At 70.3% G+C, this 113,157-nt stretch carries 107 protein-coding genes, 2 tRNA genes and 2 pseudogenes (2 of these 111 running past the window's edge); 42 read left to right on the top strand and 69 right to left on the bottom strand.

Annotation, left to right across the window (positions count from 1 at the left end; genetic code table 11):
- The 3 genes from ispG to AB0N78_RS07510 all read right to left on the bottom strand — a co-directional run.
- On the bottom strand, nt 1-1,123 hold the 5' portion of the coding sequence (ispG, locus tag AB0N78_RS07520; protein ID WP_363388253.1) for a flavodoxin-dependent (E)-4-hydroxy-3-methylbut-2-enyl-diphosphate synthase. It extends 8 nt beyond the left edge of the window; only the first 1,123 of its 1,131 coding nucleotides appear in the window; the start codon lies at nt 1,121-1,123; its stop codon lies beyond the left edge, outside the window.
- Nucleotides 1,124-1,190: 67 nt separating this feature from the next.
- Complete coding sequence (locus AB0N78_RS07515; RefSeq protein ID WP_363387814.1) at nt 1,191-2,498, bottom strand: site-2 protease family protein; 1,308 nt, start codon at nt 2,496-2,498, stop codon at nt 1,191-1,193.
- A 66-nt stretch (nt 2,499-2,564) separates the two neighbouring features.
- Entirely contained in the window at nt 2,565-3,692 is a 1,128-nt protein-coding gene (locus AB0N78_RS07510) for a GGDEF domain-containing protein (protein WP_363387811.1), read from the bottom strand.
- A gap of 108 nt (nt 3,693-3,800) precedes the next feature.
- Between AB0N78_RS07510 and AB0N78_RS07505 the strand changes: the two genes are divergently transcribed.
- The gene (locus AB0N78_RS07505; protein ID WP_363387808.1) at nt 3,801-4,979 is read left to right on the top strand and encodes an FAD-dependent oxidoreductase; all 1,179 of its coding nucleotides are present in this window, start codon (nt 3,801-3,803) and stop codon (nt 4,977-4,979) included.
- 18 nt (nt 4,980-4,997) lie between these two features.
- Here AB0N78_RS07505 and dxr read toward each other — a convergent pair whose 3' ends face one another.
- From dxr to rpsB, 8 genes are all read right to left on the bottom strand, one after another.
- Nucleotides 4,998-6,191: a 1-deoxy-D-xylulose-5-phosphate reductoisomerase gene (gene dxr, locus AB0N78_RS07500; protein WP_363387805.1), complete on the bottom strand. Its 1,194-nt coding sequence runs from the start codon at nt 6,189-6,191 to the stop codon at nt 4,998-5,000.
- A 10-nt stretch (nt 6,192-6,201) separates the two neighbouring features.
- Nucleotides 6,202-6,759: a DivIVA domain-containing protein gene (locus tag AB0N78_RS07495; protein ID WP_363387802.1), complete on the bottom strand. Its 558-nt coding sequence runs from the start codon at nt 6,757-6,759 to the stop codon at nt 6,202-6,204.
- Complete coding sequence (gene rlmN, locus AB0N78_RS07490; RefSeq protein WP_363387799.1) at nt 6,760-7,884, bottom strand: 23S rRNA (adenine(2503)-C(2))-methyltransferase RlmN; 1,125 nt, start codon at nt 7,882-7,884, stop codon at nt 6,760-6,762.
- Nucleotides 7,885-7,925: 41 nt separating this feature from the next.
- On the bottom strand, nt 7,926-8,768 hold the full coding sequence (locus tag AB0N78_RS07485; protein WP_363387797.1) for a phosphatidate cytidylyltransferase: 843 nt from the start codon (nt 8,766-8,768) through the stop codon (nt 7,926-7,928).
- A gap of 7 nt (nt 8,769-8,775) precedes the next feature.
- Nucleotides 8,776-9,333 carry a ribosome recycling factor gene (frr, locus tag AB0N78_RS07480; protein WP_363387794.1) on the bottom strand — a complete coding sequence of 186 codons (558 nt, stop codon included), beginning with the start codon at nt 9,331-9,333 and terminating at the stop codon, nt 8,776-8,778.
- Between the two features lie 45 nt (nt 9,334-9,378).
- The gene (pyrH, locus tag AB0N78_RS07475; RefSeq protein ID WP_363388250.1) at nt 9,379-10,116 is read right to left on the bottom strand and encodes a UMP kinase; all 738 of its coding nucleotides are present in this window, start codon (nt 10,114-10,116) and stop codon (nt 9,379-9,381) included.
- A gap of 107 nt (nt 10,117-10,223) precedes the next feature.
- Nucleotides 10,224-11,069: a translation elongation factor Ts gene (gene tsf / locus AB0N78_RS07470; RefSeq protein WP_363387791.1), complete on the bottom strand. Its 846-nt coding sequence runs from the start codon at nt 11,067-11,069 to the stop codon at nt 10,224-10,226.
- 29 nt (nt 11,070-11,098) lie between these two features.
- Nucleotides 11,099-12,016 carry a 30S ribosomal protein S2 gene (rpsB, locus tag AB0N78_RS07465; protein WP_363387788.1) on the bottom strand — a complete coding sequence of 306 codons (918 nt, stop codon included), beginning with the start codon at nt 12,014-12,016 and terminating at the stop codon, nt 11,099-11,101.
- Between rpsB and AB0N78_RS07460 the strand changes: the two are divergent.
- Nucleotides 11,904-12,878, top strand: a pseudogene (locus tag AB0N78_RS07460) (M23 family metallopeptidase); the annotation flags it as partial. The gene rpsB and the pseudogene AB0N78_RS07460 overlap by 113 nt on opposite strands.
- Before the next feature lie 63 nt (nt 12,879-12,941).
- Here AB0N78_RS07460 and whiG read toward each other — a convergent pair.
- Together whiG and AB0N78_RS07450 are read right to left on the bottom strand one after the other, a co-directional pair.
- Nucleotides 12,942-13,703 (bottom strand): annotated as a pseudogene (whiG, locus tag AB0N78_RS07455) (RNA polymerase sigma factor WhiG); the annotation flags it as partial.
- Nucleotides 13,704-14,080: 377 nt separating this feature from the next.
- The gene (locus AB0N78_RS07450; protein WP_363387785.1) at nt 14,081-15,013 is read right to left on the bottom strand and encodes a tyrosine recombinase XerC; all 933 of its coding nucleotides are present in this window, start codon (nt 15,011-15,013) and stop codon (nt 14,081-14,083) included.
- 305 nt (nt 15,014-15,318) lie between these two features.
- Here AB0N78_RS07450 and AB0N78_RS07445 point away from each other — a divergent pair, with 305 nt between their 5' ends.
- Nucleotides 15,319-15,828: a hypothetical protein gene (locus tag AB0N78_RS07445; RefSeq protein WP_363387782.1), complete on the top strand. Its 510-nt coding sequence runs from the start codon at nt 15,319-15,321 to the stop codon at nt 15,826-15,828.
- 22 nt (nt 15,829-15,850) lie between these two features.
- Here the strand turns inward: AB0N78_RS07445 and dprA are convergent, their stop codons facing one another.
- From dprA to smc, 19 genes are all read right to left on the bottom strand, one after another.
- A complete protein-coding gene (gene dprA / locus AB0N78_RS07440; RefSeq protein ID WP_363387779.1) occupies nt 15,851-17,311 on the bottom strand; it encodes a DNA-processing protein DprA in 1,461 nt (486 codons plus the stop codon).
- Nucleotides 17,308-18,840, bottom strand: a complete 1,533-nt coding sequence (locus AB0N78_RS07435; protein ID WP_363387776.1) for a YifB family Mg chelatase-like AAA ATPase — start codon at nt 18,838-18,840, stop codon at nt 17,308-17,310. Before AB0N78_RS07435 ends, dprA begins: the two co-directional genes overlap by 4 nt.
- Nucleotides 18,837-19,193 (bottom strand): YraN family protein, encoded by a 357-nt coding sequence (locus AB0N78_RS07430; protein ID WP_363387773.1) that lies wholly within the window; start codon nt 19,191-19,193, stop codon nt 18,837-18,839. Before AB0N78_RS07430 ends, AB0N78_RS07435 begins: the two co-directional genes overlap by 4 nt.
- A gap of 116 nt (nt 19,194-19,309) precedes the next feature.
- The gene (locus tag AB0N78_RS07425) at nt 19,310-19,633 is read right to left on the bottom strand and encodes a DUF2469 domain-containing protein (RefSeq protein WP_168629905.1); all 324 of its coding nucleotides are present in this window, start codon (nt 19,631-19,633) and stop codon (nt 19,310-19,312) included.
- A gap of 72 nt (nt 19,634-19,705) precedes the next feature.
- Nucleotides 19,706-20,419 carry a ribonuclease HII gene (locus AB0N78_RS07420; RefSeq protein WP_363387770.1) on the bottom strand — a complete coding sequence of 238 codons (714 nt, stop codon included), beginning with the start codon at nt 20,417-20,419 and terminating at the stop codon, nt 19,706-19,708.
- A gap of 53 nt (nt 20,420-20,472) precedes the next feature.
- Nucleotides 20,473-21,213: a signal peptidase I gene (lepB, locus tag AB0N78_RS07415; protein ID WP_363387767.1), complete on the bottom strand. Its 741-nt coding sequence runs from the start codon at nt 21,211-21,213 to the stop codon at nt 20,473-20,475.
- Nucleotides 21,214-21,351: 138 nt separating this feature from the next.
- Nucleotides 21,352-21,717, bottom strand: a complete 366-nt coding sequence (gene rplS, locus AB0N78_RS07410) for a 50S ribosomal protein L19 (protein WP_363387764.1) — start codon at nt 21,715-21,717, stop codon at nt 21,352-21,354.
- Between the two features lie 169 nt (nt 21,718-21,886).
- Entirely contained in the window at nt 21,887-22,684 is a 798-nt protein-coding gene (gene trmD, locus AB0N78_RS07405) for a tRNA (guanosine(37)-N1)-methyltransferase TrmD (RefSeq protein WP_363387761.1), read from the bottom strand.
- Complete coding sequence (gene rimM / locus AB0N78_RS07400) at nt 22,681-23,226, bottom strand: ribosome maturation factor RimM (protein ID WP_363387758.1); 546 nt, start codon at nt 23,224-23,226, stop codon at nt 22,681-22,683. Before rimM ends, trmD begins: the two co-directional genes overlap by 4 nt.
- A gap of 78 nt (nt 23,227-23,304) precedes the next feature.
- Nucleotides 23,305-23,544, bottom strand: a complete 240-nt coding sequence (locus tag AB0N78_RS07395) for an RNA-binding protein (RefSeq protein ID WP_363387755.1) — start codon at nt 23,542-23,544, stop codon at nt 23,305-23,307.
- Complete coding sequence (rpsP, locus tag AB0N78_RS07390; protein WP_363387752.1) at nt 23,544-24,002, bottom strand: 30S ribosomal protein S16; 459 nt, start codon at nt 24,000-24,002, stop codon at nt 23,544-23,546. The genes AB0N78_RS07395 and rpsP overlap by 1 nt, the downstream gene beginning before the upstream one ends.
- Before the next feature lie 165 nt (nt 24,003-24,167).
- Nucleotides 24,168-25,253, bottom strand: coding sequence for an amidohydrolase family protein (locus tag AB0N78_RS07385; RefSeq protein WP_363387749.1), 1,086 nt, complete (start codon nt 25,251-25,253; stop codon nt 24,168-24,170).
- A gap of 1 nt (nt 25,254) precedes the next feature.
- Nucleotides 25,255-26,850 carry a signal recognition particle protein gene (gene ffh, locus AB0N78_RS07380; RefSeq protein ID WP_363387746.1) on the bottom strand — a complete coding sequence of 532 codons (1,596 nt, stop codon included), beginning with the start codon at nt 26,848-26,850 and terminating at the stop codon, nt 25,255-25,257.
- A gap of 25 nt (nt 26,851-26,875) precedes the next feature.
- Nucleotides 26,876-28,612 carry a [protein-PII] uridylyltransferase gene (locus tag AB0N78_RS07375; RefSeq protein ID WP_363387743.1) on the bottom strand — a complete coding sequence of 579 codons (1,737 nt, stop codon included), beginning with the start codon at nt 28,610-28,612 and terminating at the stop codon, nt 26,876-26,878.
- 10 nt (nt 28,613-28,622) lie between these two features.
- Entirely contained in the window at nt 28,623-28,964 is a 342-nt protein-coding gene (locus tag AB0N78_RS07370) for a P-II family nitrogen regulator (RefSeq protein WP_363387741.1), read from the bottom strand.
- Nucleotides 28,961-30,277, bottom strand: a complete 1,317-nt coding sequence (locus AB0N78_RS07365) for an ammonium transporter (RefSeq protein ID WP_363387738.1) — start codon at nt 30,275-30,277, stop codon at nt 28,961-28,963. Before AB0N78_RS07365 ends, AB0N78_RS07370 begins: the two co-directional genes overlap by 4 nt.
- A 141-nt stretch (nt 30,278-30,418) precedes the next feature.
- Nucleotides 30,419-31,570 (bottom strand): signal recognition particle-docking protein FtsY, encoded by a 1,152-nt coding sequence (gene ftsY, locus AB0N78_RS07360; protein ID WP_363387735.1) that lies wholly within the window; start codon nt 31,568-31,570, stop codon nt 30,419-30,421.
- Between the two features lie 46 nt (nt 31,571-31,616).
- Nucleotides 31,617-32,099 carry a hypothetical protein gene (locus tag AB0N78_RS07355; RefSeq protein ID WP_363387732.1) on the bottom strand — a complete coding sequence of 161 codons (483 nt, stop codon included), beginning with the start codon at nt 32,097-32,099 and terminating at the stop codon, nt 31,617-31,619.
- A gap of 81 nt (nt 32,100-32,180) precedes the next feature.
- Complete coding sequence (smc, locus tag AB0N78_RS07350) at nt 32,181-35,750, bottom strand: chromosome segregation protein SMC (protein WP_363387729.1); 3,570 nt, start codon at nt 35,748-35,750, stop codon at nt 32,181-32,183.
- Nucleotides 35,751-35,812: 62 nt separating this feature from the next.
- Between smc and AB0N78_RS07345 the strand changes: the two genes are divergently transcribed.
- A complete protein-coding gene (locus AB0N78_RS07345) occupies nt 35,813-38,830 on the top strand; it encodes a DEAD/DEAH box helicase (RefSeq protein WP_363387727.1) in 3,018 nt (1,005 codons plus the stop codon).
- Between the two features lie 32 nt (nt 38,831-38,862).
- On the opposite strand, the gene ndk is transcribed toward AB0N78_RS07345, so the two are convergent.
- The 11 genes from ndk to AB0N78_RS07290 form a co-directional block, all read right to left on the bottom strand.
- Nucleotides 38,863-39,288 carry a nucleoside-diphosphate kinase gene (gene ndk, locus AB0N78_RS07340; RefSeq protein WP_363387724.1) on the bottom strand — a complete coding sequence of 142 codons (426 nt, stop codon included), beginning with the start codon at nt 39,286-39,288 and terminating at the stop codon, nt 38,863-38,865.
- A 10-nt stretch (nt 39,289-39,298) separates the two neighbouring features.
- Entirely contained in the window at nt 39,299-39,706 is a 408-nt protein-coding gene (locus AB0N78_RS07335; protein ID WP_363387722.1) for a DUF4233 domain-containing protein, read from the bottom strand.
- Nucleotides 39,707-39,722: 16 nt separating this feature from the next.
- Nucleotides 39,723-41,441 carry an MDR family MFS transporter gene (locus AB0N78_RS07330; RefSeq protein ID WP_363387720.1) on the bottom strand — a complete coding sequence of 573 codons (1,719 nt, stop codon included), beginning with the start codon at nt 41,439-41,441 and terminating at the stop codon, nt 39,723-39,725.
- 83 nt (nt 41,442-41,524) lie between these two features.
- Complete coding sequence (locus AB0N78_RS07325) at nt 41,525-42,136, bottom strand: TetR/AcrR family transcriptional regulator (RefSeq protein ID WP_363387717.1); 612 nt, start codon at nt 42,134-42,136, stop codon at nt 41,525-41,527.
- A 63-nt stretch (nt 42,137-42,199) separates the two neighbouring features.
- Nucleotides 42,200-42,898, bottom strand: coding sequence for a dihydroxyacetone kinase phosphoryl donor subunit DhaM (dhaM, locus tag AB0N78_RS07320; RefSeq protein WP_363387715.1), 699 nt, complete (start codon nt 42,896-42,898; stop codon nt 42,200-42,202).
- Nucleotides 42,895-43,542 (bottom strand): dihydroxyacetone kinase subunit DhaL, encoded by a 648-nt coding sequence (dhaL, locus tag AB0N78_RS07315; RefSeq protein ID WP_363387712.1) that lies wholly within the window; start codon nt 43,540-43,542, stop codon nt 42,895-42,897. The genes dhaM and dhaL overlap by 4 nt, the downstream gene beginning before the upstream one ends.
- A 62-nt stretch (nt 43,543-43,604) precedes the next feature.
- Nucleotides 43,605-44,600: a dihydroxyacetone kinase subunit DhaK gene (dhaK, locus tag AB0N78_RS07310; RefSeq protein WP_363387709.1), complete on the bottom strand. Its 996-nt coding sequence runs from the start codon at nt 44,598-44,600 to the stop codon at nt 43,605-43,607.
- Nucleotides 44,601-44,708: 108 nt separating this feature from the next.
- Entirely contained in the window at nt 44,709-46,076 is a 1,368-nt protein-coding gene (locus AB0N78_RS07305; protein ID WP_363387706.1) for a folylpolyglutamate synthase/dihydrofolate synthase family protein, read from the bottom strand.
- A complete protein-coding gene (gene ileS, locus AB0N78_RS07300) occupies nt 46,073-49,318 on the bottom strand; it encodes an isoleucine--tRNA ligase (protein ID WP_363387703.1) in 3,246 nt (1,081 codons plus the stop codon). Before ileS ends, AB0N78_RS07305 begins: the two co-directional genes overlap by 4 nt.
- Nucleotides 49,319-49,542: 224 nt before the next feature.
- The gene (locus AB0N78_RS07295; RefSeq protein WP_363387700.1) at nt 49,543-49,932 is read right to left on the bottom strand and encodes a hypothetical protein; all 390 of its coding nucleotides are present in this window, start codon (nt 49,930-49,932) and stop codon (nt 49,543-49,545) included.
- A gap of 194 nt (nt 49,933-50,126) precedes the next feature.
- The gene (locus AB0N78_RS07290; protein ID WP_363387698.1) at nt 50,127-50,633 is read right to left on the bottom strand and encodes a phosphoribosyltransferase; all 507 of its coding nucleotides are present in this window, start codon (nt 50,631-50,633) and stop codon (nt 50,127-50,129) included.
- Nucleotides 50,634-50,673: 40 nt separating this feature from the next.
- Between AB0N78_RS07290 and AB0N78_RS07285 the strand changes: the two genes are divergently transcribed.
- The 4 genes from AB0N78_RS07285 (at nt 50,674) to AB0N78_RS07270 (ending at nt 54,023) form a co-directional block, all read left to right on the top strand.
- Nucleotides 50,674-51,321, top strand: coding sequence for an HAD hydrolase-like protein (locus AB0N78_RS07285; RefSeq protein ID WP_363387696.1), 648 nt, complete (start codon nt 50,674-50,676; stop codon nt 51,319-51,321).
- A 29-nt stretch (nt 51,322-51,350) separates the two neighbouring features.
- A complete protein-coding gene (locus AB0N78_RS07280) occupies nt 51,351-51,953 on the top strand; it encodes a dihydrofolate reductase family protein (protein WP_363387693.1) in 603 nt (200 codons plus the stop codon).
- Between the two features lie 234 nt (nt 51,954-52,187).
- Complete coding sequence (locus tag AB0N78_RS07275) at nt 52,188-53,753, top strand: WXG100 family type VII secretion target (protein WP_363387690.1); 1,566 nt, start codon at nt 52,188-52,190, stop codon at nt 53,751-53,753.
- A 27-nt stretch (nt 53,754-53,780) separates the two neighbouring features.
- A complete protein-coding gene (locus AB0N78_RS07270; protein WP_363387687.1) occupies nt 53,781-54,023 on the top strand; it encodes a hypothetical protein in 243 nt (80 codons plus the stop codon).
- An 800-nt stretch (nt 54,024-54,823) separates the two neighbouring features.
- Here the strand turns inward: AB0N78_RS07270 and AB0N78_RS07265 are convergent.
- Nucleotides 54,824-55,576, bottom strand: a complete 753-nt coding sequence (locus tag AB0N78_RS07265) for an SDR family oxidoreductase (RefSeq protein WP_363387684.1) — start codon at nt 55,574-55,576, stop codon at nt 54,824-54,826.
- Nucleotides 55,577-55,767: 191 nt separating this feature from the next.
- Here AB0N78_RS07265 and AB0N78_RS07260 point away from each other — a divergent pair, with 191 nt between their 5' ends.
- From AB0N78_RS07260 to cofD, 4 genes are read left to right on the top strand one after another with little or no spacing between them, the layout of a single operon-like run.
- The gene (locus AB0N78_RS07260) at nt 55,768-56,745 is read left to right on the top strand and encodes a putative F420-0 ABC transporter substrate-binding protein (protein WP_363387681.1); all 978 of its coding nucleotides are present in this window, start codon (nt 55,768-55,770) and stop codon (nt 56,743-56,745) included.
- Between the two features lies 1 nt (nt 56,746).
- Nucleotides 56,747-57,796: a putative F420-0 ABC transporter permease subunit gene (locus tag AB0N78_RS07255; protein WP_363387678.1), complete on the top strand. Its 1,050-nt coding sequence runs from the start codon at nt 56,747-56,749 to the stop codon at nt 57,794-57,796.
- Nucleotides 57,787-58,575 (top strand): putative F420-0 ABC transporter ATP-binding protein, encoded by a 789-nt coding sequence (locus tag AB0N78_RS07250; protein ID WP_363387676.1) that lies wholly within the window; start codon nt 57,787-57,789, stop codon nt 58,573-58,575. Before AB0N78_RS07255 ends, AB0N78_RS07250 begins: the two co-directional genes overlap by 10 nt.
- Nucleotides 58,572-59,534, top strand: a complete 963-nt coding sequence (gene cofD / locus AB0N78_RS07245) for a 2-phospho-L-lactate transferase (protein ID WP_363387673.1) — start codon at nt 58,572-58,574, stop codon at nt 59,532-59,534. The genes AB0N78_RS07250 and cofD overlap by 4 nt, the downstream gene beginning before the upstream one ends.
- A 20-nt stretch (nt 59,535-59,554) precedes the next feature.
- Here the strand turns inward: cofD and AB0N78_RS07240 are convergent, their stop codons facing one another.
- From AB0N78_RS07240 to AB0N78_RS07230, 3 genes are read right to left on the bottom strand one after another with little or no spacing between them, the layout of a single operon-like run.
- Entirely contained in the window at nt 59,555-60,553 is a 999-nt protein-coding gene (locus AB0N78_RS07240; protein ID WP_363387670.1) for a serine hydrolase domain-containing protein, read from the bottom strand.
- Nucleotides 60,554-60,563: 10 nt separating this feature from the next.
- On the bottom strand, nt 60,564-61,256 hold the full coding sequence (gene cofC / locus AB0N78_RS07235) for a 2-phospho-L-lactate guanylyltransferase (protein ID WP_363387667.1): 693 nt from the start codon (nt 61,254-61,256) through the stop codon (nt 60,564-60,566).
- A 9-nt stretch (nt 61,257-61,265) separates the two neighbouring features.
- A complete protein-coding gene (locus tag AB0N78_RS07230; protein ID WP_363387664.1) occupies nt 61,266-61,634 on the bottom strand; it encodes a DUF1801 domain-containing protein in 369 nt (122 codons plus the stop codon).
- A gap of 128 nt (nt 61,635-61,762) precedes the next feature.
- On the opposite strand from AB0N78_RS07230, the gene AB0N78_RS07225 reads away from it, so the two are divergent.
- Genes AB0N78_RS07225 through AB0N78_RS07215 form a run of 3 tightly spaced genes read left to right on the top strand, consistent with a single transcriptional unit; the run spans nt 61,763 to nt 63,189 of the window.
- Nucleotides 61,763-62,230: a DUF4265 domain-containing protein gene (locus AB0N78_RS07225; RefSeq protein WP_363387661.1), complete on the top strand. Its 468-nt coding sequence runs from the start codon at nt 61,763-61,765 to the stop codon at nt 62,228-62,230.
- Entirely contained in the window at nt 62,227-62,805 is a 579-nt protein-coding gene (locus tag AB0N78_RS07220) for an HhH-GPD-type base excision DNA repair protein (RefSeq protein ID WP_363387658.1), read from the top strand. The genes AB0N78_RS07225 and AB0N78_RS07220 overlap by 4 nt, the downstream gene beginning before the upstream one ends.
- Nucleotides 62,806-62,811: 6 nt before the next feature.
- A complete protein-coding gene (locus AB0N78_RS07215) occupies nt 62,812-63,189 on the top strand; it encodes a YbjQ family protein (protein WP_363387656.1) in 378 nt (125 codons plus the stop codon).
- Between the two features lie 16 nt (nt 63,190-63,205).
- On the opposite strand, the gene cofE is transcribed toward AB0N78_RS07215, so the two are convergent.
- From cofE to AB0N78_RS07200, 3 genes are all read right to left on the bottom strand, one after another.
- A complete protein-coding gene (gene cofE, locus AB0N78_RS07210) occupies nt 63,206-63,979 on the bottom strand; it encodes a coenzyme F420-0:L-glutamate ligase (RefSeq protein WP_363387653.1) in 774 nt (257 codons plus the stop codon).
- Nucleotides 63,976-64,947, bottom strand: a complete 972-nt coding sequence (locus AB0N78_RS07205; RefSeq protein WP_363388247.1) for a TIGR03557 family F420-dependent LLM class oxidoreductase — start codon at nt 64,945-64,947, stop codon at nt 63,976-63,978. Before AB0N78_RS07205 ends, cofE begins: the two co-directional genes overlap by 4 nt.
- Before the next feature lie 75 nt (nt 64,948-65,022).
- The gene (locus AB0N78_RS07200) at nt 65,023-65,400 is read right to left on the bottom strand and encodes a hypothetical protein (RefSeq protein WP_363387651.1); all 378 of its coding nucleotides are present in this window, start codon (nt 65,398-65,400) and stop codon (nt 65,023-65,025) included.
- Between the two features lie 189 nt (nt 65,401-65,589).
- Between AB0N78_RS07200 and AB0N78_RS07195 the strand changes: the two genes are divergently transcribed.
- From AB0N78_RS07195 to AB0N78_RS07170, 6 genes are all read left to right on the top strand, one after another.
- Entirely contained in the window at nt 65,590-67,023 is a 1,434-nt protein-coding gene (locus AB0N78_RS07195) for an MFS transporter (RefSeq protein ID WP_363387648.1), read from the top strand.
- A gap of 39 nt (nt 67,024-67,062) precedes the next feature.
- Complete coding sequence (gene valS / locus AB0N78_RS07190; protein WP_363387646.1) at nt 67,063-69,762, top strand: valine--tRNA ligase; 2,700 nt, start codon at nt 67,063-67,065, stop codon at nt 69,760-69,762.
- Between the two features lie 144 nt (nt 69,763-69,906).
- Nucleotides 69,907-70,728, top strand: coding sequence for a transporter substrate-binding domain-containing protein (locus tag AB0N78_RS07185; protein ID WP_363387643.1), 822 nt, complete (start codon nt 69,907-69,909; stop codon nt 70,726-70,728).
- A 2-nt stretch (nt 70,729-70,730) separates the two neighbouring features.
- Nucleotides 70,731-71,576, top strand: coding sequence for an amino acid ABC transporter permease (locus AB0N78_RS07180; protein ID WP_363387640.1), 846 nt, complete (start codon nt 70,731-70,733; stop codon nt 71,574-71,576).
- On the top strand, nt 71,576-72,328 hold the full coding sequence (locus AB0N78_RS07175; protein WP_363387638.1) for an amino acid ABC transporter ATP-binding protein: 753 nt from the start codon (nt 71,576-71,578) through the stop codon (nt 72,326-72,328). Before AB0N78_RS07180 ends, AB0N78_RS07175 begins: the two co-directional genes overlap by 1 nt.
- A gap of 79 nt (nt 72,329-72,407) precedes the next feature.
- Nucleotides 72,408-74,243 (top strand): AMP-dependent synthetase/ligase, encoded by a 1,836-nt coding sequence (locus AB0N78_RS07170; protein WP_363387635.1) that lies wholly within the window; start codon nt 72,408-72,410, stop codon nt 74,241-74,243.
- 18 nt (nt 74,244-74,261) lie between these two features.
- On the opposite strand, the gene AB0N78_RS07165 is transcribed toward AB0N78_RS07170, so the two are convergent.
- The 9 genes from AB0N78_RS07165 to AB0N78_RS07125 form a co-directional block, all read right to left on the bottom strand.
- A complete protein-coding gene (locus AB0N78_RS07165) occupies nt 74,262-74,603 on the bottom strand; it encodes a PASTA domain-containing protein (RefSeq protein WP_363387633.1) in 342 nt (113 codons plus the stop codon).
- Between the two features lie 160 nt (nt 74,604-74,763).
- Nucleotides 74,764-75,972 carry a Vms1/Ankzf1 family peptidyl-tRNA hydrolase gene (locus AB0N78_RS07160; RefSeq protein ID WP_363387630.1) on the bottom strand — a complete coding sequence of 403 codons (1,209 nt, stop codon included), beginning with the start codon at nt 75,970-75,972 and terminating at the stop codon, nt 74,764-74,766.
- Nucleotides 75,973-76,086: 114 nt separating this feature from the next.
- Nucleotides 76,087-76,398, bottom strand: a complete 312-nt coding sequence (locus AB0N78_RS07155) for a chorismate mutase (protein WP_363387627.1) — start codon at nt 76,396-76,398, stop codon at nt 76,087-76,089.
- Nucleotides 76,391-77,671: an ATP-dependent Clp protease ATP-binding subunit ClpX gene (clpX, locus tag AB0N78_RS07150; RefSeq protein ID WP_363387624.1), complete on the bottom strand. Its 1,281-nt coding sequence runs from the start codon at nt 77,669-77,671 to the stop codon at nt 76,391-76,393. Before clpX ends, AB0N78_RS07155 begins: the two co-directional genes overlap by 8 nt.
- Before the next feature lie 192 nt (nt 77,672-77,863).
- Nucleotides 77,864-78,568, bottom strand: a complete 705-nt coding sequence (locus AB0N78_RS07145; RefSeq protein WP_363387621.1) for an ATP-dependent Clp protease proteolytic subunit — start codon at nt 78,566-78,568, stop codon at nt 77,864-77,866.
- A gap of 35 nt (nt 78,569-78,603) precedes the next feature.
- Nucleotides 78,604-79,224, bottom strand: coding sequence for an ATP-dependent Clp protease proteolytic subunit (locus tag AB0N78_RS07140; protein WP_363387618.1), 621 nt, complete (start codon nt 79,222-79,224; stop codon nt 78,604-78,606).
- A 188-nt stretch (nt 79,225-79,412) separates the two neighbouring features.
- Complete coding sequence (tig, locus tag AB0N78_RS07135; protein ID WP_363388245.1) at nt 79,413-80,747, bottom strand: trigger factor; 1,335 nt, start codon at nt 80,745-80,747, stop codon at nt 79,413-79,415.
- A gap of 159 nt (nt 80,748-80,906) precedes the next feature.
- Nucleotides 80,907-81,785: a type II CAAX endopeptidase family protein gene (locus AB0N78_RS07130; RefSeq protein WP_363387615.1), complete on the bottom strand. Its 879-nt coding sequence runs from the start codon at nt 81,783-81,785 to the stop codon at nt 80,907-80,909.
- A 151-nt stretch (nt 81,786-81,936) separates the two neighbouring features.
- Nucleotides 81,937-82,010, bottom strand: a tRNA-Pro gene (locus tag AB0N78_RS07125).
- Between the two features lie 88 nt (nt 82,011-82,098).
- On the opposite strand from AB0N78_RS07125, the gene AB0N78_RS07120 reads away from it, so the two are divergent.
- Nucleotides 82,099-82,169 (top strand) — tRNA-Gly (locus AB0N78_RS07120).
- Between the two features lie 107 nt (nt 82,170-82,276).
- Nucleotides 82,277-82,885 (top strand): sugar O-acetyltransferase, encoded by a 609-nt coding sequence (locus AB0N78_RS07115; protein ID WP_363387613.1) that lies wholly within the window; start codon nt 82,277-82,279, stop codon nt 82,883-82,885.
- An 11-nt stretch (nt 82,886-82,896) separates the two neighbouring features.
- Here AB0N78_RS07115 and AB0N78_RS07110 read toward each other — a convergent pair whose 3' ends face one another.
- Nucleotides 82,897-83,829, bottom strand: a complete 933-nt coding sequence (locus tag AB0N78_RS07110; RefSeq protein WP_363387610.1) for an alpha/beta hydrolase — start codon at nt 83,827-83,829, stop codon at nt 82,897-82,899.
- A 332-nt stretch (nt 83,830-84,161) separates the two neighbouring features.
- Here AB0N78_RS07110 and cysK point away from each other — a divergent pair, with 332 nt between their 5' ends.
- Both cysK and epsC read left to right on the top strand, forming a co-directional pair.
- Complete coding sequence (gene cysK, locus AB0N78_RS07105; protein WP_363387607.1) at nt 84,162-85,097, top strand: cysteine synthase A; 936 nt, start codon at nt 84,162-84,164, stop codon at nt 85,095-85,097.
- Nucleotides 85,098-85,102: 5 nt separating this feature from the next.
- Complete coding sequence (gene epsC / locus AB0N78_RS07100) at nt 85,103-85,693, top strand: serine O-acetyltransferase EpsC (protein ID WP_363387604.1); 591 nt, start codon at nt 85,103-85,105, stop codon at nt 85,691-85,693.
- Here the strand turns inward: epsC and AB0N78_RS07095 are convergent.
- A complete protein-coding gene (locus tag AB0N78_RS07095) occupies nt 85,684-86,439 on the bottom strand; it encodes an alpha/beta hydrolase (RefSeq protein WP_363387601.1) in 756 nt (251 codons plus the stop codon). The genes epsC and AB0N78_RS07095 overlap by 10 nt on opposite strands.
- A 73-nt stretch (nt 86,440-86,512) precedes the next feature.
- Here AB0N78_RS07095 and AB0N78_RS07090 point away from each other — a divergent pair, with 73 nt between their 5' ends.
- A complete protein-coding gene (locus AB0N78_RS07090) occupies nt 86,513-87,202 on the top strand; it encodes a WYL domain-containing protein (RefSeq protein ID WP_363387598.1) in 690 nt (229 codons plus the stop codon).
- On the opposite strand, the gene AB0N78_RS07085 is transcribed toward AB0N78_RS07090, so the two are convergent.
- Nucleotides 87,195-87,638: a methylglyoxal synthase gene (locus AB0N78_RS07085; protein WP_363387595.1), complete on the bottom strand. Its 444-nt coding sequence runs from the start codon at nt 87,636-87,638 to the stop codon at nt 87,195-87,197. The genes AB0N78_RS07090 and AB0N78_RS07085 overlap by 8 nt on opposite strands.
- 85 nt (nt 87,639-87,723) lie before the next feature.
- On the opposite strand from AB0N78_RS07085, the gene AB0N78_RS07080 reads away from it, so the two are divergent.
- The 9 genes from AB0N78_RS07080 to AB0N78_RS07040 all read left to right on the top strand — a co-directional run bounded on the left by AB0N78_RS07080 (nt 87,724) and on the right by AB0N78_RS07040 (nt 97,006).
- Nucleotides 87,724-88,092, top strand: a complete 369-nt coding sequence (locus tag AB0N78_RS07080) for a GntR family transcriptional regulator (protein ID WP_363387592.1) — start codon at nt 87,724-87,726, stop codon at nt 88,090-88,092.
- A complete protein-coding gene (locus tag AB0N78_RS07075) occupies nt 88,089-89,057 on the top strand; it encodes a DUF1648 domain-containing protein (protein WP_363387589.1) in 969 nt (322 codons plus the stop codon). The genes AB0N78_RS07080 and AB0N78_RS07075 overlap by 4 nt, the downstream gene beginning before the upstream one ends.
- 43 nt (nt 89,058-89,100) lie before the next feature.
- Nucleotides 89,101-90,135 (top strand): LLM class F420-dependent oxidoreductase, encoded by a 1,035-nt coding sequence (locus AB0N78_RS07070; RefSeq protein WP_363387586.1) that lies wholly within the window; start codon nt 89,101-89,103, stop codon nt 90,133-90,135.
- Nucleotides 90,136-90,465: 330 nt separating this feature from the next.
- Nucleotides 90,466-91,269, top strand: coding sequence for an ABC transporter ATP-binding protein (locus tag AB0N78_RS07065; RefSeq protein ID WP_363387584.1), 804 nt, complete (start codon nt 90,466-90,468; stop codon nt 91,267-91,269).
- Nucleotides 91,270-91,279: 10 nt separating this feature from the next.
- Nucleotides 91,280-92,335, top strand: coding sequence for an aliphatic sulfonate ABC transporter substrate-binding protein (locus tag AB0N78_RS07060; RefSeq protein ID WP_363387581.1), 1,056 nt, complete (start codon nt 91,280-91,282; stop codon nt 92,333-92,335).
- A gap of 66 nt (nt 92,336-92,401) precedes the next feature.
- Complete coding sequence (locus AB0N78_RS07055) at nt 92,402-93,187, top strand: ABC transporter permease (protein ID WP_363388242.1); 786 nt, start codon at nt 92,402-92,404, stop codon at nt 93,185-93,187.
- Nucleotides 93,184-95,214: an acetate--CoA ligase gene (gene acs, locus AB0N78_RS07050; protein ID WP_363387578.1), complete on the top strand. Its 2,031-nt coding sequence runs from the start codon at nt 93,184-93,186 to the stop codon at nt 95,212-95,214. The genes AB0N78_RS07055 and acs overlap by 4 nt, the downstream gene beginning before the upstream one ends.
- Entirely contained in the window at nt 95,211-96,524 is a 1,314-nt protein-coding gene (locus tag AB0N78_RS07045; protein WP_363387575.1) for an O-acetylhomoserine aminocarboxypropyltransferase/cysteine synthase family protein, read from the top strand. The genes acs and AB0N78_RS07045 overlap by 4 nt, the downstream gene beginning before the upstream one ends.
- Nucleotides 96,521-97,006, top strand: a complete 486-nt coding sequence (locus AB0N78_RS07040) for a CoA-binding protein (protein WP_363387573.1) — start codon at nt 96,521-96,523, stop codon at nt 97,004-97,006. Before AB0N78_RS07045 ends, AB0N78_RS07040 begins: the two co-directional genes overlap by 4 nt.
- Before the next feature lie 343 nt (nt 97,007-97,349).
- Here AB0N78_RS07040 and AB0N78_RS07035 read toward each other — a convergent pair whose 3' ends face one another.
- Nucleotides 97,350-98,096, bottom strand: coding sequence for a TetR/AcrR family transcriptional regulator (locus tag AB0N78_RS07035; RefSeq protein ID WP_363387570.1), 747 nt, complete (start codon nt 98,094-98,096; stop codon nt 97,350-97,352).
- A 104-nt stretch (nt 98,097-98,200) separates the two neighbouring features.
- Here AB0N78_RS07035 and AB0N78_RS07030 point away from each other — a divergent pair, with 104 nt between their 5' ends.
- Nucleotides 98,201-99,679: an MFS transporter gene (locus AB0N78_RS07030; protein ID WP_363387567.1), complete on the top strand. Its 1,479-nt coding sequence runs from the start codon at nt 98,201-98,203 to the stop codon at nt 99,677-99,679.
- 41 nt (nt 99,680-99,720) lie between these two features.
- Here the strand turns inward: AB0N78_RS07030 and AB0N78_RS07025 are convergent, their stop codons facing one another.
- A complete protein-coding gene (locus tag AB0N78_RS07025) occupies nt 99,721-100,053 on the bottom strand; it encodes an MGMT family protein (protein WP_363387564.1) in 333 nt (110 codons plus the stop codon).
- Between the two features lie 87 nt (nt 100,054-100,140).
- Nucleotides 100,141-101,226 (bottom strand): PP2C family protein-serine/threonine phosphatase, encoded by a 1,086-nt coding sequence (locus AB0N78_RS07020; RefSeq protein ID WP_363387562.1) that lies wholly within the window; start codon nt 101,224-101,226, stop codon nt 100,141-100,143.
- Nucleotides 101,227-101,299: 73 nt separating this feature from the next.
- On the opposite strand from AB0N78_RS07020, the gene AB0N78_RS07015 reads away from it, so the two are divergent.
- Nucleotides 101,300-102,550: a GNAT family N-acetyltransferase gene (locus tag AB0N78_RS07015; protein WP_363387559.1), complete on the top strand. Its 1,251-nt coding sequence runs from the start codon at nt 101,300-101,302 to the stop codon at nt 102,548-102,550.
- Between the two features lie 51 nt (nt 102,551-102,601).
- On the opposite strand, the gene AB0N78_RS07010 is transcribed toward AB0N78_RS07015, so the two are convergent.
- A complete protein-coding gene (locus AB0N78_RS07010; protein ID WP_363387556.1) occupies nt 102,602-103,054 on the bottom strand; it encodes a ribose-5-phosphate isomerase in 453 nt (150 codons plus the stop codon).
- Between the two features lie 173 nt (nt 103,055-103,227).
- Here AB0N78_RS07010 and AB0N78_RS07005 point away from each other — a divergent pair, with 173 nt between their 5' ends.
- Nucleotides 103,228-105,180, top strand: a complete 1,953-nt coding sequence (locus AB0N78_RS07005; protein ID WP_363387553.1) for a M13-type metalloendopeptidase — start codon at nt 103,228-103,230, stop codon at nt 105,178-105,180.
- A gap of 61 nt (nt 105,181-105,241) precedes the next feature.
- Here AB0N78_RS07005 and AB0N78_RS07000 read toward each other — a convergent pair whose 3' ends face one another.
- Nucleotides 105,242-105,799 carry a hypothetical protein gene (locus AB0N78_RS07000; protein WP_363387551.1) on the bottom strand — a complete coding sequence of 186 codons (558 nt, stop codon included), beginning with the start codon at nt 105,797-105,799 and terminating at the stop codon, nt 105,242-105,244.
- Between the two features lie 22 nt (nt 105,800-105,821).
- Nucleotides 105,822-106,436: a DsbA family protein gene (locus AB0N78_RS06995; protein WP_363387548.1), complete on the bottom strand. Its 615-nt coding sequence runs from the start codon at nt 106,434-106,436 to the stop codon at nt 105,822-105,824.
- Nucleotides 106,437-106,575: 139 nt separating this feature from the next.
- On the opposite strand from AB0N78_RS06995, the gene pepN reads away from it, so the two are divergent.
- Together pepN and AB0N78_RS06985 are read left to right on the top strand one after the other, a co-directional pair.
- Nucleotides 106,576-109,179, top strand: coding sequence for an aminopeptidase N (gene pepN / locus AB0N78_RS06990; protein ID WP_363387545.1), 2,604 nt, complete (start codon nt 106,576-106,578; stop codon nt 109,177-109,179).
- A 168-nt stretch (nt 109,180-109,347) separates the two neighbouring features.
- Nucleotides 109,348-109,905, top strand: coding sequence for a M15 family metallopeptidase (locus AB0N78_RS06985; protein ID WP_363387542.1), 558 nt, complete (start codon nt 109,348-109,350; stop codon nt 109,903-109,905).
- A gap of 9 nt (nt 109,906-109,914) precedes the next feature.
- On the opposite strand, the gene malQ is transcribed toward AB0N78_RS06985, so the two are convergent.
- A complete protein-coding gene (gene malQ, locus AB0N78_RS06980; protein WP_363388239.1) occupies nt 109,915-111,972 on the bottom strand; it encodes a 4-alpha-glucanotransferase in 2,058 nt (685 codons plus the stop codon).
- A gap of 80 nt (nt 111,973-112,052) precedes the next feature.
- Between malQ and AB0N78_RS06975 the strand changes: the two genes are divergently transcribed.
- The gene (locus AB0N78_RS06975; RefSeq protein ID WP_363387539.1) at nt 112,053-112,214 is read left to right on the top strand and encodes a hypothetical protein; all 162 of its coding nucleotides are present in this window, start codon (nt 112,053-112,055) and stop codon (nt 112,212-112,214) included.
- 10 nt (nt 112,215-112,224) lie between these two features.
- Nucleotides 112,225-113,157, top strand: partial view of a mechanosensitive ion channel domain-containing protein gene (locus AB0N78_RS06970; RefSeq protein ID WP_363387536.1) — the 5' portion only. It continues 111 nt past the right edge of the window; the window shows 933 of its 1,044 coding nt (coding positions 1-933); it begins with the start codon at nt 112,225-112,227; its stop codon lies beyond the right edge, outside the window.

Here is a 113,157-nt window from a genome sequence, read left to right as displayed (position 1 = left end):
CCGACACCACCGGGGCCGCGCCCTCCACCGGGGTCATCTGGTCGGCGATCCGCATCGCCTCGTCGATCAGCGTCTGCACGATGGCGTGCTCGGGAACGGTGCGAACCACCTGACCCTTGACGAAGATCTGGCCCTTGCCGTTGCCGGAGGCCACCCCGAGATCAGCCTCCCGGGCCTCCCCCGGTCCGTTGACCACGCACCCCATCACCGCCACCCGCAGCGGCACGGTCAGCCCCTCCAACCCGGCGGTCACCCGCTCGGCAAGGTCGTAGACATCCACCTGCGCCCGACCGCAGGACGGACAGGAGACGATCTCCAGCTTGCGCGGACGCAGGTTGAGCGACTGCAGAATCTGGATGCCGACCTTGACCTCCTCCACCGGCGGGGCGGACAGCGAGACCCGGATCGTGTCGCCGATCCCCTGGCTGAGCAGCGCGCCGAAGGCGGTGGCGGATTTGATCGTGCCCTGGAACGCCGGCCCGGCCTCAGTGACGCCCAGGTGCAGCGGCCAGTCACCGCGTTCGGACAGCAGCTGATAGGCGCGGACCGTGACCACCGGATCGTGGTGCTTCACCGAGATCTTGAAGTCGTGAAAGTCGTGTTCCTCGAACAGTGACGCTTCCCAGACCGCCGACTCCACCAGGGCCTCGGGGGTGGCCTTGCCATATTTGGCGAGCAGGCGTGGGTCGAGGGAACCCGCGTTCACGCCGATCCGCAGGGAGACCTCCGCCTGCTCGGCGGCCCGGGCAATCTGCCGCACCTGGTCGTCGAAGGCGCGGATGTTGCCCGGGTTCACCCGCACAGCGGCGCAGCCCGCATCGATGGCGGCGTAGACATACCGCGGCTGGAAGTGGATGTCGGCCACCACCGGGATCTGCGACTTGCGGGCAATGGCCGGCAGCGCGTCGGCGTCGTCCTGGCTGGGCACGGCCACCCGGACGATGTCGCAGCCTGCCGCGGTCAGCTCCGCGATCTGCTGCAGGGTGGCGTTGACATCCGCGGTCACCGTCGTGGTCATCGACTGGACGCTGACCGGCGCGTCCCCTCCGACCTCGACACTGCCCACCCGGATCTTCCTGGTGGGGCGCCGCGGGGCCAGGACCGGGGGTGGCGGCTCGGGCATCCCCAGGGCGATCGGCGTGGTCACGGGCTCATCATCGCACCGCATCGCGCCGCCGCATCCGCTGAGGTCACCCCGTGATCGGGTTCACGATGTCGGCGTACATCAACACCAGGCTCATGCCGCCGAGCAGCACGAACACCCCCAATGCCAAGGGCTGCAGGCGGGCCGCGTCGGCGGGGCGCGGGCGGGGCAAGCCACGCAGTCGAGCGATCTGCCGCTTGAGGCCCTCCCAGAGCGCCGCGGCCACGTGTCCTCCGTCCAAGGGAACCAGCGGGATCAGGTTGAAGACGAACAGCGCCAGGTTGAGCGAGGCGATCAGGCTCAACATGCTCGCGACCCGCTGGGCAAGCCCTGCCCCGTCAGCCGCGCCGATCTCCCCAGCGATCTGACCGACGCCCACCAGACTGATCACGCCATTCGGGTCACGCTCCCCGCCACCAAAGGCGGACTGACCGGTGTTCCACAGCGTGACCGGCAAGGTCGCCACCGCCTTGGCGGTCTGCCAGGTGCCATCCGCCGCCAGACCGATCGCCTCGGAGAGCGGCTGGCGCACCAGCTCGTCCGCCGGGCTGATCCCCACGAACCCGACCTCGGTGGTCAGCACCGTGCCGTCCTCATCGGTGAGCGCAACACCGTTCTCGTCCACCTGCGGTCGCTCGGCTGCCACCGGGGTGATCTGCAAACTCAGCGTCTGACCATCCCGGTCCACCACGATCGGCACCGTCCGCCCGGCATCCGCCCGGATCAGTTGGAAGACCTGGTCCCAGGAGTCGATGGACTGCCCGTTGTAGGACACGATCCGGTCGCCCGGCTCCAGACCGGCGGCCGCACCGGGTGAGATCGGGTCGTCGTCGGTGCAGGTGGTCGCGGTCGAACCGGCGGGCAGCACGCACTCGCTCACCGAGGCCAGCGTCGTCGACGACTGGGGCGTGCCGATCCCGACGTAGATCACGCCGAGCAGCACCACGGCGATCACCAGGTTCATTACCGGTCCGCCGAGCATCACCACCAGCTTCTTGGGGGTGGAGAGCCGGTAGAACGCGCGGTGGTCCTCCCCCGGCCGGATCTCCTCCGCGCTCGCTTCCCGCGCCTCTGCGGCAATCCGGCTGAAGAAGCCCCGCACCGGCGGGTTGCCCACCGCATCCGGAGTCGGGTACATCCCGATCAACCGCACGTAGCCACCCAAGGGGATCGCCTTCACCCCGTACTCGGTCTCCCCCTTGGTGCGGGACCAGAGCGTGGGTCCGAAGCCGACCATGTACTGGCTGACCCGGACCCCGAACTTCTTGGCGGGCACCATGTGCCCGACCTCGTGCAGCGCGATGGAGACCAACACGCCCACGACCAGGATCAGCACACCGATCGCGTAGGCCATTTCTCACTCCATCCTCGCTGCGAACCGGAACATGGTGCCGCACCAGTCTGGGTGTCCGCTGGACGTTCACTCCTCGGATGGTGCCGTGTCCGCCACGACCCGGTTCCGGCCGTCACGTTTGGCGCGGTACATCAACGCATCGGCCCGGGCGATCACCGCCTGCGGGCTCTCGCCGGGGCGCACCATCGTCACCCCGACGCTGGCCGTCACCTGGACCCCGACCTGCGCGGCCACCGCCTCGGTCAGCGCCCGCCGGAGCCGCTCGGCGGTCTGCGCCGCGGCGGCTCGATCCAGCCCCGGTGCCACCGCCACGAACTCCTCACCGCCGAGCCGGGCCACCACGTCACCTGAGCGCAGTCCCCGTTCCAGCACCGTCGCCACCGTGGCCAGCACTCGGTCCCCGGTCTCGTGGCCGTAGGCGTCGTTGATCTGCTTGAAGTGATCCAGATCCAGGTACACCAGCGCCACCGGGATGCCGGAGGCGACCAACCGGGCCTGATAGACCAGCTCGTCATCCAATCGGCGTCGATTGGCCGCCCCGGTCAGCGGATCGCGGTAGGCCATCTCCCGCATGCTCGCCGCCTCGGCGCTGGCGTACCGGGCGGCCTGCAACGCCCGGGTGGCCTGCTCTTTGCTGCGGGACAGCACGTGGAGCATGGCGGTCAGTACACCGAGGTAGATCCCGTAGCGGACCAGGTCCAGCACATGGTGACGGTGCTGGGGCTGCCCGATCAGGGCACCGCTGCCCACCGCCAGGATCACCAGGATGACCACCGCCGCATGCAGACCGGCCTGGCGGGTGTCGAAGATCACGTAGCCGATCACCAGGAACAGCACCAGCCCCATGAACACGGTGGGGAACAGCTCGTCCCAGCCGCCGCCCCGTTCCGGCGGCAGGGCGAGCCGCAGACCCAACATCACCAACCAGCCTGCGTCCAGGACGATCAACACGAGCCGCGAGGCGACCACCACCGCCGACGGATGCCGCAGCACCAGCCACCCGAAGACGCCGATCACGAGCCCCAGCGCCGGGAACGCCCCTCGGGTCACCGGGTCGGACCAGCGCAGGGCTGCCACCACCACCAGAGTGACCAGTCCCACGCCCAGGCACACCACCAGCACACGTCGGATCGCCGCGGAGGTCGGGTCGTCAGGCCGGCGCGTACTCGACCCCTGCCGGTGCGGGGCGCTCATCCGGGCACGCTAACCCGCACGTCCTGGGGTGTCAGCCCTCCAGCCAGGAGTTCACCCGCGCCGACGGGCCCCATTGCCAGGTCCGGGGTCCGGACCGAAGCTGGGCCCATGAGCTCGTTCACGCCGACCTGGCGCTCCCGGTCCGCCCCGCTGTCCAGCGTGCTGTGGCAGACCACCGCGCCGGACCGGAGTCCGACCGATCCCCTGGACGGCGACAGCACCGCGGAGGTGGTCATCATCGGTGCCGGGGCGAGCGGGCTCTGGGCGGCCTGGGCTCTGCTTGATGCCGACCCCGCCCTGGACGTGCTGGTGATCGACGCGGGAACCGTGGCGGACGGGGCGTCGGGACGGGGCATCGGCGCGTGTTCGGCCTGGAGCGGGGATCTTCCGCGCCGGCCCCGGTCCAGGCCGGACAGCCCACCGGGCTTGACCATGGCCCTGTTGCGGGACGCGGTGATCGAGGTCGGTGGCACCGTGGCCGCTGAACAGATCGACTGCGACTTCCAGTACCGGGGCGCGCTGCGTCTGGCTCGGGACACCAGGGGGTTCACCCGGCTGGGTCGGACTCTCGACCCGGCCACCGAGGACCGGCCCCTCGATGTCAGCGCCGTAGCCCGTCGGGTGCTGGTGAACGGGGCGGTCGGCGGGATCGACACCGCCGATTGCGCCACCGTGCAACCGGTGCTGCTGCTGCGCGGTCTGGCCGAGGCCCTGGTGTCCCGTGGGGCTCGGATCGCCGAGCACACCCGGGCGCTACGGATTAGTCCCGGCGCGGTGGTGAGCGACCAGGGCATCATCCGGGCGGACCGCATCGTCCAGGCCACCGGGGCGTGCAGCGTCCCGGGCGGCCGCTGGCAACCCTCAGCTGTGTCAGAGGCGGGCTGGGCGACCGAACCCGCGTCGCCCGCGCTGTGGGAGCAGGTCGGGTTGCGGCCCGGGCAGCTGCTCCACCTCGACGGCCCGGACGCCGTGCGTCTGGTGCGCACCGCCGACGACCGGGCTGTGCTGGTCACCGCCGCTCGGCGCGGGTGGCGGCGCGGCGGGGTCAGATCTCTGCACCGTCGACTGGCCACGCTGATTCCCGCGCTCGGTCAGCTGCCGGTCAGCCAGCGCTGGTCGTGGTCACGTGCCGCGATGACGCCCTACCCGGTGGGGCTCGATGCGGACGGGATCGGTTGGGTCGGCGGGCACGGACCGGAGCCGTTCGCCGCGGCGAACCTCTCGGGTCGGGTGCTGGCGGACCTGCTCACCGGATCGGACACCGCGCTGGTGCGGGCCGGCGGGTGACCGGGCTGATCCGCCGGATCACCGGGACCCACGCAGGATCTCACCGGCGCGGGCGCGCGCCCACTCCTCGGCGGCGAGCACCTGGTCCAGGGTGGTGGACGTCCCGGTGTCCCGGTGGTCGCCCAGGACGGCGTGCACCGTCCGCACAATGTCGAGGAACCCGCAGCCACCGGCCAAGAACGCCGCCACCGCGACCTCATTCGCCGCATTGAGCACGGCCGGGTGCGTCGCCGAACTCGCCACCGCCGACCGGGCCAGGTCCACGGCGGGGAACGCGGCGGTGTCCAGCGGCTCGAAGGTCCACGCAGCGGCGGTAGTCCAGTCGCAGGCGGGCACCGCATCCGGCACCCGGTCCGGCCAGCCCAGTCCGAGCGCGATCGGCAGCCGCATATCCGGCGGTGAGGCCTGCGCCAGAGTGGAGCCGTCGACGAACTCGACCATCGAGTGCACCACCGACTGCGGGTGCACCACCACGGCGATGTCCTGCGCGGGGACATCGAACAGCCAGTGGGCCTCGATCAGCTCCAAGCCCTTGTTGACCAGGGTCGCGGAGTTGATCGTGACCACCGGCCCCATCCGCCAGGTGGGGTGGGCGAGCGCCTGCGCCGGGGTCACCGCCGCCAGATCCGCCATCCCACGGCCGCGGAACGGGCCACCGGAGGCCGTCAGCACCAGTCGGCGCACCTCCGCGCGCCGCCCACCACGCAGCGCCTGTGCCAGCGCCGAGTGCTCGGAGTCGACCGGGACGATCTGATCGGGTCGCTGCTGTGCCTGCCGGACCAGCGCGCCACCGGCCACCAGTGACTCCTTGTTGGCGAGTGCCAGGGTGGTACCGGCGCGCAACGTCGCCAGCGTCGGACCCAGCCCGACGGACCCGGTGATCCCGTTGAGCACCACATCCACCGGGCTCGCGGCGACCTGCTCGACGGCCTGCGGTCCACCGAGCAGGTCGACACCGTCAGCAGGCAGTCCCGCAGCGACCGCGTGGCGGGCGTAGGCGGCACGGACCGCGTCGGTCGCGCGAGGATCAGCGACCGCAACGGTGCGCACCCGCAGCCGCACCGCCTGCGCGGCCAGAGCATCCGGATCAGAACCCCCCGCGGCAATGCCGGTCACCCGAAAGCGCTCCGGGTTGCGCAGCACCACGTCCTCCGCCTGGACCCCGATCGATCCGGTGGAGCCGAGCAGGACGATGTCGCGGCGGGCGGTCATGCCGCCGGGCTCACTCCGCGGCGAGCAGGACGTCGACCGCCCGCTCCAGGAACGCGTCCACCGAGGCCTCGTCGTAGGCGCGCTTGCCCTTGGCCCGCGCGAAGACAGTGGTGCGCAGCTCCTGGGCGGTCAGCGGCTGGTTCCGGTCGAAGTAGGCGACCAATCGGTGGCAGACGTCGTCCACCTGCTCGACGTCGTAGCCGGCCGCGCGCCCGGCCGGCGGGGCGAACCGCTCACCGTCGGGTCGGGTCAGCCGGCCGTACAGGGTGCGGGCTTGGTCGGCCAAGTGCTCCAGCCAGGCCTGACGACCCCGCTCGTTGATGAAGTCCGCGCGGGACCGAGCAACGAACGCCGCTTCCAGCCGGTCCAGTGCCGCATCCACCGCGGTGGTGGAGTAGCCGTGCCGGACCAGGTCGAAGGCAGCCGTGCGCACGTCCTTGCCGGTGAGCGCGCCAGCGGGGCCCTGCTCGTAGACGGTCCGAGCGTGAGCGAAGAAGTCGTCGACTTCTTCCGTGTGATACCCGGTGCTCAGCCCGGAGACCCGCCGGAACATGCCGCCGTCGCTCATTCAGTCCTCCTCAGCCGCCAACTGACCGCAGGCGCCGTCGATGTCGCTGCCCCGAGTGTCCCGCACCGTGGTGGGGATCCCGTGTGCCCGCAAGCGTGCCACGAACTCGGCCTCGACCGCGGGATCGCTCGCCGTCCACTTGGAACCGGGGGTCGGATTCAACGGGATCGGGTTGCAGTGCACCCAGCCGCGTCCGCGCCGGTTCAGCTCGGTGCCGAGCAGATCGGCGCGCCACGCCTGGTCGTTGATGTCCCGCATCAACGCGTACTCGATCGACACCCGGCGACCGGTGGCCTCGAAGTACCGCCGCGCGGAGTCGAGCACCTCCTTCACCGAGAATCGGCTGTTCATCGGCACCAGTTCGGAGCGCAGCTCGTCATCGGGCGCGTGCAGGGACAACGCCAGGGTGACCGGGATGCCCTCACCGGCCAACTTGTCCATCGCCGGGGCCAGACCGACGGTGGAGACGGTGATGTTGCGGGCACTCATCCCGAAGCCCTGCGGCGTCGGGGCGGTCAGCGCTCGCACCGTGGCCATCACGGTCTTGTAGTTGGCCAGCGGCTCGCCCATGCCCATGAACACGACATTCGACAGTCGGGTTTCCCCGCCGGGCACCTCACCGGCTGCCAGCGACCGGGCGGCCGACCGCACCTGCTCGATGATCTCCGCCGGGGACAGGTTGCGGGTCAGGCCCAGCTGCCCCGTGGCGCAGAACGGGCAGGCCATGCCACAACCGGCCTGGGAGGACACGCACAGGGTGGTCCGGTTGGCGTAGCGCATCAGCACCGACTCGACCTTGGCCCCGTCGAACAGGTGCCACAGGGTCTTCACGGTGGTGCCGCCGTCCGCGTGCAGAGTGCGGGCGGCGGTGAGCAGCTGCGGGAACATCGCCTCGACCAGCTTGTCCCGGCTGGCAGCCGGCAGGTCGGTCATCGCCGACGGGTCGGAGGTGAGGTGACTGAAGTAGTGGGTGGCCAACTGCTTGGCACGCAGCGGCTTCTCCCCCAGCTCCACCACCTTGGCCACCCGCTCGTCCGGGGTCAGATCCGCGAAGTGCTTCGGCGGCTTGCCACGGGCACCCCGGGCGGGCGTGGACAGATTGAGTGCGACGGGGGTCGAGGTCATACGAAGCTCCGGCGAGTTGACGGCTGGGGTGGTGGCGGCGATCAGGCCGCGACCGGCTGCAGCGCGTGCAGCAGCAGGTAGATCACGGGGGCGGCGAGCAGCAGCGAGTCGATCCGGTCCAGCACACCACCGTGGCCGGGAAGCAGACTGCCCATGTCCTTGAGTTCGAGGTCCCGCTTGAGCAGGGACTCCGCGAGGTCACCCAACGTGGCCACCGCGACCGCCGCCACCCCGAGCAGAGCACCGACCGCCGGGTCACCATCGAACATGAGGTGCACACCAAGCACCCCGACCACACAGGCCAACACCAGCGACCCCGCCAAACCTTCCCAGGTCTTCTTGGGGCTCACCGACGGGGCCAGCGGATGCCGTCCGATCAGCACGCCGACGGCATACCCACCGGTGTCATTGGCCACGCAGAGCAGCACGAACAGCGCCACCCGGGCCGCCCCGTCCGCCTCCGCCAGCATCAGCATGACAAAGCCACCCATCAGCGGCAGGTAGGCCGCCGCGAGGGTGCCCGCCGTCGCATCGCGCAGCGCTGCGGGCCCGGACCCGTCGAGCACCCGCCAGATCACCAGCCCACCGACCGTCAGCACGAAGGCCACGAACAGCGCCTCCGGCCCGGCCACATAGGCCGAGATCAGGATGCCGATGTCCCCGACCAGCAAGGGCAGCAACGGGATGTGCACCCCGCGCCGGGCGAATGCCTGGGCGAGCTCCCACAGTCCAGCGCCGACCGCCGCGACCGCGATCACCCCGAAGAGCTCCTTGCGGAAGATCAACGAGGCGACGACGACCAGGAGCAGGCCGACACCCACCGCGATGGCGACCGGAAGATTCCGGCCGGCGCGCGGGGGTGCGGGGGCGACGGTGCTGGACATGGGGCGCTCAGACCTCGAGGAGCTCGTTCTCCTTGGCGGCGAGCACGGTGTCGATGGTGTCGACGTGGCTCTTGGTCAGCGCCTCCAGCTCCTTCTCCGCGCGCGCGACCTCGTCCTCGCCGACGTCGCCGTCCTTGACCAGCTTGTCCAGCCCGTCCTTGGCCCGGCGGCGCACGCTACGGATCGAGATCTTGGCGTCCTCGGCCTTGGTCTTGGCCAGCTTCACGTAGTCCTTGCGACGCTCCTCGGTGAGGGCGGGCAGGATGATCCGGATCGCGTTGCCGTCGTTGCTCGGGTTGACGCCGAGGTCGGAGTCACGCAGCGCCTTCTCGATCGCGGCCATCGCGGTCTTGTCGAAGGGCGAGATCAGCACAGTGCGCGCCTCGGTCACCTGGAAGGACGCGAGCTGCTGCAGCGGGGTCGGCGCGCCGTAGTAGTCCACGACGATCTTGTTGAACATCGCGGCGTTGGCACGGCCGGTGCGGATCGCGGCGAAGTCCTCCTTGGCGACCTCGACGGCCTTGTCCATCTTGTCCTCGGCCTCGAGGAGGATGTCGTCGATCACGGTGGCTCCTTTGGTTCTGTGGTCCGCGGATGCTGGGCGGGTCGGTCAGTCCTCGGTGACCAGCGTCCCGATCTTCTCACCCCGGAGTGCACGGGTGACATTCCCCGGCTCCTCCAGCCCGAAGACGCGCATCCGCACGCCGTTGTCGCGGCACATGCTCAGCGCGGTGGAGTCCATCACGCCGAGCTCGCCGACGATGGCCTCGGTGTAGGTCAGGTGGTCCAGACGCCGGGCGCTGGGGTCGGTGCGCGGGTCGGCGGTGTAGACACCGTCGACGCCGTTCTTGCCCATCAGGACCTCGTCGCAGTGCGTCTCCAGAGCACGCTGCACGGAGACGGTGTCGGTGGAGAAGTACGGCAGCCCCGCGCCGGCACCGAAGATCACGACCCGGTTCTTCTCCAGGTGACGGATCGCCCGCAGCGGGATGTACGGCTCAGCGACTTGCCCCATGGTGATTGCGGTCTGCACCCGGGTGCTGACCCCGGCCTGCTCCAGGAAGTCCTGCAGGGCCAGGCAGTTCATCACAGTGCCGAGCATGCCCATGTAGTCGGCACGGGCCCGGTCCAGCCCCATGGTGGCCAGCTGCGCCCCGCGGAAGAAGTTCCCGCCGCCGACCACGATGGCAACCTGCACGCCGTCAGCCACCGCGGCACCGATCTCGCTGGCGATCCGGCGGACGACTGCGGCGTCCAGACCGATCGCGCCACCACCGAAGGCCTCACCGGACAGCTTCAGCAGCACCCGCCGTGCGGTGCGCTCCTCGCCGGTCGTCTCTTCGATCATGGTGGCCATGGGGTCCCTCCGGGAGTCGTCGGCTGGCGGTGGTGCGGTGGTTCTCGCGCCGGTGGCCCCGACCCTGTACGGGCCGGGGCCACCGGATGCGTGGTGCGTCAGGCGCCGACGCGGTACCGGACGAATCCGGTGACAGTGCCGCCGGCCTCGGTCAGGACCTGACCGACCGACTTCTTGGGGTCCTTGGCGAAGGGCTGGTCCAGCAGGACGACCTCCTTGAAGAACCCGTTCAGGCGACCCTCGACGATCTTGGGGAGCGCGGCCTCCGGCTTGCCCTCGTTGCGGGAGGTCTCCTCGGCGATCCGACGCTCGTTCTCGACCGTCTCGGCCGGAACCTCGTCACGGGTGAGGTACGACGGGGAGAACGCTGCGATGTGCGTGGCGATGTCCCGGGCGATCTCGGCACCCTTGGCGTCGGTGGCGACCAGCACGCCGACCTGCGGCGGGAGGTCCTTGTTCACCTTGTGCAGGTAGACGGTGACCTTCTCACCGGCGACCCGCTCCAGGCGGCGCACGACCAGCTTCTCGCCCAGCACGGCGGCGGTCTCGTCGACGACCTCCGACAGCGGCTTGCCGTCGACGTCCGCCGCGAGCAGCGCGTCCGCGTCACGGGCACCGGAGGCGACCGCGGTGGCGAGCACCTTCTCGGACAGGGTGATGAAGGTGGCGTTCTTGGTGACGAAGTCCGTCTCCGAGTTCACCTCGACGATGACGCCGACCTCGTTCTCGCCGTCGCCGGCGGTGATGACCTCAGCGGCCACCAGACCGTCGGAGGCAGAGCGGCTCTCCCGCTTGGAGACGCCCTTGAGGCCCTTGACGCGGATGATCTCCAGCGCCTTGTCCTTGTCGCCGGAGGCCTCCTCGAGCGCCTTCTTGACGTCCATCATGCCGGCACCGGTGGCCTCGCGGAGGTCCTTGATGTCGGACAGGCTGTAGTTCGCCATCTGTGTATCCGTCCTTGTGGTCGTGGGTGTCAGTTGGCGGTCTCGTCGCCGGACTCCGCGGCCGGGGCCTCGGTGGTCTCGGCGGCGGGAGCCTCGGCAACAGCCTCAGCGGCGGGGGCCTCGACCGCAGCCTCAGCGGCCGGGGCAGCCGGGGCCTCAGCAGCCTCGGAACCGGCGAGCAGCTCACGCTCCCACTCGGCCAGCGGCTCGGCCTCAGTGGTGGCGGCGGCCCCCTCGTTCTGACCCGAACGGGCGGCGTGACGGGCCATGGTGCCCTCGGCCGCGGCGTCGGCGATCACGCGGGTCAGCAGCTGCACGGCGCGAATGGCGTCGTCGTTGCCCGGGATCGGGAAGTCGACCTGGTCGGGGTCGCAGTTGGTGTCCAGGATCGCCACGACCGGGATGCCCAGCTTGCGCGCCTCGTCGACGGCCAGGTGCTCCTTGTTGGTGTCCACGATCCACACGGCCGAGGGAACCCGGGCCATGTCGCGGATACCACCGAGGGTCTTGGCGAGCTTGTCCTTCTCACGACGCATGATGAGCAGCTCCTTCTTGGTGAAGGCGCTCCCCGCGACGTCGTCGAAGTCGATGAGCTCAAGCTCCTTGAGGCGCTGCAGACGCTTGTTGACGGTCTGGAAGTTGGTGAGCATGCCACCGAGCCAGCGCTGGTTCACGTAGGGCATGCCCACGCGGGCGGCCTGCTCGGCGATCGGCTCCTGCGCCTGCTTCTTGGTGCCGACGAACAGGATGCTGCCGCCGTGGGCGACGGTCTCCTTGACGAACTCGTAGGCGCGGTCGATGTACGACAGCGACTGCTGCAGGTCAACGATGTAGATGCCGTTGCGCTCGGTGAAGATGAAGCGCTTCATCTTCGGGTTCCACCGGCGGGTCTGGTGTCCGAAGTGGACACCGCTCTCGAGCAGCTGGCGCATGGTCACGACGGCCATGGCACGTCCTTCCGGCGCGCCCAGTGGGGCGCGCAGCATGATCGCGGGCTCCACACTCAGCGGGGCCCGCTCGTCCGGTTGTCGATGCCGTCCGGGTGGGCGGCATCCCTGGCGCCACGCCTGTGCCGACACCACCTGGTTGCCCGGGTGGACCGCTGCCGACGTCGGCCCGCCGGTGAGGGCGGTGGTGACGCGCGATGTCGACCGACAGATGCCGGTCGCGAGCAGCAGTCTACCGGACGCCACCGCTACCTCGAGCGCCGTCAACGTGGCTCTGCTCACCCGGCCCAACACTGTCCACAACGACCGGGGACGATCGATCGTCCCCAGAACGTTCCCGCGCCGCCTGACCGGGCCCGCCCACCGCAGCCACGGTGGGCCGATGCTGCGCTCCGTCACCCATCTGCGATCCACCACCCGACTAGCCGTGCTGCTGAGTGCGGCCACGGTGCTCGTCGCCGTCGGCCTGTCCGGCCTGCACCGCGCCAGCGCCCAGTCGGCCCCCGCATCACCCGGCGACGACTGGACCGTTCCGGTGCCCGGCCCACTGTTGCGCGGATTCGAGAAGCCTGCCCAACGCTGGTCCCCCGGCCACCGCGGGGTCGACCTCGATGCCACGGTCGGCGAGGCGGTGCTGGCACCCAGGACCGGAACGGTCAGCTTTGCGGGCACCGTGGTCGACCGGCCAGTGCTGACGATCACCCACGATGACGGTCTGCGCAGTTCGCTGGAACCGGTGAGCGCCACTGTGGCAGTCGGTGACCGGGTGTCCGCGGGGCAGCCGGTCGGCACGCTCGGCGGCGGACCCACGCACTGCGATCCGCGCGGGTGTCTGCACTGGGGTGTGCGCGAGGGCCAGGAGTACCTGGACCCCTGGTTGCTGCTGCACGGCGGTCCGATCGTGCTGCTCCCGGACTCCGGGGCGTCAGACCCGCTCGGCCTCGGTCAGTCGGCTGCGCAGACGCACCATGGCGGCGGTGTGCATCTGCGAGATGCGCGACTCGGTGACCCCCAACACTCGGCCGATCTCCGCCAGGGTCATGCCCTCGTAGTAGTAGAGGACCAGGACCAGTTTCTCCCGCTCGCCGAGCTGGTCGATGGCGCGGGCCAGCAGGAACTTGGTCTCCTGCGCTTCCATGGAGTCACCCGGATCAGGGGTCCGGTCATCGCCGAGCGTGTCGAGCAACGACAGCCGATCGGCATCGCCAGCACCCAGCAACTCGTCCAATGCCGCGACGTTCACCGTCGACAGCTGAGTGAACAGGGCACGCAGCTCGCGCAGGTCCACCTGCAACCGTCCCGCGACCTCACGCTCAGTGGGCACCCGGTGCAGCTCGGACTCCAACTCGGCGTAGGCACGGTCGACCGCCCGGGCCTTGGTCCGCACCGACCGCGGGATCCAATCCATCGCCCGCAGCTCATCCAGGATCGCACCGCGGATCCGTGAGGAGGCGTAGGTCTCGAACTTCACCGAGCGGCCGAGCTCATACTTCTCGATCGCGTCGATCAGACCGAACATGCCGTACGACACCAGGTCCGCCTGCTCGACCATCGCGGGCAACCGCATGCCGACCCGACCCGCGACCGCGGCCACCAGGGGCGCGTAGTGCAGAATCAGCCGCTCGCGGACCACCCGGTCGCCGGTGGTTTTGAACGCGAGCCAGTCCTGAGCGACCCGATCCAGCGTGAGCTGCGGCTCAACGTCCTCCGGCGGAAGCGAGCCCTCCAGAGCGTCCAGCTCGGATCGCCCGCCGTCCAGATTGTCCGACTCGGGCAGCAGGACATCGGGGTCGGGCAGCGGCTCGACGAGGGTCAGGTGCCCAGGGGCGGGGACCAGCGCCTCCAACGCTTCGGTTACCACCACCGCATCGACCAGCGCCTCGGCCAGGTCTCCACCGTCGGTGAGCAACACGACGGTGGCGAGCTCAGGCTCTGGCTGCGGCGACTCCTCGACCCCGCTCTGGTGCGGGATGACACCGAGCGGCGCGGCGAGCCCGCGGGAGGCAGCACCGGGGGCGGTGTGCTGCTCGACCGGCACAGTCATGATGGTCTCCGTCTCGCGGGTCATGCGCGGGGGTGAGCTTGCTCGAAGGACGCGCGGAGGCGGTCCGCGGTCACGTGGGTGTAGCGCTGGGTGGTGGCGAGGCTGGAGTGACCGAGCACCTCCTGCACGCTGCGCAGGTCGGAGCCACCTTCCAAGAGATGCGTGGCGGCGCTGTGCCGCAGCGCATGCGGGGCGACATCATCCACTCCGGCAACCTGCGCCACGGCATGCACGGCGCTGCGGAGCTGGCGCTGGTCGACCCGGCCACCACGCCGACCCAGGAACAGGGCAGGCCCGGACCCGTCAACGGCCAGTGCGGGGCGGCCACGGCCCAGCCACTGTCGGGTCGCATCCACCGCAGGCTCCCCCACCGGCACGACGCGCTCCTTGCCGCCCTTGCCCAGCACCCGCAGCGTCCGCTCGGCCAGATCCAGGTCGTCAACATCGGCGCGGCAGAGTTCGCCGACCCGCACACCGGTGGCATAGAGCAGCTCCAGCGCCGCCCAGTCCCGCAGGTGGATCGGGTCCTCGTCATCGGCGCGGGTGCGGGCCACATCGAGCAGGTCGGCGGCGGAGTCCTGGCTGAGCACCGTCGGCAGCGTCGAGCTCGGGCGGGCCGATCCCAGACGCAGCGCGGGGTCCTGCGCGATCCTTCCGGTGCGTGCCGCCCATCCGAAGAACGTCCGGACTGCGGCACCACGGCGGGCCAACGTCGCGCGACTGCGGTCGGCGGCGGCCATCGAGGCGAGCCAGCCGCGCAGCACGGTCAGGTCCACTCCGACCAGCCCCGGGGTGCCGTGCCGTCGGGCGTAGCCCTCCAGCGCGCGCAGGTCGCTGCGATAGGCCCGCACGGTGTGCTCGGACAGACCGCGCTGCGCCCGCAAGTGGAGCACGAAGGCGTCGACGAGCGCGTCATCCGCGACCGTCTCCTGCGCTCCTGCCTCCTGCTGCACCGCTCTAGGGTGACCGTCACACCACCGGGCGACAAGCACCGTGTGTGAGGAATCACCCACCCCTGGGGGAATCACGGGTATATGTCCGGTTTTCCGGGTCCGTTTCCGCACCGAACGGGTGATCCTGGCGGGTCCGAGTTCAGCCGGAGCCGCTCCGCGACGATGCACTGGGCCCTTCGACCCAGCCACTGTCCCCCATCAGCGTGACTACCCTCGTCCCCCGTGGGTGTCCGCGCGGGGCACCCGTACCGGTCGGCGCCGCACCCTCCGGAACACCCGCGGTGCAGCCCGGAAGGACCCCCCTCATGGCTTACGAACTGGACGCGTTCATCGCGCCCCTGCACGTGGCACGGGAGCTGAGCACCCGGCTGCCCGGCACGACCCTGGTGCCGCTGCGGTCGGACCTGGCCCTGGTCCTGCGACCGGACGATGTCGAGTTGATCGAACCCGAGCAGGTCACCGCCACGCTGGACGGGCTCACGGTCGCGCGGGTGGAGGCCGACTTCTTCGGCGGGACCGGCTGGCAGAGCGCCTGGTTCTACCGCGATGGTCGACTCGAGTGGTCCGATGTCGAGAACCCGACCACCGACCCCGATGCGGCGACCTGGCCGATCAACCGCGCCTTGGCCGACCTCGGGCACCGGCCGACGCGCCGCGCCCCGTGGAACCCGGCGCTGCTGCTCGACTCCTTCGGGGATGTCGGCCTCGGGCATTGCCACTCCAACAACAGCTGGGTCCACTTCGCGCATGAGGGCGGCGATGGCGCGGCGATCACCCGGTCCGAGGAGCGGTCGGCGCAGCGGTTCGTCGGCTGACCCCCGCCGCACCGTCCGCGCGTCACCCCGGTCGCAGCGACCACCGTCCCTCGGCGGAGCGCCGCACCAGCCCGGCGAGATCGAGCAATCCCAACTCCGCCTCCACCTCGACCAGCGCGAGCCCGGCCCGGGCGGCGAGGGTGGGCACACCGATCGGATGCCGGCTCAGTGCATCGAGCACCCGCGCCCGTCGACTCCCGGGCGGGGCGGCGGCACGGTTGGCCTCGCGCAGCCAGGCAGGTGCGGGCACCCCGAGCGTGAGCCCGCTGCCGGGAGAGGGGTGAGAGGCACCCCTGGTCGCAGGCCCACCGACCCCGCCGCCGCGCGCGACCGTCACCGCAGGGGCGTCCTGTGCCGGTTCGGCCAGTGTCGGGGCCTGAGCACGCGTGGCCGGGACCGCCTCCGCGTTGGGCCCTGCGAGCAGCTCGATCACCTCGTCGGCATCGGTGACGCAAACGGCCGCGCCGTTCCGGAGCAGCTGGTGGCATCCCGCCGAGGACGGTGACGTGACCGGGCCGGGGACGGCACCGAGCGGACGCAGCAGCTCCCCCGCATGGTGCGCGGTGCTGAGCGCCCCGGACCGCCACCCCGCCTCGACCACCACGGTGGCACCAGCCAGCGCGGCGATCAGCCGATTGCGGAGCAGGAATCGTGACCGGCTGGGCGGCCGACCGGGTGGGCTCTCCGCGACGACGGCACCGCCTTGTTCGATGATCCTGCGCAGCAGGCCGGTGTTTCCCGCCGGGCTGAGGTGATCCGGCCCACCGGCGAGCAGGGCGATGGTGCCGGCCCGGTCACCGTCCACGCTGAGCGCGCCGTGGTGGGCGGCCGCGTCGATGCCGTAGGCACCACCGGAGATCACCGTGACACCCGCGCGGACCAGCTCGGCGGCGAGGTCACCGGCGACGCGCTCGCCGTAGTCGCTGGCGGCGCGGGCACCCACCACGGCCACCGCCCGTTCCACCAGCAGGTCGAGCCGGGCCTCGCCCCGGACCCACAGGCACAACGGGACGGTGCCACCCAGGTCAGTCAGCCGGTCGGGCCAGCCGGGTCGTCCGGGGATCAGGGGGAGCGCCCCGATCCGGGCGGCCTGGGACAGCAGCAGTCGGGGGTCGATGCCCAGCCGCGGGGTCCAACGGTCGACCGCCCGAGTGAGGACGCGCAGTGCACGGGCCGGGTCGCGGATCAGCGGAGTGTCGTCGGCCCGGAGCCCGAGAGCCTGCTCGCCACCGGTGCCGGTGTCCCCCGCGTCCTCACCGGCGGGCTCCGGGGTCGACCCGGTGGCCGCGTCCAGCTCACGCACCCGGGTGATCAGCATCCGCGCCGCCTCCCGTGCCGAGCGTTCACGTGCGCACCGCAGCCACTGCCACGCTTCCACCGCACCGAGCGCGTCGACCACGGCCACGGCGGCCGGGTCACCTGGTTCGGTGCACGAGGACCAGGCCACCCGGGCGAGCAGTTCGGCGTCGTCGTCCTGGCTCATCGGTCACCCCCTCGGGTCCGGAGCAGCAGCGCGCGGCCGACGTCCTCGCGGGTGGGTGCGGTGGCTCCGGCCAGATCGGCCAGGGTCCAGGCGACCCGCAGCACCCGGTCGGCACCGCGCAGGGTGAGCCGTCCAGCCTCGAGTGCCCGGTCCAGGTCGGTGAGCGCCGCGGGCCGTGGTCCGAGCAGAGCACGCAGCTCATTGCCGCTGGCCTCGGAGTTGAGCGACCAGGGATACGGGGCCCAGCGTGCGTTCTGGGCGGCCCGCGCGGACCGGACCCGGGCAGCGACGGTGGCGGTGGACTCACCCGGGCCTTCACCCCGCGTCCGGCGCACCGCGGGCACGTCGATCTGGAGATCCACCCGGTCGAGCAGCGGTCCCTCCAACCGAGTGCGGTACCGCCGCCGCTCATGCGGGGTGCAGAGGCAGTCGCGGCCCCGGCCAGTGGCCTGACCGCAGGGGCAGGGGTTGGCAGCCAGCACCAATTGGAAGCGCGCCGGGAAGCGCACGGCACCACCGCTGCGGTGCACGATCATGTGTCCGGTCTCCAGCGGTTGCCGCAGCGTCTGTAGGACTCGGGTGTCGAACTCCGGTGCCTCGTCCAGGAATAGCACCCCGCGATGAGCACGGGAGGCGGCACCGGGCCGGGGCCACCCGGAGCCGCCGCCGACGATGCTGGGGGCGGTGGCGGTGTGGTGCGGGTCCTCGTACGGCGGTCGACGCAGCAGCCCCGCGCTGGGATCGAAGGTGCCCGCCACCGAGTGAACGGCGCTGACCTCGACCGCGTCGGCCTCGCTCAGGTCCGGCAGCAGCCCGGGCATTCGGGAGGCCAGCATGGTTTTGCCCGCACCCGGCGGACCGCTGAGCAGCAGATGGTGCCCGCCGGCCGCGGCGACCTCCACCGCGTGCCGGGCCTCGCGTTGACCGAGCACGTCGGACAGGTCCGCACTGTCGGGGCTCTGCGCCGCAGTGCCGCGGTGCGCGGGAACGGGTGCCAGCGCGGGAACCGGGATATCCCCGCCGTGCAGTCGCACCACCTCCGCCAGACTGGTGCACCCGATGACCTCCGCATCCCGCACCAGGCTGGCCTCAGCCACATCAGCGGTGGGCACCACGATCCTGGTCCTGCCGCGGGACACCGCCTCAGCAACCGCAGGCAGCACCCCACGCACCGGACGCAGCCGCCCGTCCAGGCCGAGCTCACCCAGATGCACCACATCCCTGCTGCGGGTGGGATCGAGCGCCTCGGCGGCGCCCAGCACGGCCACCGCGACGGCGAGGTCGAAGCCCGGCCCATGTTTGGGCAGCGCAGCCGGGGACAGGTTCACCGTGATCCGTCGCGCCGGCCAGCCCAGCCCGGCGGAGGACACCGCAGCGCGGACCCGACTGCGCGATTCGGTGAGCGACGCGTCGGGCAGGCCCACCAGGGTGAAGGAAGGCAACGCCGAGGCCAGATGTGCCTCCACCTCGACCAGCTGGGCGGTCATGCCGTGCAATCCCACGGACAGTGCTCGGCCGAGGGCGGTCATCGCTCCCCCGCCAGCAGCTCGTAGCGGACGGGCCCGTGCGACGGGAGCAGCACCGCCAACACCTCGACCCGGATGCCCGCGGGCCGACAGTGGTGAGCGGCCAGCCACAGCCCGGTCAGGCGTCGGAGCCGGTGCAGCTTCTGTGCGGTGACGGCCTCCGCCGGGTGGCCGAATCCCACCCCGGTACGGGTCTTGACCTCGACCACGGCGAGCTGGTCCCCGTCCAGGGTGATCAGGTCGAGTTCACCGGCTGCACAGCGCCAGTTGCGGTCGACCACCTGGCGGCCTCGGGCGATCAGCCAGGCGGCGGCCAGATCCTCGCCGCGTTGACCGATGAGTCGTGTCCGGGACATCGCGTCACCTCCACGACTGAGGTTGCGCGTGCGCGGCGCTCAGCGTGCGGTGCGATGTGCCCGGCTGGGGACGACCCGACTGTCACCCGGTCTGGGGACAGTCGTCACCCGCGTGATCATCGGCCGAAGCCGCTACCCCCGCCCAGATCAAGGTCGGCCTTCACTAGCTCCTCGACGTTGACGTCCTTGAAGGTCACCACCCGCACCGACTTCACGAAGCGCGCCGAGCGGTAGACGTCCCAGACCCATGCGTCGGCCAGCGTCAGCTCGAAGTAGACCTCACCGGCGGCGGAGCGCACCTGCAGGTCGACGTGGTTGGCCAGGTAAAACCGGCGCTCGGTCTCGACCACATAGGAGAACAGCCCGACCGCGTCGCGGTACTCGCGATAGAGCGCGAGCTCCATCTCGGTCTCGTAGTTCTCCAGATCTTCGGCACTCACGGGGACCATCATCGCTCATCCGGTCCCGGGACTCGCATCCGTGTCTGATTCGGGCTCAGCGGGTCGGGGTGCTCACAGTGTCGGTACCCCGGTCGGGTCGCCATCCCGTGGCGCGGCGACCTCCACCCCGGGCAGCCGCCACGACCGACGGTGGTGGACCGTCGGTCCGAGCCGCCGCAGCGCGTCCACATGCTCGGCGCTGGCGTAGCCCTTGTTCTCCCGCCACCCGTAGTCCGGGAACTCCTCGGCGAGGTCCAGCAGTAGCGCGTCCCGCGTGGTCTTGGCCAGCACGCTCGCCGCTGCCACGGCGGCACAGGTCATATCCGCTTTGATCAGCGTGGTGACCGGCGGGACGGCGCACACCGGCTCGGGCAGCACCGGCCCGTCGTCGAACAGCGTCGCCTGCGCGGGAGGCGACAGGTAGTCGTGGTTGCCGTCCAACAGTGCGGCGTCCGGGACGAGGCCCAGACCGTCGAGGGCGCGCTGCCCGGCCAGGCGCAACGCGGCGACGATGCCGTACTCGTCGATCTCCGCCGGGCTGGCATGGCCGACCGACCAGGCGGCAGCCCAGCGCTGGATCTTCGGCACCAGGTCGAGCCGCGCCGCGGGGCTGAGTAGCTTGGAATCACGCACCCCGACCGGTGCGGGCTTGGACTGCGCGGTGACCACCACCGCCCCGATGGTGACCGGACCGCACAGCGCGCCACGACCCACCTCGTCCAGGCAGGCCACGGCGGTCGCACCATCACGGAGCATCTGCCGCTCCACCCGCAGCGACGGTGCCACGCTCCGGCTCGTGCGAGGGCGCGCGCCCGTCGTGCGGGGTCGCGCCAGCTCGGTCATGACGGGTCGGGCACGTCCGCGAAGACGTCCCCGGGGTTGCGGAGCAGGCCGAGCCGGTCCAACGGCCAGAGTTTGACGAAGGCAGTGCCCACGACGTCGTCCATCGGGATCGCGCCGCCGCCCGGGTCGCCCATGTGCCACCGGGAGTCAGCAGAGTGTTGCCGGTTGTCCCCCATCACCCACAGCGAGTTCTCCGGCACGGTGACGTCGAAGGCGATCTCGCTGGGGTTGGCCCCGGGGGCGAGGTAGAGCGTCTCATCGATGGCGACCCCGTTGACCTCCAGCGGCGTCCCGTCACCGGCAGAGCTGACATGGTCACCAGGCAATCCGATCACCCGCTTGATCAGGTGGTCCTCGGACTGCTGCGGGGCCAGACCGATGGCGATCAACGCATCCTGGAACGCATTGGTGTCGGCCTGCTCCTGGTCGGTGAGCCACCCACCGGGATCGGCGAAGACCACAATGTCCCCCCGGTGCACGTCCAACGGCCCGGGTGCGAGCTTGCTGACCAGCACCCGGTCACCCTCGAGCAGGGTGTCGTGCATCGACGCGCTCGGGATGAAGAACGCCTGCGCCAGGAAGGTCTTGACCACCCAGGACAGCACGATGGCGCTGACCAGAATGATCGCCACCTCGCGCAGGAAGCCGAGCACCGGGTTGCGCGGACGCCGTGCCGCGCGACGGGTGGCGGGGGTGGGGACCGGCTCGTCCCCGCGGCTGGCGTCCTGGTGCGTCACCCGGACACTGTGCCATGCGGGCGGGGCAGCCGCCCAACCGTCCCGGCGCACGTCCGGGGACCCACACAGAACTCCCCCGAACGCGCCGAAGGCGGCCACCGCAACGGTGACCGCCTTCGGAACGGGAGAGCGCTGAGCTCAGGCCTTCTTGGCCGGGGTGTCGCGCTTCTCCTTGATCTTCGCCTTCTTGCCGCGCAGGTTGCGCAGGTAGTACAGCTTGGCGCGACGCACGTCACCGCGGGTGACGACCTCGATGGACTCCAGCGACGGGGAGTGCACCGGGAAGGTCCGCTCCACGCCGACGCCGAAGGAGACCTTGCGGACGGTGAAGGTCTCGCGCACGCCGTCGCCCTGGCGGGCGATCACGACGCCCTGGAACAGCTGGACACGGGAGCGGTTGCCCTCGACGACCTTGACGTTGACCTTCAGGGTGTCTCCGGCACGGAACTCCGGAATGTCGGTGCGCAGCGAGGCGGCGTCGACACTGTCGAGCAGGTGGGACATCTCGTTTCACTTTCCCGCCGTGCCACAGGTCACGTGCGTCATCATCGGCACCGGCGTTGAGACCGGGTGCCGGAAGTGGGCATCGATGCGGTGCGCGGCCCGGCTGTGAAGCAAGGCGGTCGTGCTCGTCTCCCCTGTGGCAGAGACGCGACCTACGCGCACCAGCGCACTAGTCTGCCACAGCCTCCGGTGACGGCAGAACCGGTCCGTGCTCGCCCACCGTCCAACCCAGCTCGGACAGCGTGGCGCGGTCCTTCTTGTCCAACTCGGCGGGGTCGAGCCGACGCAGCAGATCCGGGCGACGCTCGGCGGTGCGGGCCAGCGCCTGGTCCCGCCGCCAGCGCTCGACCTTGCCGTGGTGCCCGGATAGCAACACCGGCGGCACCTCGGCTTCCCGCCAGACCGGCGGCTTGGTGTAGACGGGGTACTCGAGCAGACCGGCCTCGCCGTGCGACTCCTCGACCAGCGAGTGTGGGTTGCCGACCACACCGGGCAGCAGCCGGACCACCGACTCGATCAGCACCAACGCGGCCACCTCACCGCCGTTGAGCACGTAGTCACCGAGGGAGAACTCACTGACCCGCACCCCCCGGTCGGCGTAGTGCGCGGCAACCCGGGCGTCGATGCCCTCGTAACGACCGCAGGCGATGACCAGGTGCTCGTCCTCACGGGCGATGGACTCGGACCGGCGCTGGGTCAACGACGCACCGGAGGGGGTGGGCAGCAGCAGATGGGAGTCCTCCCCCAACAGCTCGTCCAGGGCGGCACCCCAGATGTCCGGGCGCATCACCATGCCTGCGCCACCACCGAAGGGCGTGTCGTCGACGGTCCGGTGCCGGTCGGTGGTCCAGTCGCGCAGATCGTGCACCCGCAGGTCGACAATGCCGGCGGTGCGGGCTTTGCCGACCAGGGACAGACTCAGCGGCGCCAGGTAGTCCGGGAAGATCGTGACGACATCGATCCTCATGCGCCCGTGCTCTCCTCGCTGATCACCAGGTTCTCCACGTCGGCGGCGAGCAACCCCCCGGGCGGGTCGATCACCACGCGGCCGCCGGGGACGTCCACCACCGGCACGATGGCCCGGACGAAGGGCACCAGCGTGCGGGCACCATCTGGCTCCCGGAGCACCAGCACATCCTGGGCGGGCAGATGTTCCAGGCCGGCGATCTCCCCCAGCACCCGACCGTCGACGTTCTCGGCGCGCAGCCCGGTCAGCTCATGCGGGTACCAGGCGTCCTCCTCGGAGCCGTCGGCGGCGACATCGACCACCAGGGTCACCCCGCGCAGCGCCTCGGCGGCGGTGCGGTCCGGCACCTCGGCGAACTGCACGAACCAGCGATCCTGCTGGGTGCGGGTGCGGGTGACGGTCAGCGGGCCGTGCTCCGGCGGGTCGGTGGGCAGGACGGCACCAACCGCGAACCGGGTCTCCGGGTCGTCGGTGCGCACATCGAGCGCCAGCTCGCCGCGCAGGCCATGGGCGCGGCCGATCCGGGCGACGGTCAGCTGCATGGGGTGCTCCTCAGGGTCGACATGGCACAGGCCCGGTCCCCACCAGTGGCGGGAACCGGGCCTGTCACGATGATGCGCTCAGCGCCGTGCGACGTCCACGACGTCGATCCGGACCGGACCGTCGGTGGACAGTGCCCCGACGACGGTGCGCAGCGCACGGGCCGTGCGGCCACCGCGCCCGATCACTCGGCCAAGGTCATCGGGATGAACCCGGACCTCGAGCAGGTCGCCCCGGCGCAGCGCGCGGGCGTCCACCCGCACGTCGTCCGGATGGTCGACGATCCCGCGGACCAGGTGCTCGAGCGCGTCGGCGAGCATCAGGCCTGCTCGTCCTCAGCCGGGGACTCCGCGGGAGCCTCGGTCTCGGCGGCGGGGGCCTCCTCGGCCGGAGCCTCGGCAGCAGCCTTCTTCTCGGCAGCCTTGGCCTTGGCCTTCTCGGCGTCGGCGGCGACCGCGTCGATGGCGGCCTGGACGTCCTGGGACTCGCCCTTGACGCGCAGGGTGCCCTCGGCACCCGGCAGACCCTTGAACTTCTGCCAGTCACCGGTGACCTTGAGCAGCGCCATGACCTGCTCGGTCGGCTGGGCACCGACGCTGAGCCAGTACTGCGCACGCTCGGAGGAGATCTCGATCAGCGAGGGCTCCTCGGTGGGGTGGTACTTGCCGATCTCCTCGATGGCACGACCGTCGCGCTTGGCACGGGAGTCCATGACGACGACGCGGTAGTACGGCGCACGGATCTTGCCGAGACGCTTCAGGCGAATCTTGGTGGCCACTGTGTGGTCTCTCCTGTTGATGTGGGGCGGCCGGACCGTGCCGCACGTGGGGCATGCGGGTGGTGGTCCTGCCTGGGTGTCACAGCATCGAGCGGGTAGAGGGGCCGCACGCGCCGAGTACAGCAGGTCATTGTGCCAGACGAGGGCGGCTGCGCCCAACCTCCCTCAGCGCACCCGGTTCCCACGCAGGACGACCGCCCGGGGCGTGGCAAGCACTCGGGCGTCCACCCGAGGATCACTGTCGTAGACCACCAGGTCGGCCGGGTCGCCCTCCCCCAGCACCGGCGCGCCGAGCCAGCGGCGGGTGCGCCAACTGGCGGCGGCCACCACGTCGGCATCCGGGATGCCCGCGGCCAGCAGCTCGGCGGCCTCGTCGGCGATCCGACCGTGGGCGATCGTGCCACCGGCGTCGGTGCCGAGGAGCAGCGGGATTCCGGCATCGTGCAGATCACGGACGTGCTGGTACCGGCGGGTGTGCATCCGGCGCATCCGCTCGGCGTACACCGGGTACTTCACCGCCTGGTCGGCGATGGCGGCGAATTGCGCGACCTGCAACAGGGTGACGGTGACCGGGACCCCGGCGGCGGCGATCCGGTCGATCTGACGGGGGTCGGCGCCGGTGGCGTGTTCCAGGCAGTCGACCCCGGCATCGAGCAGGCCGTCCAGCGCCTCGGTGGCAAAGGTGTGCGCGGTGACCCGGGCCCCGTGGGCGTGTGCGGCGGCCACTGCCTGCGCCAGCACGTCATCCGGCCAGAGCGGGCGCAGGTCACCGTCGGGGCCCAGGTCGCGGTCGATCCAGTCGGCGACCAGCTTGACCCAGCCGTCACCCCGAACGGCCTCCTGCACCACGGCGGCCGGCAGCTCGGCGACCTCGGCCAGCTCCCGACCGTAGTGCCGCAGGTACCGCTTGGGGCGGGCCAGGTGCCGCCCGGCCCGGATCAGCCGGGGCAGATCCTCGCGGTCGTCGACCCAGCGGGTGTCGGCGGGAGACCCGGCGTCGCGGATCAGCAGCACCCCGGAGTCCCGGTCGGCCAGCGCTTGCTGCTCGGCGGTCGACCGGTCCACCTCACCCTGCGCACCGAGGCCGACGTGGCAGTGCACATCGACCAGACCGGGCAGCACCCAGCCGTCCAGCGTGGCGTCCACCGACGAGGGCCGGTGGAAAGTGATCCGATCACCGAGCAGCCAAGCCTCCGGCGCGACCCGGTCGTCATCCAGGACGACCGGGCCCCGCAGGTGCACGGCGCGCATGTCAGCGTCCGCCGAAGAACCTGTCCAGGCCCTCGGGCAGCTCGATCGAGCTCGGGTCCTGCGGCTGCTGCTGCCCACCGAGGCCGAAGGACGACCCCTGGGGGGCGGCCGGAGCGATCCCGGCGGCGCGGTCGGCTGCGGCCTTCTCCTGCTGGGCGCGCTTGGCCGGGTTGCCCGACTTGCCCTTGGCCTTGCGGGACTGCTGCGCCTTCCCGCGCGACTTCTTGCCCGAACCCGGCAGCATCCCCATCCCGGGCACCGGCATACCGCCGCCCTTGGACATCTGCTTCATCATCTTCTGCGCGGCCTCGAAGCGCTCCAGCATCCCGTTCACCTCGGAGACCTGGACACCGGAACCCTTGGCGATCCGGGCGCGGCGGGAACCGTTGATGATCTTCGGGTTGACCCGCTCAGCCGGGGTCATCGAGCGAATGATCGCCTCGACCCGGTCGACCTCGCGCTCGTCGAAGTTGTCGATGGCCTCGCGCATCTGCCCCATCCCAGGGAGCATGCCGAGCATCTTCTTCATCGAGCCCATGTTCTTGAGCTGCTGCATCTGCTGCAGGAAGTCCTGCAGGGTGAAGCCCTCCCCGGAGGAGAGCTTGGCGGCCATCTCCTCGGCCTGCTCGGCGTCGAAGGCCTTCTCCGCCTGCTCGATCAGGGTGAGCACATCACCCATGTCGAGGATGCGGGAGGCCATCCGGTCCGGGTGGAAGACCTCGAAGTCGGTCAGCTTCTCACCGGTGGAGGCGAACAGGATCGGGCGGCCGGTGACCGACGCCACCGACAGCGCCGCACCACCGCGGGCGTCGCCGTCCAGCTTGGACAGCACCACACCGGTGAAGCCCACACCGTCGGCGAAGGCCTGGGCCGTGGCGACCGCGTCCTGACCGATCATCGCGTCGATCACGAACAGGATCTCGTCCGGGTTCACCGCGTCGCGGATGTCCGCGGCCTGCTGCATCAGCACCTGGTCCACACCGAGGCGACCGGCGGTGTCGACGATCAGCACATCGTGCTGCCGGGCCTGCGCGGTGGCCAGACCCTCGCGGGCGACCGCCACCGGGTCGGCACCGACCACGATGTCGTCCTCGGCACCCTGGTTGCCCGGGTGCGGGGCGAAGACCGGCACCCCGGCGCGCTCGGCCACCACCTGGAGCTGGGTGACCGCGTTCGGGCGTTGCAAGTCAGCAGCGACCAGCAGCGGGGTGTGGCCCTGTCCCTTCAGGTGCAGGGCGAGCTTGCCGGCCAGAGTGGTCTTACCGGCACCCTGCAGACCCGCAAGCAGGATCACCGTCGGCGGGGTCTTGGCCAGGTGCAGCGGGCGGTTGTCACCGCCGAGGATCGCGACCAGCTCGTCGTTGACGATCTTGACGACCTGCTGGGCCGGGTTCAGCGCACCGGAGACCTCGGCGGACAGCGCCCGCTCCCGGACGGCACCGGTGAAGGCGCGGACCACCGGGACGGCGACGTCGGCGTCCAGCAGGGCACGCCGGATCTCGCGCACGGTGGCATCGATGTCCGCCTCGGACAACCGGCCCTTGGTGCGCAGGTTCTTGAAGGTCGACGTCAGACGGTCGGACAGGCTGGCGAACACCGCGCGGACCTCACCTCTCGGAGAATCAGGGACGCTCCAGCCTACCTGCCGCCAGACCCACCAGATCGTCGACCAGTCGGGCCCGCCACGCCGTCCACGCGGTCGGCCCGGCGGAACTGGCATCCGCCTCGGTCAGGGCCCGGAGCAGGTGCAGCAGATCGAGTCGGTGGTCAACGGCGGCGAGCAGTCGGTCGACGGTGGCCGGGTCGTCCGGATCGGCGGTGGTGGCCAACTCGGACAGGGTCAGGTGCTCGCGGACCAGCAGCGCGACGTCGGCGGACTCCGCGGCGGTGAAGCCCATCCGGGCGGCGATCGGTCCGGCCAGTCGGGCACCGGTGATCGCATGGTCCTGCGCACCGGCCCGTTTGCCGATGTCGTGCAGCAGCGCGGTGACCAGCAGCAGGTCCGGGCGTTCGGTGCCCTTGCGCAGTCCGGCCGCGACGGCGGCGCACTCCACGCAGTGCCGGTCGACGGTGTGCCGGTGGATCGGGGAGCGCTGCGGGCGGTTACGGATGCCGGCCCATTCCGGGACCCAGGTGGTGACCACCCCGGCCAGGTCCAGCGCCTCCCAGACAGGCACCTGCGCCGGGCCGGTGCCGAGCAACTGCACCAGCAGGGTGCGGGCGGCCTTCGGCCAGGGCTCGGGCAACGGCGGGGTGCGGGTCAGGCTGGTGACGCTGATCGGCGACAGGGTCAGTCCGGTGCGGGCGGCGGTGGCGGCGGCACGCAGGGCCAGCACCGGATCATGGTCGGCGTCGGCGTCGGCGGCCAGCACCAGCTCCCCGTCGTGCTCCACCAGCCCCTCGGCAACGGTGCGCAACCGGGGGGCCGCCCGTCGACCGCGGACCAGCACCGGGGTGCGCGCCGGACGGTGCAGCGCCTGCCGGGCGTTGCGGGCGGTGGAGTCCAGGGCGTAGGAGATCACCCGTCCGGCCTCGGCCAGTCCGGCGAGCAGGTCGTCCCGATCCCCGACACCCAGCAGCTCGGCGACCTCGTCCTGGTCGGCGGCGAGCAGCCGGTTGGTGTGCCGCCCGGTCACGGTCTGCACCGCGTCCCGGACGTCGAGCAGGTGGGCGTGCGCGGCATCCACGGCTCCGTGCGGACGGTCGGTCAGCCAGGTGGCGGCCAGCGCGGAGAGCACCACGGCGTCCCGGATGCCGCCCCGGGACTCCTTGAGGTCCGGCTCGATCAGGTAGGCCAGCTCGCCGTGCCGCTCTGCTCGCTGCCGGGTGGAGGCCAGCAGCTCCGGCAGTCGTCGTCGGGCCGCCGAGCGCCAGTCCGCCAGCAGTGCAGAACGGGCCCGGTGCACGATCCCCGGATCTCCGGCTACGGGGCGCAGATCGAGTAGCCCCACCGCGGCGGGTAGGTCCCGGCTGGCGACCTGTCGGCACTGCGCGAGCGACCGCACCGAGTGGTCCAGATCCAGTCCGGCGTCCCAGATCGGGTACCAGAGCCGGTCGGCGAGGGCGGCCAGCTCGGCGGCGGAGTGGCCCCGACCCTCGTGCACCAGCAGCAGGTCGAGGTCTGAGGCGGGGCTGGCGTCGCCCCGTCCCACCGATCCGACCACACCCAGTCCGATGCCCGGGGTGTCCTCCCCCGCGGTCGCTTCGGCCCACAGCGCGGCCAGGGAGTCCAACACCAGGTCGGACATCGCACGACGGCGGACACTGCCGTCGGTGACCTGCCGGGCCAGGGCGAACCGGGCAGCGGAGAGGCCCCGCACCCCCACCGTCGGGGGGTGCGGGGCCTCACCGGTCGTCATCGGACGTCCGTCACAGGGCATCAGGTCCGTGCTCGCCGGTACGAACCCGGGCGACATCCTCCACCGGCACCACCCAGACCTTGCCGTCGCCGATCTTGCCGGTCTGCGCCGCCTTGATCAGCACCTCGGTGATCTCGGCCGCGTCCTCATCCCGGACCAGCACGTCGATCTTCACCTTCGGCACCAGATCCACGGTGTACTCCGCGCCGCGGTAGACCTCGGTGTGACCGCGCTGACGACCGTAGCCGCTGGCCTCACTCACGGTCAGACCACGGACACCGGCGGCCTCCAGGGCGGACTTCACATCGTCCAGCCGGTGGGGCTGGATCACTGCGGACACGAGCTTGGTCATGCCTTCACCTCCGTCACCACGCGGGCTCCGCCCAGCGTCTCGTACGCGGTCTCACCGTGCACCGCCAGGTCGATACCCCCGACCTCGGCCTCCTCACTGACCCGCCAGCCAAGAGTGGCCTTGAGGATGTACCCGATCACCAGCGTGACCAGGCCGGAGAACACCAGGGCCAGCACCGCGATCACGATCTGGACCACCAGCAGCTTGATCCCGTCGCCGAAGAACAGCCCACCCTCGGCGGCCAGGAAGCCGATGCCGATGGTGCCGACCAGACCGCCGACCAGGTGGACGCCCACCACGTCGAGCGAGTCGTCGTAGCCGAACTTGTACTTGAGCCCGACCGCCAAGGCGCAGAGCGCACCGGCGACGATGCCGAGGATGATGGAGGTGACCGGGCGCAGCGCCCCGGCGGCCGGGGTGATGGCGACCAGACCGGCGACCACACCGGAGGCGGCCCCCAGGCTGGTGGCGTGCCCGTCGCGGATCTTCTCCGTGACCAGCCAGCCGATCATCGCGGCGGCGGTGGCGGCGGTGGTGTTCACCCAGGCCAGACCGGCGTTACCGTCGGCGGTGAAGGCCGAACCGGCGTTGAAGCCGAACCAGCCGAACCACAGCAGCGCGGCACCCAGCATCACGAAGGGCAGGTTGTGTGGGCGCATCGGCTCGCGGCCAAAACCCTTGCGCTTGCCGATCAGCAGGGCCAGCACCAGACCGGCGATCCCGGCGTTGATGTGCACCACAGTGCCACCGGCAAAGTCGATCGGGGCGACATTGGCCACCCCGTTCTCGGCATCCCAGCCGAACAGGAGCGCGGCGATGCCGTTCTCGTTCAGACCGGACAGCAGTCCACCGCCCCAGACCATGTGCGCCAGCGGGAAGTAGCTGACCGTCACCCACAGCACCGCGAAGACCACCCAGGTGCTGAACTTGACCCGGTCGGCGATCGCACCGGAGATCAGCGCCACGGTGATGATCGCGAAGGTCACCTGGAACGCCACCCCCACGATCACCGGCACCCCGAAGGCGTCGATGGCGTAGCTGCCGTCGTCATTCCAGATCGTGCCGCTGAGGCCGAACTGATCGAACGGGTTGCCGAAGAATCCCCCCACGTCCGCGCCGTACGACATCGACCAGCCGTACAGCACGTAGACGACCACCACCGCGCCAATGGCGATGAAGGACATCATCATCATGTTGAGCACGGACTTGCCGCGCACCATGCCCCCGTAGAAGAACGCCAGTCCAGGCGTCATGAGCAGCACCAGCGATGCTGACATCAGCATCCAGGCTGTCGCTCCGGTGTCCAGGTCCATGTGGAACGCCTCTCCCCTCGCCAGCCGGTCGGCCGGTCGGGGATCAGCGTGGAGTGTGGCGATTTCGGCGGAACGCCTGGGGTGTTACAGCGGTGTGACGGAGCGGGCGTGGGAGTAAACGTTCCGTTGCGGCAGGGCTGTTCAGCCCAGAATGCCGTCCACGAACTCCTCGGCGTCGAAGGGCGCGAGGTCATCGGGCCCCTCGCCCAGACCGACCAGCTTGACCGGTACGCCGAGCTCACGCTGCACCGCCACCACGATGCCGCCCTTGGCGGTGCCGTCCAGCTTGGTCAGCACGATGCCGGTGACCCCGGCCACCTCCGCGAACACACGGGCCTGGTTCAGCCCGTTCTGCCCGGTGGTGGCGTCCAGCACCAGCAGCACCTCGGACAGCGGAGCCCGGCGGGTGATGACCCGGGTGATCTTGCCCAGCTCATCCATCAGACCGGCCTTGTTCTGCAACCGGCCCGCGGTGTCGACCAACACCACGTCCACCCCGTCGTCGATCCCGGCCTGCACCGCCTCGAAAGCGACCGACGCGGGGTCGGCACCGTCCTTCTCCGAGCGCACGGTGCGCACCCCCACCCGCGAACCCCAGGTCTCCAGCTGGTCGGCGGCAGCGGCACGGAAGGTGTCGGCGGCACCCAGGAGCACCGAGCCGCCCTCGGCCACCAGCACCCGGGAGAGCTTGCCGACGGTGGTGGTCTTGCCGGTGCCGTTGACGCCGACCACCATCACCACAGCCGGGGTGCGCGACCCGTCCTCAGTCTGCCCGGGGGCGGTGGCCAGCGACCGGTCCAGCGCGGGGTCGACCAGGGCCAACAACTGCTCACGGAGCAGGGCGCGCACCTGCGCCGGGTCCTTGAGTCCCTGCACCCGAGTCTGGGTGCGCAGCGCCTCGACCAGCTCCGTGGCGGGTCCAGCGCCGACGTCCGCCAGCAGCAGGGTCTCCTCCAGCTCGTCCCAGTCGTCCTCGGTGAGGTGGTCACGGGAGAGCACCTGCAACATCCGGGCGCCCAGCGGCGACCCGGAGCGGGCCAGTCGGTCACGCAACCGGGCCAGTCGACCGGTGGCCGGGGCCGGAACCTCCACCGAGGGGGCAGGCGGGGTCTCGACGGCGACGTCATCCGCGGCCGGGGCCTGCGGCACCTCGACGTCGGTCGGCGTGACCGGCGGCTGGGCGGTGGTGGAGTCACCACGACGGCGACGGGCGATCAGCGTGCCGCCGCCGGCGATCACCACCAGGGCGGGGACGGCGACGTAGAGCAGGTTGAGAAGATCGGAGTGGTCCACGGACCCAGTGTGTCAGGCGGGGCGGCGTGCTGCCGTCAGCCGGCGCTCAGCGCGGGACGGAGACGCTGGTGCGGCGGGGTGAGCCATCCTCCGATGCGTCATCTGCCGAGGGGCGAGCCGGACGTGCCGGGCGACCGCCGCTCGTGCGTCCGGGGCCTCCGCGGTGACCGCGCGGGTGCACGATCCACGGGCCCCGCTCACCCTCGGACAGCCCGCCGCGAGCGCCGTCGCGGTCGTGATGCCACAGCTGCCCGGCCCGGTCGCCGGTGCGCTCGATCAGCTCCGCGAACTCGTCCAGGTGCAGGTAGTCGTCGCCGGGCTCAGCCTCCGCCTCGAAGAGCTCGTCGAAGCGCACGTCCACCGGCTCGGGCTCGGGCTCCTGCTTGCCGCGCAGACCGCGCCACCCGGCCTGGAAGTCGGCCAGGAAGGTCCGCCAGGTGGTGCGCTCGTCGGAGCCACGCACGGCCAGGACGATCACGGCCCCCGCCGCGAGCAGTGCCAGAACGATCCCCACCACATACGCGCCCATAGGCCTATCCTCCGCCCCGTCGCTGGGAGCGCCCGGTGAGGATCGTGAAGGATGCCGCAACTCGCACGACATCTTCACAGTTCAGGCGTTGTCGGCGTCCTCGGCGAGTCGCTGGCTGATCACCGTGGTGACGCCATCGCCACGCATCGTGACGCCGTAGAGCGCGTCGGCGATCTCCATCGTGCGCTTCTGGTGGGTGACGACAATCAGCTGAGAGTCCTCCTGCAGCTCGCGGAAGATCTCCAGCAGCCGACCCAGGTTGACATCGTCCAGCGCCGCCTCGACCTCGTCCATCACGTAGAACGGGCTCGGCCGGGCCTTGAAGATCGACACCAGCAACGCCACGGCGGTCAGCGAGCGCTCACCGCCGGACAGCAGCGACAGCCGCTTGACCTTCTTGCCCGCCGGCCGGGCCTCCACCTCGATGCCGGTGGTGAGCATGTTCTCCGGGTCGGTGAGCACCAGTCGGCCCTCACCGCCGGGGAACAGCCGCGGGAACACCCGATCGAACTGCGCGGCGGTGTCCCGGTAGGCACTGGTGAACACCTGCTCCACCCGGTCGTCGATGTCCTGGACGATCTGCAACAGGTCGCCGCGGGACTTCTTGAGGTCGGCCAGCTGCTCGACCAGGAACGTGTGACGCTCCTCCAGCGCCGCGAACTCCTCCAGCGCCAGGGGGTTGACTTTGCCCAACCGCGCCAGTGCCCGCTCCGCCGCGGCCAGACGCTTCTCCTGTTGCTCGCGGACGAAGGGGATCGTCTCCCCCTCGACCGGTGTGCCGTCCTCGGCCACCACCGGCACCGGCTGATGCGGTCCGTACTCCTCGACCAGCACCTCGGGATCGATGCCCAGCTCCTCCACCGCGCGGGTGGACAGCGCCTCGATGCGCAGCCGCTGCTCGGCGCGGGCCATCTCGTCCCGGTGGGCGGCGTCGGTGAGCCGGGCCAGCTCGCCTTGGCGCTCGTCGACCTCGCCACGGACCGCGGTCAGTTGGATCTCCCGCTCCGTGCGGGCGGCCTCGGCGGCTTCCCGAGCGTCGGCGGCACGCTCCACCGCATGATCCACCGCGCGCAGGGCCTGCTCAGCACCCCGGGCGACGGCGGTGGCGACGGCGGCCTGCCGGGCACGCTGCTGCTCACGCCGCGCGGCACGTTCCCGGGCCTCCCGCTCAGCCCGGGCGGCGCGGTCCAACGACTCGGCCCGGCCGGACAGGGCGCGGGCGCGCTCCTCGGCGGTGCGCAGGGTCAACCTCGACTCGGTCTCCTGCGCGCGGGCGGCGGTGGCACGCTCGGCCAGGGCGTCCCGGTCGGCGGTGCGTTGCTCGATGGCGGCCTCGGTGTCCTCCGGCTCGGCCTCCGCTGCCGCCAGGCGCGCGGTGAGCTCGGCCAGTTCAGCCTGACCCTGCGCCAGCGTCTGCTCGGCGGCGGCCAGGGTGGCGCGCGCACGGTCGGCCTCCGCAGAGGCAGCCCGGGCGGTCGCACCCAGGTGGCCGAGCTGCTCGGCGACCGCGGCCAGGGCGGCATCCGACTCGTTCAGCCGGTCCAGCGTCGCCTCGTAGGCCGCTCGGGCGGACTCCTCGGCTTCCCGGGCCCCGACCAGCGCGAACCGGGCCTGCTCGGCGCTGGCGGCCGCCTGCTCAGCACCGGTGCGCGCCTCGTCCAGGGCCGCTTGCAGGTGCAGTGCGCTGGGCGCGGCGGCGGACCCTCCGTGTGCCCGGTGTGCGGCCAGCACGTCCCCGGCGCGGGTGGCCACCACCAGATCCGGACGCTCGGCCACCACGGCCCGGGCTGCGGCCAGATCGTCGACCACCACCACACCGGCGAGCAGGCGACGCACCGCGGGCCGCACCGTCTCCGGTGCCTGCACCAGATCCAGTGCCCAGCCGGTTCCCGCCGGGGCCGCACCCTGATCGAGGGTGACGCCAGCATCCGCGTCCGCGGCGGCCACCACCAGTCCGGCACGTCCCGCGTCCTGCTCGCGCAAGAACCGGATCGCGTCCACCGCGGCACCCACCGACTGGACCGCCACCGCATCAGCGGAGGCACCCAACGCGGCGACGATCGCCTCCTCGTCGTGCGGGGCCACGGCGATGAGCGCGGCCAACGAGCCGACCACCCCGGTCAGGTCCTCCGCGCCGAGCAGCGCACCGGCACCGTCCTTGCGGGTCAGGCTCAGTTCCAACGTCTCGATCCGCGAGGCAAGCGCGCTGCGCCGCTGCTCGGCGGCACTCAGCTGCTCGGTGAGTTCGGCGACCCGGGCGGTGGCCTGGTCCAGGGCGTCTGCGGCGGCCTCGTGCTCGGCATCCAGCCCCTCTTCGCCCTCCTCGACCCCGGCGACCTGGGTCTCCAGCGCGGTGAACTCCAGCGTCGCCGCCTGTCCGCGCTTCTCGGCCTCGGCCAGGGTCTGGTGCAGACGACCCAACTCGGCCTCGGTGGCCTCCAACCGGCTGCGGCGGGCGGCAACCTGACCGGCGAGTCGGGCCAGCCCCTCACGGCGGTCGGCGGCACCGCGCAACACCGACGCCAGCGCGCGTTCGGCCTCCTGCGCGGCCTGCTCAACCTCCTGCCGGGCCACCTGCGCATGGTCCAGGCCCTCCTGGGCCAGCGCGACCTCCTGGGCCAGCTCGGCCTCGGCGGCGCGGGCGCGCTCGGCCTGACGTTCCAACTCCTCCGGGTCACGACCGTCGGTACGTTCGGGTGCGGCCGAGCCGAGCAGACGCGCCCGGTCCGCGGCCAACGACGCAGTCCCCCGCAGGCGCTCACGCAGCGCGGACAGCCGGTACCAGAGGTCGGAGGCCTCGCCCAGCACCGGAGCTGCCTCCGCGGCCTCGCGCTCCAGGGTGGTCAACCGGTCTCGTGCGGCGTTCAACGCCTGTTCGGCGGCGCTCTTGCGGGCTAGCAAGGCGGACTCGTCGGCGATGTCCTGCTCGAGGGTGGCGGTCAGCTGCGCCAGGTCGTCGGCGAGCAACCGGGCCCGGGCGTCACGCAGATCGACCTGCACCTGCTGCGCCTTGCGAGCCACCTCTGCCTGCCGACCGAGCGGCCCGAGCTGGCGGCGCAGCTCACCGGTCAGGTCGGTCAGCCGGGTGAGGTTCCCCTGCATGGCGTCCAGCTTGCGGAGCGCCTTCTCCTTGCGCTTGCGGTGTTTGAGGACACCGGCGGCCTCCTCGATGAACCCGCGGCGCTCCTCCGGGGTGGCCCGCAGCACGGCGTCCAGCTGGCCCTGCCCGACGATGACGTGCATCTCCCGGCCCAGCCCGGAGTCCGACAGCAGCTCCTGGATGTCCAGCAGGCGGGCGGCTCGCCCGTTGATCGCGTACTCCGACCCCCCGTTGCGGAACAGCGTCCGGGAGATCGTGACCTCGGTGTACTCGATGGGCAGGGCACCGTCGGTGTTGTCGATGGTCAAAGACACCTCGGCCCGACCCAGCGGTGGACGCCCGGACGTCCCGGCGAAGATGACGTCCTCCATCTTGCCGCCGCGCAACGACTTCGCGCCCTGCTCGCCCATCACCCAGGCCAGCGCGTCGACCACATTCGACTTGCCGGAACCGTTCGGGCCCACGACGCAGGTCACCCCGGGCTCGAAGTTCAGCGTCGTCGCCGAGGCGAACGACTTGAACCCGCGCAGGGTGAGCGTCTTGAGGTGCACCGGGGCAGCCTAATGGCCGCAACGGCTCGGACCGTGTGGGCGCTCCGTGACAGGATCACGCGGTGCCCGCCGAACGCCCCGACCACCCCGACACCGGGTGGCAGGAGGTCCTGACCAGCCTGGTGGCCTCGGTGAACGCGGCGATGGAACAGCCCGCCGAGTCCGTGACCCCGACCGGCCTGCAATTCGAGCTGCGTGAGCTGACCCCCCGCACCCGTGAGCGCTGGAACGGCCCGACCTCGCGCACCGTCGGCGGCCGGGCGGGTGCGGGCGATCCACCGGGGAACGGCGAGTACCGGTTGGGGGTGCGGCCGGTGATCCGGTCAGCCCGCGGCTGGGTGCGCAGCAATGTGACCTGGTCGAATATCCCGCATCTGCGCCACCGGCTCAGCCTGGACCCGGCGCAGCATCGCTGGTTCTGCGAGGTGGGGGCGTTGCACCGCGCCGGTGGCCCGGCCACCCCCGGCACCGATCCGGACTGGGTGTTCTTGGACGAGTTCACCAACCCGGTGCTCTGGGAGCTGCTCGATCAGGGGCGCGCCCTGGGCGTCGCGTTGGTCGGCTCCGGCACCGGGGCGAAGGTCGCCCTGGGCCGCAGCGCGGAGCTGACCCTGGATGCCGCACGCGCCGATCAGGGCATCCGACTGTCCGCACGGCTGGTGGTGGACGGCGCACCGGTCGACCCGCGCCACGGCCACCCGATCGGCGACCACGGGGTGTACGTCGTGGACCCCACCGCACCCCGGCAGATCCTCCTGGCCCCGTCCACTGCACCACTCGGTCCGCAACAGTTGGCCCTGCTGGGCACCGGGGGACGGCGCAGCGTGGCTGACGCGTTGGGTACCGGGGTAGTGATCCCGGCGGAGCAGGTGCCGACCTTCCTGGAGCAGGACATCCCTCAGCTGGGCGCGAGTCTGGAGCTGGGGTCAGCCGACGGTTCGGTGTCGATCCCGCCGCCCGCTCCCCCGGTGCTGGTGGCCAGTATCCGGTTCGCGCCCCGGCACACGGTCGAGCTGAGCTGGTCCTGGCGACGCAGCCCGCGCTCCGCACCCACCCCCGACCCGCAATCCCTGATCCCGGCGGGCACCCTGCCCCCGCAGTGGTGGACCGAGGACGACGAGCTCCCGGTACCGGTGACCCTGCGAGATGTGGAGGCCGCGGAGTTCGTCGCGCAGACCCTGCCGCTGCTGTCCGCGCTGCCCGGTGTCCAGGTGGAGACCTCCGGCACCCAGCCGGACTATCGCGAGCTGCGCGGCACCCCCACCCTGACCGTCAGCACCCTGCCCACCGAGAAGCACGACTGGTTCGACCTCGGCGTCACCGTGCATCTGGCCGGGCGGGAGATCCCGTTCGTCCCGCTGTTCCGGGCGCTCGCCCAGGGGCGGCGCAAGCTCATGCTGGTCGACGGCAGCTACTTCTCCCTGGACCATCCGGCACTGGAGGAACTGCACGCGCTGATCACCGAGGCCCGGGAGATCGCCGAGTGGGAGACCGGCCCGCGGATCAGCCGACACCAGACCAGCCTGTGGGCGGACTTCGTCGACCTGGCCGATCAGGCGGAACCGGCCCAGGAGTGGCGCGCCCTGGTCCGCGAGGTCGAGGCACCCACGCCGGTGCCGGTCCCCCGCGGTCTGCGCGCCGAGCTGCGCGAGTACCAGCGTGCGGGCCTGGACTGGTTGGGCTTCCTGTGGCGGCACCGGCTCGGCGGGGTGCTCGCCGATGACATGGGACTGGGCAAGACCCTGCAATGTCTGGCGCTGATCCAGCACGCGGTGGAGGGCGGCAGCACCGGACCGTTCCTGGTGGTGGCCCCGACCTCGGTCACGCCCAATTGGGTGTCCGAGGCGGCCCGGTTCGCCCCGGAGCTGGTGGTACGCCGGATCGCCGCCACCCAGACCACCGGGGTCTCGGTCGCCGAACAGACCGCCGGGGCGCACCTCGTGGTGACCAGCTACGCCCTCCTCCGACTGGATGCGGACGCCTATCAGGCACAGGACTGGGCCGGGCTGATCCTGGACGAGGCGCAACAGGTGAAGAACCCGGCCGCGCAGGTGCACCGAGTGGCCCGCGAGCTGCGCGCCCCGTTCCGTCTGGCGGTGACCGGCACCCCGATCGAGAACTCACTCACCGAGCTGCACGCGCTGTTCTCCCTCGTCGCCCCCGGGCTGTTCCCCTCGGCCCGCGCCTTCGCGGAGCGGTACATCCGGCCCATCGAGGGCGAGCGCACCGGCGTCACCGCTGGACCGGGTGCCGGGTCGCTGCCGGAACGCCTCGACCAGGGCCGGGCCGAACGCCTCGCCCTGCTCCGCCGCCGGATCAAGCCGTTCCTGCTGCGCCGCACCAAGGAGCGGGTGGCCGCCGACCTGCCCACCAAGCAGGAGCAGACCCTCACCGTCGAGCTCGGCCCCGCCCACCGGGAGATCTACGACCTCTACCTGCAACGTGAGCGCCAGAAGCTGTTCGGGCTGATCGACGACCTGGACCGGCAACGCTTCATCGTCTACCGCTCGCTGACCCTGCTGCGGATGCTGGCGCTGGACCCGGTGCTGATCGACCCGGAGCAGACCGGACTGCCCTCGGCCAAACTCGACGTCCTGCTGGAACAGCTGGCCGATGTGGCCGCCGAGGGTCACCGTGCGCTGGTGTTCAGCCAGTTCACCTCGTACCTGAAGCTGGCTGCCGATCGGTTGACCGCCGCCGGGGTGGAGTTCTGCATGCTGGACGGCTCGACCACCGGTCGCGAACGGGTGGTGCGGAAGTTCCGCGAGGGCAGTGCCCCGGTGTTCCTGATCAGCCTCAAGGCCGGGGGCACCGGGCTCAACCTGACCGAGGCGGACTACGTGTTCCTGCTCGACCCATGGTGGAACCCGGCCGCCGAACAGCAAGCCATTGACCGGACGCACCGGATCGGGCAGGACAAGAACGTGATGGTGTACCGGCTGATCGCCGCGGACACCATCGAGGAGAAGGTCCAGGCGCTTCAGGCGCGTAAGGCAGCGCTGGTCGATGCGGTGATCGATGACGGCGACGTGTTTGCTGAGGCGCTCACCGCCGACGACCTGCGGGAGCTGCTGGGCTGAGCGGGCCCGCATCGGACCCGCTCAGCCTGCGATCACAGCTGCGGGAACCACAGGCCGATCTCCCGGGCGGCCGACTCCGGGGAGTCCGAGCCGTGCACCAGGTTCTGCACCACCGGCAGGCCCCAGTCCCGACCCAGGTCACCGCGGATGGTGCCCGGTGCCGCGGCGGTGGGCTCGGTGGACCCGGCCAGCGAGCGGAAGCCCTCGATCACCCGGTGCCCCTCGGCGACGACGGCCAGCACCGGCCCAGACTTCATGAAGTCGACCAGCGGCTGGAAGAACGGCTTGCCCCGGTGCTCGGCGTAGTGCTCGCCCAGCAGGGCGTCGTCGGCGGTCCGCAGCTCCACCGCGACCAGGGTGTACCCCTTGGCCTCGATCCGGCGGAGCACCTCCCCGGAGAGTCCGCGGCGGACCCCGTCCGGCTTGACCAGGATCAACGTGCGCTGGATGTCGCTCATGCCGGTCACCCTAAACGGCGGGGCGCGGACCTCGCTCGTCCGGATGAGCCGCGTCGTAGGCGGCTCGTTCGGCGTCGATCCGCGACCCCAACCGGTAGGCCGACACCCACAGCGCGATGAAGACCACCCCGAGCAGGAACATCATCGGGATCACGAACCCGCAGGCCAGCACCAGCACCTGCGCGACCGACCCGGCGATGTACCCGCCGGGCAGCGTGACCATCCGGGACAGCAGCAGGAAGACCACGAACATCACCCCACCCACGGTCCAGATCACCGTGGGAGGCAACACCCGCAGCCCGTACGCCGTGAGCGCCGCGAACAGCACCAGCACACCCTCAAGCATCAGGATGGTCGAGGTGAACTGGGGCTTGGCAGGCTTCTTACGGCGGACGGGCCGCGGGGCTGGCTGACTCACGCGGGCAGGCTACCTGTCAGCCGCGGTCGTCGGAGCCGGCGGTTCCGGTCGCGGCACCCGAGCCGGTGGTGCCGCGGCTGGCGTCGTCACCGGTGGCAGTCACCGAGGCGGTCACCGATTCCGGCGACTGCCCGGCCGACTGCACGGCCACCGGAGCCTCGGCCACTGCCTCGCCACGGGCCACCATGCCGGCCACGTCGGAGAGCTTGACCTCCTTGAGGAACAGCGTCAGCACGAATCCGACCGCGAGCAGCGGCACCAGGTACCAGAACGCCGGTGCCAGCGCGTCGGTGTAGGCATTGACCACACCGTCGTGCAGCGCGTCGGGCAGCTGGGACACCACGGACGGAGTCAGGGACTCCGCCCCGGCGGTGGCATCCACCCCGCCGCCCGCCCCCGCACCGGCGAAGACGTCGGTCAGCCGCTCGGTCAGCCGAGTGGTGAAGATGGTCGAGAACAGCGCGGTGCCCACCGCTGCACCGATCTCCCGGAAGAAGTTGTTGGCACTGGTCGCGGTGCCGATCTCCTTGGGGTCCACCGAGTTCTGCACTGCCAGCACGATGGTCTGCATCACCAGGCCCAGACCGGCACCGAGCACAAAGATCATCAGCCCGAAGAGCACCATCGACATGTCGCCGGTGATCGCGGTCAACCAGGCCAGACCGGCGGTGGCGATGGCCATGCCGACCACCGGGTACATCTTGTAGCGGCCGGTCTTGGTGATCAGGAATCCGGAGGTGATCGCGGTGATCATCACACCCACGGTCATCGGCAGCATGAGCAGGCCGGACTCGGTCACCCCGGAGCCGGTGGACATCTGCAGGAAGGTCGGCAGGAACGCCAGCGAGGCGAACATGCCCATGCCGATCACCAGACCGACCAGCGTGGCCAGGGTGAAGGTCGAGTTCTTGAACAGGTGCAGCGGCAGGATCGGCTCGGCGGCACGCAGCTCCACCAGCACAAAGGCCACCGCGGCGACGATGGTGCCGATCAGCAGGCCGATCAGTCGACCGTCCGACCAGTCGTAGCCGGCTTCCGCGGTCAGCGAGGTCCAGCTGGTCACCAACACGATCCCGGAGGTCGCGAGGGTCAGCAGCACGATGCCGGCCACGTCTAGCTTGCGGCCGGAGCGGTGGCTGGGCAGCTTCAGGGTGAACCACGCGGTGATCAGCGCCGCCAGACCGATCGGGATGTTGATCCAGAAGCACCAGCGCCAGTCGGCGTGATCGGTGAACAGGCCACCGAGCAGCGGACCGGCGACCGCGGAGACACCGAAGAGCGCCCCCATCGGGCCCATGTACTTGCCGCGGTCCTTGGCCGGGACGATGTCCGCGATGATCGCCTGGGACAGGATGATCAACCCACCACCGCCGAGGCCCTGCACGCCGCGCCAGATCACCAGCTCGATGAACGACTGGGCGAACCCGGCTCCGGCGGAGGCCAGGGTGAACAGCCCGATGGCGAACAGGAACGGCCAACGCCGACCCCACAGGTCACCGAACTTCCCGTACAGCGGCATCACGATAGCGATGGCCAGGATGTAGATCGTGATGACCCAGCCCTGGTGCTCGACGCCGTTCAGCTCACCGACGATGGTCGGCATCGCGGTGCCGACGATGGACTGGTCGAGGGAGGACAGGAGCATGCTGGCCAGCAGCGCTCCGAAGATCAGCCAGATGGTGCGCTGGTTGAGTACCACCAGCGGCTTATCCGGCGCGGGGGCGGTGTTCGCCATGGAATGTCCATTCGTTCTCAGGGGCACGCCGACGCACGGCGAGCCGACGTCGGCGGTGAGGGAAGAAGCAGGGTCGACCGGGGTCAGGCCGGGGCGCGGGTGGTCAGGATGCCTGCCAGGTCGCTGACGACGGAAGGCAAATACTCCTGCACCTCCCCGTGCTGACCGGCGCTGTCCCATCGCACGAAGGTGCTGTGCGCCAGGCTCATCAGGAGTGCGCCCACCAACTGCGTGGTCGCCTCGTCGCATTCGTGGCCAAGCCGCCGCCGGATCAGGTCGGCGGTGTCCTCGTGGTGCTGCTGGATCAGGGAGTAGGCCCGCACCAGCAACTCAGGGTGGCCTTTGGCCAGATCAAACGCCCGGGCCATGCGCTGTTTGCCGAGCGGAGGATGGTCCAGGATCACCCGGACCAGCTCCTGAAGGTCGGCCAGCAGGTCTCCGGTCGGACCACCGTCGGCGAAGACCTCGGCTGCCTCGGGATCGAAGTGCCACGGGGTCAGACCGAGTACTGCGTCGTCCTTCGACTCGAAGTAGTTGAAGAACGTCCGCACACTGCACCCGGCCTCGGCGCTGATCGCCTCCACCGTGACGTGTTCCAGACCGTGCTGGTCTGCGAGCCGGTGGGTGGCGTCGACGAGGGCCTCCAGCCGGGCACGCTTCTTGCGCGCCCGCAGCCCCTCGTCTACTTCTTGCATGGCATGCATTTTTGCACGCGATGCAAGGAATGGACGACCTGGCGGGATGTCTCCCCCGTCACATCAGACCTCGCCGAAGCCCTCGTCAACCGCCCCGATGAACGCGTCCACCGCGGCCCGAGCCTGCGGTCCGGTGGCCGAGAGTGTGAGCACCTGACCCTGGGTGGCCGCCAACTGCATCAGCGCCAGCACACTGGCGGCATTCACCCCGTTGACCTGCACCGATGCATCGAATCCGGCCATCATCCGCGACAACACTGCCGCCGGACGAGCGTGCAGCCCGAGCGGGTTGCGCACCGTGACCTGACCCGTGATCGCTCCGGCGTCCTCGGCCATGGTCGCGGGCTCGGGCTCGTCGGTGACCGCAGCTGGTCGACCAGCGGCCTGTTCGGCGGCGGCACGCACCGCCTCGATCCCCGCGCCACCGGCGGCCTCGACCCCGGCAGCCACCGCGCCCTCGACCAGCGGTGCGTCGGCGATCTGCACCCGGGCGGCGACGTCCTCGTCCAGCAGCTCCAGCACCAGCTCGGTGGTGAGCACCGCCGAGCCGAGGTCGGTCAGCACCAGCACGTGACGGCCGTCCTCGGCGGCGGTCTTGATCGCCTCGGTCACTCGATCCACCGAGGTGCCCAGCCCTTCGGCCGGATCACCCCCCGCCGGGAGGATCAGCACCCCCGGCGCCATCTGGCCAGCCAGGTCTCGAAGCCCGTCGGCGATGGCCGCCGAGTGCGAGACCAGGACCAGGGCCACGCCGGCGCTCATGCCACAGCCTCCGCTGTCTCGGCCGCGGCACCCAGGATGAGCGCGGTAGAGGTCGCCCCCGGGTCCTGGTGCCCCACCGACCGTTCCCCGAGGTACGACGCCCGACCCTTGGTCGCCAGCAACGGGACAGTGGCTCGCGCACCCGACTGCGCCGCCTCGGCCGCGGCCGCCAGGACCGCCGCCGGAGAGGCGTTCTGGTCCGCGGCGGCCACGGCTGCCTCCACGGCGGGGGTCCAGGCATCCACCATCGTCTTCTCCCCTGGTGCGGCCTTGCCCCGAGCCACCACACCCTCCAGAGCGGCCTCCAGCAACGCCACGACCGCGGGACTGTCCAGCTCCGGCACCCCGGTGACCTTGGCGGCACGCAGGTACGCCGTGCCGTACAGCGGACCCGAGGCACCACCGACGGTCGACATCAGGGTGGTGGCGACCAGCTTGAGCACGTCGCCCGGGGTGGCCGGTGGCGCGTCCAACGCGTCGAGCTTGGCCAGCACGGCGGTGAACCCACGGTTCAGGTTCTCCCCGTGATCGCCGTCGCCGATCTGGCGGTCCAGCTCGATCAGCTCCTCGCGGTGCGCGGCCACCAGCTCGGCGGTACGTCGCGTCCACGCCACCGCCCAGTCCACGTCCAGGCTTGCTGCCATGCTCCGTCGCACCTCCGGTCGTCGAACCTGCGTCGTCGATCCTGCTGACTACGGCTGTCGCGTCACCAGTGCAACGCGGGCGTGGTGACCGGCGCGTCCCAAAGCGCGGTCAGCTCGTCGTCCAGCCGGAGCACAGTGACCGAGGCGCCCTGCATCTCCAGTGATGTCACATAGTTGCCGACCAGCGACCGGGCCACGACGACCCCGCGCTGCTCGAGCAGCTTGCGAGCCTGACGATAGACGACGAACAGCTCGCTCTGCGGCGTGCCACCCATCCCGTTGACGAACAGCAGCACCTGCTCGCCCGAGGTCAGCCCCAGGTCCTCGGCCACCGGGTCCAGCAACATCCGGGTGATCTCATCGGCGGGGGCCAGCGGGATGCGGTGTCGGCCAGGCTCACCGTGGATGCCGATGCCGATCTCGATCTCATCGTCCGGCAGGTCGAAGGAGGGCTTTCCGGCGTGCGGGACGGTACAGGCGGTCAGTGCGACGCCCATTGACCGCACGTTGTCGATCACCTTCTGGGCGACCGCCGTCACCGCGTCCAGGTCGTCGCCACGCGCCGCAGCCGCACCGGCGATCTTCTCCACCGCCACGGTCCCGGCCACCCCGCGTCGACCCGCGGTGTACAGCGAGTCCTCCACCGCGACGTCGTCGTTCACGATCACGGTGCGCACGGTGATGTCATCCGCCTCGGCCAGCTCGGCCGCGGTCTCGAAGTTGAGCACATCGCCGGTGTAGTTCTTCACGATGGCGAGCACCCCCGCGCCGGAGTCGGCGACGGCCAACGCCGGGGCGATGGCATCCGGGGTCGGCGAGGTGAACATCGCACCCGGGACGGCGGCGTCCAACATCCCGTCACCGACGAATCCGGCGTGCAGCGGCTCGTGTCCGCTCCCGCCCCCGGAGACCAGTCCGACCTTCCCGGCCACCGCCCCACCGGCCCGGGCCACGAACAGTGGATCGGTATGCATGGTCACCAGGTCGGCGTGGGCGAGCGCGAAGCCCTCCACCGACTCGGCGACCACATTCTGCGGGTCGTTGATGAGCTTCTTCACGGCCGAGTCCTTTCCGCAGGGGGCAGACGGCGTCGTCTGTTCGACCCACATTCGTGCGGCGGGCCCGGCACGTCAAGGAGGAAACGTGCACGGGCGCTGCACATCCGTTCATCCGCGGCCGAAGAGCACCCGCGCCTCCGCCACCAGGACGATGGACCCGGTCACGACCACACCGGCACCCCGTTCCACCGCACCCTCGGCCAGGTCGGAAGCCAGGGTCACGGCGTCGTCCAACCGCTCGCGCACATGTACCCGGTCCTCACCGAAGACGTCCACCGCGACCTCGGCCAGGTCGTCGACCTCCATCGAGCGATCGGAGCCCGCACGGGTGATCACGATCTCGGCCAGCGCGGGCTCCAGGGTCGCCAGGATGTTCTCCGCGTCCTTGTCGCCCATCACACCGATCACACCGACCACCCGCTGGAAGGCAAAGGCCTCGTCCAACGCCGCCACCAGCGACTCCGCACCCGCCGGGTTGTGCGCCCCGTCTACGATCACCGTCGGGCTGCTGCGCACGATCTCCAACCGGCCCGGGGAGTCGACGTCAGCGAAGGCAGCCTCCACCACCCCACCGTCCAGCGCGCCGCCCCCGGCCATCAGCGCCTCGGTGGCGGTCAGCGCAGCCAGGGCGTTGTGCGCCTGGTGCTCGCCGAACAACGGCAAGAACACCTCGGTGTAGACCCCGCCAGTACCGCGCAGAGTCAAGAGCTGCCCGCCGACCGCGACCTGCCGGTCCAGCACCTCGATGTCGACACCCTCGCGGATCACCCGGGCACCCCGTTCGGCTGCCTCGCCGAGAATGACCGCCTCGGCTTCTTCCTGTTGGGTCGACAGGATCAGGGTGGCACCGTCCTTGACGATCCCGGCCTTCTCGCCTGCGATCTCCACCAGGGAATGCCCCAGCCAGCGCTCGTGATCGTGCGCCACCGGGGTGATCACCGCGACCTCGCCGTCCACCACATTGGTGGCATCCCAGCGACCGCCCATGCCGACCTCGATGATCGCCACATCCACCGGAGCATCGGCGAAGGCCGCCAGCGCCATCACCGTGAACACCTCGAAGAAGCTCAGCCCCGGTCGGCCCTGCTCCTGCTCCCGGACGTCCACCATGTGCACGTACGGCGCGACGTCCTGCCAGGTCGCCACGAAGTCCTCATCGCTGATCGGCTCGCCGTCGATGGCGATCCGCTCGGTCACCCGGCTCAGGTGCGGGCTGGTGAACCGTCCGGTCCGCAGGCCGTGCTCACGCACCAGCCGCTCCACCATCCGGGCGGTGGAGGTCTTGCCGTTGGTGCCGGTCACATGCACCACTCGGTACGCGCGCTGCGGGTCGCCCAGCAGCTCGCAGACCTGGCGGACCCGGTCGATGGTCGGGTCGATGTCGTGCTCCGGTCGCCGCTCCAGGATGCCCGCGTAGACCTCGTCGGCCTCCCTGCGCGCCTGGGCGGCCAGCGCCTCGGCATTCGGCTTGCTCATGCGTCCACCTTCGCCACGGTCACGGTCAGCTCGCCAGCGGGGGCGGTCACCACCTCAGTGGCCAGGGTCTCCGCGGCGATGAACTCCTGGTGCGTCAGCACCGCCGGCAGCTCCGCCTCCGGCACGCCCAGGGTCAGCACGATCCGGTCCGAGACCTCCAGGCCAGCGGCCTTGCGGGCATCCTGCACCGCCCGCACCACATCCCGGGCGTAGCCCTCGGCGCGCAGCGCATCATCCAGGCGCAGGTCCAGCACCACGAACCCGCCGCTGGGCAGCACCCCCGCGGCCAGTTCCTCGCCACCGGCGACGTCGATGGTGGTGGTCAGCTCGTACTCGGTCTCCACCAGCGGGACATCGCCCTCGTCGGTGACGACCACCACGCGACCATCAGCGTCCACCGACCAGGCACCCGACTTGGCCGCCTTGATCACCGCCTGCACACCCCGACCCAGACGCGGACCGGCCGCGCGGGCATTCACCGCGAGGTTGCGCCGGATGTCCAACCCGGCCTCCTCCACGGTGGTCATCCGCACCGCCTTGACGTTGAGCTCGGCAGCCAGCAGCCCGGTGAAGGGCTCCAGCGCCGCCGGGTCGGCCACGGCCACCCGCAGCTCGTGCAACGGCTGACGGACCCGCAGGCTGTGCGCCTTGCGCAGACCCAAGGCCGTTGACACCGCCTCGCGGACCGCGTCCACCGCCGCCACCAGGTCATCCGCGGGGGCCAACGCCAGGTCGTCCTCGGAGCCGGTGCCGAGCACAGGCCAGTCGGTCAGGTGCACCGATCGCCCGCCGGTCAGGCCGCGCCAGACCTCCTCGGACAGCAACGGAGCCAGCGGGGCCATCACCCGGGTCAGGGTCTCCAGCGCGGTCCACAGCGTGTTGAACGCCGCGGCGTCCTCCTGCCAGAACCGGTCCCGCTGGGTGCGCACGTACCAGTTGGTCAGCAGGTCCAGGTGCTGACGGACCGACTCGCACGCACCCGGCACGTCGTAGCCGTCCAGTTGCGCGGTGACCTGCTCCACCAGAGTGCGGGTGCGGGCCAGCAGGTAGCGGTCCATCGTGGTCAGCTCGTCGCCCGGGGCCACCCGCCGGGCGTGCACCGGGGTCTTCGCCGCGTTGGCGTACAGCGCGAAGAAGTACCAGGTGCTCCACAGCGGGAGCAGCACCTGGCGCACCTCGGACCGAATGCCCTCCTCGGTGACCACCAGGTTCCCGCCGCGCAGGATCGGCGAGGCCATCAGGAACCAGCGCATGGCGTCGGAGCCGTCCCGGTCGAAGACCTCGGAGACATCCGGGTAGTTGCGCAGCGACTTGGACATCTTGCGACCGTCCGAACCGAGCACGATCCCGTGCGACACGCTGGTCAGGAACGCCGGCTTGTCGAAGAGCGCGGTGGCCAGCACATGCAGCAGGTAGAACCAGCCGCGGGTCTGCCCGATGTACTCCACGATGAAGTCACCCGGGTAGTGATGCTCGAACCAGTCGGTGTTCTCGAAGGGGTAGTGCACCTGCGCGAAGGGCATCGACCCGGAGTCGAACCACACGTCGAAGATGTCCTCGATCCGGCGCATGGTCGACTGCCCGGTCGGGTCGTCCGGGTTCGGCCGGGTCAGCTCGTCGATGTAGGGCCGGTGCAGGTCCGGCTCGCCGTCGTCGTTGCGTGGCAGCCGTCCGAAGTCGGCCTCCAACTCGGCGAAGGAGCCGTAGACGTCGATCCGCGGGTAGGCCGGGTCGTCGCTGATCCAGACCGGGATCGGGGTGCCCCAGAACCGGTTCCGGGAGATCGACCAGTCGCGGGCGTTGGCCAGCCAGTTGCCGAACTGACCCTCCTTGATGTGCTCCGGCACCCAGGTGATCTGCTCGTTGAGCTCGACCATCCGGTCCTTGAAGTCGGTCACCCGCACGAACCAGGAGGACACCGCCTTGTAGATCAGCGGGTTCCGGCAGCGCCAGCAGTGCGGGTAGGAGTGCACGTAAGAGGCCTGGCGCAGCACCCGGCCCTCGGCCTTCAGTCGCTGGCTGATTGGCCGGTTCGCCTCGAAGACCTGCTCCCCGGCGAAGTCCGTCACGAAGGGCAGGAACTTGCCGCCGTCGTCCACACTCAACACCGTCGGGATACCCGCCGCCGCACAGGCCTCGGAGTCGACCTCACCGTAGGCCGGGGCCAGGTGCACCACACCGGTTCCGTCCTCGGTGGTGACGAAGTCGCCCAGCAGCACCTGCCACGCATCGCCCAGGTCATCGCGGTCCGCCAGGTAGTCGAACAGCCGCTGGTACCGCACCCCGGCCAGCTCACGGCCCGGCAGCTCCCGGCCCACCGCGGCCCGCGCCGCCTCAGCGTCCTCGTAGCCCAGATCCTTCGCGTAGCCCGCCAGCAGATCGGCGGCCAGCAGGAAGGGCCCCTCTCCGGCGGAGGTCCCGTTCGGCCCCGCGGGGAGCACCACATAGGTGACATCCGCGCCCACCGCGAGCGCCTGGTTGGTCGGCAGCGTCCACGGCGTCGTCGTCCACGCCAGCGCCGACACCCCGGCCAGTCCCTTCGCCTCCGCCGCCTCCCCGATGAAGGGGAACGAGACCGTCAGCGTCTGGTCCTGGCGGTCCTGATAGACGTCGTCGTCCATCTTCAGCTCGTGGTTGGACAGCGGCGTCTGGTCGTGCCAGCAGTACGGCAGCACCCGGTACCCCTGGTACGCCAGGCCCTTGTCGTAGAGCTGCTTGAACGCCCAGATCACTGACTCCATGAACGTCGGGTCCAGCGTCTTGTAGTCATGCTCGAAGTCCACCCACCGGGCCTGCCGGGTGACGTACTCCTCCCACTCCTTGGTGTACCGCAGCACCGAAGTGCGGCAGGCCTCGTTGAAGGCCTTGATGCCCATCTCCTCGATCTGCGACTTATCCGTGATGCCGAGGATCCGCTCCGCCTCCAGCTCCGCCGGCAGCCCGTGGGTGTCCCACCCGAACCGGCGCTCCACCCGACGACCGCGCTGGGTCTGATAGCGACCCACGATGTCCTTGGCGTACCCGGTCAGCAGGTGCCCGTAGTGCGGCAGCCCATTGGCGAAGGGCGGTCCGTCGTAGAAGACGAACTCGTTCGACCCGTTCTCCCCCGCCGGACGCTGGTCGATCGACGCCTGGAACGTCCCGTCCTGCTGCCAGTACGCCAGGATCTGCTGCTCCAGCGCGGGCAGATCCGGAGAGGCGGGCAGCGCGGTGTTGTCGTCGCGGTGCATCGGGTAGGCCATGACGGCTCACTCCTGTGGTCGGGCGGTTCGGCGGTGTCCCGGGGACGACCCCTCCGACGACTCACGCCGCCGCAGGAACCGCGGTACCACCCCGCTTGCCGAGCACGCCTGGCGACGTGTGCGACCACTTCATGGCGGCTGTGACGGGCCTACCCGTCCGGTTCTACTGGGGACCCGAGAGTCCTGTTCTTCCGGAGGCTCCCCGGTGATGGCCGGATCGGTGCCTATGACGGGTGATGATAGCCGGGTTCGGGCGGCGCGACGCCATCGGCCACATCGGGCCACCCGCGGGGCCATCGACCGTGAGGCAACGGGTCCGCGCCGGTCCAACTCACTGGGTATCGCTTCCCGCGCGCCCACTGTTCCCAGGGCCCGACGACCACCCGCACTCCCCTGGCTCGCAGTCGCCCCGCCGCGTCGGCGATCGCACGCGGCACCAGGCGCATCGCACGCTGATCCGCGGGGCCCTTGAGCAACCGCACCTCGACCTCGCACCCGTACTCGTCGAGGTCGATCGCCTCCGAGCGGAACACCGACCTCTCCTGGATCATGATGTCGGTCAGCGTGACGATCCCGAGCACGGACACCGCATCACGCCACCTGCTGCGGGGCATGCGCGCATCGACGGCGTTCTCGGTGCCCCGGGTGGTGCGAGCGCCGGCATGCCGCATCGCGGAATCGAGCGTGTCCAGGACGACGGAGGGTGGCGCAGTCGCCCAGATCGAACACGCAGGAGTCGCGCAGGGGCGATTCCACGCGCCAACTTCCCCTGACAGTTGCGGGACGACCCGCTCGCCGCCCCGTCGGCTCACGCAGTCACCGGCGGCAGCGCCGACCACGGGAAGGTGATCCACTTGGCCGTCCGCCGCCACACGAAGTCCGGTGCCACGATGGAGTGCGGCTTGCTGTACAGCACCACCGTGCGCGCCTCCTCACAGTGCTGCGCCACGATCTTCTGCACCAGCGCCAGCGTCTCCCCCGTGTCGGCCACATCGTCGACGACCAGCACCCGGCGGCCGATCAGCGCGTCGGTGTCCAGGAACGGCGGCAGCACCTGCGGCTCAGCCAATCGAGCGTCAACCCCGGTGTAGAACTCCACGTTGAGCGCATCACAGGCCTTGAGCCCCAGCGCGTACGACAACGCCCCCGCGGGCAGCAGACCGCCCCGCGCCACCGCGATCACCACATCCGGCTCGAAGCCCGAGTCGACCACCTCACGGGCCAGATCACGGGCCGCCTGCCCGAAGTCGTCCCACGTGAGAATCTCGCGGTCCTCGGGAAGGTCCTGTCCGGCAGCTGCCTCGGCGATGGTCATGGACGCAGCGTAGTGCGGTCCGGCTGGGAGGATGGTGGGCATGAGTTTGGTGCTTCTCGACCTAGACGGCACGCTGACCGACTCCGCGCCGGGGATCCTTGGGTCCATCCGGTCGACCTACGCCGAGCTCGGCATCCCCACCCCATCCGAGGCCGAGCTGCGCGGGTTCGTGGGTCCGCCGCTGGGCGAGAACCTGCTCGGGCACGGCGTCCCGGCCGAGCGACTGGACCAGGCCATCGCGACCTACCGGCGGTTCTACGCCACCGGGATGTTCGACAACGCGGTGTACCCGGGAATCCCGGAGGCGCTGGCCGCGCTGCGGGACGCCGGGGCACGACTGGTGGTAGCGACCTCCAAGCCGGAGCCGTTTGCGGTGCGGATCTGCGCACACCTCGACCTGACCCGGCGGGTGGATGCCATCGCGGGGGCGTCGATGGACGGGCGGCGGGGCACGAAGTCGCAGGTGGTGGCCCGGGCACTGTCGATAGCGGGGCTGGACGCCGCCGGACCGCGGATCATGGTCGGTGACCGCGAGCACGACGTGCACGGAGCGGGTGAACACGGCATCGGCACCGTCGGTGCCGGGTGGGGGTACGCCGAGCCCGGGGAGTTGGTGACAGCCGGGGCTGTGGAGGTGGTCGCTGAGCCCTCCGGGTTGGCGCAGGCGGTGCTCACCCGACTCGGCTAGCGTCGGAACCTCCGAGCGAGGGGGCTCCCATGGCCGAGGTGGTCTGTGATCTGGCGGTGTCGCTGGACGGATTCGTCGCGGGTCCGAGACAGGACATCGATCACCCCTTGGGTGTCGGCGGGGAGGCGGTACACCGCTGGCAATTCGAGGCTGCAGAGGAGAACGCGGCCGAGCTGACGGCCATCGTGTCCAGTGGGGCCTACGTGATGGGCCGGAACATGTTCGGCCCGGTGCGCGGGCCGTGGGAGTCAGCCGCGCCCTGGGACGGCTGGTGGGGTCCGGTGCCGCCGTACCACGGGCCGGTGTTCGTGCTCACCCATCATGCGCGGCCGGATCTGGAACTGGACGGCACGACTTTCCACTTTGTTACCGGTGGCGCGAGGGAAGCACTGGACCGTGCCCGTGCGGCGGCCGGGGAGCGGGATGTGTCGGTGTGCGGCGGGGCGTCGACGGTGCGGCAGCTGATCGGGGAGATCGATGAGTTGCGCCTGCATGTGGCACCGGTACTGCTCGGGGCCGGTGAGCGGTTGTTCGACGGGGTGACGTCGGTAGATCTGGTGCCGGTGGCTGCGCGGGCGACGGATCTGGTGCTGCACACCACGTACCGGCGGCATGCGACACGACCGAGGTGATAACCGCGTTTGGTCAAACCTAGGAGTCACAGATCGGTGCCCGAGCGCACCCGCCAGGGAGTCCACCCGTCCACGCACTTGACAGGCGGAGTTGGACCCAGCCCAGTGGGAGCATGCGCACGCCACACCTAAAGACTTTCCGCCCAATCCGCCTTGTTCGCCCTATTCTCCTGGCCATCCTGCTTCTCGCTGGCTACCCTCTCTTCGCCTTGGAAGCCAGCATGAGGGGGAACGATGTCCCGCCCGGTTGATTGGCATGTGGTGGGGTTGTGGTCTGATCCGACTCCGGGTGATGCGTGGGGTGTTCGCCAGGTCGCGCGGGTGTATGCCGATACCGCGACAGCGGCGTCGCAGACGCTGCAGTTGGTGCGTGCGGTGCAGTCCTCTGCTGGTACCGGGATATGGCACGGGCAGGCCGGGGACACGTTCCGCACACAGATGGAAGATTTTCCCGAGCAGATTCAGGCATGCGAGACCTCGTACCAGAGCGCACGTGATGCGATGAACTGGTGGGCAGGCCGCCTCGAAGACCACCAAGCAAGCGCGGACCGCGGACTGGAACAGGCCCGCGCAGCCGACAACGACCTGCGCGCGGCCCAAGCAGCACTACAGACCGCGATCACCCACGCCCAACAGGCCAGCTCAACACTGTCCACCATCGAACGAGACGCGGTCCGCTACCGCAACGCTGACCCCTCGAGCGCGAACCAACCCCCCACGCCAGCACAGATCTCCCGGGCCCAACGCGCGAGCAACGACGCCGCCGCCGCTCAACGCACCGCCTCAGCCAACGTCGATCAGGCCCAGGCGCGCCTGGACGCCGCCAGCAGGCTGGTCGCTGAAGCCGCCGCCGCCTACGACACCGACGCCCACACCACCATCAGCAAGCTCGACCACGCTCACGACCAAGCCCTGGCCGAGAACAGCATCTGGGACAAGATCCGCACCTCAGGAGCCTGGCAAGCCCTGATCACCATCGCCACCATCGTCGTGGTCATCGCCGCGATCGCCGCGTTCTTCCTCACCGGCCCCATCGCCCTGATCGCCGGGATCATCGCCACCGTCGCCGGAGCCCTCCTCGCGATCAACGACGTCCTCGAATGGCAAGCAGGAAACCAATCCGGCTGGCAAGCACTCCTCTCCGTCGTACTCACCGTCATCCCCGGCGGCATCCTGCTCAAAGCCGCACGCGGCGGCATCAACCTCGCCACCCGCATCGGCCTACGCCTGGCACCCAACCTCACCACCACCATCACCACCGCACTACGATCCGCAACCACCACCCTCACCGCAGGCATCAACCGCATCCACCACTTCACCACCCCACTATCAACACGCATCAACACACACCTCCCAGGAACCAACCCCTACACGGGCAACCACCTCTACACCGGCGGAGCAATACGACCACGACCGCGGCTAGAATCAGACCAGTTTTCATGGGCAGAAGACATTTATGACAGTCTTAGATCGGATAAATCTCTGGCCGAGAACATAGCTGCCCATATCGGCTTTGACGTAGCCGAAGTTCGATCTGGGCTAAATAACGTTCTCGTTGATTTTCACCGATTGCACGGAGGTGCATATGGCCCGGAGATTATTTCCCGATTTGACGCGGATCCCGATATTGCCGAGGCATTCATTCGCCTATCCAACGGGACTCCGCATGCCTCAGACCTCGTTCTGATGCGGCACGAGATCGCCGAGGCGGCGTACTGGCAAACGCACCCGAACGCGCACTATAATGAAGCACACGCATATGCTCAGACGATTGCAGACTGGGTAGCAGCCAAGAAATAGTTCGCCCATTTCAACAAGGAGCTAGGTGTGGCATACAGCGCTTTTGCAAGACTGATCGACTCATCAGGAAATGAATCCTGGTACGACTGCGGGGTGACGGAAGACGGTCCTGAGCGAGGCGTTCTTCATCTACAATTTGTCGATGATGTATTTCCGGAATGGGAAGACGGTCGGCCTATTGACATGATTGCGCGCGCCGTTGCGCGCCGCGCCGGTCACGCATTCAAGACAACGGGCGCATGGCCCGAGAATGCGTCTTTTATGGCTTGATTCTGACCAATAAATGCTCATTTTTTAGTCGCAAATGGTGAGCTTCGAATCCTGTCGAACACCCCTGTTGGACGCTACCCGAAAGCGCACGGCATGCGGATGTCACGGTGAGCGGCCACTTCCTCTTATTTCGTACAAGACCCCCGGAGAGAAGATCGTGGCAATTCGCGCATTTGCGGTTTTGATTGAAGCATCAGGCAACAGCGCGCGCTATGACTGTGGAATCGAGGAAGGGGGGCCCGAGCGCGGCATCCTCAGCCTCCGATTCGATCCAGAATTAGTAGTGGAGTGGGAAGACGGGCGTCCGCTTGATCTCATGGGGAGAAATATTGCCGGCAGAGCCGGCCGCCTGTTCCGTCAGAGTGGAAACTGGCCCGATAATGCGTCGATTCAGTCTTGATAGTTAGAACGAATCTAGATTTGGGTACGGGGCGGCTGACTTCACCCTCGTAGCCAGCAACATTTTCCCAAACCCTAGAGCCCCGCTGTGAATGCGTCTTTATAAGGCAGCGGGCGCGCACTTCTCTGTCTCGCCCTTTCGGGAGACTCGCTGCCCAAGAGTGATAGACTCTTAAGGAACGCCCAATTTATGGCTCCGCGGGGGTCGATTTTGACTTTTCACGGTAGCGCCAGCCGGATGAGCGGGGGCGACTACACTCATACTGTCCGCCGAACGTGTGAAACATCAATCCACACATATACCCTTCGGGAATAGTTTGAACTGCGACGCAAAATGTCGACATTCGAATGGTCGAGCCGCGTGGACACCGAACTAGCTCACTTGTTTCAATGGAACGCACTCAGCCCCTCGCCGTCTGGGTGTTCGACACCTGCGCCCGCGGCCGCACCACCAGCGTGTCGATGTTCACGTGATGCGGCCGACTCAGCGCGAAGGCAATCACGTCCGCAATATCGTCAGCCACCAAAGGCTGGTACCCCGCGTACACCGCCGCCGCCCGCTCCGCGTCCCCACCGAACCGGTTGAGCGAGAACTCCTCGGTGGCCACTGCACCGGGCTCGATGTCGATCACCCGCACCGGCTGCCCGATGAGTTCCAGACGCAGCGTGGTGGTGAGCATCCGCTCGGCGTGCTTGACCCCGGTGTACCCCGCGCCGTTCTCATAGGGACCGAGTGCAGCGGTCGAGGTCACGACCAGCACGTCACCCCGGCCGGAGGCGATCAGTTGGGGCAGCAGCGCCTGGGTGACCCGCAGGGTGCCGAGCACGTTGATGTCGTACATCCGCTGCCAGTCGTCGGGGTTCGCCTCAGCGACTGGTTCCAGGCCGAAGGCTCCGCCGGCGTTGTTGACCAGGGTGGTGAGGCCGCCGGTGGCCTGGACGTGTGCGGCGAGCCGGTTAACGTCCTCCTGGACGGTGAGGTCGGCGGTGAAGGGCTCGGCACCGGTCTGGTCGGCGAGGTCGGCCAGGCGGTCCGCGCGGCGGGCGACGGCGAGCACCTGCCAGCCCTCGGCCCGCAGTCGGCGGACGGTGGCGGCACCGATCCCGGAGGAGGCTCCGGTGACGACGGCGCGCGGGGTGGGAGTGCTGGTCATGACGGAGGCCTTCCTGGGATGGGTGGAACGGGTCGACCCTACGACCGCGCTGTCCCCGGCGTAGGCTGGCCCGCGGACCGAGCCGGGTTGTGGTTCGGATGCCGCCGCCCGGTGAGTGGGCGACGCGAGGGGACGCGGTTTTGCGTCCCGCCCTCCTGCACCCCGCCGCGTCCCCCCTGGGAGTCCCTTCCGTGCGTATTCGCCCGGTCCTCGCTGTCCTGCCCCTGCTCGCGCTGACCGCGTGCGGGTCCAGCGCCGCGGACACCCCGTCCACCCCGACTACCGCTGGGGCATTCACCCCCATCACCGTCGACAACTGCGGCACGGAGGTCACTGTCGAGGCCCCGCCCGAGCGGATCGTGACGATCAAGTCCACCGCGACCGAGATGCTGCTGAGCCTCGGCCTGGCGGACCGGATGGTGGGCACCGCGTTCTCCGACGGTCCGCTGCCGGACGATCTGGCCGACGCGGCGGCGCAGGTGCCGGTGCTGTCGGAGCAGGTGCCGGGGCAGGAGGCGTTGCTGGCGGCGCAGCCGGACTTCGTTTACGCCGGGTGGGAGTCGAACTTCAGCGCCGACGGCGCCGGTGACCGCGACACGCTGCAGCAGCTCGGGATCGGTACCTACGTCTCCCCCGCTGCGTGCAAGGAGGCGGGGTACATGCCCGACCCGTTGACCTTCGACGGGTTGTTCGAGGAGTTCCGGGAGACCGGGGCGCTGTTCGGGGTGCAGGACCGTGCGGAGGAACTGATCGCCGATCAGCGGGCCACGCTGGATGACGTGACTCCGGCGCAGGAGGGCACCACTGCGCTCTGGTACTCCTCCGGCACCGACACCCCGTATGTGGGGGCCGGGATCGGGTCGCCGCAGATGATCATGGACGCGGCGGGGCTCACCAACATCTTCGCCGACGTGCACGACACCTGGACCTCCGCGGGCTGGGAGCAGATCGTGGCAGCCGACCCGGATGTGATCGTGCTGGTCGACGCCGACTGGAACACCGCGCAGTCCAAGATCGACCTGCTGGAGTCGAACCCGGCTACTGCCCAGCTGACCGCCGTGCAGCAGCACCGCTACCTGACGCTGCCCTTCCCGGCCACCGAGGCGGGGGTGCGCAACGTGGACGCCGTGGTGTCGCTGACCGAGCAGCTGGCGGAGCTGAACGACTGAGATGACCGCCCTCGCCCCCGTCGACCCGGCACCGGTGCGCCGCCGTGCGCCGCTGTCCGTGGTGCTCCCGCTCGGGGTGCTGCTGCTGGTGTTGACGGTGGCGGTGTGCATCACCATTGGCCCGGCGGATCTGGGGGTGGGCGATGTGGTGCGGTCCATCGGCGGTCACCTGGGGTGGGGGCCCGGTCTGCCGGTGCTGCCCGATGCCATCGTGTGGGAGCTGCGTCTGCCCCGGGTGCTCACTGCTGCGGCAGTGGGTGCGGGCCTGGCGTTGTCCGGCGCGGTGATGCAGTCGTTGACCCGCAACCCGCTCGCCGACCCTTACCTGTTGGGGCTGTCCTCCGGTGCGTCGATGGGTGCGGTGGCGGTGCTGATCCTGGGGGTGTCGCTGCTGCTGCCGGTGACCGCTTTTGTCGGGGCGCTGGCGGCGTTGGTCGCCACGCTGTCGCTGGCCCGGGTCGGCGGCACACTCACCCCGGGGCGTGCGGTACTGGCCGGGCTGGCGGTGTCGCAGCTGGCGGCGGCGGGCACCTCCTTCGTGATCTTCTGGTCGGCCACCGGGGACTCCTACCGGGAGATCCTGAACTGGCTGCTGGGGTCGTTGGCCGGGTCGACCTGGCGCAGTGTGGCCATCGCCGGGGTGGCGCTGCTCGTGGTGGGGACGGTGTTGATCGCCTCGGCGACCCGGTTGGATGCCTTCGCCTTCGGCGACACCGCGGCGTCAGCACTCGGCATCGACGTCGACCGGACTCGCTGGGTGTTGATGACCCTGGTGGCACTGTTGACGGGGGCGATGGTGGCGGTGTCCGGGGCGATCGGATTCGTCGGGCTGGTGCTGCCGCATGCGGTGTCCGCGCTGACCGGGCCGACCCACCATCGACTGCTGCCGGTGGTGGCGGTCACCGGGGCGATCTTCCTGGTGTGGGCGGACACCCTGGCCCGGACGATCTTCGACCCGCGGGAGTTGCCGGTGGGGATCGTGACCGCGCTGATCGGTGTGCCGGTGTTCGCGGTGCTGCTGCGTCGCCGGAGGGGGAACGCATGGACCTGAGCATCGCGGGTGCCGGGGTGCGCCTGGGCGGACGGTGGGTGGTCGACGGCGTGACGGCGACTCCCCCGCCAGGAGCGCTGACCGGTCTGCTCGGCCCGAATGGGGCGGGCAAGTCGACACTGCTGCGGATGATCGCCGGACTGCTCACCCCGGAGACCGGCACCGTGCTGATCGACGGGGCCGACGTGCACGACCTGCCCCGCCGGGAGCGCGCCCGACGCCTCGCACTGTTGGAGCAGGAGTCCAGCTCCACCGTGCCCTTGACGGTCCGGGAGGTGGTCGAACTCGGCCGCATCCCGTACCGGACCCTGTGGGGCACGGACACCGCCGCGTCGGATGCCACCGAGCGCGCGCTGGTCGCCGCCGGGGCCGCGCATCTGGCCGACCGGTCCTGGGACGCGCTGTCCGGCGGTGAGCGCCAGCGGGTGCACATCGCCCGGGCGTTGGCGCAGGAGCCCGATCTGTTGCTGTTGGACGAGCCGACCAACCACCTGGACGTCGCCGCTCAACTATCCCTGCTGCGTTTTGTCCGGGATCTGGGCTGGACGACGGTCGCCGCGCTGCACGACCTCAACCTGGCCGCCGCCTACTGCGATCACGTGCTGGTGCTGTCCCAGGGGGTGCTGGTGGCTGCCGGGGACCCCCGGGATGTGCTCACCCCGGAGTTAGTCGCCCGGGTCTACGGGGTGGACTGTGAGGTGCTCACCCATCCCGGCACCGGCCGTCCGGTGATCGCCTTCGGCGACGCGCCCGCTGTCATCCGTGAAGGAGTCCGATGAAGGTCACCGTGCTGTCCGGCGGCGTCGGAGGTGCCCGCTTCACCCGCGGGCTGCTCGCGCATCTGGCCGAGTCCGCGCCCGGGTCGCAGATCACCGTGATCGCCAACACCGGCGACGACATGTGGTTGCACGGCGTCCGGGTCTGCCCGGACCTGGACACCCTGATGTACACCCTGGGCGGTGCGGTCCATGAGCAGCAGGGCTGGGGCCGACGCGAGGAATCGTCGCGGGTGTCACAGGATCTGGCCGCCTACGGCGTGGGCTGGGACTGGTTCACCCTCGGCGACCTGGATCTGGCGACGCACCTGGCCCGCACCCAGTGGCTGCGCGAGGGGCTGAGCCTGACCGAGACCACGGCGCGGCTGTGTGAGCGGTGGCGGCTGGCCGATCAGGGTGTGCGACTGCTGCCGATGTCCGACCAGCCGGTGGAAACCCACGTGCGGGTCGACGACGGGCTGATCCACTTTGAGGAGTGGTGGGTCCGGCACCGGGCGGCGCTGCCCGCGCGGGAGTTCGTGCAGGTGGGGCTGGCACAGGCCGAGCCCGCGCCGGGTGTGCTGGAGGCGATCGGGGAAGCGGATGCGGTGCTGCTGCCGCCGTCCAACCCGGTGGTGTCGGTGGGCACGATCCTGGCCGTCCCCGGAGTCCGTGATGCCCTGACCACGACCCCGGCACCGGTGGTAGGCATCTCCCCGATCATCGGCGGTGCCGCGGTGCGCGGGATGGCCGCCGAGTGCCTGGCCACGATCGGGGTCGCCGCGAGCGCCGAGGCGGTGGCCCGGCACTACGGGCGACGGGCCACCGGCGGGGTTCTGGACGGCTGGCTGGTCGACACCGCCGACGCCGAGGCTGCGGAGAAGCTGGCCGCCGACGGCTGGCGCACCGCGGTGACCGACACCCTGATGCGCGATGTCCCGCACACGGCCCGGATCGCGGCGACGCTGCTGAATCTGGTCTGAGACGTACCGGACGTGACGGGTCAGGACCAGTCCACCGCGCGCAGCACCGGCCAGGCCCCGTCCGACCAGTTGGCGATCACCGTGGCGGTGGTCCCGGTCGCCGGGTCGTGCCAGCTGCGCCCGGAGACCCCCGCGTCGTAGCCCTCCAGGATCAGCGTGCCCGAGGTCAGCCCCAGCCAGAATCCGTGGCCGTAGCGCATGCCCTCATCCGCCACCTCGCTCACCGGCGTGGTCAACCGGGCCAGCGTCTCCGGTGAGACCAGTCGCCCGTTGAGCAGCGCCGACCAGAACGCGGCCAGGTCACCGGCCGTGGTCGCCGCCCCGCCATCACCGGAGCCGACCACCGGCAGGTGCAGCACATTCGTCCGTGGCCCGTCCGCGGCCAGGTAGTGGCGGGCCAGGTCAGCGGTGGGCTCGTCACTGCGCGGGAAGCCGCTGTGGCTCATCCCCGCCGGTGTGAACACCCGCTGCCCGACCAGCTCAGCGAAGGCCACCCCCGTGGCCCGCTCCGCGACCAGCGCCAGCAGCACGAAGCCCGCGTTGTTGTAGCGGAAGGTCTGCCCGGGCTCCTCGACCTGCGCGCGGCCGTCCAACAACGGCAGGTACGCCTCGGTGTGATCCAGTCGGTGCACCGGCACGTCCAGCACATAGTCGGTGATCTCACCCTCGGACTCGTCCAGGTAGTCGCCGATCCCGGAGGTGTGCGAGAGCAGCTGCGCCACGGTCACCCGGTCGTCCGTCAGCGGCAGGTCATCACCCAGCAGAGTGCGCACCGGCTGGTTCCAGCCGAGCTGTCCGGCGTCGATCAGCGACCCCACCGTGACCACGGTGAACCCCTTGGTGATGCTGGCGACACCGAACCGATGGTCGACCGTGGCCGGGATCTGCCGTGCGCGATCCGCCAGGCCGTAGGCCCGGGACACCGGTGCCGCCCCCGGTCGGTCGACCCGGATCACGCCGCTGAAGTCGCTCGCGCGGGCTGCGGTGTCCAGGACGGTCGCAAGGTCGGTGGCGCTCATGCCGACGACCCTAGGCAGTCCCCTCCCGCTCGGACGAGGGAATTGGCAACGGGGCGAGCCGCCGCAGCAACGCGCCGGTCCTGCCGTCCACACCACGATCCAGCAGCCGGGTCAGATCCGCCGGCAGATCGACGTCCTCGCGCAAGGTCGGCACCTCCAGGGCCAACCGCCGGTAGCCGAGCCCCTGGTGTGCGGCGGCCGACCCGGGTCCGAACCGTGACCGGAAGTCGACACCGGGGCCCACCGTGAGCAACGTCGTCCCGGTGCCCTCCGCATCCGCCAGCACGCTCCGGACCTGCGCCGCAGCGGCCGACAACGCGGCCCCGAGCTCCCCCGGATCGAGCCTGGGCAGGTCACCGAGCAACACCGCGACCCCCACACCCGGCGCCTCCGTACGCGCCCGCTGCACCCCGGCCAACACCGCACGATCCAGCGCTGCCCATCCGGAGCCGACCTGCGCATCCGGCTCGGGCAGCACACCCACTCGCGGCAGCTCACGCACCGCGGCGGACACCTCGGGGTCACCGGTCACCACCAGCGTGCGCGCCACCGCGGGGCAGTCGGCCACCCCCGCCACCGTGTCCCAGGCCATCGCCCGGACGAGAGCGGCGCGCGCCCCCGGTTCCAGCACCTCGGCGAGTCGGGTCTTGCCACGCCGGGCGTCCTTCACCGGGACGACGACCACCCACCGAGCACTGCGCACCCGGGGAGCCTAAGCCCCGGACCGGCGTTGCAGTGCCGCGTCGATCTCCGCCTTGCGCCCGGTGATCAGCGCCTCCACCGCGGAGTCCGGCAGCGGCCGGTCCAGGGTGAACCGGATGCCGCCCTTGGTCGCGCCGAAGCCGTCCAGGGTGGCGATCACCGCGGCGGTGACCTCCGAGCTGAACGGGTAGACCGCGCACCCGGCCCGACCGGTGGTCACCGCGAGCAGGGGGCGCCCCCGATAGCGCAGGGCGGGCATGCCGTAGCTGGTGCCCTGTTCGGCCTTGGGCACCACCTGCACCGCCCGGTCGTATACCCGCTGCACCGCCGGTCGGATGTCCTCGGGCAGACCCGCGACCTGAGCGTCCACCTCGTTCATCGCTGCTCCCTTGTGCTGGTGACGCCGTGCTCCCCCAGCATGGCACCGGGGTGCGAGGATGGCCCGATGGTTCTGTGGACGAACGGTGACCCGCGCCCAGCAGGGTTGGCACGGAAGGGGGCATCGGCATGGAACACGTGACGATCCGGTTCGCCCTGGAACCCGACGAGGACGGTTGGCCGCCGGTGGCATCCGAGGGCATCTGGGCGCAGCCGTTGGGCGACGGACGGTATCGCCTCGACAACACGCCGTGGTTCGTCCGTGGCACCTCGGCCAACGATGTGGTCGCCGCCGCCCCCGATGCGGCGGGAACTCTGTGGTGCTCCAGCACCATCGGGCAGAGCGATCGACTGACCGTGCGGGTCATCCCGCGCGACGACGGTCCGCTGCGTGGCGAGTGCCAGGGCGTACTGGACGCCTTCACGCCGCTCGGTGTCACAGGTGAAGGGCTGACGCAGCCGCTTCACCTGGTCGCCCTCGACATCGGACCCGCGGTCGACCTCGGGGCCGTCAAGCGGCTGCTGGACGCCGGCGAGAACGACGGCCGGTGGTTCTACGAGGAGGGGAATGTGTCACCACAGTGGGAGGCGCTATGACACGCACACTCTGGATGACCGGGAACACCGAGGCCGATCAGCTCCTGACCGCCGACCCCTTCGCCCTCCTGCTCGGGATGCTCCTCGACCAGCAGGTCGCCATGGAGACCGCCTTCGCCGGACCGGCCAAGATCGCCGAGCGGATGGGTGGCCTCGACGTGCGCCGCGTCGCGGATGCCGACCCCGAGGAGTTCGCCGCGTTGTGCGCCACTGCCCCGGCGGTGCACCGGTACCCCGGCTCGATGGCGGGACGTATCCAAGCGGTGGCCCGGGCGGTGGTGGCCGACTACGACGGCGATGTCACCCGACTGTGGACCGACGGCGACCCGGACGGCGCGACAGTCCTGAAGCGACTCAAGGCGCTGCCGGGCTTCGGTGACCAGAAGGCGCGGATCTTCCTGGCCCTGCTCGGCAAGCAGCGGGGTGTGCAGCCGCAGGGCTGGCGCGAGGCCGCGGGAGCCTATGGCGACGACCACCCGCGGTCCATCGCCGACGTGGTCGATGCGGACTCGCTGCTGGCGGTACGGGCGACCAAGCAGGCGGCGAAGGCAGCCGCTAAGGCGAAGAAGGGCTGAGAGGACATGATCATCGTGACCAGCAACGAGGTGCCCGGCTATCGCATCCAGGCCGTGCTCGGGGAGGTGATGGGCCTGACCGTGCGCTCGACGAACATCGGGGCGAACTTCACCGCGGGATTCCGAGCCATCGGCGGCGGGGAGATCCCCGAGTACACCCAGATCATGTACGAGTCCCGGCACGAGGTGATGCGCCGCATGACCGAGGAGGCCACCCAGCGCGGGGCGAATGCCATCGTGGCGATGCGGTTCGACACCGACTCCATCGGGCAGTTCTCCGAGGTGTGCGCCTACGGCACTGCGGTGATCGTGGAGCCGATCCCGGGCGGGCAGCCGGGTGCGACCGGTCAGTCGGCTCAGATCGCGGGCAGCCAGGGGTTCTGAGCCACGGTCGACCCGGTCACGGCCGCTGGTCGACCCCCGCTTCCCCATCCGCCCAACCCCGCCGGTAGGCCTCGGCGGTGCCTTCGCGGAACATGTCCTCCGGTCCGGTCCGGACCAGGACCCGCGCGCCCGGACCGTCCTCGGCGGTGACGGCGTGACCCATCCCGCGGACCACCGCCACCGGACGCCCTGTGGCCTTGCCCTTGACCAACTCGGCGGCGGCGGCGATCTCATCCGCGAGCGCGGCCATGGACACCTCCAACCGGCGACCGTGGGTGTCGGTGCTGCCCCGCAGATCCTCTAGCACCCGCACCCCGGCGGCACCGATGGCCAGGTCGGTCTGACCCTGCCGCCAGGTCCGTCCGGCGGTGTCGGTGATCACCACCCCGAGTCGGATGCCGAACCGGGCCGATAGCGCGCCACGCAGTCGACGGGCGGTGCCATCCGGGTCGACCGGCAGCAGCAGCACAGTCCCCTCGGCGGTGTTGGAGGCGTCCACCCCGGCGGCGGCCATCACCAGGCCGAGCCGGTTCTCCACGATCCGGGTCACCCCGTGGGCGTGCGGGCGGGTGGCGACCACCCGCACGGTCTCCGCGGTGATCGCGTCCTCCCGGTCCGCGGCGGCGACGATTCTGCCCTCGGCCTTGGACACGATCTTGCTGGTGACCACGATGATGTCGTCCTCGGCCAGGTCATCGGCCAGCAGGTCGCCGATCAGCGCGGCCAGATCGTCACCGGGTGTCACCTCGCCCAGACCGTCGGGGGCCCAGGCGGTCAGTCGCGTGCTCACCGGGCGAGCTTCGGCAGCACCTCGCGGCCGAAGACCTCGATCCACTCCCGCTGGTTGCGTCCGACGTTGTGCAGGTAGATCCGGTCGAAGCCCAGGTCGACGTACTTCTGGATCTCCGCGCGGTGCACATCCGGGTCTGCGGAGATGACCATCCGCCCCTCAAAGTCCTCCGGTCGCACCAGCTTGGCCATCTGCGCGAAGTCGAAGGGCGAGCGGATGTCGGCCTTGGGGAACTTCATCCCGCCGTTCGGCCACTCGGTCATCGCGTTGGTCATCGCCTGCTCGTCGGTGTCCGCCCAGGACAAGTGCAGCTGGAGCACCTTCGGCAGCTGCTCCGGGTCACGACCGGATTCGCGCACACCGTCGGCGAACTTCTCGAACAGCCCGCTGATCTTCTCCAGCGGTGCGCCGACGGTGATCAGGCCGTCCGCGTGCTTGCCGGCCCGCTTGGCGGTGACCGGACCGGCGGTGGCAACCAGGATCTCCGGCGCGACCTCCGGCATGGTCCACAACCGGGTCGACTCCAGCTTGTAGAACTGCCCTGAATGCTTGACGTCCTTGCCCGCCAGCGATGCCGCGAACAGCTTCTTGATGATGTCGATGGCCTCGAACATCCGGTTGATCCGCTCCGGGGCCTCCGGCCAGTACCCGGCGACGATGTGCTCGTTCAGTGCCTCGCCGGAGCCGAGTCCCAGCCAGTGCCGCCCGGGGTACATCGCCGCCAGCGTCGCGGAGGCCTGCGCCACCATCGCCGGGTGCCAACGGAAGGTCGGCGCGGTGACACCCGGTCCCAGGTCACCGGTGGTGCGCTCGCCCAGCGCGGTCAGCACGTTCCAGACGAAGGACGACTGGCCCTGCTGCGGCACCCACGGCTGGAAGTGATCCGCCGCCATCGTGCCGAGGAACCCGTGCTGCTCGGCGTAGGCCGCCAGCTCCACCGCCTCGGTCGGGTGGAACTGCTCCAACATCGCCGCGTACCCGACCTGCAAGCTCACCTGTGGCTCCCCATGTTCTGGACGGCTGAACCGCCTGGTCCGTCGAGGTTAACCGCGGTTGCTGCCCACCAGCGCGCCGGTGGCGTACAGGGCGTTGCCGACGGCGGCCACGGTCTCCTCGAAGATGTCGTTGGAACGGGCAACGCCGACAGCACCGGCCATCATTCCGGAGCCGGTCTCCCGCTCCAGCCGCACCACCATCGTCCCCTGGTGATCGAAGAACAACACGGTGAACGTCAGCCGCTGCGCCTTCTTGCCCGCCAGGGCACCGAGTGTCGCGGTCTTCCACTTGCTGCCGCGACCGACCGTCCAGCCACCGTTGGGCAGCTGCGCCTCGATGGTGAAGCCGGCGCTGTCCAGTGCCTCACGCACCACGGCCTTGCCCGCGTCGGGTGATCCGGAAACGAAGAAGTCGGCGACAGCCATGGTGGGAGATCCTCTCGGGCAGACACGAGCAGCCCCAGGTCAGGGCCGAGCAGACGCTAGCGAAACTCCGATGATGTCGGCCGCATCACCGCGGTATGACCTGGGAATCGGGTACCGGTGGACGTAGGATTGAGCAACCGAGACTCCTCGACGACACCCTCCCGCTCCCTTCACTTCTGAGGAACACCCGTGCCTTCGGCCAGCCGCCGTCCCGCGTCCCCGACCACCACCCGTCCGACCTCGACCCGCGGCTCGCTGACCCCGCGCACCGTGGCGCGCACCCGGCATGCGGTGCCCCGGTTCCGCCCGCACCGCCGCACCCCCACCCCCGGACTGCCGGACTCCTCGCTGCGCGCCGCCCTCGGCGTGCGCAACTTCCGGCTCTACGTCACCTCGCAGGTGCTGACCAACACCTTCGGCTGGGCCGCCCGAGTGGCGCAGGACTGGCTGGTGTTGACCCTGACCGGTTCGGCCGCGATGGTCGGGCTCACCGTGTCGCTGCAGCTGTTGCCGGTGCTGGCCCTCGGCCTGGTCGGCGGTGTGCTGGCCGACCGGTTCCCCCGACGACGACTGCTGATGATCACCCAGACCGTCTTCGGGCTGTCCGCGTTGGCCATCGGGCTGTTGGTGCTGACCGGGAACGTGCAGGCATGGCATGTGCTGCTCGGCGCGTTCGTGGGTGGTCTGGCCACCGCATTCGACAACCCGGCCCGGCAAGCCTTCGTGCACGAGGTGGCGGGTCCGGCGCACCTGCGTCAGGCGATCAGCATCAACTCCGCGGTCTTCCAGCTGGGCGCGCTGCTCGGCCCCGCCGTCGCCGGTGTGCTGATCAAGCTGGTCGGGCAGGGATGGACCTTCGAGCTGAACGCCCTGGCCTGTCTGGTCGCGGTCGGGCTGCTGGCGTCGATGCGGTCGGCCGAGCTGACCCCCACCCCCGCGGTGCCCCGCGCCAAGGGCCAGCTGCGCGAGGGATTGGCCTACGCACGCACCAGCCCGCGCATCCTGTGGGCCACCGTGCTGCTTGGCTTCGTCTCGATCACCGGCGTGAACATGGCCACGGTGTTAGCGGCGTGGGCGGACGGGGTCTTTGAGTCGGATGCGGGCGGCTACGCGCTGCTCAACTCGATGCTGGCGGTGGGTGCGCTCACCGGTGCGCTGCTGGCTGGTCGGCGCAAAGGCGGTCGGCTGCTCAACCTGGTGCTGCTGGCCGGGGCGATCGGCACCATCCAGGTGATCGCCGCCGCCGCACCCTCGCGCCCGGTGTTCATCGTCGCGCTGATCGGGATGGGACTGTGCACCATCCTCTACCTGACCAGCTCCAACACCCTGGTGCAGACCACCGTCGCCCCCCATCTACGCGGCCGGGTGATGGCGCTGTACATCCTCACCGGGCTCGGTGCTCAGGGGATCTCCGGCACGCTGATCGGCTGGGTGTGCGAGCAGTTCGGCCCGCGGATAGGCATGGTGGCTGCCGGGGTCGGTCCCCTGCTCGGGGCACTCATCGTCGGGCTGGTGCTGGCCCGTCGGTCGGACTGGGACATCAGCACGTTGCGGCCCGCCGCCGTCACTACCGGCCCGGTCACCACCACCGCCGAGTCGCAGGACGCCCGACTGCCGGAGTGACGTCCGGTCCGGTCGTCCGGGTCTGGAAAGATGTCCCCCATGACCGACCAGTCGTCCACCAGCCCGCTGTCCCCCAACACCCCGCCCGCCGTCAAGGCTGTGCGCGAGGTACCGGACCGGGTATCGCTGGAGGGTGTCGAGGAGCGTTGGGACACGACCTGGGCCGAGCAGGGCACCTACGCCTTCGACCGGACCGCCACCCGCGAGCAGGTGTTCTCCATCGACACCCCGCCGCCGACGGTCTCCGGCTCGCTGCATGTCGGACACGTCTTCAGCTACACGCACACCGACGTGGTGGCCCGGTACCGCCGGATGCGCGGTGCCGAGGTGTTCTACCCGATGGGCTGGGACGACAACGGTCTGCCCACCGAGCGCCGGGTGCAGAACTACTTCGGGGTCCGCTGCGACCCGTCGCTGCCCTACGACCCGAACTTCACTCCCCCGCATGTCGGCGGTGAGGGCAAGAGCATCAAGGCCGCCGACCAGGTGCCGATCAGCCGGAAGAACTTTGTCGAGCTGTGCGAGCGGCTGACCGTCGAGGACGAGCAGCAGTTCGAGGCGCTCTGGCGTCGACTGGGCCTGTCGGTGGACTGGACCCGCACCTACCAGACCATCTCGGCGGAGTCCCGGGCGGTCGCCCAGCAGGCGTTCCTGCGGAACCTGGCCCGCGGCGAGGCGTACCAGGCCGAGGCCCCCGGCCTGTGGGATGTCACCTTCCAGACCGCGGTCGCCCAGGCCGAGCTGGAGGCCCGCGACTACCCGGGCGCGTTCCACAAGGTGAACTTCCACGGCGTGGACGGCAGCACCGTCCAGATCGAGACCACTCGCCCGGAGCTGCTGCCCGCCTGCGTCGCACTGATCGCCCACCCGGACGACGAGCGTTACCAGCACCTGTTCGGCACCACGGTCACGTCCCCGCTGTTCGGGGTCGAGGTGCCCGTGCTCGCCCACCCGGCTGCCGAGCCGGACAAGGGCGCGGGCATCGCCATGTGCTGCACCTTCGGTGACCTGACCGACGTGCAGTGGTGGCGCGAGCTGAACCTGCCCACCCGCTCCGTGATCGGCCGCGACGGCCGACTGCTGCGCGACGTGCCGGAGTGGATCAGCGATGAGTCCGGTCGGGCGCTCTACGCCGAGCTGGCAGGTAAGACCACCTTCTCCGCGCGTGAGCTGGTGGTGAACGCCCTGCGCGAGTCCGGCGACCTGGACGGCGAGCCACAGGCCACCCAGCGCAAGGCGAACTTCTTTGAGAAGGGCGACAAGCCGCTGGAGATCGTGACCAGCCGCCAGTGGTACATCCGCAACGGGGGCCGGGACGAGAACCTGCGTGAGCAGTTGCTGGCCCGCGGTCGTGAGCTGGGCTTCCACCCCGACTTCATGCGGGTGCGCTACCAGAACTGGGTCGGCGGCCTGAACGGTGACTGGCTGATCTCTCGGCAGCGGTTCTTCGGCGTGCCGTTCCCGGTCTGGTACCCGGTGACCGCCGAGGGCGAAGTCGACCATGAGCACCCGATCCTGCCCACCGAGGACCAGCTGCCGATTGACCCTTCGTCCGACGTGCCCGCGGGCTACACCGCGGATCAGCGTGGCGTGGCCGGCGGGTTCATCGGTGACCCGGACATCATGGATACCTGGGCGACCAGCTCGCTGACCCCGCAGATCGCCGGTGGCTGGCGCTCCGATCCCGACCTGTTCGAGCGCGTGTTTCCGATGGACCTGCGCCCCCAGGGGCAGGACATCATCCGGACGTGGCTGTTCAGCACCGTGGTTCGCTCGCATCTGGAGTTCGGCACACTGCCCTGGAAGGACTCCGCGATCAGCGGCTGGATCCTTGACCCGGACCGCAAGAAGATGTCGAAGTCCAAGGGCAACGTCGTCACCCCGATGGGCCTGCTCGAGGAGCACGGCTCGGACGCGGTGCGCTACTGGGCCGCCTCCGCTCGACTCGGCACCGACGCTGCCTTCGAGGTCGGGCAGATGAAGATCGGTCGCCGTTTGGCGATCAAGGTGCTCAACGCCTCGAAGTTCGCACTGTCCTTCGGCGGCGCCGAGCAGGGTGGACGATTCCTGGACCCGGCGCTGGTCACCCAGCCCCTGGACCGTGCGATGCTCGCGGGCCTCGCCGATGTGGTGGACCGGGCCACCGAGGCGCTGGAGTCCTACGACCACACCCGGGCGCTGGAGCTGACCGAGACCTTCTTCTGGACGTTCTGCGACGACTACCTGGAGCTGGTCAAGGACCGGGCCTACGGTGCGGGTGCGGACTCCACCGAGGTCTCCGCCGAGACTGCCTCTGCCCGAGCCGCGCTGGGCTTGGCACTGGATGTGCTGCTGCGGCTGTTCGCCCCGGTGCTGCCCTTCGCCACGGAGGAGGTCTGGTCCTGGTGGCGGGAGGGCACCGTGCACCGTGCACCGTGGCCGACCTCGCAGGTGCTGCGCTCCGCCGCCGGTGACGCTGATCCGGCTGTGGTCGCTGCCGCCGGTGCCGGGCTGGCCGCGCTGCGCAAGGTGAAGTCCGAGGCCAAGCTGTCGATGCGGGCCGAGGTCACCTCCGCCACCCTGGAGGTCCCCGCCGCGATGCTGACCGGTGTGCAGGTCGCGCTGGGCGACATCCGCGCCGCGGGCCGGGCCACCGGCACCCTGGATGTGGTGGAGGTCGCGGACTCCGCCGATGCCACCGTGGTCGCCCGGGACGCCGAACTGCTGCCGCCGGAGCCGAAGCAGAAGCCGACCGCCTGAGCCCACTGGCCGAACGGGCCCGTCACCCCCATCGTGGGGTGGCGGGCCCGTCGTCGTCCTCGCCCCGAGGGCGCGCGTTATGAATATGTATTGCTGCCCCTGTATGGTTTTCCAGTTCGTGCTGTCCTGTGAGGGAGATCCACCATGCGCACCCGTTCCGCCGCTCTGCTGCCCGCCGCCGCCGGTGTGGCCCTGCTGCTCGCCGCCTGCTCCAGCGGCGGGGACGACACCTCCGCGGAGGGCACCTCCGATGGCGTGCAGCTGGTGTCCTCCGGTCAGCTGACCCTGTGCACCAACCCGCCCTACGAGCCCTTCGAGTACGAGGAGGGCGGACAGATCGTCGGCTTCGACCCCGCGATCGTCGGCGAGGTCGCCAAGGATCTGGGCGTCGAGCTGACCGTCAAGGCGACGCCGTTCGAGGGCATCCAGTCCGGCGCCGACCTCAACACCGGCAACTGCGACATCGTGGCCTCCGGCGTGACCATCACCCCCGAGCGTGAGGCGAAGATCGACTTCTCCGAGCCGTACTTCGACGCGAACCAGGGGTTGCTGGTCGAGGAGGGCTCCGACCTGGACTCCGCGGACGCGCTGACGGGTAAGACCGTCGCCGTGCAGCAGGCCACCACCGGGGAGACCTGGGCGCAGGAGCAGGGGCTGACCACCGTGCAGTTCGAGGACCTGGGCCTGCAGATCCAGGCCCTGAAGACCGGACAGGTCGACGCGGTGATCAACGATGTCGCTGTGCTCGGCCCCTGGGCGAAGGACGGTCTGGAGATGACCGCCACCTTCTCCACCGGCGAGCAGTACGGCCTGGGCGTGAAGAAGGGCAACACCGCCCTGCTCGACCAGGTGAACGCCACCCTGGACCGGATTCACTCCGACGGCACCTACGACGAGCTCTACACCCAGTTCATCGGCACCGCGCCGATTGAGGCGGCGACCGCCTCGCCGAGCGCCGACAGCTGACCATGAGCACACCCTCCTCCCCCGCTCGGCCGGATGCGCTCCCGCCGACTGCCGGGCGGGCACGCTGGTCGCCCCGGCGTCGAGCCCTGGTGGCCCGGACCGTGCAGTACGGACTGCTGGTCGCTGTCCTGGTGGTGCTGGCGTTGGTGGTCGACTGGTCGCAGGTCGGCCCGGCGTTCTTCAACGGTGAGGCCGCCCGCGAGGTGCTGCCCAAGATCCCGCAGGCCTTCCTCAACACGCTGCGCTACACGGCGGCCGGATTCGCGGTCGGCCTGAGCCTGGGCACGCTACTCGCCCTGATGCGGATGTCCTCGGTCGGTCTGAACCGCTGGATCGCGACCGTCTACATCGAGTTCTTCCGGGGAATCCCCGCACTGTTGGTCGTGATCGGGATCGGGTACGCGCTGCCGATCGCCTTCGGCGGTGGGATCGGCTCGCTGACCGGCAAGCTGGCCCTGGCGCTGGGCATCGTGTCCGCGGCCTACGTCGCCGAGACGCTGCGTGCCGGACTCCAGGCCGTGCCGAAGGGTCAGATCGAGGCGGCGCGCTCCCTGGGCATGTCCCACACCCGCACGCTGGTCAGCGTGGTGATCCCGCAGGCCTTCCGAATCGTTCTGCCCCCGATGACCAACGAGTTCATCCTGCTGACCAAGGACACTTCGCTGGTCTTCATCCTGGGCATGGCGGTCGACCAGTACGACCTGACCAAGGTCGGCCGCGAGGCGCTGAACACCGCCGCCGGTGGGTTCACCCCGCTGTTCCTGGTGGGCGCCTGCTACCTGCTGATCACCCTGCCGCTGGGCTACCTGGCCCGCTATCTGGAGCGCCGCGGCGCGAGGAGCCACTGATGAGCGTCGTCCGGGTCGATGACCTGCACAAGTCCTTCGGCGACCGGGAGGTGCTGCGCGGCATCGACCTGACCGTCGAGTCCGGTGAAGTGGTCTGCGTGATCGGGCCCTCCGGCTCCGGCAAGTCCACCCTGCTGCGCTGCGTGAACCTGCTGGAACAGCCGACCGGCGGCCGGATCGACGTGCTCGGGATCGACGTGACCGACCCCGATGTCGACATCGACCGGGTCCGCACCCATGTCGGGATGGTCTTCCAGCAGTTCAATCTGTTCAGCCATCGCACCGTCCTGGACAACTGCACGATGGCTCAACGCCAGGTGCTCAAGCGCTCCAAAGCCGAGGCGGAGCGGATCGCCCGGGAGAACCTGGCTCGGGTCGGGCTGGCGGACCGCGCGGAGGCGATGCCGGCGCAACTGTCCGGCGGTCAGCAGCAGCGGGTGGCCATCGCCCGTGCGCTGTCGATGGACCCGCAGCTAATGCTCTTCGACGAGCCGACCTCGGCGCTGGACCCGGAGCTGGTCGGTGACGTGCTGGCGGTGATGCGGGACCTCGCCGATGCGGGGATGACCATGATCGTCGTCACCCATGAGATGGCCTTCGCCCGGGAGGTCGGCGACCGCGTCATCTTCATGGACGGTGGTGTGGTGGTCGAGGACGGCCCGGCCGATCAGGTGATCGGCGCGCCTCGGCAGGAGCGCACCCGTGCGTTCCTCCAGCGGGTCCTGAACCCGACGCACGCCTCCGACGCCTGACGGGGCTGATCGGACGGATACGATGCCGAACTGTGCCCGGTGAGGGCCGTCCGATCGACCCCAGCGACCTGGAGCACCGATGCGCGAGTTCAGCGCCGACACCCCTGTCCCGCATGACCCCCGGATGAATGTGCCGGGTCTGCTGCTGGACCGACTCGCCCGCGACCCGCACGGGGTGCTGATCGAGCGGAACACCGGCCTGGGTGGATCGTGGCAGCCGGTCACCGTGCGCGGGTTCGTCGACGAGGTCACCGCACTGGCCAAGGGTCTGGTCGCCCAGGGCATCCAGCCGGGCGACCGCGTGGCGATCATGTCCCGCACCCGCTACGAGTGGACGCTGACCGACTTCGCGGTGTGGTTCGCCGGGGCGGTGGGTGTCCCGGTGTACGAGACCTCCTCCGCCGAGCAGGTGCAGTGGATCCTGGCGAACTCCGGGGCGACGCTGGCCGTGGTCGAATCCGCCGCCCACGCCGCGGTGCTGGACCAGGTGCGGCCCCAGGTACCGAGCCTCGGCGAGGTCTTCGTGATCGACGACGACGCGATCGGTCGGCTGATCCAGTCCGGTACCGACATCGAGGACGCCGAGATCGAGCGTCGCCGCGCCCTCGCCCAGGCCGACGACCTGGCCACGATCATCTACACCTCGGGCACCACTGGTCGACCCAAGGGCGTGGAGCTCTCACACGGGAACTTTGTCGACAACGTCCGCAACGGGGTGACCGCCCTGGCCGAGGTCTGCGCCAAGCCCGGGGACCGCACCCTGCTGTTCCTACCCCTGGCGCACGTCTTCGCCCGGTTCATCCAGATGATCGGCATCCAGTCCGGTGCCGTCCTCGGACACGCCCCGAGCACCCGGACCCTGCTGGCCGACTTCGCGTCCTTCCGGCCGACATTCATCCTGGGTGTGCCCCGGGTGTTTGAGAAGGTCTACAACTCCGCGGAGCAGAAGGCCGGGTCCGGTTTCACGCTCAAGATGTTCCGCTGGGCCGCCAAGGTCGCCATCACCTACTCCCGCGCGCTGGACACCCCGACCGGTCCCTCCGCGCAGCTCAAGGCCGCCCACACGCTGGCCAGCACCCTGGTGCTGCGCAAGCTGCGGGCAGCGATGGGTGGCGCGCTGGTCTATGCGATCTCCGGCGGCGCACCGCTGGGCGAGCGACTGGGGCACTACTACCGCGGGATGGGCGTGGTGATCCTGGAGGGCTACGGCCTGACCGAGACCACGGCCCCGAGCGCGGTGAACACCCCGGACCTGATCAAGATCGGCACCGTCGGCCCGGCATACCCCGGCACCACCCTGCGCGTCGATGATGAGGGTCAGATCTGGGCCAAGGGCCCGCACGTCTTCCGCGGCTACCACGACGACCCGGAGGCGACCGCCGAGGCACTGCAGGACGGCTGGTTCGCCACCGGTGACATCGGCACTCTGGATGACGACGGCTACCTACGGATCACCGGACGGGCCAAGGAGCTGATCGTCACTGCCGGCGGCAAGAACGTCGCGCCCGCGGTGTTGGAGGACCGGTTCCGCGGGCACCCGCTGGTCTCCCAGGTGGTGGTGGTCGGCGACGGCCGCCCGTTCATCGGCGCCCTGGTCACCCTCGACACGGAGATGCTGCCCGGCTGGCTGTCCATGCACGGCCTGCCCGCGATGGACGTACGCACCGCTGCCCAGCACCCCGAGGTGCTAGCCGCTCTGGACCGCGCTGCTGCCCGGGCGAACGAGGCGGTCTCCCGTGCGGAGTCGATCCGGAAGATCCGGGTGCTGACCTCCGACTTCACCGAGGAGAACGGCTACCTCACCCCGTCGCTGAAGGTGAAGCGCGCGCTGGTGCTCCGCGACTTCGCCGAGGAGGTGGAGGCGCTGTACACCGACACCCGCACCGCGCAGGAGAAGGCCTCCGGCGGGCACTGAGCGCCGGAGGAGCGCCCCTCAGAGGCAGGTCTCGCCCAGTTTCACCGCCGACAGCTCAACCATCACCGTGGTGGGTGACTCCACACCGGGCTCCGGCACCTGCGCGCACACCTGCCAATTCGAGTCGCGCAGCTGCGGGCGTCGACGTCCCGACGCGTCCTCTTGGTCCATCAGGTAGGAACCGTGGGACTGGAGAAGTTCCTGGGCTTCCTGCAGATTCATCCCGACCACATCCGGCATGACGAACGTCTCCGGCGTCTGCGACTCGGCGGCGGTGGCCGTGTCGGACTCCCCTCCGCCCGAGCATCCGGCCAGGAGCAGCAGAGACAGGGCGAGGGCGGGAAGGGCGCGATCGCGCATCGACAACTCCGTGGTGATGTGGGGTCGGGAAGGGCCGTCCCGACGCTAGCCCGCGCCGCTCACCGCAGATCTGAGCGAAACCCCCCGGTGCGCGTCCACCACCACTCAAACACCGACGTGGTGGCCCTCACCCGCACTCGGGCGCGGGCCACCACGGGGCTCACACCACGTCGCGCAGTCGGGCCTGATCCGCCGACTGGCTGGGCACCGCCTCGCTGGGCGTCGACTCATCCACCCAGCGCAGGATCGCGCCCACCCCATCGACCAGATCGGCCGCGCCGTCCGGCACCAGCGTGAGTCCGGCATCCTGGCCGAGCGCCGCCCGCAGGATCGCGGCATCGGCGGGCATCACCCGAGCTGACCCCTCCGGTGTGCCCAGTGCGATCAGGTCGTCGGCGTCCACCGCGACCTGCAGCGGCTCGGGCCCCACGTGCAGCCGCCGCTCGCTCAGCGCCGAGCCGGGCAACGTGAGGTCGTCCCGGACCAGCAGCTCAGCGACCTGACCCCGTTGCAGCACAGTCACCAGGTCGGGCACGGACGTCACCGCCGCTTCACCCCGACCCTGTGCGGTCCGGAACCGGTCCAGCACCTTCTCCCGACGGCGCGCCCGATGCTCGAACAACGCCGCGGCCACATGCTCCTCGAATGCCTGCTGGTTGACCCCGTCGGCGCGCGACCCACCGGGCACCTCCGCGATCAGCTCACGGACGTGCTGCCCCACGGCATCCTTGAGCAGCGACACCGCCCGGACATCACCGGTCAGCAGCACGATCTCGGGGTGGCGCTCGGCCACCTGCCGGTCCAGGTCGGCGGCCACGGTCTCCGCGTTGCGCTCCCAGGAGTCCTCGGCCCGGGTCTGCATCCGCCGGTGCGACCAACCGCCACCCTCCCGGATCTTGTGCACCACGTCGTGGTCCCCCTCGACCACCTCGCGCTGCGGGCGGGCACTGGTGCCGTTGGACCAGGTCAGATCGGCACCCTGCCGGTCGATCTCCACCAGCAGGAACCGGGTGGCCTGGTCGGCCGCGCGCACCGCCGGGGCGAGCGCGGGCACCGCGTCGTAGACCGCAGAGGACTGCGCCGGGGGCTCCTTCACCGTGCGGTCGACCACGATTTCCACCGGGTCGGAGCCGTCCGCGATCACCACGCGGCCGTGCGGACCCGCCACACCGGTGGGCCGGGTCACCCGCTCCTCGATCACATCCAGCACCGCGTCCTGGGCGCCGGTGGCCGCCAGCTCACGGCGCAACGACTTCCAGCGGCCGGCGACCTCCTCGTCACCGGAGGCATCCGCCCGGGTGGCGTCGAGCAGAACCGTGATGAACGGGCCGGGTCGTCCTAGCAGCGGCTTGAGCCAGTGCAGATCCAAGGCAACCTCCAGGGAGTGAGCCGTGGGCCGACACAGCGGTGGCGTAGACCACCGGGGCCGACCGTCTGTCCCGATCCACCCTCTGACACCCGGCGACGACACGCCAGTGCTGGCTCAGGACCGAGCGCGCTGACCCTCGGGTCCGGCGGCGATCTCCTCGTGATGCCGAATGACCTCCTCCACGATGAACGCGAGGAACTTCTCCGCGAACACCGGGTCCAGGTCCGACTCATGCGCCAGGTCCCGCATGCGGGCCACCTGACGTGCTTCCCGTCCGGGATCGGAGGCGGGCAGACCCAATCGGGCCTTGAGCACACCGACCTGCTGGGTGGCCTTGAATCGCTCCGCCAAGATGTGGATCAGTGCGGCGTCGTAGTTGTCGATGCTGCCGCGCAGCCGCGCCAGCTCCGGGGGTAGCTCAGGCACTCTTCTCCCGCGGGGTGCGCTTGGGTGCCTGCCGAGGCACCAGGGTCGGGTTGACGTTCTCCAGCACGACCGCGCGGTTCACCACCACGCGCTCGACGTCGTCGCGGCTGGGCACCTCGAACATCACCTGCTGGAGGACCTCCTCCATGATGGCCCGCAAGCCGCGCGCGCCGGTGCCGCGCAGCAGCGCCTGGTCCGCGATGGCCTCCACCGCGTCGTCGGTGAACTCCAGTTCGACGCCGTCGATCTCGAACATCCGCTGGTACTGCTTGACCAGCGCGTTGCGCGGCTCGGTGAGGATCCGGACCAGGGCCTCCTGATCCAGCGGAGACACCGTGGTGATCACCGGGACACGGCCGATGAACTCCGGGATCAGCCCGAACTTGAGCAGGTCCTCCGGCATGACCTCACCGAAGACGTCCTTGTCATCCGCGGAATGCAGCGGTGCGCCGAAGCCGATCCCCTTGCGACCGGACCGGCTGGTGATGATCTCGTCCAGCCCGGCGAACGCACCGGCGACGATGAACAGCACGTTGGTGGTGTCGATCTGGATGAACTCCTGGTGCGGGTGCTTGCGCCCACCCTGCGGCGGCACCGAAGCCTGGGTGCCCTCCAGGATCTTCAACAGCGCCTGCTGCACACCCTCACCGGAGACATCCCGGGTGATCGACGGGTTCTCCGCCTTGCGGGCAATCTTGTCGATCTCGTCGATGTAGATGATCCCGGTCTCGGCCTTCTTCACGTCGAAGTCGGCGGCCTGGATCAGTTTGAGCAGGATGTTCTCGACGTCCTCGCCGACGTAGCCGGCCTCGGTCAACGCGGTGGCGTCCGCCAAGGCGAAGGGCACGTTCAGCATCTTGGCCAGGGTCTGCGCGAGGTAGGTCTTGCCGCAGCCGGTCGGGCCGATCAGCAGGATGTTCGACTTGGCGATCTCGACGGCGTCCTCGCCTGAGCCCACCGTGCCGGAGCCGCTCTCCCCCGCCTGGATGCGCTTGTAGTGGTTGTACACCGCGACGGCGAGCGACCGCTTGGCGGGCTCCTGCCCGACGATGTACTGCTCGAGGAACTCGAAGATCTCCTTGGGCTTGGGCAGCTCGGTCATGCCCAGCTCGGAGGCCTCGGCGCGCTCCTCCTCCATGATCTCGTTGCACAGCTCGATGCACTCGTCACAGATGTAGACCCCGGGGCCCGCGATGAGCTTCTTGACCTGCTTCTGCGACTTACCGCAGAACGAGCACTTGAGCAGGTCGGCGCCGTCTCCGATGCGAGCCATTGCGGTCCCTTCCCCGTGCGCTCTGCCGCGCTGCTGTCGAGCTGTCATGCCATCGTCGGGACGCTGCCCGGAAGACGCCCGATGAACCATTGCACACCACCAGCCGGGTCGGTGTCAGCCGGAGGCCACCGGAACTGGCGTGTCGCAGGTGTGCGCCCCGGGTGATGGACACCCGGGGCGCACACAGTCACGTCACTTGGGCTCGACCGTGGTGGCCGTCACGCCCTTGCGGCTCTCGAGCACCTGGTCGACGATCCCGTACTCCAGGGCCTGGGCCGCGGTGAGGATCTTGTCGCGCTCGATGTCCTGCTTGACCTGCTCCAGCTCGCGACCGGTGTGGTGCGCCAGGGTCGCCTCCAGCCACTCGCGCATCCGGATCAGCTCATTGGCGTGGATCTCGATGTCGGAGGCCTGGGCGTAACCGCCACCCTCCATCGCCGGCTGGTGGATCAGCACGCGCGCATTCGGCAGCGCCAGGCGACGACCAGGCGACCCGGCAGCCAGCAGCACCGCGGCGGCCGAGGCGGCCTGACCAAGGCAGACGGTCTGGATCTGCGGCTTGATGTACTGCATCGTGTCGTAGATCGCGGTCAGCGCGGTGAACGAGCCACCGGGCGAGTTGATGTACAGCGTGATCGGCCCGTCCGGGTCGGTGCTCTCCAGCACCAGCAGCTGGGCCATGATGTCGTCCGCGGAGGCGTCGTCCACCTGCACGCCGAGGAAGATGATCCGGTCCTCGAACAGCTTGGTGTACGGGTCCTGGCGCTTGAAGCCGTAGGCGGTGCGCTCCTCGAACTGGGGTAGCACGTAACGGGACGACGGGGACGGTGCGGCGGTGCCACCCCAGCCCCCGGCGAGGCGCCCGGCGCGGGCGATGAACTGCGACTCGGTGCTCACGGGTTCTCCTTCAGGGAAGTCAGGTCTGGGTGGGCTCAGGCGTTGGTGCCGCCGCCGCCGGCGACCGAGCCGGCGTGGGTGACGACCTTGTCGATGAACCCGTACTCCAGCGCCTCGGGGGCGGTGAACCAGCGGTCACGGTCCGAGTCGGCGGTGATCTGCTCGACGGTCTTGCCGGTCTGCTCGGCGATCAGCTCGGCCAGCACGGTCTTCATGTGCAGGATCAGCTGGGCGTTGATCCGGACGTCGGTGGCGGTGCCGCCGATGCCACCGGAGGGCTGGTGCATCATCACCCGGGCGTGCGGGGTGGCGTAGCGCTTGCCCTTCGCGCCCGAGGAGAGCAGGAACTGCCCCATCGAGGCGGCCATGCCCATCGCCACGGTGGCGACATCCGGCTTGATGAACTGCATGGTGTCGTAGATCGCCATGCCCGCGGTGATCGAGCCACCGGGCGAGTTGATGTACAGGAAGATGTCCTTGTCCGGGTCCTCCGCGGCCAGCAGCATCATCTGCGCGCAGATGGCGTTGGCGTTCTCGTCCCGGACCTCCGACCCCAGCCAGATGATCCGCTCACGCAGGAGCCGGTTGTAGATGGAGTCGTTGAGGCCGAAGCCCCCGGACTCTGCCCGGGCGATGGCCGGCGTCTGGTCGTTCACGAAGGCTCCCTCATGACGTGCGATTGGTGTCGTGCGTTGCAGCGACCCTAACGCCCGGGTCACCTGCGAATCCTCCCGTTCCGGCCCCGTTTCGCTGTTGGCGCACGTGCGCCGCTCTCGGCAGCGACCCGGAATGACGGAAGCCCCGCCACACGAATGCGTGTGGCGGGGCTCCGACGAGCGGTGGATCAGGCCTCCTGAGTGGCCTCGTCCTCGGCCTGCTCCAGTGCGGCGTCGTCCTCGTCCGACCCGATGTACTCGGACAGGTCGACGGTCTCGCCCTTGTCATCGGTCACCGCGACCCGGCGCAGCGCGACGGCCAGCGCCTTGGAGCGGGCGACCTCAGCGACCATCGCCGGGATCTGACCCTGCTGGTCGATGGTCTGGATGAAGGTGTTCGGGTCCATGCCGTACTGGCGGGAGGCGGACACCAGGTAGTCGATCAGCTCACCCTGGGCGACCTTGACCTCGAGCTTCTCGGCCAGGGTGTCCAGCAGGATCTGGTTGCGCAGGGCGGTCTCGGCCTGCTCCTTCACCTCGGCGCGGTGGGTGTCGTCGTCCAGACGGCCCTCCTGCTCCAGGTGACGGTGGACCTCGGCCTCGACGGCACCGGTCGGCACCGGGATCTCGATCTTCTCCAGGAGCTGCTCGAGCAGGAGGTCGCGGGCCTGCACGGCCTGGTTCTGCCCCTTGATCCGACCGGCCTGCTCGCGCAGGTCGTCGGTCAGCTCGCCGATGGTGTCGAACTCGGAGGCCATCTGGGCGAAGTCGTCGTCAGCCTCGGGCAGGTCGCGCTGCTTCACCTGGGAAGCGGTCACGGTGACCTGAGCCTTCTCCCCTGCGTGCTCGCCACCGACCAGCTCGGTCTCGAAGGTGGTGGTCTCACCGGCGGACAGGCCGGTCAGCGCCTCGTCCAGACCCTCCAGCATGTTGCCGGAACCGATCTGGTAGGAGATGCCGGAGACGGTGTCGACCTCCTCGTCGCCGATCTTGGCGACCAGGTCGATCACGACGAAGTCCTTGTCAGCGGCCGGACGGTCCACGCCGACCAGGGTGCCGAAGCGCTCGCGCAGCTGGTCCAGGCGACCCTGCACGTCCTCGTCGGAGACCTCCAGGCCGTCCACCGACAGCGACAAGCCGTCCAGCTCGGGGATCTCGATCTCCGGGCGGACCTCGACCTCGGCGGTGAAGACCAGGTCACCCTCGTCCTCACCGGCGACCAGGCCGGGAACCTTGGTGACGTCAATCTCCGGCTGACCCAGCGGGCGCAGGCTGTTGTCGCGGATGGCCGAGGCGTAGAACTCGGACAGACCGTCGTTGACGGCGTGCTCCATCACGGCGGGACGGCCCACACGCTGGTCGATGATGCGCGGCGGCACCTTGCCCTTGCGGAAGCCGGGGATGTTCACCTGCTCCGCGATGTGCGAGTAGGCGTGGTCGATGCTCGGCTTGAGCTCGTCGTACGACACCTCAACGGTCAGCTTGACCTTGGTGGGCTCCAGGGTCTCGACGGCGCTCTTCACTTCGATGATCTCCAACTGATCGGACGGTCGATGGGCCGGGCAGGCCCAAACCGGGCCAGACAACAGCGCGCGGGCATGACAAAGACCACGCGTCGGCTGTCCGAGCCTACGCCACCAGGCCGCACGGGGGCCAAAGTCGCGGCAGCTGTCGCACCGCACTCACGACGCGGGTTCGGCCACGGCAGCTCGACGCGGACGAGTCCGCCAGTTCCCGCGCCGCCGGGCGAGGACGATCATGACCGCCGCCATCGCTGCGCCGAGCACCACGGCCACCACGCTGGCCTCCGGCCCGAAGCTGCCGCCGGTGAGCCACTGCGGCCCCTCCATCGTGCTGGTCAGCACCGTCCCGGTGTCGATCCCGCTGCCGGAGACCGAGGCGCCGAAGAGCGTGCCCTGCGCGAAGTTCCACGCGATGTGCACACCGATCGGCAGCCACAGCGACCGGGTGACCAGGTAGGCCGCGCCCAACATCACCCCGGCCTCACAGGCGATCGCGACCGCTCCCCACAACGAGGCATCGGGGTTGGCCAGGTGCACCGCGCCGAAGAGCACCGCCGACACCGCCAACGCCCAGGCCGATCCGACCCGCTCCTCCACCAGGCGGAACACCGCTCCGCGGAACAGCAGCTCCTCACCGACGCCCACCACGATCCAGAAGCCGACCGCTCCGAGCACCGCGCTGATGGCACCGCCGCGGGTGAAGGTCACCTCGCCGCCCAGCGCAATCGCCGCCACGGTGACCGACATGAAGCCCAGTCCGAGCAGGCCGCCCCACCCCAGACCGGCGGTGCTGCGATCCACCGCCAGCTCGACAGCAGGCCGACCCTCCATCCACCGGACCAGCCCGTGGTAGAGCAGCACCAGAGCCGCGGTGGCGACCAGACCGAGGGGCAACGCCGCCAGCGGGGCCAGCTCCACGCCGGTCAGCGTGAGCGTCTGGGTCAGGCCGTAGGCGAGCGCCAAGCCCACAATGAGCACCAGGGCGCGTAGCCAGCGCGGGCGCACCCGGGTCGGGGCGGGCATGGCGGCGTCGTTCATGAAGTTCCCTCCGCTCGGGGCGGAGTGGCTCCGATTGCCAACACTCACCGTCGAGGGCCACAGCCTGGCGGACGTCCAGGCTCAGCAGACATGCGTGAGGTGCCGATCAGACGACAGTTGAGTACCCGCCCCGCAGGAGCGGGGGGTGAAGTCGGGATGGCGGGATTCGAACCCACGACCTTCCGCTCCCAAAGCGGACGCGCTACCAACCTGCGCCACATCCCGTGTTGCGGGGCCGAGTCTAGTGGTGACAACGGACGCCGCGGAGACCCGCTAGGCTAGACGCCGTGGTCCTGGCCAGTCCGGGACCTGCGCGGATGTAGCTCAATGGTAGAGCCTCAGTCTTCCAAACTGATTACGCGGGTTCGATTCCCGTCATCCGCTCCGCACGCGAGGGCCGGGATGCAGGGGCTTCCCGGCCCTCGCGGCATCAGTGGGGACGGCCCGGCGGTCCCGGAACCGGTCCGCCGTTCGGGCATACGCTCACGCCCATGACAGCCGCCACCCGCGACAATGCCGTCGCCCTGCCTGACCCGAGTGACCCCCGCAGCGAGTACGAGCGCCTACTCGCCGGTGACTGGTACCGCTACCGACTCAGCCCGGAGCTGGGCGCGATCACCGCGGCCGGTCACGAGGCCTCGCGCCGGATCGCCGAGCTCTACCGCGAGGATCCTGCCGCCGGGGTGGCGCTGCTGCGCGAGACACTGGGCGGGTTCGGCGAGGGGGCGGACTTCCGACCGCCGTTCTATGTCGAGTACAGCACGCAGCTCAGCATCGGGGACCGGAGCTTCATCAACACCGGGTTCCTGGTGATCGGCGGCGGTCGGGTCAGCATCGGCGCGGATGTGCTGATCGGGCCAGATGCGCGGTTCTACACCTCCAACCACCCGACCGACCCGGAGCTGCGCCGGGCGGGCTGGGAGCGGGCACTGCCGATCACGGTCGGGGACAACGTGTGGTTCGGCGGCAGCGTGGTGGTGTGCCCGGGGGTGAGCATCGGCGCGGACAGTGTGATCGCGGCGGGGGCGGTGGTCACCACGGACGTGCCCGCCGGGGTGATCGTGGGCGGCAATCCCGCGCGGGTGATCCGGGCGGTCTGATGCGGGCGTGCCTAGCTGCGGTCCACCCAGTCGGCGACGGCCTCCAGGTAGGCGGTGCGGGCCGGTTCGGGTGACAGCGCCAGGTCGTGCGCCCCGCCCTCGACGATCTCCACGGTGACGTCCTCCCCCAGGTTCGGGGCCAATCGCCACATGTCGGCGACGTCCAGCACCGAATCGCTGGTCAGCAGATGCTCGTGCCAGCGGTCGTCGGGGCCAGTGGTGTCGGAGGTGAGCATCAGCACCGGCACGTCGATGGCGAGGCCGCGGCGGACGGCGGCATGGCCCCGTCGGACCGCGCGGATGAAGGCGGCCCTGGCCGGGAAGTCGGTGTGCGGCTTCCAGGTGAGGTCGTAGCCCCACTCGGCGTGCAGGGCCTCGCCGTAGTGCGGTGCTAGTCGACGCATCGGGAGATCAGGGACGACCAGGCCGAGGACATCGATCACACCGGTGAGCACGGTGCGCTCGAACTCGGTGCCGCGCAGGTCGAGCCAGGGGCTGTTCAGCACCAGGGCATCGATCAGCCCGGTGCCGCGCCGGGCGTCGGCCCACAGCGCGGCGATCAACCCGCCGGTGGAGTGCCCCAGCAGGACGACCTTGCGGTGACGACGACACAGCAGGTGGACGGCGGTGTCGATCTCCTCGGCGTAACACGCCAACGAGCCGACGGTGTTGGGCGTGCGACCGGGCCGGATCGACCGCCCGTAATCGCGCAGGTCGAGACCGTAGAGGTCGATGCCCCGCTCGGACAGGGCGTTGCCGACATGGGCGTGGAAGAAGTAGTCGACGAATCCGTGCAGGTAGAGCACCGCGGGGCGTTCGGGGTCGTTGCCCGCGTCGGCACGGTGCACCAGGGTGGCGACCGGGTCCGGTGCGCCGGGCAGATCCGGGCGCAGGGACAGGGTGCGGCGTTGCCAGTCGGGGCCTAGCACGTCGGGGTCACTCATGCCCGCATGGTGGCACGGGTGCGGTGGCGACCGTCGTCCGAGTGGGCCACCGTGGAGCCTGTGACCAGGGGAACACCGCCGGAGTGGGCATGTTTGTCCGGGTCAGGCTGTTACGGCTACCGTCAGCTCGGCCGATCCGGCCGAACCCGGTCGAGAAGGGAGCACGCGATGCGGCGCACGCCCGTGCTCACCCGTCCGGCCCCGGACGCTCCGACCTGTCGCTGTCGTTAGAGCGCTGGCCGTCCTCCCCGGGTGCCCCGGGGGGATCCCCACGGCCCGGGCCAGCGCTCGCCCCCTCACCCCCTCACCCGACACGCAGACAGGACGATGACATGGCTCGGATCTACGACGACGCGACGCAGCTGATCGGCAACACCCCGCTGGTCCGGATCAACAAGTTGACCGAGGGCGCCGGTGCCACGGTGGTCGGCAAGCTGGAGTTCTACAACCCGGCCAACTCGGTGAAGGACCGGATCGGTGTGGCCATTGTCGACGCCGCAGAGGCCTCCGGTGCGCTCACGCCCGGCGGGACCATCGTCGAGGCGACCAGCGGCAACACCGGCATTGCGCTGGCATTCGTGGGTGCGGCCCGCGGCTACCACGTGGTGCTGACCATGCCGGAGTCGATGTCCAAGGAGCGCCGGGCGCTGCTGCGGGCCTTCGGTGCGGAGCTGATCCTCACCCCGGCCGCCGAGGGCATGAAGGGCGCGGTGAACAAGGCGAACGAGGTCGTGGCCGAGCGCGAGGGCGCGATCCTGGCCCGCCAGTTCGCCAACGAGGCCAACCCGGCGATCCACCGCAAGACCACCGCGGAGGAGATCTGGAACGACACCGACGGTCAGGTCGACATCGTGGTGGCCGGCATCGGCACCGGTGGCACGATCACCGGCGTCGGTCAGGTACTCAAGGAGCGCAAGCCCTCAGTGCAGATCGTGGGTGTGGAGCCCGCCGAGTCGCCGATCCTCAACGGCGGCCAGCCCGGCCCGCACAAGATCCAGGGCATCGGGGCGAACTTCGTGCCGGAGATCCTGGACACCTCGATCTACGACGAGATCATCGACGTCGACGCGGATACCGCGGTGCGGGTGGCCCGGGCCGCCGCCACTGAGGAGGGCCTGCTGGTGGGTATCTCCTCCGGGGCCGCACTGCACGCCGCCATCGAGCTGGCCAAGCGCCCGGAGAACGCCGGGAAGCTGATCGTGACGATCATCCCGTCCTTCGGTGAGCGCTACCTGTCCACCATCCTGTACGCCGACCTGCTGGACTGACCACCGTGACCGCCACCCCGTTGCGCCGGTTCCTGCATACGCTGCGCGAGGACCTTCAGACCGCCCGCCGCCGTGACCCCGCCGCACGGTCGCTGGTCGAGGTTGCCCTGGTGTACCCGGGCCTGCATGCGGTGTGGGCGCACCGGGTAGCGCATCGGATGTGGCGGGAGCCGGGCCTGCGCCTGCCGGCCCGGCTCCTGGCACACATCTCCCGTGCGGTGACCGGGGTGGAGATCCACCCCGGTGCCACCATCGGACGTCGGTTGTTCATCGACCACGGGATGGGGGTGGTGATCGGCGAGACCGCGGTGGTCGGAGACGATGTGGTGCTGTTCCACGGTGCCACCCTGGGCGGCAAGTCGATGCGCAAGGGCAAGCGCCACCCCACCGTCGGTGACCGGGTGGTGGTCGGCTCGGGGGCGAAGGTGCTCGGTGCGGTGTGGATCGGTGATGACGTCCAGATCGGTGCGAATGCCGTCGTGCTCAAGGATGTCCCGCCCGGTGAGGTCGCCGTCGGCGTCCCGGCCAAGGTGCGCCGCAAGCCGGCTGCCGCTCCCCCGGAGCCCGAGGTCGACGACCCGGCGATCTACATCTGAGGGTCGTCGTCCCCGGCGGGCCTCGACACCTCGGCGAGGATGCGTGCCAGCTCGTCCGGGCGGCTCCACATCGGCCAGTGACCGGTGGGGAGATCGACGTACTGCACATCCGTGAGGTGGGCGACCTCGGCGAACATCGGGTGCCCGCTCGCGACCAGCTCGCGCACCTGGCGACCGAGGATCGAGCAGCACACCAGGGTGGTGGGCACCCGACGTCGGGCGTCGTTGCGCAGCGGCACGGATGCGCCGATCACTGGCCCGGGCTCCGGGACCGCGCGCTGCCGGAACCGGTCCAGCATCTGCGGGGTAAGACCGTCGAGGCTGGACTGCGCCGCGAGCTGGTCGAAGGGCGGCAGCGGCAGCTCATCCAGCTCCGGGCCGTCCGGGATGGCCTCGTCGGCGGGACTGACCGGGCCGCTGTCGACCCACACCACCCGGGCGACCAGCTCGGGGTGTCGATCGAGCACCATGCTGATCGGGGCGTTCGCGCCGCTGTGTCCCACCAGGATGACCGGGGCCTGCCCGGAGGCACCCGCCGCGTCCATCGCGTGCTCGATGGCTGCTGCCTGGTCGTCAAGGGTGTGGGAGGCGCGCTGGGGGTCGTCGGGGTCTAGCCCGGGCAGGGTGAGCGGGATCGCCCGGTGTCCCAGCGCGGTGAGCCGGTCGGTCACCTGCTCCCAGGCCCACTCGCCGAGCCAGTAGCCGGGGATGAGGAGGAGGGTCGGATGCTGCGTTGGTGTGGTCATGACCCGATGCTCGACCCAGCGTCGGACACCGGCGTGTCACCATTCCTGTCATGATTCCGAGCGGGGTCCGGCGATGAAGCGAACCGAGCGGCTGCATGCACTGTCCGAACTGCTGCGACGCAGCGGACGGCGCGGGTGCTCCGCTGAGCGGCTGGCGAGTGAGTTCGGGGTCTCGGTGCGCACCATCAAGCGCGACCTGGCGGCGCTGGACGACAGCGGCGTGCCGGTCTGGTCCAAGCCCGGGCCCGGGGGCGGCTACGGACTGGCGCCCGGGTCGACCCTGCCGCCGATCACGCTCACCCCGGCGCAGGCGGTGGCGCTGCTGGCCGCGGTGTCGGCAGCACCGGATGCGCCCTACGCGGACCTGGCGACGGCAGGGGTGCGCAAGATCCTGGATGTGCTCGACCCACGGACGCGGGCGCGGGCTGAAGAGCTGGCCGGGAGGGTGTGGGTGAACAACCCGACTCCCTCGACCCGCGCCGTGCGCTCCGCGCTGGAGCAGGCGATGACTGATCAGCGGGTCGTGCGGATCCGCTACCTGTCCGGCGCTGGTGAGACCAGCACGAGGGACGTGGAACCGGTGACCTTCGCGCAGGTGCACGGCAACTGGCACCTGGTCGGCTGGTGCCGACTGCGTGAGGCGATGCGATGGTTCCGGGTGGCGCGCATCGAGGCCGCCCATGTGACCGCGACGCCCTGCACCGGGCACGGGATCGAGGAGCTGGGCGCGCCCCCGCCCACGGCGCGACCGGTGTTCAGCTGACCGCGCCGTCCGACCAGCTGCGTGCGCCGATCTCCGGACGGGAGTCCCACTCCTCGCCCAGCAGCGGCGAGGAGATCAGCATGTCCGCGGTGGCTCGGTTGCTGGCCATCGGCACATTCCAGACCGCACCGATCCGCAGCAGCGCTTTGACGTCCGGATCGTGCGGTTGCGGCTCCAGCGGGTCCCAGAAGAACACCAGCATGTCGATCACGCCCTCGGCGATCTTCGCGCCGATCTGCTGGTCGCCGCCCACCGGTCCGGACAGCAGGCGGGTGACCGGGAGGCCGAGCTCGTACTGCAGCATCGTGCCGGTGGTACCGGTGGCGTACAGGTGATGCCGGGCCAGGGTGCCCTTGTTGAACTCGGCCCAGCGCAGCAGCTCGACCTTCTTGTTGTCGTGGGCGACCAACGCGATGTGGTGGGCGACTCCGGGCATGGGGTCCGTCCTTCCTAGCGGCTCGGACCCAGCGTAGAGGAGCCGCAACTTGTTCTAGTTGACATCAAACAACTAGGATGCAGTCATGTTGTTCCGCATCGACCCCACCGCCGAGGAGCCACTGTTCGAGCAGCTGGCCGGGCAGATCCGCGCCGCCGTGATCCGCGGGGAGCTCTCCCCCGGCGACCGCCTGCCCGCCGCCCGGGATCTGGCGGCCTCGTTGGAGATCAATCTGCACACGGTGCTGCACGCCTATCAGGACCTGCGTGATGAGGGCCTGTTAGAGGTCCGCCGCGGACGCGGTGCGGTCGTGGCGGAACACCAGGCGGGGGACTTCACCCGGTTGCGCACCGCACTGGATGACCTGGTGGCGGCCGCCCAGGACCTGGGACTGGCCGCCGGCACAACGGTAGGACTGGTGCGTGAGGCACTGGCCGGAACGGAGCGACGATGAACCACCGCCTGTCCACCACCCTGATCGGACTCCTGCCCTCGGCCGTGATCCTGGCCGGTGCCGGACTGCTGGCCTGGTCATGGCGTTCGGAGCTGCCCGATCCGGTGGCGGTGCACTTCAGCGCTGACGGCCCGGACGGCTACGGGTCGCTCGGCGGGTTCATCGCGCTGATGCTCGGGGTGTGCGGCGCGGTGGCGGTCGGTGCCTGGCTGGTCGGGGTGCTGCTGGGCAAGGCCGCCGTCACCCGTCGGATCGCGGCGGGCGTCGCGGTCGGGATCAGCGGGCTGGGAGCCACCATCCTGATCGGCTCACTGAACGCCACCCGCGGCCTGGACGATGCCGCACACGCCACCGGGATCAATGGGGTCATCGCCTTGGCACTGGTCATCGGCCTCGCACTCGGCATCGGAGCAGCCTGGGTCATGCCCGCCGACCGCCCCTATCCCGCCTCGGGCGCGGTGCGCGGGCCGCGACTCGACCTGGGCGATCAGGAGCGGGCCGTGTGGAGCCGTCAGGTCACCAGCCCGATGGCCCTGTGGCTGGGCGGTGGCGCAACCCTGCTGCTCGTGATCCTGACCGTGGTGCTGCGGATGCCTGGACTCCTGGCGATCGTGGCGATCCTGCTATTCCTTCTAGGCAGTATGACGGCATTCCGAGTCACGGTGGACACCCAGGGACTCCGGCTGCGGTCGGCCTTGGGCTGGCCCCGGGTCGAGATTCCGGCTGCGGAGATCACCGCGGTCGAGGTGACCCAGGTCCGCGGCATGCAGGAGTTCGGCGGCTTCGGCATCCGCGTGGGTCGACGGGGCGAGACCGGGTATGTGCTCCGCAACGGTGAGGGCATCCGGGTGCATCTGACCGGCGGGCGCGAGGTCGTGGTGACCGTGCCGGATGCGCACACCGGAGCGGCACTGCTGGCGACCCTCGCCGAGCGCTCCCGGAACTCCACTCGCCCGGAGGCCTGAGACCGGGCAGCATGTCGCCCGTCGACGATGACGGGGGCACGACATGAGGATCGGCTGGCACACCGGCTACTGGACCGCAGGTCCGCCAGCGGGAGCCGCGGCAGCGGTGCAGGACTGCGACCGACTCGGCGTGGACTCGGTGTGGACCGCCGAGGCCTACGGATCGGATGCCTTCACCCCGCTCGCCTGGTGGGGAGCGTCGACCCGGCGGGTGCGGCTTGGCACAGCGGTGGCGCAGATCGCCGCCCGCACACCAACCGCGACCGCGATGGCCGCGCTCACGATGGACCACCTGTCCGACGGCCGGTTCATCCTGGGCCTCGGGGTGTCCGGTCCGCAGGTGGTCGAGGGCTGGTACGGAGCCCCTTACCCCCGACCACTGGCCCGCACCCGGGAGTTCGTCGCCATCGTCCGGGACGTGCTGCGCCGGGAAGTGCCGGTGCGGGCGGAGGGCGACTTCTACCGGCTGCCACTGCCCGAGGGCGAGGGCATGGGATTGGGCAAGCCGCTGCGGTCGACGGTGCACCCGCTGCGCACCGACCTGCCGATCCACCTGGCCGCCGAAGGACCCAAGAACATCGCTCTGGCCGCGGAGATCGCCGATGGCTGGCTGCCGCTGTTCTACGCGCCACGACTGGATGACGAGTTCCGCGCGCTGCTGTCCGAGGGATTCGCGCGGCGGGGATCGGGCATCGGCGACCCGGAGACATTCGAGGTCAGCGCGACGGTGCCGGTGGCGCTCGGCCCGGATGTCGAGTCCGCTGCCGACCGGATTCGCCCCTTCGTCGCACTCTACGCCGGGGGCATGGGCGCAAAGGGTGCCAACTTCCACGCGAATGCCCTGGCCCGATTGGGCTACGCGGAGGCCTGCACGGAGATCCAGGCGCACTGGGCCGCCGGCGATCGAGCCAGGGCTGCCGCCGCAGTGCCCACCGAGCTGGTGCGGGACGTCGCCCTGGTCGGCACCCCGGCTGACCTGGCGGAGCAGGCGGCGGCCTGGCAGTCGACGGCGGTGACGACCATGGTGCTCCAGTGCGGCCCGCAGGAGCTGCCGGAGGCGGTGGCGGCGCTGCGCTGAGTCCAGCCAGCAAGACGGTGCGGTTCATGCCTTGTGCACCTTTTGGGCGCTCGCTACTGTCGGCGTATCCCGAGGCGTGAACGGCACGTCTCAGCGGGCAAGACACCGGAGGAGGTCGCCATGCATCAGCGCATGACGCTCCTGCGTTGTTGTCCGGGCTCTGCCTGTCGCCCCTGCGCCTGACCTCGCTGCGTCAGACCCTCCTGCGCATCGCGGCACGACGCCGCCCGGCCCGACGCCGACCACCCTCCCCCGGTCCGGCACGGTGCCCGCCCCACACCGCCCCGCCGACGGACTCGCTCTGTCGCCCCAGCCTCGGGACGCCCCCTGATGAGCCGCACCACCGCCCACCCAGTCGGTCTGCGCGACGTACACCGCAGCTTCGACGGACCCGATGGTCCTCGTACCGTGCTGGACCGGATCGACCTGGACATCGCCGCCGGTGAGATCGTCGCCGTGATCGGTGCCTCCGGCTGCGGCAAGTCGACGCTGCTCCGCCAGGTCGCGGGACTCGACACCCCCAACGGCGGCACGATCACGCTGGCCGACACCCCGGTGCGGGGGCTCGACCCGCGCACCGCCGTCGCCTTCCAGGAGCCGCGACTCCTCCCCTGGCGCAGCCTGGCCCGCAATGTCGCGCTCGGACTCCCCCGGGGCACCACCAGAGCCGACGGTGCCGAGCAGGTCGCCCGATTGCTGGCACTGGTCGGCCTGGAATCCTCCGCGCGGCTGCGCCCCCGCCAGGTGTCCGGAGGGATGGCCCAGCGCGCCTCCCTGGCCCGAGCATTGGCCCGTCGACCCGGGGTGCTGTTGCTGGATGAGCCCTTCGGCGCGCTGGACGCCCTGACCCGGCTGCGCATGCAGGACCTGTTGCTGTCCCTCCACGCCGCGAACCCGGTGACCGTCCTGCTGGTCACCCATGACGTGGACGAGGCGCTGTACCTCGCCGACCGGGTGGTGTTGCTCGGCAGCCCCACCCCGGAGTCCGGTTCGATCCGCCGGGTGCTCACCGTGCCGGGCACCCGACCACGCGACCGCGCCGACCGGGTGCTCGCCCGGCTGCGCGCCGAACTGCTCGACGGTCTCGGCGTCCCCACCCACCACCACGACCCCGACCTGCACCACTCGATCTGAGGAGACCCTCATGACCACCCGTACCGTGCGACTGGCCCTGGCCGCCACCTCCCTCGCAGCCACTCTGGCCGTCGCGGGCTGCGTGTCGGGTGAGGGCAACACCAGCTCCGCCGCCGAGCCCGCCGCCGGCACCACCGCCTCCGGCGACGGGTGGAGTGCGGACACCCTGACCCTGGACTTCGCCACCTACAACCCGCTCAGCCTGGTAATCAAGGACCAGGGCTGGATCGAGGCCACCCTCGGCGATGCGGTCGACGTGGAGTGGGTGCAGTCCGCGGGATCGAATAAGGCCAACGAGGCACTGCGGGCCGGGGCCGTCGACGTCGGCTCCACCGCCGGGTCGGCCGCGCTGCTCGCCCGGTCCAACGGGTCACCGATCCGCACCATCGACATCTACTCCCAGCCCGAGTGGTCGGCACTGGTCGTCCCGGCCGGTTCGGACATCACCAGTGTCGAGGACCTGGCGGGCAAGTCCGTGGCCGCGACCAAGGGCACCGACCCGTACTTCTTCTTGCTGCAGTCCTTGGACGAGGCGGGGGTCGACCCGGCGAGCGTCGAGGTGCAGAACCTCCAGCACGCCGACGGCAAGGCCGCCCTGGAGAACGGCTCAGTGGACGCCTGGTCCGGACTCGATCCGCTGATGGCCGCCTCGGAGGCGGAGGCCGGCTCCACGCTGCTGTACCGGAATGTCGACTTCAACACCTACGGGTTCCTCAACGCCACCCAGGACTTCCTGGATGCCAGCCCCGACCTGGCGCAGGTGGTGGTGGACGCCTATGAGAAGGCCCGGGCCTGGGCACAGGAGAACCCCGACCAGGTGGTGTCGATTCTGGCCGAGGTGGCGGGCATCGACCCGGCGGTGGCCGAGACGGTGATCACCGAGCGCACCGGGTTGGACATCGACCCGGTGCCGGGCCAGGCACAGCGCGAGGTGCTGGAGGTGGTCGGCCCGATCCTGGTCGAGTCCGGCGATGTCGCGGACCAGGCGACCGTGGACACCGCCCTGGATGAGCTCTTCGACCCGAGCTTCGCCGAGGCCGCCGACCCGAGCACGATCGCGGACTGACCGATGAGCACGCTCGCGCAGGAAGCTCTCACGCGCTCACCCGTCGGTGGCAATCCGTTCCGGCCCGTGCTGCCCACACGACTCCGGCGCGGACCTTTGACCCGGCGGGGGGTGCGGATCGGGCTCGGGGCCGTGATCCCAGTGCTGCTGCTGGTGGCCTGGCAGGTGGCCACCAGCGCCGGGTGGGTGCGCCCCTACCAGCTGCCCGCCCCGTCGTCGGTGTGGACCGCAGCGGCGGATCTGGCCGAACGCGGTCTGCTCGCGCAGTACGTGGCGATCTCCACCCAGCGCGTGCTGGTCGGCTTCGCGGTGGGTGCCGCCCTGGGGCTGATCCTCGGGTCACTGGTCGGGCTGTCCCGGGTGGCGGCGGCGCTGCTGGAACCGGTCCTGGGCGCAGTCCGGGCGGTGCCCTCGCTGGCCTGGGTGCCGTTGCTGGTGCTCTGGATGAAGATCGGCGAGGAGTCCAAGATCACGCTGATCGCCATCGGGGCGTTCTTCCCGGTGTACACCACGGTGGTCGCCGCGCTGCGGCATGTCGACCCGCTGCTGGTGGAGGCCGGGCGCGCCTACGGCCTGCGCGGCACCCGGCTGCTGACCGCGGTGCAGTTGCCCGCCGCGGTGCCCGGGGTGGTGGCCGGTCTGCGGTTGGCGATGGCGCAATCCTGGCTGTTCCTGGTGGCGGCCGAGTTGATCGCCTCCTCGATGGGACTGGGATTCCTGCTGATCGACTCGGGCAACAACGGCCGGGTGGACCGGATGCTGCTGGCCATCGTGCTGCTGGCGGTGCTGGGCAAGATCACCGACGGGCTGATCGGGCTGGGCGAGCGGCTACTGGGGAGGCGCTGGGGATGACCACCTTCGACACCCTGAACGACGAGCAGCGCCGGTTCCCCGCCCCGGCCGGGGACTGGCAGATCGGCCCGGCGGAGCACGCCGCACTGCTGGCCGCCGGTGACGCCGATCCGGTGGCGTTCTGGGAGGACGCCGCACGGCGACTGACCTGGGACGCTCCCTGGCACACCGCCCACACCTGGGAGCCCGCCCGCTGGGAGGGTGACGAGCTCAGCGTGCCCCGGGCGCAGTGGTTCGTGGGCGGACGACTGAATGCCGCGGTGAACTGCGTGGACCGCCACGTCGACGCCGGTCGGGGCGAGAAGATCGCCCTCCACGCCGAGGGTGAGAACGGCGACCGGCACTCGTACACCTACCGCGAGCTGCGGGACGAGGTGTCCCGGGCGGCGAATGCGCTCACCGCGCTCGGCGTCGGCCCCGGCGACCGGGTGGTGGTCTACCTGCCGGTGATCGCCGAGACCATCATCGTCACCCTGGCCATCGCCCGGATCGGCGCGGTGCACTCGCTGGTCTTCGGTGGGTTCAGCGCGGATGCGGTGCGATTCCGGGTGCAGGACACCGGCGCGAAGCTGCTGGTCACCAGCGACGGGCAGTTCCGACGCGGTACGGCGGTGGAGGTGAAGTCCACCGCGGATGCCGCCGTTGACGGCCTCGATCATGTGGAGCACGTGCTGGTCGTGCACCGCACCGGTCAGGACGTGGCGTGGACCCCGGGGCGGGACGTGTGGTGGCACGACGTGGTCGACACCGCTGACCCCGTGCACCGGGCGCAGGCCTTCGACGCCGAGCACCCGCTGTTCGTGATCTACACCTCCGGCACCACCGGCAAGCCCAAAGGTCTGGTGCACACCACCGGGGGCTACCTCACCCAGGCTTCGTGGACGCACTGGGCGGTCTTCGATTCCCGCGAGGACGACGTGCACTGGTGCACCGCGGACCTGGCCTGGGTCACCGCGCACACCTACGAGATCTACGGGCCGCTCAGCAACGGGCTGACCCAGGTGATCTACGAGGGCACCCCGGACACCCCGCACCGCGAGCGCCACCTCAACGTCATCGAGCGCTATGGCGTGACCACGTACTACACCGCGCCTACCCTGATCCGGACCTTCATGACCTGGTTCCCGGACGGTCTGCCTACCGGACACGACCTGTCCTCGATCCGGCTGCTCGGCACCGTCGGCGAGGCGATCAATCCGGCGGCCTGGGTGTGGTTCCGCGAGCAGTTCGGCGGCGGCACCGCCCCGGTGGTGGACACCTGGTGGCAGTCCGAAACCGGTGCGGCGGTGATCGCGCCTCTGCCGGGATCGACCACGCTCAAACCCGGGTCGGCGACCCGTCCACTGCCCGGACTGTCCGCGAAGGTCGTCGACGCCGAGGGGGTGCCGGTCCCCCGCGGCTCCGGCGGCTACCTGGTGATTGACCGCCCCTTCCCCGGGATGGCCCGCACCGTGTGGGGTGATCCGCAGCGGTACCGCGACGCCTACTGGCGGGCCTTCGCCGATCAGGGCTACTTCTTGGCGGGTGACGGGGCGTCCTGGGACGAGGACGGTGACATCTGGCTGCTCGGTCGGGTGGACGACGTGGTCAACGTCTCCGGGCACCGGCTGTCCAGCATCGAGATCGAGTCCGCCCTGGTCGCCCACCCCGCGGTCAGCGAGGTCGGCGTGGCGGGGGTGGACGACCCGGTGACCGGACAGTCTGTGGCCGCATTCGTCGTCCCCGCTGTCGCACCCGGTGCCCCCGCGGACCTGAACGCCTGGCACCGGGCCGGTCACGCGCTGCGCGAGGAGCTGCGCGCACAGGTGGCCGAGCAGATCGGCCCGGTGGCCAAACCCCGGCACCTGTTCCTGGTGCCGGAGGTGCCCAAGACCCGCTCCGGCAAAATCCTGCGCCGCCTGCTCGCCGATCTGCACGACGGCCGTCCGCTGGGCGACCGCACCTCCCTGCAGAACCCCTGGGCGGTCCAGCAGGTCGCCGACCTGCTCGACCGTCACCGCACCACCGTGAGAGAGACCACCGCATGAGCGACCATCAGTTCGGCTTCCGCACCCGCGCCCTGCACGCCGGAGGGGTGCCCGACCCCGCCACCGGGGCCCGGGCGGTGCCGATCTACCAGAGCACGTCCTTCGTGTTCTCCGACACCGCCGACGCGGCCAACCTGTTCGCGCTGCAGAAGTACGGGAACATCTACTCCCGCCTCGGCAACCCCACGGTGGCGGCATTGGAGGAGCGGATCGCCTCCCTGGAGGGCGGCATCGGTGCCGTGGCCACCGCCTCCGGAATGGCGGCCGAGTTCATCACCTTCGCTGCCCTGGTCGGTGCCGGGGATCACGTGGTGGCCAGCTCACAGCTCTACGGCGGCACCGTCACCCAGTTGGACGTGACCCTGCGCCGGTTCGGGGTGGACACCACCTTTGTGCCCGGCACCGACCCCGTGGACTTCGCGGCGGCGATCCGGCCGGAGACCAAAGTGCTGTACACCGAGGTCATCGCCAACCCCTCCGGTGAGATCGCGGACCTGCGCGGCTTGGCCGAGGTCGCGCACGCCGCGGGCATTCCCCTGGTGGTCGACTCCACGCTGACCACCCCGTACCTGATTCGGCCCATCGAGCACGGGGCAGACATCGTCATCCACTCGGTAACCAAATTCCTCGGCGGCCACGGCACCACCCTGGGCGGGGTGGTGGTCGAGTCGGGCCACTTCGACTGGGGCAACGGCAAGTTCCCGCAGATGACCGAACCGGTGCCCAGCTACAACGGCGTGAAGTGGTGGGAGAACTTCGGCGAGTACGGGTTCCTGACCAAACTGCGCTCCGAGCAGCTGCGGGACATCGGCCCGTCGCTGTCCGCGCAGTCCGCCTTCCAGCTGCTCCAGGGGGTGGAGACCCTGCCGCAGCGACTCGACGCGCACCTGGCGAACGCCCGCACCGTCGCCGAGTGGCTGACCGCCGATCCGCGGGTGGGTCAGGTCAACTGGGCCGGTCTGCCCAGCCACCCGCACCACGGCCGGGCTCAGCGGTACCTGCCGCAGGGCCCCGGCTCGGTCTTCGCCTTCCGACTGGCCCCCGGCGGTGGACGGGACGGCCGCGAGGTCGGCCGCCGGTTCATCGAGCACCTGCAGCTGGCCAGCCACCTGGCCAATGTCGGCGACGCCCGCACCCTGGTGATCCACCCGGCCTCCACCACCCACCAACAGCTCTCCGCCGAGCAGCTCGACGCCGCCGGGGTGCCGGACGACCTGGTGCGGATCAGCGTCGGCCTGGAGGACCCGGAGGACATCCTCTGGGACCTCGATCAGGCCCTCACCGCAGCGACCTCGGAGGTCCAAGCATGAGCGCCCGCACCTGGCAGGGCCCCTCCGCGCAGGACCGGCTCGCCCTGCTCCGCCGCACCCGGTCGATCGCCATCGTCGGCGCCTCGAACAACCCGGCCCGAGCCAGCTACTTCGTCACGACGTACCTGCTGTCCAGCTCGCCCTACCGGCTGTTCCTGGTCAACCCGCGCGAGACCGAGATCCTCGGTCAGCCCGTGTACCCGTCCCTGGCCGACCTGCCCGAGACGCCCGACCTGGTCGACGTCTTCCGACGGCACGACGACCTGCCCGGCGTGCTGGACGACACCCTGGCCGTAGGCGCGAAGGCCCTGTGGTTGCAGCTCGGGTCCTGGCACGAGGACGTCGCCCGACGGGGCGAAGCCGCCGGGCTGACTGTGGTGATGGACCGGTGCGTGAAGGTCGAGCACGCCCGGTTCCACGGTGGCTTGCACTTGGCTGGGTTTGACACCGGGGTGATCAGCTCCCGGCGGGCATTGGGCTAGGCGGCGCTCACCCCACCCGACGCTCTGCCGCATGCCGCCCCCTATCAGGCCACCGGACCGGCCTCATCTCCCCGTGCCTTGGCCGCGTACTCCATGCTGCGCTGCGGCCACGATGGCACGGGGGTCGCTGGTGGCGGTCGTCTCGATCCGGGTGCTGCAGCCGCAGCGGGGCGAGAGAAGTGAAGGAAAAACGGGTCGGCGGGCAGTATCGTTGCTGGTCAGGAAGTGTTGGTTCCCTGCGTGCAGGGGTGTTCCGTACGGCTCCGCCAGAGTCGCCTGGCAGAACGCGTTGGTTCCCTGCGTGCAGGGGTGTTCCAGGGCGTCTCGCTGGCGAGCTTGTCGATTACGGAGTTGGTTCCCTGCGTGCAGGGGTGTTCCGCCCCCGATGATCGCTGATGTCATCTCCGACGCGTTGGTTCCCTGCGTGCGGGAGCGAGCCGAGGGCCAGGCGGTCGAAATCGCTGGTCTCGGGGAGCATCGCAGCCGGGTTCGCTACCAACGGCAGCACTACCGAATCCACCAATCGTTCGGCGAATGCCTCGTCCATCGGCAAGTGCGCGACCATTTTCCGGTAGTGGATCATCGCCGGGGCGACTGCCGCGATCATGTCCAGGTCGGCGTCCGGGTGGACTTCGCCGCGCTCGCGGGCGCGCTCCAGCAGCGTTCGCATCAGGCGCACTCGCCCGGCGACGAACTGCTCGTGGAACACACCGGCGACCTCAGGCTCGGCCTTGACGGCGACCAGGAGCCCGGACATGAGCTCGTCGTTCTTCATCCGGGTGGCGAGGGTGGCGACGGAGAGCAGGTCGTCGCGCAGGTTTCCGGTGTCGGGCACCTCATCGGCGTGCAGTTGTTTGGCGCACAACAAGGAGTCCACGATCAGCCGCACCTTGGAGGACCATCGCCGGTAGACGGTGGCCTTCCCGACTCCAGCGCGCTCGGCGACCGCATCCATGGTCATCGCCTCGTAGCCGCGTTCGATCAGCAGCTCGCGGGTGGCTTGGAGGATCGCCTCATCTTTGCCGGGGTCACGGCGGCGCCCGGGACGGCAGGGAGGGTCAGTGGGCGCAGCGTCGTCGCTCGCGGACATCCGCACTCCTCTCGTCGCGCGCCATCGTGCCACCGGATGAACATCTGACCAAATCGAGACTTGCCAGTTCCGGAACCAGCCAGTTTCGGTTTACAGTCCTCGCCATGTCCTCACCCACAGCCACCCCCGCACGACGCCGATGGTGGGTGCTCGCCACCGTCGCGCTCGCCCAGCTGATGGTGGTGCTCGACGCCACCATCGTGAACATCGCGATGCCGTCGGCCCAGGCCGAACTCGGCTTCAGCGACAACGACCGGCAGTGGATCGTCACCGCCTACGCCCTCGCCTTCGGCAGTCTGCTGCTGCTCGGCGGCCGACTGTCCGACATGCTCGGCCGTCGACGGATGTTCCTGATCGGCCTGGTCGGCTTCGCCATCGCCTCAGCCCTCGGCGGAGCGGCCAGCAGCTTCGAACTCCTGGTCGCCGCGCGGGCGTTGCAGGGCGTGTTCGGTGCCGCGCTCGCCCCCGCCGCGCTCTCGGTGCTGACCATCACCTTCACTGTGCCCGCCGAACGCGGTCGGGCCTTCGGGATCTTCGGCGCCATCGCCGGGATGGGTGGGGCGATCGGTCTGCTGCTTGGCGGGTATCTCACCGAGAACTTCGACTGGCGCTGGAACCTGTACGTCAACGTGGTGATCGCCGCCGTCGCGCTGATCGCCGGGCTGATTCTGCTGCCCCGGATCGGCGGCTCCGCCGAGCATCGACTCGACCTGCCCGGCGTCCTGCTGGGCACCACAGGACTGTTCGCGCTGGTCTTCGGCTTCTCGCAGGCGGAGCCGCAGGGCTGGGACTCGGTCGCCACCTGGGGACCACTGGCCGCCAGCGTGCTCCTGTTGGTCGGATTCGTGATCCGACAGCGCACCGCCGCCCACGCGGTCCTCCCGCTCGGCGTGCTCCTGGACCGGGACCGCGGCGCCTCCTTCCTGTCGATCCTGGTCGCCGGGTCGGGGATGTTCGGAGTGTTCCTGTTCCTGACCTACTACCTGCAGTCGACGCTCGGGTTCAGCCCGATGCGCACCGGTGTGGCATTCCTGCCGATGGTGGTCTCGATCATCATCACCGCGCAGATCCAGTCGAATCTGCTCATCCCCCGATTCGGGCCGAAGCTGCTGGTGCCCATCGGGATGACGCTGGCCGCCACCGCGATGTTCTCCTTCACGCTGCTGGAGACGCACAGCAGCTACCTGCACGTGCTGCCCGGACTGATCCTGATGGGCATGGGGATGGCGTCGATCATGCCGGCGTCCTTCCAGCTGGCCACCCTGGGCGTCGAACAGCGGCTGGCCGGCGCGGCCTCGGCCCTGGTGTCCACCAGCCAGCAGGTGGGCGGCGCGATCGGCACCGCGCTGCTGAACACCCTGGCCGCCACCGCCGCGAGCGCCTATGTCGCCGACCACGCACCGGCCACGCCGCAGGTGCTCGCCGAGGCGGCCCTGCACTCCTTCGACACCGCCTACGCCTGGTCGGCCGGGATCTTCCTCGGCGGGGCGGTGCTGGCCGGGGTGCTGTTCCGCCGTCGGAGTGACCGCCTCACCCGGCAGGCCACCGCCCCCGTCGGGCTGGAACCGGCCATCGCGCACTGAGGCCCCCGCGCGGGCTCCGGATCGACGCCGGAGCCCGCGCGTCAGTCCTGCTCGGGGAACCAGACGGCCCGGCGCAGCGCCACCCGGGTGCCGTCAGCGGTCAGCGGTGTCGACTCCGCACGCAGGGCAGCCAGCGCACGTTCCGCGTAGTGAGCGGGCGGCGATCCGGCAGCGTTGACCACCCGCCACCACGGCCAGTCGCCGTCCCCAGCCGCCATGATCCGCCCCACCTGGCGGGGGCCACCTCGCCCGACTCCCCCGGCCGCGATCAGCTGGTCCGCCACGACCTCGGCGATCAGCCCGTAGGTCATCGCGCGACCGGGCGGGATCCGCCGGACCAGCGCCCGCACCGCGTCGATGTACTCGGAGTCCACGACCGCCAGTGTGTCAGGGACGCCAGGGCCGTCGGGTCCGCTCGCCCAGCAGTCTCGTTCCGGGCAGAACGGAGCGCGCAGGATCCGTCAGTCGGCGCGGCGGACCAGGACCAGCGCCCGGTCGTCACCCTCCGGTGCCCGCACCGCACGGAGCAAGTCCTCGGCCCCACCACGACGGGTGGCGAGCAACTCTTCTGCCGCCCCCATCAGCCGGTCGATGCCGAGGTCGAGGTCGCCGCCCGGGGTCTCGACCAGACCGTCGGTGTAGAGGATCAGGGTGTCCCCGGGCGCGAGCCGTCCGGTGCCGGTGACGTACTCCGGACCCTCGATCACCCCCAGCGCCGGACCACGCAGCTGCGGCAGGCGCTCGACCCGCCCGGAGCCCGCGTGCAGGTGCACCGGGGGCAGATGCCCCGCCAACGCGATGGTGTAGAGCCCGGTCTCCAGATGCACGGTCAGGTGTACGGCTGTGGCGAAGCCCTCCGCCCACCGGCGACCGAGCAGGTAGGCATTCGCGGCGGACAGCAGATCACGGGCGGGCAGCGCACCGATCATCCCGGCCAGCGCCCCGGACAGTTGCAGGCTGCGCACCCCCGCCTCCTGTCCCTTGCCCGACACGTCGACCAGCACCAGTTCCAGCAGACCGGGGCGGTTGGCGGTCACCACGAAGTCCCCGGAGAACGCCTCGGCATGCGCCGACCGCAGGGTGGTGTCCACCGACCAGCCAGCCGGAAGCGTCGGCACCTGCCCGTGCGCGGCGATTCGGTCGCGAAGGTCGACCAGCATCAGTTCACCGGGCGCACCCTGGAGTCCGAGCCGCTCCCGGTGCCAGGCGAAGCTCAGCAGTGCCACGATGGCGATGGCCTGCACCACCCAGGTGCCCGGGGTGAAGTCGCCCAGGTCGAGCACTTCGACCAGCACCACCTGCACCACGATGGCGACGCAGAGCAGCACCATGGAGCGCAGCCGCAGCAGGAAGGCACCGAGCAGCTCGATCAGGATGTAGGTCGACGGCGGCACCCAGGGCCGGACGGTCACCAGGCCGAAGCTCGCCAGCACGGTCAGCGCGACCAGGATCAGGGTCAACGCGCGCTGCGATCCCAGGCCCCAGCGGCGCAGCCGACCGCGGGTCCGGTCCAGGACGCTCGGGGAACGAGCGGAGTCATGCGGCATGGTGCGGTGAGGCTACCCGGACAAATCGCGGGAATCGGAAATTCACCTGCACAAAGGAGCGTGTCCGAGCAGGATGACCGCCATGCTGCCCGACGGATACCAGCTCGTCTCCATCGACGAGGACCGCCTGACCGAGTTCCGCGAGGTCGACGAGTTCGGCTTCGCCGAGCACCTCGACGAGGAGACGCTCAAGCACCTGACGTTCTCGATTCCCTTCGACCGCACCCGCGCGGTCGAGCGGGACGGCGAGCTGGTCGCGGTGCACGGGTCGTTCCCGTTCACCATGACCCTGCCCGGCGGCACAGGGCCCTGTGCCGGGCTGACCTGGGTGGCGGTCCGCCCGGATCACCGCCGACGGGGGTTGCTCTCCGCGATGATCCGCGACCACCTCAGCCGGTCCCTGGATCGCGGCGAGGCGATCTCTGCCCTCTTCGCCGCGGAACCCGCGATCTATGGCCGCTTCGGTTACGGCTCGGCCGCCGACGTGCTGCGACTGACCATCCCGCGCGGGGCGAAGCTCCGCGATGTCCCCGGTTCCGCCGAACTGACCGTGCACCTGCGCACCGCCGACCGCGAGCAGCACGAGCAACTGCTGATCGATCTCCAGGCCGAGGCATGGTCCGACCGCCCGGGCTGGGTGAACCGGTCCACCCCCGGGCTGCGCGAGCGGCTGCTCACTGACCCGCCGGCCTGGCGGGAGGGTGCCGAGCCGCTGCGGGTGGTGACCGTGCACCGGGGCGACGCTGTGGTCGGTTACGCCTTGCTGGCCCGCAAGGAGAAGTGGGACGAGGCCGACAACCCGGTGTACACCGCGACGGTCCGCTCGCACGGTGCACTGGACCCCGCCGCTGCACACCGGCTGTGGAGCTTCCTGCTCGACCTGGATCTGGTCACCAGTGTCAGCGCGGCCTTCGCCCCGGACGACGTGCTGCCCACACTGCTGATCGACTCACGCAAGGCGAAGCCCGTCATCGTGGACAACGTGTGGGTACGGGTTGCGGACGTGCCCGCTGCGCTGACCGGTCGCCGGTTCTCCACCCCAGCGGATCTGGTGCTGGGCATCCGGGACGGCCTGCTCCCGGACAATGAGGGCACCTGGCGACTCACCGTCGCCGCGGACGGTTCGGCCACGGTGACCCGGACCGACGCCGCACCGCAGCTGACCATGGAGATTCGGGAGCTCGGGGCGCTGCTGCTCGGTGGTCGCTCGGTGTCCGCGCTGGCCCGGGCCGGACTGATCGAGGTCGCTGAGCCCTCGGTCGTCGCCGCCGCGGACACCGCCTTCCGGTGGCACTCCGCGCCGCACACCCCCTGGGGGTTCTGAGCAGACAACGAGGCCCCCGCATCCACTCGGATGCGGGGGCCTCGTGCGCTGTCAGGAGCGCGATGCCTCGTAGGCAGCCAGCAGGTCGATCCGGCGCTGGTGGCGCGGGTCCTGGCTGAACGGCTCGGCGACGAACGCGTCCACCAACTCGATGGCCTGGTCCACCGAGTGCTGGCGGGCCCCAATGGCCACCACGTTGGCGTCGTTGTGCTGGCGGGCCAGCTGAGCCGTCTCGGTGTTCCAGGCCAGGGCAGCGCGAACACCCGTGACCTTATTCGCCGCGATCTGCTCCCCATTGCCGGAACCACCGATCACCACCCCGAGGCTGCCCGGGTCCGCGACGACCGCCTCGCCCGCCGCGAAGCACACCGGTGGGTAGTCGTCCTGCGCGTCGTAGCTGGACGCCCCGTGGTCGGTCACCTCGTGGCCGGCGGCCCGCAGGTGCTCCAGGAGCGCGACTTTCAGCTCGAATCCGGCGTGGTCGGCGGCGACGTGGATACGCATGGGGTCATCTTGCACCACCGACCGATCCACCCGCGCGTCGATCCGAGTCACCGACCTGGACGTGACCGGAGGGCACCGGATCTGGAACGGGAGCAGCCGGGCCGCCAGCCGCGGACACGTGGACAGCGACGGCGAGCCCGGGTGAGGTAGGAAGACAACCGTAGGCTGACCCCATGACGCATTCCGGTATCGACCAGACCGCTCTGGACCCCGCGACCCGCCCGCAGGACGACCTCTACCGGTACGTGAACGGCCGCTGGTCGGACGCCCACGTCATCCCGCCGGACCGCGCGATGGACGGCTCCTTCCGCGCGCTCTACGACCAGGCGGAGGAGCAGGTCCGGGAGATCATCACTGAGTCCGCCACCGGGCAGATCGCCGACCTGTACGCCTCCTTCATGGACACCGACCGGATCGAGTCCGACGGCGTCACCCCGCTGGCCCCCGAGCTGGACCTGATCCGCTCCGCCACCGACCACCAGGACCTGATCGACGTACTTGGCGCATTGCAGCGCGCCGGTGCGGTCTCCGCCGCCGGGGTCTGGGTGGACAACGACGCCGACGACCCCACCCGCTACGTGGTCTACCTGACCCAGTCCGGCCTCGGCCTGCCCGATGAGTCGTACTACCGCGAGGAGCAGCACGCCACCGTGCTGACCGCCTACCGCCCGCACATCGCCCGGATACTGCTGCTCGGCGGCTGGGCTACCGATCAGGCCGACGCGGACGCGCAGGCCAGTGCCGTCGTCGCATTGGAGACCGCGCTGGCCGCCGGTCACTGGGATGTGGTCAAGGACCGCGACGCCGACCTCACCCACAACCCCACCACGCTGGCCGAGCTCTCCGACGCTGCCGCCGGATTCGACTGGCCGCGCTGGATCCGGGCCCTGCAGGCCCCGGAGGGTGCCTTCGACCAGCTGATCGTCCGCCAGCCGTCCTACCTGGCCGAGCTGGCCGCGCGTTGGACCGTCGAGCCGGTCACCGCCTGGCAGTCCTGGCTGGCCTATCACGTGATCAGCGCCCGCGCTCCCTACCTGTCCACCGAGCTGGTCGAGGCGAACTTCGACTTCTACGGCCGCACTCTGACCGGCGCGCAGGAGCTGCGTGACCGGTGGAAGCGCGGTGTCTCCCTGGTGCAGGGCGTCCTCGGCGAGGCCGTCGGCCAGGTGTACGTCCAGCGGCACTTCCCTGCCGCGCACAAGACCCGGATGGAGCAGCTGGTCGCCAACCTGGTCGAGGCCTACCGGGAGTCGATCAGCGCCCTGGACTGGATGGGTGAGGAGACCCGCACCCGCGCGCTGGCCAAGCTGGACGCCTTCACCCCCAAGATCGGCTACCCCGACACGTGGCGCGACTACTCCGGCCTGGAGATCCGCCGCGACGACCTGCTCGGCAACGTCCGCCGCGCCGCCGCATTCGACCTGGACTACGAGCTGGGCAAGATCGGTCGCCCGATCGACCGCGACGAGTGGTTCATGACCCCGCAGACGGTCAACGCCTACTACAACCCGGGCATGAACGAGATCGTGTTCCCGGCCGCCATCCTCCAGCCGCCGTTCTTCGACGCGGACGCCGACGACGCGGTCAACTACGGCGGCATCGGCGCGGTCATCGGACACGAGATCGGCCACGGATTCGACGACCAGGGCTCCAAGTACGACGGCGAGGGTCGGCTGCACGACTGGTGGACCGACACCGACCGCGCCGAGTTCGAGAAGCGCACTGCCGCCCTGATCGAGCAGTACAACGCCTTCTCCCCCCGCCAGCTCGACGGCTCGCACCACGTGAACGGCGCGCTGACCATCGGGGAGAACATCGGCGACCTCGGCGGCCTGTCCATCGCGCTCAAGGCCTACCGCATCGCCCTCGGCGGCAACCTGGACGACGCCCCGCAGATCGACGGTCTGACCGGCGTGCAGCGAGTGTTCCTCGGCTGGGCACAGGTCTGGCGCGCCAAGGGCCGTGACGAGGAGGTCATCCGCCGCCTGTCCACCGACCCGCACTCCCCGGACGAGATCCGCTGCAACGCGGTGGTGCGGAACATCGACGAGTTCTACGCGGCATTCGACGTGCGGGCCGGGGATGGGCTGTACCTGGCGCCGGAGGAGCGGGTCACGATCTGGTGACCGCTGGTGTGCCCGGGCCGCAACCGGTCCGGGCACACCCCCGACGTTCGCCGGACACGGCTCAGGGCAGCTCCACGCGCTCCGCCGTCGCCACCCGGAACCCGACCCCGTCCGCGCCGGTGCAGCTCATCCCGTCCGACCCGGAGGTGCAGGTGTACTCCCCCACCTGCTGACTGCTGCCGTACTCCAGCACCTCGACGTCGCCGCCCGCCGCGTCGGGAACCTGCTCGGTGCAGGGCACGTCCACGCCCCCGGTGGTCAGGGTGATCACGTGTCCGGTTCCGGCACCGGTGCAGCCGGCGATGGCCGGTGGTTCCACCGAGGTGTTCGCGATGGTGCAGGTGACGCCCTCGCCGGTCATGTCGCAGACGATGTTGCCGGTGGGTGAGGCGAAGCGCTGTTCGGTGTCGGAGGTGGCGACGTCGTCGGAAGCCGATCGGGTCGGTTCACTGCTGCTGGTGGCGGTGGAGGACGTGGGCGTGCCCGCCTGGGGTGTCGGGTCGTCGCCACCGCCGCCCAGGAGCAGGATCGCGGTCACCGCCAGCACCACAATCAGCACCAGGTCGACCACCAGGAAGATTTTCAGTCCGCGGGACAGCCCCGCCAGCGCACCGGTCATGCTCACTCGCCCCCGAGTCCGCTCAGTCGAAGACGGGACCCTGGGTGCGGGTCCGCTTCAGCTCGTAGAAGCCGGGCACCTGGGTGACCAGGGCCAGACCGTCGAACAGGGCCAGCGCGTCCTCACCCTTCGGCGCGGGGGTGATGACCGGTCCGAAGAAGCCAACGCCGTTGATCGCCACCACCGGGGTGCCGACCTCGTCGCCGACCAAGGCCAGGGCCTCGGCGGTGGAGGCGCGCAGCTGGGGGTCGTACTCCTCGGAGTCGGCATAGGCCAGCAGGGAGTCGGGCAGCCCGACCTCAGCGAGGGACTCGGCAATGATCGCGCTGGTGTCGCTGCGGCCACCGGGGTGGCGGCGAGTGCCGAGCGCGTCGTAGAGCGGCTTGAGGTCGGCCTGGTAGAGCTCGCGGGCGGCGACCAGCACCCGGACGGCGGCCCAGGAGTCGGCCATCAGCCGTTGGTACTCCTCGGGCAGTTCCCGGCCCTCGTTGAGCACGGACAGGCTCATCACGTGCCAGCGCACCTCGATGCCGCGCTGCTGCTGCACCTCGGTGATCCATCGCGACGTCATCCACGCCCAGGGACAGGCGGGGTCGAACCAGAAGTCGACGACGGGTGCAGCAGAGGTCGAGGTCACGGGGCGCCTCCAGGGGAGCGTGGACGGGCACGGCCCACCCGAGCGGGTGAGCCGCGGACCATCATGCACTCCGCGCCCCGCCCCGTGTCACCTCGTGGGAGGATGCCCGCTGCATTGCTTCACCGACAGGAGGATCCGCGTGCCCGCTGAGAATCTGACCCGCGACGAGGCCCGCGCCCGCGCCGCCCTGGTCGACGTCGAGTCCTACGACGTCACCCTCGACCTGTCCACTGGCCCGGAGACCTTCGGCTCGACCACAGTCGTCCGGTTCACCAGCCCGCAGCCGGGGTCGTCGACATTCCTGGATCTGATCGCCCCCACCGTGCGCCGGGTGGTGCTCAACGGTGTGGAGCTGGAGGTGGCGGATGTGGTCGCCGACTCCCGGATCCGCCTGGACGGCCTGGCCGCTCAGAACGAGGTGCTGGTCGAGGCCGACTGCGCGTACATGAACACCGGCGAGGGCCTGCACCGGTTCGTCGATCCGGTGGATGACGAGGTGTACCTGTACAGCCAGTTCGAGGTCGCTGACTCCCGGCGGGTGTTCGCGGTCTTCGAGCAGCCGGACCTCAAGGCGACCTTCACGTTCACCGTGACCGCGCCCGCGCACTGGGTGGTGGTGTCGAACTCCCCGGAGACCGGTGACCCGGTGCCGGTCGAGGGCGGCGTCAACCGCAACGGTGGCGCGGACGAGGGCACGGCGACCTGGCGGTTCCAGCCGACGCCGCGGATCTCCTCCTACATCACCGCGATCATCGCCGGGCCGTACCACCACGAGCACGGGGAGCTGACCTCCACCGACGGCCGGACCATCCCACTGGGAGTGTTCTGCCGCGGGTCGTTGGCCGCGCACCTGGACACGGAGAACATCCTGGACATCACCCGGGCCGGCTTCGCGTTCTACGAGGAGCTGTTCGACTTCCCGTACCCGTTCGCCAAGTACGACCAGCTGTTCGTGCCGGAGTTCAACGCTGGGGCGATGGAGAACGCCGGGGCGGTCACGTTCCTGGAGAACTACGTCTTCCGGTCCAAGGTGCCCGAGGCCACCGTCGAGCGGCGTGCGGTGACGATCCTGCACGAGCTGGCGCACATGTGGTTCGGCGATCTGGTGACCATGCGCTGGTGGGACGACCTGTGGCTGAACGAGTCCTTCGCGGAGTTCGCCTCGCACCTGGCCACCGCTGAGGCCACCGAGTGGACCAGCGCGTGGACGACGTTCTCCTCGCTGGAGAAGTCCTGGGCCTACCGGCAGGACCAGTTGCCCAGCACGCACCCCATCGCCGCGGACATCCGCGACCTGGAGGACGTCGAGGTCAACTTCGACGGGATCACCTACGCCAAGGGTGCCAGCGTGCTCAAGCAGCTGGTGGCCTGGGTCGGGCAGGAGCAGTTCTTCGCCGGAGTGCGGACCTACTTCCGCAAGCACCAGTTCTCCAACACCGAGCTGCGTGACCTGTTGACCGAGCTGGAGGCCACCAGCGGCCGCGACCTGTCCGCCTGGTCCGGGCTGTGGCTGGAGGAGTCCGGGGTCACTCTGCTGCGCCCGCGGATCGAGTCCGATGACGACGGCATGATCACCGCGCTGTCCATCGCGCAGGAGGTTCCGGCCGAGCACCCGGTGCAGCGCCCACACCGGATCGTGATCGGTGGCTACGACCTGGTCGACGGGAAGCTGACCCGCACCAGCCGCACCGAGCTGGATGTGGACGGCGAGCTGACCGAGGTGACCGAGCTGGTTGGCACCCGCCGCCCGGACCTGCTGCTGCTGAACGACGATGACCTGGCTTACGCCAAGGTCCGCCTGGACGAGCGCTCGCTGGCCACCGCCATCGCCCACCTGGACGCCTTCACCGACTCCCTGCCCCGCACTCTGGTGTGGGCGGCGGTGTGGGATGCCACCCGCGATGCGGAGACCCCAGCCCGGGATTACGTGGATCTGGTGCTGAGCAACATCGCGCACGAGACCGACTCCACCGTGGTGCTGGTGCTGCTGCGGCAGCTGGCCACCGCGCTGGATCTGTACGTCGCTGCCGACCACCGTCCCGCCACCGAGAAGGCCGCGGCCGACTCGCTGTGGGCGCTGGCCGCCGATGCCCCGGCGGGGTCGGACACGCAGTTGCAGCTGGTGAAGGCCTTCGCAGGCCGGGCGGGCACCCCGGAGCAGCTGGACACGGTGGAGGCCCTGCTGGACGGTGACACCAAGCTGGACGGTCTGAGCATCGACACCGATCTGCGCTGGGAGCTGCTGACCAGCCTGGTCGCCGGGGGTCGTGCCGGTGCTGAGCAGATCGACGCCCAGCTCGCCGCGGACCCGACCGCCACCGGTCAGCGGGCGGCGGCTCATGCGCGTGCCGCTATGCCCACCGTCGAGGCCAAGGCCGCCGCCTGGGCTGCCGTGGTCGAGGCGGACACCCTGCCGAATGCGCTCCAGGCCGCGACCATCGCGGGCTTCGACCGGGTGCACGACCGCAGCCTGCTGCGCCAGTACGTGACGCCGTACTTCGACTCGCTGGAGTCGGTGTGGGAGGACCGCACGAATGAGATGGCACAGAACATCGTGACCGGGTTGTTCCCGACCCTGCTCGCGGACGACCCGGAGACTGACGTGCTGGCCGCCGCCGACGCGTGGCTCACCGGGCACCCGCAGGCCGCCCCCGCGCTGCGTCGCCTGGTGGCGGAGAGCCGGGACGGCGTGGCGCGTGCCCTGTCCGCCCAGGCAGCGGATGGTCGCTACATCGAGCACTGAGCTCAGCGTTCAGCCGATCGCAGGCCGGTGACCCCCACGGGTCACCGGCCTGTCTGCTCCGTCATCCCTGGAGTGGAGGAACACTGGGCCGACCGCGACGATGGTCGTACGCCGCAATCACTCCCCGCGGCGATGCCCCGGTGTCCCGTGCTGGCCGAGGCTGAGGGCATGGAGAAGCCCACTCGCCTCGGCACCGTCCTGATCCTGCTGTTGGCCCTGGTGTTGGCCGGTCTGGGCGCGTGGTGGGGCATGGGCCACGCCCGCCCGGCCGAGGCCCAGGAACCGGGTGTCCCCCCGGTGTCCGTCGTGGACGAGCGGCCGGAACCGACACCGGAGGAACCGGTGGTGACCGCCATCGACCCGGAGCTGATGCGCCGGTTCCAGCTCGCTCGGGACGACGCGGCGGCTGACGGGCTCCTGCTGATGCTGACCTCCGGGTGGCGGTCCGCCGCGGACCAGCAAGAACTCGTGGACGAGGCGATCGCGAAGTACGGCGACCCGGCCGAGGCACACCGCTGGGTGCTACCGCCGGAGAAGTCCGCCCACGTCCAGGGCACCGCCATCGACGTGGGTAGCACCGACGCCGCCATCTGGCTCGGCGAGCGGCAGGAGCAGTACGGGCTGTGCCGGACCTATGCCAATGAGATGTGGCACTTCGAGCTCGTCGGCGAGGTCGGCGATCCATGCCCGCAGATGTGGCCGGATGCCTCCCACGGATGGAGCTAGCGACCGTCGTCAGCCGCGCAACGCCTGCACCAGCGAGCGATACCGCGGGTGCCTGACCAGCTCCCCCACCGTCACCAGGGTCCCCGCACCATCCGCCAACGGCACCTTCCAGTTCGGGTACTCCGTGTCGGTGCCGGGCTGGTTCTGCGCCCGCCGCTCCCCCACCGCATCCGCCAGGGAAACGCCGACCAGCACCGACGGCGTGCGGAGCACGTACCGGTGCAGCGCCTCGACCACCTCACGCTCGGTGGGATCAGCGGCGATCAGGCCCTGGCCACGCAAGGCAGCGAGCATGGCCTCCCGCTCAGCCTGCGCCTGCGCCCGCACCACCGGGACAGGCTCGGTCAGCAATCCGAGGCGTTCCCGGAGCGCCACGTGCTCCTCCGCCAGGTAGCCCGCGGTGGGCGGCAGGTCGTGGGTGGTGACGGTGCTGAGCGCCAGTCGCCGGTAGTCCTCGGGGCGCAGCGGCCGACCCTGCTCGTCCTTCTCGAACCAGAGCACGGAGGTGCCGAGCACCCCCCGTTCGGCCAGCAGCTCGCGGACACCGGGCTCGACCACGCCCAGGTCCTCACCGATCACCATCGCCCCGGCCCGCTGCGCCTCAAGCAGCAGGATGCCGATCATTGCCTCCGGGTCGTAGCGCACGTAGGTGCCGGTGCCCGGTGCCTGTCCGCGCGGGATCCACCACAGCCGGAACAGCCCCATGATGTGGTCGATCCGCACCGCCCCCGCATGCCGGAACACGGTGCGCAGCAGATCCCGGTAGGGCTGGTACCCAGCCCGGGCGAGCTCGCCGGGATGCCAGGGTGGCTGCGACCAGTCCTGGCCCTGCTGGTTGTACATATCCGGTGGTGCACCCACCGAGGCGGCACCGGCCAGCACTCCGCCCAGCGCCCAGGCATCGGCACCACCCGGGTGCACGCCCACGGCCAGGTCGTGCATCACCCCCACCGCCATCCCGGCCTCCCGGGCAGCACGCTGCGCGTCGGCGAGTTGCTGATCGGCGAGCCACTGCAACCAGGCGTAGAACTCCACCCGATCGGCCAGCTCGGTGCGGGCACGCAGCGCGCCGGGTGCGATGGGTCCGCTCAGGTCCTCCGGCCAGGGTCCAGGGCCGTGGCGCTCCACCAGCGCGCACCACAGCGCGAAGTCCGCCAGCCCCCGGCCCTCGCGCTGCCGGAACTCCGCGAAGGCCGCGTCTCGCGCCGGGGTGCGCGGGACGGCGAACAGCACCTCGAGCGCCTCGCGCTTGGCGGCCCAGGCGGCGTCCCGGTCGATCGGGCCGTCATCGCCGTCCAGGGCCAGCGCCGGTTCCGCCGCCCACTCGATCAGAGCTCGGTCCGCGGCGGACAGGTAGCCCGCCTCGTGGATGTCTTCCACCCGCAGGTACAGCGGATTGCTGAACCGTCGGCTGGTTGGCAGGTAGGGCGAGGGGGTCAGCGGCGGCGCCGGCTCGGCGGCATGCAGCGGATTGATCAGCAGAAAGTCGGCACCATCCGCGGCGGTCAGCCAGGCCAGGTCCGCGAGGTCGCGCAGATCGCCGACGCCCCAGGACTCCCGCGAGCGCACCGAGTACAGCTGCACCATCAGTCCCCAGCGGGGGTGCTGGGCCACCGGTGCGGGCAGGTCCAGGCGGTCCGGCACCACCACGAGCGGCGACCGCACCCGACCGCCGGGGGTCTCGGCGTGCAGCCGGTGCCAGCCCAAGGCCAAGGCTTCGGGGATCTGGAAGGTCGCGCGGCCGATCTCGCGCCCATCCACCACCCGTGGCGGCACCCACCGGTCCAGCTGGCCGAGCTCGACCACACCACCGGCCTCCAGCTCAATCCAGACCCGCACCGGGTCGCCGTGGTCGACGTGCACCGCCAGCTCGTCCTGCCGCCCTTGGCGGTGGACCACCACGGGGGGAAGCACGTCACGCCATGGCGCGTCCTCGGCCTCGCGCAGCGCCAGGTCGATCCGTTCCGGGGTGCGAGCGTCTACTCCCAGTGCGGCCAGCACGGCCACCAGGGTGTCCGGACTCGCCTGACCCCGTCCGCCGCCGAAGGTGTCGAAGGTGATGTCCACACCGTGCGCCGTCGCCAGTGCGTGCAGGGGTCCCAGCTCAGCAGCGTGTTCCACGTCACAAGCTTGCCACGTCGCCGGTCGTGAGGCTGTTCCAGGCGGCCACCAGCGGCGACGAGCGAACCCGCCCGATCCTGCTCCGCCGGGAACGCGGGGTGGGCCACGGTGGACGGGCGCTGTCCCGCACCGTCGCCCTGACCGTGGAGCAGCTGCGGTTCGTCGCGGTGCACACCTCGCTGGCCTAACCTGGGGCCGATGTTCACCGACACCACTGATGCCCCCAGCCCGTCCCCGTCGTCGACCATGGATGCCGGGGAGGCGGTGGCCCAGACCGTGAACCACACCTGGGACTGGCTGACCGGTCCGGGACTGCGGATCGCCATCATTCTGGTGATCGGCGGCCTGCTGCTGTTGGTGGTGCAGCGCCTGATTCGCTCGGTCACCGAGCACATTGCCGACGGCAGCTCCTTCTTGCAACGCGGCATCGTGCGGCCGCTGGGCACGGAGGTCGCGGGTGCGCTCCGCAAGGCGAACCCGGTCGCGGCCGCACGGCGCACCCAGCGCGCACGCACCATCGGATCGGTGCTGCGGTCCACCGCTGCCATCGTGATCGGGACCATCACGGTGTTCCTGGTGCTGGACCAGGTCGGAGTGAACCTGGCGCCATTCATCGCCTCGGCCGGAATTGTCGGCGTGGCGCTCGGCTTCGGCGCGCAGAGCCTGGTCAAGGACTTCCTCACCGGACTGTTCATGCTGCTGGAGGACCAGTACGGCGTCGGCGATGTCGTGGATGTCGGCCCGGCCAGCGGCACGGTGGAGTCGGTGGGGCTGCGCGTGACCAAGATCCGTGATGCGGACGGGGTGCTCTGGTACGTGCCGAACGGCTCGGTGCTCCGGGTCGGGAACAAGACCCAGGGCTGGTCGAATGCCGTGGTCGAGGTGAAGGTCGACTACTTCGTCGACCTGGATCGGGTGGAGGCGCTGCTGCGCAAGGCCGCCACCGAGGTCGCCGCCGATGACAGCTTCCGCACCCTGGTGGAGGGCAATCCGACCGTCACCTCAGCCGAGGATCTGTCCTTCGATGCGGTGACGATGCGGCTGGTGCAGCGCACGGTCCCGGCCCAGCAGTGGAAGGTGTCCCGGGCACTGCGTGAGGCGGTGCGACGCGAGCTGGCGGAGGCGGGCATC

Origin of the sequence: Cellulomonas sp. NPDC089187 (genome assembly GCF_040685135.1) — a bacterium.
Lineage (GTDB): Bacteria > Actinomycetota > Actinomycetes > Actinomycetales > Cellulomonadaceae > Cellulomonas.
The sequence above is the reverse complement of the archived record's forward strand: the minus strand, read 5'-3'. Positions and strand labels throughout refer to the sequence as shown.

Excerpts from the sequence above, each read along its gene's own strand:
- AB0N78_RS07485 (WP_363387797.1), bottom strand. The coding sequence starts at position 8,768 with ATGTCCAGCACCGTCGCCCCCGCACCCCCGCGCGCCGGCCGGAATCTT.
- AB0N78_RS07275 (WP_363387690.1), top strand. The coding sequence starts at position 52,188 with ATGTCCCGCCCGGTTGATTGGCATGTGGTGGGGTTGTGGTCTGATCCG.
- AB0N78_RS07010 (WP_363387556.1), bottom strand. The coding sequence starts at position 103,054 with ATGCGTATCCACGTCGCCGCCGACCACGCCGGATTCGAGCTGAAAGTC.
- ileS (WP_363387703.1), bottom strand. The coding sequence starts at position 49,318 with ATGGCCTACCCGATGCACCGCGACGACAACACCGCGCTGCCCGCCTCT.
- AB0N78_RS07085 (WP_363387595.1), bottom strand. The coding sequence starts at position 87,638 with ATGCCCGGAGTCGCCCACCACATCGCGTTGGTCGCCCACGACAACAAG.
- AB0N78_RS07065 (WP_363387584.1), top strand. The coding sequence starts at position 90,466 with ATGAGCCGCACCACCGCCCACCCAGTCGGTCTGCGCGACGTACACCGC.
- AB0N78_RS07040 (WP_363387573.1), top strand. The coding sequence starts at position 96,521 with ATGAGCGCCCGCACCTGGCAGGGCCCCTCCGCGCAGGACCGGCTCGCC.
- cysK (WP_363387607.1), top strand. The coding sequence starts at position 84,162 with ATGGCTCGGATCTACGACGACGCGACGCAGCTGATCGGCAACACCCCG.
- acs (WP_363387578.1), top strand. The coding sequence starts at position 93,184 with ATGACCACCTTCGACACCCTGAACGACGAGCAGCGCCGGTTCCCCGCC.
- AB0N78_RS07510 (WP_363387811.1), bottom strand. The coding sequence starts at position 3,692 with ATGAGCGCCCCGCACCGGCAGGGGTCGAGTACGCGCCGGCCTGACGAC.
- AB0N78_RS07385 (WP_363387749.1), bottom strand. The coding sequence starts at position 25,253 with ATGCGCGCCGTGCACCTGCGGGGCCCGGTCGTCCTGGATGACGACCGG.
- AB0N78_RS07355 (WP_363387732.1), bottom strand. The coding sequence starts at position 32,099 with ATGGGCGCGTATGTGGTGGGGATCGTTCTGGCACTGCTCGCGGCGGGG.
- AB0N78_RS07370 (WP_363387741.1), bottom strand. The coding sequence starts at position 28,964 with ATGACCAAGCTCGTGTCCGCAGTGATCCAGCCCCACCGGCTGGACGAT.
- AB0N78_RS07115 (WP_363387613.1), top strand. The coding sequence starts at position 82,277 with ATGACAGCCGCCACCCGCGACAATGCCGTCGCCCTGCCTGACCCGAGT.
- cofD (WP_363387673.1), top strand. The coding sequence starts at position 58,572 with ATGAAGGTCACCGTGCTGTCCGGCGGCGTCGGAGGTGCCCGCTTCACC.
- AB0N78_RS07240 (WP_363387670.1), bottom strand. The coding sequence starts at position 60,553 with ATGAGCGCCACCGACCTTGCGACCGTCCTGGACACCGCAGCCCGCGCG.
- AB0N78_RS07225 (WP_363387661.1), top strand. The coding sequence starts at position 61,763 with ATGGAACACGTGACGATCCGGTTCGCCCTGGAACCCGACGAGGACGGT.
- AB0N78_RS07515 (WP_363387814.1), bottom strand. The coding sequence starts at position 2,498 with ATGGCCTACGCGATCGGTGTGCTGATCCTGGTCGTGGGCGTGTTGGTC.
- AB0N78_RS07445 (WP_363387782.1), top strand. The coding sequence starts at position 15,319 with ATGGCTTACGAACTGGACGCGTTCATCGCGCCCCTGCACGTGGCACGG.
- AB0N78_RS07015 (WP_363387559.1), top strand. The coding sequence starts at position 101,300 with ATGACCGCCATGCTGCCCGACGGATACCAGCTCGTCTCCATCGACGAG.
- AB0N78_RS07005 (WP_363387553.1), top strand. The coding sequence starts at position 103,228 with ATGACGCATTCCGGTATCGACCAGACCGCTCTGGACCCCGCGACCCGC.
- AB0N78_RS07070 (WP_363387586.1), top strand. The coding sequence starts at position 89,101 with ATGAGGATCGGCTGGCACACCGGCTACTGGACCGCAGGTCCGCCAGCG.
- AB0N78_RS07080 (WP_363387592.1), top strand. The coding sequence starts at position 87,724 with ATGTTGTTCCGCATCGACCCCACCGCCGAGGAGCCACTGTTCGAGCAG.
- AB0N78_RS07170 (WP_363387635.1), top strand. The coding sequence starts at position 72,408 with ATGCGCGAGTTCAGCGCCGACACCCCTGTCCCGCATGACCCCCGGATG.
- clpX (WP_363387624.1), bottom strand. The coding sequence starts at position 77,671 with ATGGCTCGCATCGGAGACGGCGCCGACCTGCTCAAGTGCTCGTTCTGC.
- AB0N78_RS07130 (WP_363387615.1), bottom strand. The coding sequence starts at position 81,785 with ATGAACGACGCCGCCATGCCCGCCCCGACCCGGGTGCGCCCGCGCTGG.
- AB0N78_RS07495 (WP_363387802.1), bottom strand. The coding sequence starts at position 6,759 with ATGAGCGACGGCGGCATGTTCCGGCGGGTCTCCGGGCTGAGCACCGGG.
- AB0N78_RS07325 (WP_363387717.1), bottom strand. The coding sequence starts at position 42,136 with ATGCAAGAAGTAGACGAGGGGCTGCGGGCGCGCAAGAAGCGTGCCCGG.
- dprA (WP_363387779.1), bottom strand. The coding sequence starts at position 17,311 with ATGAGCCAGGACGACGACGCCGAACTGCTCGCCCGGGTGGCCTGGTCC.
- AB0N78_RS07000 (WP_363387551.1), bottom strand. The coding sequence starts at position 105,799 with ATGACCGGTGCGCTGGCGGGGCTGTCCCGCGGACTGAAAATCTTCCTG.
- AB0N78_RS07255 (WP_363387678.1), top strand. The coding sequence starts at position 56,747 with ATGACCGCCCTCGCCCCCGTCGACCCGGCACCGGTGCGCCGCCGTGCG.
- AB0N78_RS07180 (WP_363387640.1), top strand. The coding sequence starts at position 70,731 with ATGAGCACACCCTCCTCCCCCGCTCGGCCGGATGCGCTCCCGCCGACT.
- AB0N78_RS07505 (WP_363387808.1), top strand. The coding sequence starts at position 3,801 with ATGAGCTCGTTCACGCCGACCTGGCGCTCCCGGTCCGCCCCGCTGTCC.
- trmD (WP_363387761.1), bottom strand. The coding sequence starts at position 22,684 with ATGAGGATCGATGTCGTCACGATCTTCCCGGACTACCTGGCGCCGCTG.
- AB0N78_RS07175 (WP_363387638.1), top strand. The coding sequence starts at position 71,576 with ATGAGCGTCGTCCGGGTCGATGACCTGCACAAGTCCTTCGGCGACCGG.
- AB0N78_RS07165 (WP_363387633.1), bottom strand. The coding sequence starts at position 74,603 with ATGCGCGATCGCGCCCTTCCCGCCCTCGCCCTGTCTCTGCTGCTCCTG.
- AB0N78_RS07265 (WP_363387684.1), bottom strand. The coding sequence starts at position 55,576 with ATGACCAGCACTCCCACCCCGCGCGCCGTCGTCACCGGAGCCTCCTCC.
- ndk (WP_363387724.1), bottom strand. The coding sequence starts at position 39,288 with ATGAGCGACATCCAGCGCACGTTGATCCTGGTCAAGCCGGACGGGGTC.
- AB0N78_RS07035 (WP_363387570.1), bottom strand. The coding sequence starts at position 98,096 with ATGTCCGCGAGCGACGACGCTGCGCCCACTGACCCTCCCTGCCGTCCC.
- AB0N78_RS07075 (WP_363387589.1), top strand. The coding sequence starts at position 88,089 with ATGAACCACCGCCTGTCCACCACCCTGATCGGACTCCTGCCCTCGGCC.
- dhaL (WP_363387712.1), bottom strand. The coding sequence starts at position 43,542 with ATGGCAGCAAGCCTGGACGTGGACTGGGCGGTGGCGTGGACGCGACGT.
- rimM (WP_363387758.1), bottom strand. The coding sequence starts at position 23,226 with ATGCAGCTGACCGTCGCCCGGATCGGCCGCGCCCATGGCCTGCGCGGC.
- AB0N78_RS07330 (WP_363387720.1), bottom strand. The coding sequence starts at position 41,441 with ATGGCGAACACCGCCCCCGCGCCGGATAAGCCGCTGGTGGTACTCAAC.
- AB0N78_RS07435 (WP_363387776.1), bottom strand. The coding sequence starts at position 18,840 with ATGACCGCCCTCGGCCGAGCACTGTCCGTGGGATTGCACGGCATGACC.
- AB0N78_RS07280 (WP_363387693.1), top strand. The coding sequence starts at position 51,351 with ATGGCCGAGGTGGTCTGTGATCTGGCGGTGTCGCTGGACGGATTCGTC.
- rpsB (WP_363387788.1), bottom strand. The coding sequence starts at position 12,016 with ATGGCCGTCGTGACCATGCGCCAGCTGCTCGAGAGCGGTGTCCACTTC.
- AB0N78_RS07200 (WP_363387651.1), bottom strand. The coding sequence starts at position 65,400 with ATGGCTGTCGCCGACTTCTTCGTTTCCGGATCACCCGACGCGGGCAAG.
- AB0N78_RS07375 (WP_363387743.1), bottom strand. The coding sequence starts at position 28,612 with ATGACGACCGGTGAGGCCCCGCACCCCCCGACGGTGGGGGTGCGGGGC.
- AB0N78_RS07020 (WP_363387562.1), bottom strand. The coding sequence starts at position 101,226 with ATGCCGCATGACTCCGCTCGTTCCCCGAGCGTCCTGGACCGGACCCGC.
- dxr (WP_363387805.1), bottom strand. The coding sequence starts at position 6,191 with ATGACCGCCCGCCGCGACATCGTCCTGCTCGGCTCCACCGGATCGATC.
- rlmN (WP_363387799.1), bottom strand. The coding sequence starts at position 7,884 with ATGACCTCGACCCCCGTCGCACTCAATCTGTCCACGCCCGCCCGGGGT.
- AB0N78_RS07045 (WP_363387575.1), top strand. The coding sequence starts at position 95,211 with ATGAGCGACCATCAGTTCGGCTTCCGCACCCGCGCCCTGCACGCCGGA.
- AB0N78_RS07205 (WP_363388247.1), bottom strand. The coding sequence starts at position 64,947 with ATGTTGGAGCAGTTCCACCCGACCGAGGCGGTGGAGCTGGCGGCCTAC.
- valS (WP_363387646.1), top strand. The coding sequence starts at position 67,063 with ATGACCGACCAGTCGTCCACCAGCCCGCTGTCCCCCAACACCCCGCCC.
- AB0N78_RS07095 (WP_363387601.1), bottom strand. The coding sequence starts at position 86,439 with ATGACCACACCAACGCAGCATCCGACCCTCCTCCTCATCCCCGGCTAC.
- AB0N78_RS07030 (WP_363387567.1), top strand. The coding sequence starts at position 98,201 with ATGTCCTCACCCACAGCCACCCCCGCACGACGCCGATGGTGGGTGCTC.
- AB0N78_RS07060 (WP_363387581.1), top strand. The coding sequence starts at position 91,280 with ATGACCACCCGTACCGTGCGACTGGCCCTGGCCGCCACCTCCCTCGCA.
- AB0N78_RS07290 (WP_363387698.1), bottom strand. The coding sequence starts at position 50,633 with ATGACCATCGCCGAGGCAGCTGCCGGACAGGACCTTCCCGAGGACCGC.
- dhaM (WP_363387715.1), bottom strand. The coding sequence starts at position 42,898 with ATGAGCGCCGGCGTGGCCCTGGTCCTGGTCTCGCACTCGGCGGCCATC.
- AB0N78_RS07305 (WP_363387706.1), bottom strand. The coding sequence starts at position 46,076 with ATGAGCAAGCCGAATGCCGAGGCGCTGGCCGCCCAGGCGCGCAGGGAG.
- AB0N78_RS07285 (WP_363387696.1), top strand. The coding sequence starts at position 50,674 with ATGAGTTTGGTGCTTCTCGACCTAGACGGCACGCTGACCGACTCCGCG.
- AB0N78_RS07295 (WP_363387700.1), bottom strand. The coding sequence starts at position 49,932 with ATGCCCCGCAGCAGGTGGCGTGATGCGGTGTCCGTGCTCGGGATCGTC.
- AB0N78_RS07110 (WP_363387610.1), bottom strand. The coding sequence starts at position 83,829 with ATGAGTGACCCCGACGTGCTAGGCCCCGACTGGCAACGCCGCACCCTG.
- AB0N78_RS07220 (WP_363387658.1), top strand. The coding sequence starts at position 62,227 with ATGACACGCACACTCTGGATGACCGGGAACACCGAGGCCGATCAGCTC.
- AB0N78_RS06985 (WP_363387542.1), top strand. The coding sequence starts at position 109,348 with ATGGAGAAGCCCACTCGCCTCGGCACCGTCCTGATCCTGCTGTTGGCC.
- tsf (WP_363387791.1), bottom strand. The coding sequence starts at position 11,069 with ATGGCGAACTACAGCCTGTCCGACATCAAGGACCTCCGCGAGGCCACC.
- AB0N78_RS07090 (WP_363387598.1), top strand. The coding sequence starts at position 86,513 with ATGAAGCGAACCGAGCGGCTGCATGCACTGTCCGAACTGCTGCGACGC.
- AB0N78_RS07250 (WP_363387676.1), top strand. The coding sequence starts at position 57,787 with ATGGACCTGAGCATCGCGGGTGCCGGGGTGCGCCTGGGCGGACGGTGG.
- pyrH (WP_363388250.1), bottom strand. The coding sequence starts at position 10,116 with ATGATCGAAGAGACGACCGGCGAGGAGCGCACCGCACGGCGGGTGCTG.
- AB0N78_RS07395 (WP_363387755.1), bottom strand. The coding sequence starts at position 23,544 with ATGCTCGCCGACGCGCTCGAGCACCTGGTCCGCGGGATCGTCGACCAT.
- AB0N78_RS07365 (WP_363387738.1), bottom strand. The coding sequence starts at position 30,277 with ATGGACCTGGACACCGGAGCGACAGCCTGGATGCTGATGTCAGCATCG.
- AB0N78_RS07185 (WP_363387643.1), top strand. The coding sequence starts at position 69,907 with ATGCGCACCCGTTCCGCCGCTCTGCTGCCCGCCGCCGCCGGTGTGGCC.
- AB0N78_RS07430 (WP_363387773.1), bottom strand. The coding sequence starts at position 19,193 with ATGTCCCGGACACGACTCATCGGTCAACGCGGCGAGGATCTGGCCGCC.
- rplS (WP_363387764.1), bottom strand. The coding sequence starts at position 21,717 with ATGTCCCACCTGCTCGACAGTGTCGACGCCGCCTCGCTGCGCACCGAC.
- AB0N78_RS07230 (WP_363387664.1), bottom strand. The coding sequence starts at position 61,634 with ATGAACGAGGTGGACGCTCAGGTCGCGGGTCTGCCCGAGGACATCCGA.
- AB0N78_RS07215 (WP_363387656.1), top strand. The coding sequence starts at position 62,812 with ATGATCATCGTGACCAGCAACGAGGTGCCCGGCTATCGCATCCAGGCC.